The 114183-nt window shown below is 68.6% G+C and carries 105 protein-coding genes and 3 tRNA genes (2 of these 108 only partly in view); 52 read left to right on the top strand and 56 right to left on the bottom strand.

Going from position 1 to position 114183, the window contains the following annotated elements; translation table 11 throughout:
• The 7 genes in view from OG801_RS15255 to OG801_RS15225 are tightly spaced (at most 32 nt apart) and all read left to right on the top strand, a layout consistent with a single transcriptional unit that may run on beyond the window.
• Positions 1-596: the end of an aromatic ring-hydroxylating dioxygenase subunit alpha gene (locus OG801_RS15255; RefSeq protein ID WP_355018802.1), read on the top strand. 688 nt of this gene lie to the left of the window's left edge; the window shows 596 of its 1284 coding nt (coding positions 689-1284); the start codon falls outside the window, past its left edge; the stop codon is at positions 594-596.
• Positions 597-607: 11 nt separating this feature from the next.
• A complete protein-coding gene (locus OG801_RS15250) occupies positions 608-1675 on the top strand; it encodes an ABC transporter substrate-binding protein (protein ID WP_355018803.1) in 1068 nt (355 codons plus the stop codon).
• 5 nt (positions 1676-1680) lie between these two features.
• Complete coding sequence (locus tag OG801_RS15245) at positions 1681-2517, top strand: ABC transporter permease (RefSeq protein ID WP_355018804.1); 837 nt, start codon at positions 1681-1683, stop codon at positions 2515-2517.
• A gap of 32 nt (positions 2518-2549) precedes the next feature.
• A complete protein-coding gene (locus OG801_RS15240) occupies positions 2550-3422 on the top strand; it encodes an ABC transporter ATP-binding protein (protein ID WP_406029573.1) in 873 nt (290 codons plus the stop codon).
• A complete protein-coding gene (locus tag OG801_RS15235; RefSeq protein WP_355018806.1) occupies positions 3419-4534 on the top strand; it encodes a zinc-binding dehydrogenase in 1116 nt (371 codons plus the stop codon). The genes OG801_RS15240 and OG801_RS15235 overlap by 4 nt, the downstream gene beginning before the upstream one ends.
• The gene (locus OG801_RS15230) at positions 4531-5022 is read left to right on the top strand and encodes a hypothetical protein (RefSeq protein ID WP_355018807.1); all 492 of its coding nucleotides are present in this window, start codon (positions 4531-4533) and stop codon (positions 5020-5022) included. The genes OG801_RS15235 and OG801_RS15230 overlap by 4 nt, the downstream gene beginning before the upstream one ends.
• Positions 5019-5975 carry a PDR/VanB family oxidoreductase gene (locus OG801_RS15225; RefSeq protein WP_355018808.1) on the top strand — a complete coding sequence of 319 codons (957 nt, stop codon included), beginning with the start codon at positions 5019-5021 and terminating at the stop codon, positions 5973-5975. The genes OG801_RS15230 and OG801_RS15225 overlap by 4 nt, the downstream gene beginning before the upstream one ends.
• A gap of 18 nt (positions 5976-5993) precedes the next feature.
• On the opposite strand, the gene OG801_RS15220 is transcribed toward OG801_RS15225, so the two are convergent.
• From OG801_RS15220 to OG801_RS15210, 3 genes are all read right to left on the bottom strand, one after another.
• Positions 5994-6767, bottom strand: a complete 774-nt coding sequence (locus tag OG801_RS15220; RefSeq protein WP_355018809.1) for an IclR family transcriptional regulator C-terminal domain-containing protein — start codon at positions 6765-6767, stop codon at positions 5994-5996.
• A gap of 65 nt (positions 6768-6832) precedes the next feature.
• A complete protein-coding gene (locus tag OG801_RS15215; protein WP_406029572.1) occupies positions 6833-7696 on the bottom strand; it encodes an alpha/beta hydrolase family protein in 864 nt (287 codons plus the stop codon).
• A gap of 190 nt (positions 7697-7886) precedes the next feature.
• Entirely contained in the window at positions 7887-9056 is a 1170-nt protein-coding gene (locus tag OG801_RS15210) for a glycoside hydrolase family 19 protein (RefSeq protein WP_406029571.1), read from the bottom strand.
• Between the two features lie 167 nt (positions 9057-9223).
• Between OG801_RS15210 and OG801_RS15205 the strand changes: the two genes are divergently transcribed.
• Complete coding sequence (locus tag OG801_RS15205) at positions 9224-10381, top strand: ROK family transcriptional regulator (RefSeq protein ID WP_355018812.1); 1158 nt, start codon at positions 9224-9226, stop codon at positions 10379-10381.
• Positions 10382-10418: 37 nt separating this feature from the next.
• Here the strand turns inward: OG801_RS15205 and OG801_RS15200 are convergent, their stop codons facing one another.
• Entirely contained in the window at positions 10419-11234 is an 816-nt protein-coding gene (locus tag OG801_RS15200) for a nucleotidyltransferase domain-containing protein (RefSeq protein ID WP_406029570.1), read from the bottom strand.
• A 173-nt stretch (positions 11235-11407) separates the two neighbouring features.
• On the opposite strand from OG801_RS15200, the gene OG801_RS15195 reads away from it, so the two are divergent.
• Both OG801_RS15195 and OG801_RS15190 read left to right on the top strand, forming a co-directional pair.
• A complete protein-coding gene (locus OG801_RS15195) occupies positions 11408-11839 on the top strand; it encodes a hypothetical protein (RefSeq protein WP_406029569.1) in 432 nt (143 codons plus the stop codon).
• Positions 11836-13404, top strand: a complete 1569-nt coding sequence (locus OG801_RS15190; RefSeq protein WP_406029568.1) for a multicopper oxidase family protein — start codon at positions 11836-11838, stop codon at positions 13402-13404. The genes OG801_RS15195 and OG801_RS15190 overlap by 4 nt, the downstream gene beginning before the upstream one ends.
• 16 nt (positions 13405-13420) lie before the next feature.
• Here OG801_RS15190 and OG801_RS15185 read toward each other — a convergent pair whose 3' ends face one another.
• A complete protein-coding gene (locus OG801_RS15185) occupies positions 13421-13786 on the bottom strand; it encodes a DoxX family protein (RefSeq protein WP_406029567.1) in 366 nt (121 codons plus the stop codon).
• A 111-nt stretch (positions 13787-13897) separates the two neighbouring features.
• Between OG801_RS15185 and OG801_RS15180 the strand changes: the two genes are divergently transcribed.
• Complete coding sequence (locus OG801_RS15180; RefSeq protein WP_355018817.1) at positions 13898-14275, top strand: helix-turn-helix domain-containing protein; 378 nt, start codon at positions 13898-13900, stop codon at positions 14273-14275.
• A 13-nt stretch (positions 14276-14288) separates the two neighbouring features.
• Here OG801_RS15180 and OG801_RS15175 read toward each other — a convergent pair whose 3' ends face one another.
• From OG801_RS15175 to OG801_RS15160, 4 genes are all read right to left on the bottom strand, one after another.
• Positions 14289-15995, bottom strand: coding sequence for a cation:proton antiporter (locus OG801_RS15175; protein WP_406029566.1), 1707 nt, complete (start codon positions 15993-15995; stop codon positions 14289-14291).
• 39 nt (positions 15996-16034) lie between these two features.
• A complete protein-coding gene (locus tag OG801_RS15170) occupies positions 16035-18299 on the bottom strand; it encodes a heavy metal translocating P-type ATPase (RefSeq protein ID WP_406029565.1) in 2265 nt (754 codons plus the stop codon).
• A 73-nt stretch (positions 18300-18372) separates the two neighbouring features.
• Positions 18373-18579 (bottom strand): heavy-metal-associated domain-containing protein, encoded by a 207-nt coding sequence (locus tag OG801_RS15165; RefSeq protein WP_406029564.1) that lies wholly within the window; start codon positions 18577-18579, stop codon positions 18373-18375.
• Positions 18580-18634: 55 nt separating this feature from the next.
• A complete protein-coding gene (locus OG801_RS15160) occupies positions 18635-19555 on the bottom strand; it encodes a hypothetical protein (RefSeq protein WP_406029563.1) in 921 nt (306 codons plus the stop codon).
• A 146-nt stretch (positions 19556-19701) separates the two neighbouring features.
• Between OG801_RS15160 and OG801_RS15155 the strand changes: the two genes are divergently transcribed.
• From OG801_RS15155 to OG801_RS15145, 3 genes are all read left to right on the top strand, one after another.
• Positions 19702-22770 (top strand): ATP-binding protein, encoded by a 3069-nt coding sequence (locus tag OG801_RS15155; protein WP_406029562.1) that lies wholly within the window; start codon positions 19702-19704, stop codon positions 22768-22770.
• Positions 22771-22827: 57 nt separating this feature from the next.
• Complete coding sequence (locus OG801_RS15150; protein ID WP_406029561.1) at positions 22828-24270, top strand: MFS transporter; 1443 nt, start codon at positions 22828-22830, stop codon at positions 24268-24270.
• Between the two features lie 62 nt (positions 24271-24332).
• Positions 24333-24575 (top strand): heavy-metal-associated domain-containing protein, encoded by a 243-nt coding sequence (locus OG801_RS15145; RefSeq protein ID WP_406029560.1) that lies wholly within the window; start codon positions 24333-24335, stop codon positions 24573-24575.
• 50 nt (positions 24576-24625) lie between these two features.
• On the opposite strand, the gene OG801_RS15140 is transcribed toward OG801_RS15145, so the two are convergent.
• Entirely contained in the window at positions 24626-25036 is a 411-nt protein-coding gene (locus OG801_RS15140; protein ID WP_406029559.1) for a DUF779 domain-containing protein, read from the bottom strand.
• On the bottom strand, positions 25036-26559 hold the full coding sequence (locus OG801_RS15135; protein ID WP_406029558.1) for an aldehyde dehydrogenase family protein: 1524 nt from the start codon (positions 26557-26559) through the stop codon (positions 25036-25038). Before OG801_RS15135 ends, OG801_RS15140 begins: the two co-directional genes overlap by 1 nt.
• Before the next feature lie 165 nt (positions 26560-26724).
• Between OG801_RS15135 and OG801_RS15130 the strand changes: the two genes are divergently transcribed.
• Positions 26725-27936: a GAF domain-containing protein gene (locus OG801_RS15130; RefSeq protein WP_406029557.1), complete on the top strand. Its 1212-nt coding sequence runs from the start codon at positions 26725-26727 to the stop codon at positions 27934-27936.
• Positions 27937-27949: 13 nt separating this feature from the next.
• On the opposite strand, the gene OG801_RS15125 is transcribed toward OG801_RS15130, so the two are convergent.
• Positions 27950-28765, bottom strand: coding sequence for an alpha/beta hydrolase (locus tag OG801_RS15125; RefSeq protein WP_406029556.1), 816 nt, complete (start codon positions 28763-28765; stop codon positions 27950-27952).
• Between the two features lie 31 nt (positions 28766-28796).
• Between OG801_RS15125 and OG801_RS15120 the strand changes: the two genes are divergently transcribed.
• Positions 28797-29354: a PadR family transcriptional regulator gene (locus OG801_RS15120; RefSeq protein WP_406029555.1), complete on the top strand. Its 558-nt coding sequence runs from the start codon at positions 28797-28799 to the stop codon at positions 29352-29354.
• Here OG801_RS15120 and OG801_RS15115 read toward each other — a convergent pair whose 3' ends face one another.
• From OG801_RS15115 to OG801_RS15095, 5 genes are all read right to left on the bottom strand, one after another.
• A complete protein-coding gene (locus OG801_RS15115; RefSeq protein ID WP_406029554.1) occupies positions 29355-29963 on the bottom strand; it encodes an MBL fold metallo-hydrolase in 609 nt (202 codons plus the stop codon). It lies immediately after the preceding gene.
• A complete protein-coding gene (locus OG801_RS15110) occupies positions 29963-31063 on the bottom strand; it encodes an S-(hydroxymethyl)mycothiol dehydrogenase (RefSeq protein ID WP_406029553.1) in 1101 nt (366 codons plus the stop codon). The genes OG801_RS15115 and OG801_RS15110 overlap by 1 nt, the downstream gene beginning before the upstream one ends.
• Before the next feature lie 124 nt (positions 31064-31187).
• The gene (locus tag OG801_RS15105; protein ID WP_406029552.1) at positions 31188-32057 is read right to left on the bottom strand and encodes a GNAT family N-acetyltransferase; all 870 of its coding nucleotides are present in this window, start codon (positions 32055-32057) and stop codon (positions 31188-31190) included.
• Between the two features lie 205 nt (positions 32058-32262).
• Positions 32263-32805, bottom strand: coding sequence for a helix-turn-helix domain-containing protein (locus OG801_RS15100; protein WP_355018827.1), 543 nt, complete (start codon positions 32803-32805; stop codon positions 32263-32265).
• A gap of 79 nt (positions 32806-32884) precedes the next feature.
• The gene (locus tag OG801_RS15095) at positions 32885-34078 is read right to left on the bottom strand and encodes a cytochrome P450 (RefSeq protein ID WP_406029551.1); all 1194 of its coding nucleotides are present in this window, start codon (positions 34076-34078) and stop codon (positions 32885-32887) included.
• A 186-nt stretch (positions 34079-34264) separates the two neighbouring features.
• Between OG801_RS15095 and OG801_RS15090 the strand changes: the two genes are divergently transcribed.
• Positions 34265-35818, top strand: a complete 1554-nt coding sequence (locus OG801_RS15090) for a sodium-dependent transporter (protein ID WP_406029550.1) — start codon at positions 34265-34267, stop codon at positions 35816-35818.
• Entirely contained in the window at positions 35815-35946 is a 132-nt protein-coding gene (locus OG801_RS15085; RefSeq protein WP_160026071.1) for a methionine/alanine import family NSS transporter small subunit, read from the top strand. Before OG801_RS15090 ends, OG801_RS15085 begins: the two co-directional genes overlap by 4 nt.
• A gap of 80 nt (positions 35947-36026) precedes the next feature.
• On the opposite strand, the gene OG801_RS15080 is transcribed toward OG801_RS15085, so the two are convergent.
• The 4 genes from OG801_RS15080 to OG801_RS15065 form a co-directional block, all read right to left on the bottom strand.
• Positions 36027-36473 (bottom strand): cupin domain-containing protein, encoded by a 447-nt coding sequence (locus OG801_RS15080; protein ID WP_406029549.1) that lies wholly within the window; start codon positions 36471-36473, stop codon positions 36027-36029.
• Between the two features lie 65 nt (positions 36474-36538).
• Positions 36539-39091: a LuxR C-terminal-related transcriptional regulator gene (locus OG801_RS15075; protein ID WP_406029548.1), complete on the bottom strand. Its 2553-nt coding sequence runs from the start codon at positions 39089-39091 to the stop codon at positions 36539-36541.
• 124 nt (positions 39092-39215) lie between these two features.
• Entirely contained in the window at positions 39216-41360 is a 2145-nt protein-coding gene (locus tag OG801_RS15070; RefSeq protein WP_406029547.1) for a hypothetical protein, read from the bottom strand.
• A gap of 268 nt (positions 41361-41628) precedes the next feature.
• Positions 41629-42000: a DoxX family protein gene (locus OG801_RS15065; protein ID WP_406029546.1), complete on the bottom strand. Its 372-nt coding sequence runs from the start codon at positions 41998-42000 to the stop codon at positions 41629-41631.
• 108 nt (positions 42001-42108) lie between these two features.
• Between OG801_RS15065 and OG801_RS15060 the strand changes: the two genes are divergently transcribed.
• Complete coding sequence (locus OG801_RS15060; RefSeq protein ID WP_406029545.1) at positions 42109-42915, top strand: CPBP family intramembrane glutamic endopeptidase; 807 nt, start codon at positions 42109-42111, stop codon at positions 42913-42915.
• Here OG801_RS15060 and OG801_RS15055 read toward each other — a convergent pair.
• Together OG801_RS15055 and OG801_RS15050 are read right to left on the bottom strand one after the other, a co-directional pair.
• The gene (locus OG801_RS15055; protein ID WP_406029544.1) at positions 42890-45262 is read right to left on the bottom strand and encodes a sulfatase-like hydrolase/transferase; all 2373 of its coding nucleotides are present in this window, start codon (positions 45260-45262) and stop codon (positions 42890-42892) included. The two genes, OG801_RS15060 and OG801_RS15055, sit on opposite strands and share 26 nt — an antisense overlap.
• Positions 45263-45409: 147 nt before the next feature.
• Positions 45410-45496: transfer RNA gene (locus OG801_RS15050), tRNA-Leu, on the bottom strand.
• Between the two features lie 244 nt (positions 45497-45740).
• Here OG801_RS15050 and OG801_RS15045 point away from each other — a divergent pair.
• From OG801_RS15045 to pknB, 7 genes are read left to right on the top strand one after another with little or no spacing between them, the layout of a single operon-like run.
• The gene (locus tag OG801_RS15045) at positions 45741-46448 is read left to right on the top strand and encodes a DUF3662 and FHA domain-containing protein (protein WP_355018834.1); all 708 of its coding nucleotides are present in this window, start codon (positions 45741-45743) and stop codon (positions 46446-46448) included.
• Entirely contained in the window at positions 46445-46927 is a 483-nt protein-coding gene (locus OG801_RS15040; RefSeq protein ID WP_355018835.1) for an FHA domain-containing protein, read from the top strand. The genes OG801_RS15045 and OG801_RS15040 overlap by 4 nt, the downstream gene beginning before the upstream one ends.
• Positions 46924-48258: a PP2C family protein-serine/threonine phosphatase gene (locus tag OG801_RS15035; RefSeq protein ID WP_406029543.1), complete on the top strand. Its 1335-nt coding sequence runs from the start codon at positions 46924-46926 to the stop codon at positions 48256-48258. Before OG801_RS15040 ends, OG801_RS15035 begins: the two co-directional genes overlap by 4 nt.
• A gap of 23 nt (positions 48259-48281) precedes the next feature.
• On the top strand, positions 48282-49685 hold the full coding sequence (locus OG801_RS15030; protein ID WP_406029542.1) for an FtsW/RodA/SpoVE family cell cycle protein: 1404 nt from the start codon (positions 48282-48284) through the stop codon (positions 49683-49685).
• Positions 49682-51148, top strand: a complete 1467-nt coding sequence (locus OG801_RS15025; protein ID WP_406029541.1) for a peptidoglycan D,D-transpeptidase FtsI family protein — start codon at positions 49682-49684, stop codon at positions 51146-51148. The genes OG801_RS15030 and OG801_RS15025 overlap by 4 nt, the downstream gene beginning before the upstream one ends.
• Complete coding sequence (locus OG801_RS15020) at positions 51145-52686, top strand: serine/threonine protein kinase (RefSeq protein WP_355018839.1); 1542 nt, start codon at positions 51145-51147, stop codon at positions 52684-52686. The genes OG801_RS15025 and OG801_RS15020 overlap by 4 nt, the downstream gene beginning before the upstream one ends.
• The gene (gene pknB / locus OG801_RS15015; protein ID WP_406029540.1) at positions 52679-54487 is read left to right on the top strand and encodes a Stk1 family PASTA domain-containing Ser/Thr kinase; all 1809 of its coding nucleotides are present in this window, start codon (positions 52679-52681) and stop codon (positions 54485-54487) included. The genes OG801_RS15020 and pknB overlap by 8 nt, the downstream gene beginning before the upstream one ends.
• A gap of 26 nt (positions 54488-54513) precedes the next feature.
• Here the strand turns inward: pknB and OG801_RS15010 are convergent, their stop codons facing one another.
• A complete protein-coding gene (locus OG801_RS15010) occupies positions 54514-55182 on the bottom strand; it encodes a DUF881 domain-containing protein (RefSeq protein WP_355018841.1) in 669 nt (222 codons plus the stop codon).
• Positions 55183-55345: 163 nt separating this feature from the next.
• Between OG801_RS15010 and OG801_RS15005 the strand changes: the two genes are divergently transcribed.
• Positions 55346-55807 (top strand): cell division protein CrgA, encoded by a 462-nt coding sequence (locus tag OG801_RS15005; RefSeq protein ID WP_355018842.1) that lies wholly within the window; start codon positions 55346-55348, stop codon positions 55805-55807.
• Between the two features lie 144 nt (positions 55808-55951).
• On the opposite strand, the gene OG801_RS15000 is transcribed toward OG801_RS15005, so the two are convergent.
• The 7 genes from OG801_RS15000 to OG801_RS14970 form a co-directional block, all read right to left on the bottom strand.
• A complete protein-coding gene (locus OG801_RS15000; protein WP_406036277.1) occupies positions 55952-56839 on the bottom strand; it encodes a rhomboid family intramembrane serine protease in 888 nt (295 codons plus the stop codon).
• A 24-nt stretch (positions 56840-56863) separates the two neighbouring features.
• A complete protein-coding gene (locus OG801_RS14995) occupies positions 56864-57373 on the bottom strand; it encodes a peptidylprolyl isomerase (protein ID WP_355018843.1) in 510 nt (169 codons plus the stop codon).
• Positions 57374-57451: 78 nt separating this feature from the next.
• The gene (locus tag OG801_RS14990; protein ID WP_355018844.1) at positions 57452-57784 is read right to left on the bottom strand and encodes a DUF3817 domain-containing protein; all 333 of its coding nucleotides are present in this window, start codon (positions 57782-57784) and stop codon (positions 57452-57454) included.
• Positions 57781-58563, bottom strand: coding sequence for an SURF1 family protein (locus tag OG801_RS14985; RefSeq protein WP_406029539.1), 783 nt, complete (start codon positions 58561-58563; stop codon positions 57781-57783). The genes OG801_RS14990 and OG801_RS14985 overlap by 4 nt, the downstream gene beginning before the upstream one ends.
• A gap of 103 nt (positions 58564-58666) precedes the next feature.
• Positions 58667-59569, bottom strand: a complete 903-nt coding sequence (locus tag OG801_RS14980) for a hypothetical protein (protein WP_406029538.1) — start codon at positions 59567-59569, stop codon at positions 58667-58669.
• Positions 59570-59664: 95 nt separating this feature from the next.
• The gene (locus tag OG801_RS14975) at positions 59665-60702 is read right to left on the bottom strand and encodes a TauD/TfdA family dioxygenase (RefSeq protein WP_406029537.1); all 1038 of its coding nucleotides are present in this window, start codon (positions 60700-60702) and stop codon (positions 59665-59667) included.
• A 250-nt stretch (positions 60703-60952) separates the two neighbouring features.
• Positions 60953-61372: a MarR family transcriptional regulator gene (locus tag OG801_RS14970; protein ID WP_355018848.1), complete on the bottom strand. Its 420-nt coding sequence runs from the start codon at positions 61370-61372 to the stop codon at positions 60953-60955.
• 169 nt (positions 61373-61541) lie between these two features.
• Between OG801_RS14970 and OG801_RS14965 the strand changes: the two genes are divergently transcribed.
• From OG801_RS14965 to OG801_RS14950, 4 genes are read left to right on the top strand one after another with little or no spacing between them, the layout of a single operon-like run.
• Entirely contained in the window at positions 61542-61943 is a 402-nt protein-coding gene (locus OG801_RS14965) for a DUF1304 family protein (RefSeq protein ID WP_406029536.1), read from the top strand.
• 33 nt (positions 61944-61976) lie between these two features.
• Complete coding sequence (locus OG801_RS14960) at positions 61977-62480, top strand: hypothetical protein (RefSeq protein WP_406029535.1); 504 nt, start codon at positions 61977-61979, stop codon at positions 62478-62480.
• A gap of 43 nt (positions 62481-62523) precedes the next feature.
• Positions 62524-62856: a metalloregulator ArsR/SmtB family transcription factor gene (locus tag OG801_RS14955; protein ID WP_355018851.1), complete on the top strand. Its 333-nt coding sequence runs from the start codon at positions 62524-62526 to the stop codon at positions 62854-62856.
• 3 nt (positions 62857-62859) lie between these two features.
• A complete protein-coding gene (locus tag OG801_RS14950) occupies positions 62860-63456 on the top strand; it encodes an SRPBCC domain-containing protein (protein WP_406029534.1) in 597 nt (198 codons plus the stop codon).
• Positions 63457-63469: 13 nt separating this feature from the next.
• Here the strand turns inward: OG801_RS14950 and OG801_RS14945 are convergent, their stop codons facing one another.
• The 4 genes from OG801_RS14945 to OG801_RS14930 all read right to left on the bottom strand — a co-directional run bounded on the left by OG801_RS14945 (position 63470) and on the right by OG801_RS14930 (position 65507).
• Entirely contained in the window at positions 63470-64249 is a 780-nt protein-coding gene (locus OG801_RS14945; RefSeq protein WP_406029533.1) for a protein phosphatase 2C domain-containing protein, read from the bottom strand.
• Between the two features lie 17 nt (positions 64250-64266).
• Positions 64267-64342, bottom strand: a tRNA-Ala gene (locus OG801_RS14940).
• 17 nt (positions 64343-64359) lie between these two features.
• The gene (locus OG801_RS14935; RefSeq protein ID WP_008355567.1) at positions 64360-64479 is read right to left on the bottom strand and encodes a DLW-39 family protein; all 120 of its coding nucleotides are present in this window, start codon (positions 64477-64479) and stop codon (positions 64360-64362) included.
• Between the two features lie 80 nt (positions 64480-64559).
• Positions 64560-65507: a hypothetical protein gene (locus OG801_RS14930; protein ID WP_406029532.1), complete on the bottom strand. Its 948-nt coding sequence runs from the start codon at positions 65505-65507 to the stop codon at positions 64560-64562.
• A gap of 72 nt (positions 65508-65579) precedes the next feature.
• Here OG801_RS14930 and OG801_RS14925 point away from each other — a divergent pair, with 72 nt between their 5' ends.
• Positions 65580-66509, top strand: coding sequence for an MBL fold metallo-hydrolase (locus tag OG801_RS14925; RefSeq protein ID WP_406029531.1), 930 nt, complete (start codon positions 65580-65582; stop codon positions 66507-66509).
• A 329-nt stretch (positions 66510-66838) separates the two neighbouring features.
• On the opposite strand, the gene OG801_RS14920 is transcribed toward OG801_RS14925, so the two are convergent.
• Positions 66839-66912: transfer RNA gene (locus OG801_RS14920), tRNA-Ile, on the bottom strand.
• Positions 66913-67021: 109 nt separating this feature from the next.
• Here OG801_RS14920 and OG801_RS14915 point away from each other — a divergent pair.
• Entirely contained in the window at positions 67022-68005 is a 984-nt protein-coding gene (locus OG801_RS14915; RefSeq protein ID WP_406029530.1) for a type IV toxin-antitoxin system AbiEi family antitoxin domain-containing protein, read from the top strand.
• Between the two features lie 65 nt (positions 68006-68070).
• Here OG801_RS14915 and OG801_RS14910 read toward each other — a convergent pair whose 3' ends face one another.
• The 5 genes from OG801_RS14910 to recF form a co-directional block, all read right to left on the bottom strand.
• Positions 68071-68625 carry a DUF3566 domain-containing protein gene (locus OG801_RS14910; protein WP_355018857.1) on the bottom strand — a complete coding sequence of 185 codons (555 nt, stop codon included), beginning with the start codon at positions 68623-68625 and terminating at the stop codon, positions 68071-68073.
• Entirely contained in the window at positions 68625-71324 is a 2700-nt protein-coding gene (gene gyrA / locus OG801_RS14905; RefSeq protein WP_355018858.1) for a DNA gyrase subunit A, read from the bottom strand. Before gyrA ends, OG801_RS14910 begins: the two co-directional genes overlap by 1 nt.
• A 49-nt stretch (positions 71325-71373) precedes the next feature.
• Complete coding sequence (gene gyrB, locus OG801_RS14900; RefSeq protein ID WP_406036276.1) at positions 71374-73437, bottom strand: DNA topoisomerase (ATP-hydrolyzing) subunit B; 2064 nt, start codon at positions 73435-73437, stop codon at positions 71374-71376.
• Positions 73438-73793: 356 nt separating this feature from the next.
• Entirely contained in the window at positions 73794-74363 is a 570-nt protein-coding gene (locus OG801_RS14895) for a DUF721 domain-containing protein (RefSeq protein WP_406029529.1), read from the bottom strand.
• Positions 74356-75516, bottom strand: a complete 1161-nt coding sequence (gene recF, locus OG801_RS14890; RefSeq protein WP_406029528.1) for a DNA replication/repair protein RecF — start codon at positions 75514-75516, stop codon at positions 74356-74358. The genes OG801_RS14895 and recF overlap by 8 nt, the downstream gene beginning before the upstream one ends.
• A gap of 29 nt (positions 75517-75545) precedes the next feature.
• Here recF and OG801_RS14885 point away from each other — a divergent pair, with 29 nt between their 5' ends.
• Both OG801_RS14885 and OG801_RS14880 read left to right on the top strand, forming a co-directional pair.
• Positions 75546-75968 (top strand): NINE protein, encoded by a 423-nt coding sequence (locus OG801_RS14885; protein ID WP_355018861.1) that lies wholly within the window; start codon positions 75546-75548, stop codon positions 75966-75968.
• Positions 75943-76389, top strand: a complete 447-nt coding sequence (locus OG801_RS14880; RefSeq protein WP_406029527.1) for a DUF2752 domain-containing protein — start codon at positions 75943-75945, stop codon at positions 76387-76389. Before OG801_RS14885 ends, OG801_RS14880 begins: the two co-directional genes overlap by 26 nt.
• A gap of 37 nt (positions 76390-76426) precedes the next feature.
• On the opposite strand, the gene gnd is transcribed toward OG801_RS14880, so the two are convergent.
• The 3 genes from gnd to dnaA all read right to left on the bottom strand — a co-directional run bounded on the left by gnd (position 76427) and on the right by dnaA (position 81022).
• Positions 76427-77317, bottom strand: a complete 891-nt coding sequence (gnd, locus tag OG801_RS14875; protein WP_355018863.1) for a phosphogluconate dehydrogenase (NAD(+)-dependent, decarboxylating) — start codon at positions 77315-77317, stop codon at positions 76427-76429.
• A 64-nt stretch (positions 77318-77381) separates the two neighbouring features.
• Complete coding sequence (gene dnaN / locus OG801_RS14870; protein ID WP_008355535.1) at positions 77382-78521, bottom strand: DNA polymerase III subunit beta; 1140 nt, start codon at positions 78519-78521, stop codon at positions 77382-77384.
• Positions 78522-79147: 626 nt separating this feature from the next.
• Positions 79148-81022, bottom strand: a complete 1875-nt coding sequence (dnaA, locus tag OG801_RS14865) for a chromosomal replication initiator protein DnaA (protein WP_406029526.1) — start codon at positions 81020-81022, stop codon at positions 79148-79150.
• Positions 81023-81377: 355 nt separating this feature from the next.
• On the opposite strand from dnaA, the gene rpmH reads away from it, so the two are divergent.
• From rpmH to OG801_RS14840, 5 genes are read left to right on the top strand one after another with little or no spacing between them, the layout of a single operon-like run.
• Positions 81378-81515, top strand: coding sequence for a 50S ribosomal protein L34 (gene rpmH, locus OG801_RS14860; protein WP_091044043.1), 138 nt, complete (start codon positions 81378-81380; stop codon positions 81513-81515).
• A gap of 25 nt (positions 81516-81540) precedes the next feature.
• On the top strand, positions 81541-81894 hold the full coding sequence (gene rnpA / locus OG801_RS14855) for a ribonuclease P protein component (protein WP_350717554.1): 354 nt from the start codon (positions 81541-81543) through the stop codon (positions 81892-81894).
• Positions 81891-82229, top strand: coding sequence for a membrane protein insertion efficiency factor YidD (yidD, locus tag OG801_RS14850; protein WP_355018864.1), 339 nt, complete (start codon positions 81891-81893; stop codon positions 82227-82229). The genes rnpA and yidD overlap by 4 nt, the downstream gene beginning before the upstream one ends.
• Positions 82230-82233: 4 nt before the next feature.
• Positions 82234-83223, top strand: a complete 990-nt coding sequence (gene yidC, locus OG801_RS14845; protein ID WP_355018865.1) for a membrane protein insertase YidC — start codon at positions 82234-82236, stop codon at positions 83221-83223.
• 11 nt (positions 83224-83234) lie between these two features.
• Positions 83235-83741, top strand: a complete 507-nt coding sequence (locus tag OG801_RS14840; protein WP_406036275.1) for a protein jag — start codon at positions 83235-83237, stop codon at positions 83739-83741.
• A 112-nt stretch (positions 83742-83853) separates the two neighbouring features.
• Here OG801_RS14840 and OG801_RS14835 read toward each other — a convergent pair whose 3' ends face one another.
• Together OG801_RS14835 and OG801_RS14830 are read right to left on the bottom strand one after the other, a co-directional pair.
• The gene (locus OG801_RS14835) at positions 83854-84609 is read right to left on the bottom strand and encodes a L,D-transpeptidase family protein (protein WP_406029525.1); all 756 of its coding nucleotides are present in this window, start codon (positions 84607-84609) and stop codon (positions 83854-83856) included.
• Between the two features lie 488 nt (positions 84610-85097).
• Entirely contained in the window at positions 85098-85388 is a 291-nt protein-coding gene (locus tag OG801_RS14830; protein ID WP_355020382.1) for a GIY-YIG nuclease family protein, read from the bottom strand.
• Between the two features lie 197 nt (positions 85389-85585).
• On the opposite strand from OG801_RS14830, the gene rsmG reads away from it, so the two are divergent.
• From rsmG to OG801_RS14815, 3 genes are all read left to right on the top strand, one after another.
• A complete protein-coding gene (gene rsmG / locus OG801_RS14825; protein WP_406029524.1) occupies positions 85586-86326 on the top strand; it encodes a 16S rRNA (guanine(527)-N(7))-methyltransferase RsmG in 741 nt (246 codons plus the stop codon).
• 113 nt (positions 86327-86439) lie between these two features.
• The gene (locus OG801_RS14820) at positions 86440-87432 is read left to right on the top strand and encodes a ParA family protein (RefSeq protein ID WP_355020384.1); all 993 of its coding nucleotides are present in this window, start codon (positions 86440-86442) and stop codon (positions 87430-87432) included.
• Positions 87433-87551: 119 nt separating this feature from the next.
• The gene (locus tag OG801_RS14815; RefSeq protein ID WP_355020385.1) at positions 87552-88592 is read left to right on the top strand and encodes a ParB/RepB/Spo0J family partition protein; all 1041 of its coding nucleotides are present in this window, start codon (positions 87552-87554) and stop codon (positions 88590-88592) included.
• A gap of 158 nt (positions 88593-88750) precedes the next feature.
• Here the strand turns inward: OG801_RS14815 and OG801_RS14810 are convergent, their stop codons facing one another.
• Positions 88751-90067 (bottom strand): PLP-dependent aminotransferase family protein, encoded by a 1317-nt coding sequence (locus tag OG801_RS14810; RefSeq protein ID WP_406029523.1) that lies wholly within the window; start codon positions 90065-90067, stop codon positions 88751-88753.
• Between the two features lie 67 nt (positions 90068-90134).
• On the opposite strand from OG801_RS14810, the gene OG801_RS14805 reads away from it, so the two are divergent.
• Positions 90135-90791, top strand: coding sequence for a GNAT family N-acetyltransferase (locus OG801_RS14805; protein ID WP_406029522.1), 657 nt, complete (start codon positions 90135-90137; stop codon positions 90789-90791).
• A gap of 161 nt (positions 90792-90952) precedes the next feature.
• Here OG801_RS14805 and trxA read toward each other — a convergent pair whose 3' ends face one another.
• From trxA to OG801_RS14780, 5 genes are all read right to left on the bottom strand, one after another.
• Positions 90953-91282, bottom strand: coding sequence for a thioredoxin (gene trxA, locus OG801_RS14800; RefSeq protein WP_091044069.1), 330 nt, complete (start codon positions 91280-91282; stop codon positions 90953-90955).
• A gap of 121 nt (positions 91283-91403) precedes the next feature.
• Positions 91404-92378 (bottom strand): thioredoxin-disulfide reductase, encoded by a 975-nt coding sequence (gene trxB, locus OG801_RS14795; RefSeq protein ID WP_406029521.1) that lies wholly within the window; start codon positions 92376-92378, stop codon positions 91404-91406.
• Between the two features lie 93 nt (positions 92379-92471).
• Positions 92472-94217: a hypothetical protein gene (locus OG801_RS14790; RefSeq protein WP_406029520.1), complete on the bottom strand. Its 1746-nt coding sequence runs from the start codon at positions 94215-94217 to the stop codon at positions 92472-92474.
• 56 nt (positions 94218-94273) lie between these two features.
• A complete protein-coding gene (gene murJ / locus OG801_RS14785; protein ID WP_406029519.1) occupies positions 94274-95911 on the bottom strand; it encodes a murein biosynthesis integral membrane protein MurJ in 1638 nt (545 codons plus the stop codon).
• On the bottom strand, positions 95908-98097 hold the full coding sequence (locus tag OG801_RS14780; RefSeq protein WP_406029518.1) for a DUF6049 family protein: 2190 nt from the start codon (positions 98095-98097) through the stop codon (positions 95908-95910). The genes murJ and OG801_RS14780 overlap by 4 nt, the downstream gene beginning before the upstream one ends.
• Before the next feature lie 50 nt (positions 98098-98147).
• On the opposite strand from OG801_RS14780, the gene OG801_RS14775 reads away from it, so the two are divergent.
• The 3 genes from OG801_RS14775 (at position 98148) to OG801_RS14765 (ending at position 102928) form a co-directional block, all read left to right on the top strand.
• Positions 98148-99599 carry a CCA tRNA nucleotidyltransferase gene (locus tag OG801_RS14775; RefSeq protein ID WP_406029517.1) on the top strand — a complete coding sequence of 484 codons (1452 nt, stop codon included), beginning with the start codon at positions 98148-98150 and terminating at the stop codon, positions 99597-99599.
• Between the two features lie 126 nt (positions 99600-99725).
• Positions 99726-102398 (top strand): calcium-binding protein, encoded by a 2673-nt coding sequence (locus OG801_RS14770; RefSeq protein WP_406029516.1) that lies wholly within the window; start codon positions 99726-99728, stop codon positions 102396-102398.
• A 74-nt stretch (positions 102399-102472) separates the two neighbouring features.
• A complete protein-coding gene (locus OG801_RS14765; RefSeq protein WP_406029515.1) occupies positions 102473-102928 on the top strand; it encodes an SRPBCC family protein in 456 nt (151 codons plus the stop codon).
• A 15-nt stretch (positions 102929-102943) separates the two neighbouring features.
• On the opposite strand, the gene OG801_RS14760 is transcribed toward OG801_RS14765, so the two are convergent.
• Positions 102944-104221: a helix-turn-helix domain-containing protein gene (locus OG801_RS14760; RefSeq protein WP_406029514.1), complete on the bottom strand. Its 1278-nt coding sequence runs from the start codon at positions 104219-104221 to the stop codon at positions 102944-102946.
• A 152-nt stretch (positions 104222-104373) separates the two neighbouring features.
• Between OG801_RS14760 and OG801_RS14755 the strand changes: the two genes are divergently transcribed.
• From OG801_RS14755 to OG801_RS14745, 3 genes are read left to right on the top strand one after another with little or no spacing between them, the layout of a single operon-like run.
• The gene (locus tag OG801_RS14755; RefSeq protein WP_406029513.1) at positions 104374-105507 is read left to right on the top strand and encodes an efflux RND transporter periplasmic adaptor subunit; all 1134 of its coding nucleotides are present in this window, start codon (positions 104374-104376) and stop codon (positions 105505-105507) included.
• A gap of 29 nt (positions 105508-105536) precedes the next feature.
• Complete coding sequence (locus OG801_RS14750) at positions 105537-106211, top strand: ABC transporter ATP-binding protein (protein ID WP_406029512.1); 675 nt, start codon at positions 105537-105539, stop codon at positions 106209-106211.
• Entirely contained in the window at positions 106208-107431 is a 1224-nt protein-coding gene (locus OG801_RS14745; protein ID WP_406029511.1) for an ABC transporter permease, read from the top strand. The genes OG801_RS14750 and OG801_RS14745 overlap by 4 nt, the downstream gene beginning before the upstream one ends.
• A 51-nt stretch (positions 107432-107482) precedes the next feature.
• Here OG801_RS14745 and OG801_RS14740 read toward each other — a convergent pair whose 3' ends face one another.
• Both OG801_RS14740 and OG801_RS14735 read right to left on the bottom strand, forming a co-directional pair.
• Positions 107483-108565 (bottom strand): inositol-3-phosphate synthase, encoded by a 1083-nt coding sequence (locus OG801_RS14740; RefSeq protein ID WP_355020398.1) that lies wholly within the window; start codon positions 108563-108565, stop codon positions 107483-107485.
• Positions 108566-108611: 46 nt separating this feature from the next.
• On the bottom strand, positions 108612-109262 hold the full coding sequence (locus OG801_RS14735) for a PadR family transcriptional regulator (protein ID WP_350665392.1): 651 nt from the start codon (positions 109260-109262) through the stop codon (positions 108612-108614).
• A 635-nt stretch (positions 109263-109897) separates the two neighbouring features.
• On the opposite strand from OG801_RS14735, the gene OG801_RS14730 reads away from it, so the two are divergent.
• Both OG801_RS14730 and OG801_RS14725 read left to right on the top strand, forming a co-directional pair.
• Positions 109898-112381, top strand: a complete 2484-nt coding sequence (locus tag OG801_RS14730; RefSeq protein ID WP_406029510.1) for a transglycosylase domain-containing protein — start codon at positions 109898-109900, stop codon at positions 112379-112381.
• Positions 112382-112408: 27 nt separating this feature from the next.
• A complete protein-coding gene (locus OG801_RS14725) occupies positions 112409-113830 on the top strand; it encodes a glycosyltransferase family 87 protein (protein WP_406029509.1) in 1422 nt (473 codons plus the stop codon).
• Here the strand turns inward: OG801_RS14725 and OG801_RS14720 are convergent.
• Positions 113788-114183, bottom strand: partial view of an alanine racemase gene (locus tag OG801_RS14720; RefSeq protein ID WP_091044102.1) — the 3' end only. The gene runs 657 nt beyond the window's last position; only the last 396 of its 1053 coding nucleotides appear in the window; its start codon lies beyond the right edge, outside the window — the gene reads right to left on this strand; its stop codon occupies positions 113788-113790. The genes OG801_RS14725 and OG801_RS14720 overlap by 43 nt on opposite strands.

The raw sequence follows: 114183 nt of genomic DNA, 5'->3' as shown, positions 1-114183 counted from the left end.
CCGACGAGGAGAGCTACTACTGGCGCATCACGCAGTGGATGATGCCGTGGTACACGATCATCCCACCGTTCGGTGAGCACAACCCGATGGGTGGTCACGCCTGGGTTCCCATCGACGACGAGACATGCTGGGCCTGGAGCTGGAACTACCACCCGACCGCGGACTTCGGCGAGCGCGAGATCAACGCGCTGAACGGTGGAGACGGCATCCATGTGAAGTACAAGCCGGGAACGTACGACCCGCTGGCCTCGGCCGAGAACGACTACCTCATGGACCGCGCCGCCCAGCGCCGCAAGGAGACCTTCTCCGGTATCGCGGGCATCGCTGCTCAGGACTTCTCCCTGCAGGAGTCGATGGGCATCGTCGCCGACCGCACCAAGGAGCGCCTCGGCACCTCCGACGCGGCCATCATCCTGGCCCGGCGCCGTCTCCTCGCCGCCCTCGACGATGGCGATTCCGGTGAGCTCCCCGGTCTCGACCCCGCGCACACCCGCGTGCGTTCCACCTCGATCCTGCTTCCCCGCGACGTGCCCTTCCAGGAGGGCGCGAAGGACGTCCTCGTGGTCAAGCCCGGCGAGAACTTCCACTCGATCTGATCGGCTGACTCATGCGTACACACTTCAAGCGCTCGCGCGCGGTGGTGGCCGTCATGGCCGCCACCGTGGGAGCGATGACCATCGCGGGCTGCGGCACCGGTGCCTCGGGCGCGACGTCCTGCGTCGGCGTCGAGGTCGAGGCCGGCATCACCAACAGCCTCTCGGACGCGCTGCTCTTCATCGCCCAGGACAGGGGCTACTTCGCCGACGAGGGCCTCGAGGTGAAGCTCCGCCCGTTCAAGTCGGCCGGCGAGATGGTTCCTTACCTCGCGGCTGGGCACCTGGCCGTCGGCGCCGGCGCTCCGTCGGCCGGCTTCTACAACGGCATCGCCCGCGACATCGACATCAAGATCGTCGCGGACAAGGGTCAGCTGGTCACCAACCACGACTACATGCCGCTGCTGGTGCGCAAGGAGCTCGTGGACTCGGGCAAGGTCGTCGGCGTCAAGGATCTCGAGGGTCTCAAGGTTGCCGAGCCCGCTCCCGGCACGGCAACCTCCTCGACGCTGGCCGCTCTGCTGGAGCACGAGGGGCTGACGTACGACGATGTGTCGCACAGCTTCCTTGGCTTTCCCGACCACGTCGCCGCGCTGCAGAACGGCTCGATCGACGCCGCGCTCACCACCGAGCCGGCCGCGACCAAGGCTCAGGAGAGCGGAGCTGCGGTGAAGCTCGCGGACTCCACCACGGTCTACAACAACCAGCAGCTCGCCGTGCTCCTCTACAGCGGCGACTTCCCCAAGGAGCAGGGCGAGGCGGCCCAGTGCTTCATGAACGCCTACACGCAGGCCGCGCGCGATTACAGCGCTGCCGTCGAGGGCGGCAGGTGGACCGGCGAGGACGCCGACGAGATCGCCACGATCATCGCCCACAACATCAAGTCCGAGCCCGAGGCGGTCAAGCAGACCGTCCCCAGCTTCGTGAACCCTGACGCGTCTCTCAACGTCGAGAGCCTGAAGAAGGACTACGACTTCTTCGTCAGACAGGGCCTCTTCACGGGCACCTCGCAGATCGATTTCGACTCGCTGGTCGACACCAGCTTCGTCGACGAGGCGGCACAGACCGCGAGCAAGGAATGAGTGCCATGACCAACGTTGCAGAAGCGGCCGTCACCCCGAAGGCAGCGGTTGCTGCCCGTCAGGTGAAGCAGCGCCGTACCTTGAGCAAGGGCGCCCTACGCGCCATCTCGATCCTCAGCCCGATCGTCGTCCTGGTCGCCTGGGACGCCCTGTCCCGCAGCGGCGTCCTCGACGACCGGTTCTTCCCCGCGCCGACGCTGATCTTCCAGGCGCTGTGGACCGAGGCGGCCAGCGGTGAGCTGTGGACCCAGTCCCAGCACAGCCTGACCCGCCTGATCCTCGGCTTCCTGGTCGGGGCGATCCCCGCCGTCATCATCGGTGTCGCGATGGGCCTCAACAAGGTCGTGAACGCGGCCGTACGCCCGATCATCTCCGCGCTCTACCCCGTCCCGAAGAGCGCGGTGCTGCCGCTGTTCCTGCTCTTCTTCGGCCTGGGCGAGGACACGATCTGGTACTTCGTGGCGATGGGTGTCTTCTTCCCCGTCGTCATCAACACCTACACCGGGGTCTCGAACGTCTCGGCGATCTTCTACGACGTCGCCGAGAACTTCGGGGCCAAACGGTTCACGGTCTTCCGCACCGTCGCGCTCCCCGGTGCCATGCCCAACGTCATCACCGGCCTCGAGCTCGGCGCCGGCATGGGCCTGATCATGCTCGCCATCGCCGAGATGATGGGCGGCCAGGGCAACGGCTGGGGCTTCATGGTCTGGAACTCCTTCCAGCTCTTCACCATCGAGTCGATGTACGCCTACCTGCTGGTCTTCGCGCTCGTCGGGCTCCTGCTCGCCCTCATCGTCGGATTCGTGGGTCAGAAGCTCACGCCATGGATCACCCGCCACTGACGGCGGCCTACTAGAGGAACGGACCACACATCATGTCCAACACCACTGCACCGGCCTCCGCCGAAGCGGCCTCGGCCACGGCCGACCCGAAGATCCGGATCCGCGGGCTCAGCAAGCGCTTCACGGTCCCCGGCGACCACGTCGTAACCGCGCTCGACTCGTTCGACCTGGACGTGCCTCAGGGCCAGTTCCTGACGATCGTCGGCCCGTCGGGGTGCGGAAAGACCACGCTGTTGCGGATGCTCGCCGGCCTCGAGTCACCATCGGAGGGCACCATCGAGGTCGTCGGCGGCACCGACGGCCGCCCGGAGAACTCCATGGTCTTCCAGGGCGACTCGATCTTCCCGTGGATGAGCGTCTGGGACAACGCGGCGTACGGCCTGACCGTGCGTGGTGCCCCGAAGTCGGAGATCAAGGAGACCGTCGGGCACTACCTCGACGCGACCGGCCTGACGAAGTTCGCGGACGCCTACCCGCACCAGCTCTCCGGCGGCATGCGGCAGCGGGTCTCGATCGCGCGTGCGTTCGCCAACGACCCCGAGATCCTGCTGATGGACGAGCCGTTCTCGGCTCTCGACGAGCAGAACAAGACGCTGCTGCAGGCCGAGCTGCTCCGTATCTGGGACGAGACCCGCAAGACGGTCGTGTTCATCACCCACTCCGTCGATGAGGCCGTGACGCTGAGCGACCGGATCATGGTGATGAGCGCCCAGCCGGGCCGGGCCAAGGCGTTCATCGACGTGCCGTTCGAGCGGCCGCGCGATGTCCTGCAGCTGCGCCACGAGCAGGAGTACGGCGAGATCGTCTACGGCATCTGGAGCCAGCTGAAGGAAGAGGTCGAGAAGGCCAAGCAGCAGGCCGACGCCCGCGTCGCCCCGAAGAAGCGAGGGCTCTTCCGCCGATGAACGATCTGCTGGTTCGTGCCGCCGTCAGTGACGGGGCCGGCGACACCGAGGTCCGGGAGCTGGTGCTCCCGGCCTCGGTGAGCAGGCTGCGCGTCGAGTCCTCCGCCGTGTGCGGCACCGACGTGATGCTGCACCAGCGGGGGCTCAAGGCTCCCGCGGTGCTCGGCCACCACACGATCGGCCGTATCGACCACCTGACCCCCGAGGACGCCGAGGCGCTCGGTCTCGAGCTCGGCACCCGCGTCGCCGTCGAGGAGTACGTCGGCTGCGGCACGTGCGCCGAGTGCTCGGCCGGCCGCTACCGGCTGTGCGCCTCGGTCGATCTGTGGACCGGTGGTGAGCGGGTCGGGATGATCCCGGCCTCCCGGGACTCGGGGCTGCACGGCGGCAACGCGGAGTTCATGGAGCTCACCTCCCGCCACGTACTCCACCGGCTGCCCGAGCACCTCAGCGTCGACGCGGCCGCCTGGACGTTGCCGCTGGCCAACGCCGTGGACTGGACGCTCGACGCCGGCGGCGTTGGCCCGGGCTCGAAGGTCGCCGTCATCGGCCCCGGCTACCACGGGCTCTCCTGCGTGGCCGCCGCCGTCGCAGGTGGCGCCGAGACCGTGATCGCGCTCGGCCGCCGGTCCAGCGCTGGGCGCATCGAGCTCGCCCGCCGGCTCGGCGCGTCCGGCGAGCTCAACGACGACACCGTCGTCGAGGTCGTAGGTGAGAAGTACGGCCCGCTCGACGCGGTCATCGACACCATCGGCACCCCGCAGACCATGGCGACCGCCGTCCAGCTGCTGGGCCGCTTCGGTGTGCTGGTGATCGCCGGGCTCAGCGGCGGCGACGCCGCACTCGACCCGACCGCGATCGTCCGCAACCTGGTGACCGTGCGCGGCGTACGCGGCCGGTCGCCGCAGGCCGTCACCCGTGCCATCGAGCTGCTCTCCTCCGGCCGGACCGGACTGGAGCGGATCCCGACGCACAACGTTCCCCTGGAGCAGGTCGGACAGAGCCTGCGCGACATGGACCAGGGCAAGGCTCCGGTCACCCCTCATGTCGTGATCGACCCGTGGCTGCGGGCCGATTCCACCCCCTTGGAGTCTGTGAAGGAGACCCGATGAACCCTCTGCGCAGGTCCTATGAGGCCCGTGTTCTCGTCGTGCCGCTCGGTCCCGGCAGCGCCCAGCTCGTCGACGAGCTGCGGACGCTCGGGGTCGAGGGCGTCCAGATCCTGACCGGGCCGGACCCGGTCGAGGCGCTGACCACACCGCTGGGCGAGGGCGCCTGGGCGCCGCCGATGCCGGCCGGCACCAGCGCCGTCGCCGAGTCGGCCGACATGGTCGTCCTCGTCGGCACCGACCTCACGGAGGTCCCCGAGCCGGTGGTACGCGAGGTGTGCACCGCGGCGCGCGATGGTGGCGACCTGATCGCCGCGGTCCTCGTCGCCCCCGAGCACTGGCAGGAGCCGGCCGGCGCCTCGGCCATGATCACGCTGCGTCAGGAGGTCGACATGCTGGTGTCCGTGCGCGGCCCCAAGTTGCTCGCCGCGCTGCTCGACGTGCTGCGCGGCGGCGCCCGCGCGGAGGACTACTCGGAGGTGTCGGCATGACCGGCGAGGAGCAGGACTTCTTCGAGGTCACCGTTCGGCAAGCGAAGCTGGAGGCCGACGGTGTGATCTCGCTCGAACTGGTGCCCGACAGCGGTCTGCTGCCGGCGTACGAGCCGGGGTCGCATCTCGACATCGAGCTGCCCTCGGGCCTGGTCCGGCAGTACAGCCTGTGCAGCCCGCCGGCCGACCTGAGCTTCTACCGGATCGCGGTGCTCCGCGAGCCCGAGGGCCGCGGCGGCTCGGACGAGGTCCACGAGACCGCCCTCGTCGGCAAGAGGGTCCGCATCCGTGGCCCCCGCAACCACTTCCCGCTGGAGCCGTCTCCGCGCTACCTGTTCATTGCCGGCGGCATCGGCATCACGCCGATGCTGGCGATGGTCATCCGTGCCGAGCGCGAGAAGTCGCCGTACGAGCTGGTCTACGTCGGCCGCCACCTCGAGTCGATGGCCTTCCGTGACAAGCTCGCGACCGGTCCGAATGTCAAGGTCGTCGTCAGCTCCGCGACCGGTCGCCCCGACCTCGGCTCCCTCGTCGACGGTGCAGGCGACGACACCCTCATCTACGCCTGCGGCCCGATCTCGATGCTCAAGGAACTGGAGGACGTGTGCGAGAAGGCGGGGCGGTCCGCTCAGCTCCGGCTGGAGAAGTTCGCCTCCGACGGCGAAGCGCTCGTCGAGGCATCGACCGGCGACTCGTTCGAGGTGGAGCTGCGCAAGTCAGGAACCGTGCTCACCGTCGGCTCCGACCAGGGTCTGCTCGAGGTGATCGAGGGTCACTGCGACATCATGACCTCCTGCGAGGACGGCTTCTGCGGCACCTGCGAGACCACGGTCCTCGAGGGCGTTCCGGAGCACCACGACACGATCCTCAACGAGAGGGAACGGGCCTCCGGCAAAACCATGATGGTCTGCGTCGGCCGCTCGAAGAGCCCGCGGTTGGTGCTCGACCTCTGAGGGGCGAGCACCACGGCGTCACGAGGTGGCCAGCTCCGCCTCGATCGCGCGCGTGGTGACGAGCAACTCGGGCAGAATCTCCTCGCGCATCTGCTCGACCGAGGTGCGGTTGACGTGGGTGGCGACGTTCACCGCGGCGATGGCGCGCCCGTCCGGCCCACGTACGGGCGCGGCGATCGAGCGCAGGGTCGGGTCGATCTCTTGGTCAGTGATGACGTAGCCGTCCTTGCGGGCCTGGGCGATCCTTCGGGCGAGCTCGTCGGGAGCGACCGCGGTGCGTCCCGTGAGCGGCTCGGCATGCAGATGCTCGAGGTAGTCGCGCAGCGCCTCGGGATCGAGGTCGGCGAGCAGGACGCGGCCGCTGGACATCGCGTACGCCGGCATCCGGGTGCCCACCGCGATGTTGACCGTCATCATCCGATCCGCTTTGACACGGTCGACGTAGACAACCGTGTCGCCGTCCAGGACGGTCAGCGAGCAGGTGTCACGCACCCGCTCGGCGAGCGAGGTCAGATGAGGATGGAGTCGCGGGAGCCCCAGCCCCTCGAGGTACGCGTCGCCGAGCTCCATCACCTTGGGGCGCAACTGGAAGGTGCGCCCGTCGGTGCGGACGTACCCAACGCGTTCCAGGGTCAGCAGCAGCCGCCGCGCGGTGGCCCGGGAGGTGTCTGCGAGGGTCGCCACCTCGGCCAGCGACAGCGGCTGTTCGGCTTCGCTGAGGATGCCGATCACGTCTAGGCCACGCAGCAGTGATCCGACGATCTCCTCACCCTTCGGGCTGGTCGTGGCCATGATCCGACCCTATCGGAGCCGGCCACCTCTCCCGAGGTGGCCGGCTCCGCGTCAGGACCGACGGATCAGTCCGGACAGGTGTTGCGGTAGTCGGACAGGTTGACCGAGGACGGCGCCGGGCAGAGGAACTGCGAGTAGCGGGTGTCGTCGTCGACGTACCTCTTCAGCCAGGTGACGAACAGGCGCCCTTGCCAGTCGTCATCGGTGTTGGCGATGAAGTGGTCGCCGTTGTTGATCTCGCCGTACGCCTTCTCCCGGGCCCCGGTGGCCGAGGTGTAGAACGGGACGGAGTGCGAGCTGACCGGCGCGACGCTGTCGTTCTCCGCGCCGATGATCATGGTCGGGATCTGGATGCCGGGCCAGGTCTTGTCGGTGTGCCAGGGCTGTAGCGCGACCGCGGCCTTGATCGAGGAGTCCTGGTTGGCCGCCGCGAGCGTGCCGCCGCCGCCCATGGAGTGGCCGGAGACCGCGATCCGGGTCTCGTCCAGGCGCGAGGCGACCGCGGAGGAGGCGTCCTCCTGCAGGTAGTCGACCGCGGCCAGGATCTGCGAGCCGCGGCTGTCGGGCTGGTCGTAGCGGGAGTTCGTGTCGATCGCGAAGACCACGAACCCGTGCGAGGCCACCCGGCGCGCGACCGCGGAGTAGGACGACGAGGAGGCCGTGTAGCCGGGGGCGAGCACGACACCGCCGAAGGTCCCCGCGGTGGTGGAGGTGGGGTAGTAGATCGTCCCGCCGCCGAAGCCGGTCACCAGCGAGGAGACCGAGGCGGTGGAGAGGGAGAACGTGCCGTTGTCCAGAACGCTGGCCGACGTCGGGTCCGGCCCGCGCTCGTAGGGGCTCTCCGCCTCGGCCGGCGCTACCAGGCCGAAGAGGGGGAGAGTGACGGCCGCGGCGACCGCGGCGATGCGGAGAGAGAGTGATCTGAGCACCGAGCATGCTCCTTCGTCCGTCCGGCCCCGGGCTGTCCGGGGATCCGGTTGCTACTCGAAGGTAGGGGCGCAGCCGGGCGGCCGACACCGGCACGGAGGCAGAACCTCGTTGGGCGCTTGTCACAAAACGGAAACACGGCGGCGTACGCAGGTGGGGCTGCGTACGCCGCCGGTTCGGGCGAGTGTCGTATCAGCAGTACAAGTTTCCGCCCGGGTCCACCCCGAGCAGCGAGGTGACCTCGGTGTAGTTGTCGACGCGGCTCTGCACCTGGGCCGGGTTGCCACCGTTGCACTCGATGGACCCGTTGATGGACCGGATGGTCTCGCCGAAGCCGGCGCCGTTGACCATCGCCGCGTGCGGGGTCATGGTGCCGGGGCCGTTCTGGGTGTTCCAGTACCAGAGCCCGGTCTTCCAGGCGACCGCCGGATCGGTAGCGACCAGGTTCGGGTTGTTCAGCAGGTCGATCCCGAGCGCGTCCCCGGCGGCCTTGTAGTTGAAGTTCCAGCTCAGCTGGACCGGACCACGGCCGTAGTACTGGTCGTTGCCGGCGGGGCAGCCGTAGGACTGGTTGGGGTCGCAGTAGTGCGGGTAGTTGGCCTCGTTCTGCTCGACGACGTAGAGCAGGTCACCGGTCTCGTGGGCGACGTTGGCGATGAACGCAGCGGCCTCCCGCTTCTGCACCGCCTCGTCCCCAGCATTGGTGAATTCCGGGTAGGCGCTGAGCGCCTCGACGAGGCCGGCGTACGTGTAGAACGGGTTGCGGTTGGGGAAGAGCTGGTTGAACTGCTCCTCGCTGACCGGGAACTCACCGGCCACCGGCGCCGGTGTCTCCGGGTCGGTCGCGGTGCCGCCGATGTTCACGTCGATGCAGGCGTAGAAGGCGTTGGTCGTGTCGGCGACGTTCCAGACCGCGAGGACCTTCTGCCGGCCGGTGAACGACCCGAAGTCGACCTGGTGCTCGACGGTGGCAGGCGGCTGCGCCCCACCGTCGTCGAACTCGGCGATCTTGGTGTCACCGATGAAGTACTGCCAGGTGCTGGTGCTGTGCCGGGCGCTCAGCGACCAGGTGAACGTCTGGGACCGGCCGACCGGTGTGGCCTGCCAGTTCTTGGAGTCGTCGTCGAGCTCGGCGAACCTCGAGTTGCCGCCGGAGCAGCTGGTCAGGCCCTTCGGGCCCTCGACACTCTGCGGTTCGTACTTGATGTCCCCGCACTCGACGGTGCCGGCAGCACACTGGGCCTGCCTGCTCGGGGGGTTCGAGATGTAGCCGTGCGCACTTGCGGGGCTCGTCGGCAACATGGCCAGGACGGGCGCCAGCAAGATCCCGCCGAGAACGGCGATCTTCGTGGTAGTACGCATTCCAAACTCCTTGATGGGGGGTTGAGATGGATGGCGATCGAAGCCCCACTGTAAAGTTCCTTTACAGTTACCGTCTAGACCCAGCGTGGACAAACCCCGGCGCGAGCCCTGCAATTGTTAGGTTGGCGTCCCGTACGCCACCCCGACCCTCGAAAGGAGCGCCGCCGATGTCCAGACCGCCCAAGACACACCTGATCCGCGACACCAACGACCGCGCGGCGCTCGATCTGATGCTCTCGAACGGGCCGGTGACGAAGACCCGGCTCGGCGAGCTCGTCGGCCTATCGAAGGTGACCGCGGGACAGCTGCTGACCCGGCTCGGCGAACGTGGCCTGGTCGAGGTCGTCGGCACCCAGCAGGGCGGTCGCGGCCCCAACGCCGCGCTCTACGGCGTGGTCCCGGCGGCGGGCTATGTCGCGGCCCTCCACATCGGACCTGACCAGATCACCGCGTCGGTCGCCGACATCACCGGCACCGAGCTGGCCACCGGCGCGCTCGACCCCCACGAGGCCTCCGACCCGGTCGAGGCGGTGCGGGCCACCGTCGCCGACGCCACCCGGAGCGCCGGCATCACGATGTCGCAGCTCCGCTGCCTCTCGATCGGTACGCCCGGCATGATCGACCCGCGCACCGGTGATTTCCGTTTCGCCAACGACTTGCCGGACTGGCGCACGGGCGTCCTCCAGGACCTCCGGCGCAGCTTCCAGCGGCCGATACTGATCGAGAACGACGTCAACCTGGCCGGGCTCGCCGAGCAGTCCGCCGGAGCCTCCCACGGCGTCAAGGACTCGGTGCTCGCCTGGATCGACCGCGGGCTGGGCCTCGCGGTGATCGTCGATGGTCGCCTCCACCGCGGCGCCGGCGGCGGTGCCGGCGAGATCGGCTATCTGGCGGTTCCGGGCGCCTCCACGCCCCACGGCACCGACAGCCCGCAGCACGCGGCCTTCCAGTCGCTGGTCAGCGTCGAGGCCATGGACATCCTCGCCCGTGCGTTCGGGCTGAAGGGCAGCGGTGTGGACTGCGTACGCGCGGCCGCCGGCGGTGACCCCGGCGCCGAGCCGTTCCTCGAGGAGCTGGCCAGGAGGCTCGCCCTCGGCCTGGCGGGCATCTGCGTGGTGCTCGACCCCGAGCTGTGCGTGCTCGCGGGCGAGGTCGGACGCGCCGGCGGGCCGGTCCTGGCCGCCCGCGTACAGAAGGCGATCGCCGCCCTCGGCCCCAACGTCCCCACCGTCGTCCCCACCGAGATCTCCGGCGACCCCGTGCTCCGCGGCGCCCTCCAGATCGGTCTCGACACGGCCCGCGACGAGGTCTTCTCCAACCACTGACCCGGGGACACGCTTCACCCTCCCGGCGCAGGCGGGATCAGACTGCAGACCTCGGCGCCGGACCGTCGGCAACGACGGTATCCAGGTACGCGACCGACGCGTCCTCGGCTTCGGCACCTACTCCGATCGGGACCGACAGCTGGCCCCGCAAGCTCCGGTAGATCTCGACGCATCGAGCGACCGCAGCGGCGCACTCGTCCCAGTCGTGCGAGGCCACGGTGCCCGCTACGAGCGGGACCAGGTCCGGCGCGCGCTGCTCGAACCGCCGGACGCCCCGGGGCGTGAGTCCACGCACGTGCTGTGCCAGAGGTACGAGCGCCTCGCTTCGCAGGAAGCTCAGGAACTCCAGGACCTCGAAGAGCTCGCCTCGGCCCAGCTTGGTTGCCGCGTAGTGCACCCAGATCCAGAACCTGTCCTCGATCCACTGGGGATCGACGGCCAACGGACTTGGCTCGGTCCTGGCGATGCTGCGGGAGACCGTCTGGTCGCGCTCCCAGATGACCAGGGGGTTCTCGATCCGGCGCTCGAGCTCATCTGCCCGCACGAACTTGAGATCGACATGCAGGAGCGGGTCGGCACACAGACAGATCAACAGCCGGGGTTCACCCACGTGCTCGCCGGTGAATGCCGCCAGCAAGGGCATCCACTCGGCCGCGATCTCACGGCGCTGCTCCATCACCGCCGAATGATGATCGTCGCCGACGACCACCACGAGGTCGAGATCGGAGTAGCGGTCGAGATCACCGGTGAGCAGTGATCCTCCGGCGGCGAGTCCGTCGAACCGCCCGTCCCGGGCGACGGACGTCCTGATCAGGTCGAGAACCTGGGCGTGGCCAGACGGCAGGTTGGTCAAGGCGTTCTCCTTCGGCAAGCAGCAAAGTCGACCAGTATCCGAAGTTCGGCGCTGCGGTTGCAACCGGTTATCGGGACGCGACCCGAACGGATCCTCGACCCTGACGGCAACCCTGGGGCGATCTCAGGGAAACGCCCGACGCCATACGTACCTCGGCTACCTATTGTCGAGATGTGACCACCACCGAGATCCCGACCGCGCCGCCACCACGCGAGCGCCGACCACGCGTCAGCCTCTTCTGCTTCCGAGCCGTCGCGGTTCTGGCCGCGCTCTTCGCGATCGGGCAACCGATCTTCATCGGCTCCTACTTCGCCGGCACCTTCGAGGCGTTGGGCCTCCACTCCGCGGGCGCGGTCGCGCTGCAGGGCCTCGGCCTGCTGCTGCCGGTCGCCGCGGGCGCCGTCGTGGCGATGCACGGGCGCTGGTGGTTCCTCATCTGGTCGGTCGCGCTCTTCTTCCTCATCCACGTCCAGGCGATCCTCGGCTACACCCGGGTCCTCCAGCTGCACGTCCCGGTCGGCGTCCTCACCGTCGGCATCGCGGTGGCCGTGGCCATCGCCGCCCTGCGCCGCGGCGCCGGCAGCCCGCGGGAGGTTCGGGGATGAGGATCGGGCGACGCACTCTTCTCGGCGCCGGACTGGCTGCCCCGGTCGCCGGATCGCTGGTCGCGTGCGGCGAGGCCCCCGAGCAGACCGGACGGATCCTGCGCAGCGCGGCACGGCTGCCGAAGGCGTACGCGACTCCGTTGCCGTTGCCGCCGGTCAAACGGCCTTCGGGCGAGATGATCGAGATCTCTCAGCGCACCGCCTCGGTGGAGATCCTGCCCGGGCTGCGGACCGAGATGATGACGTACGACGGGGTCTTCCCCGGGCCGACGTTGGAGACCCGCCGCGACGAGGCCGTGACCGTACGCCACACCAACTCCCTCACACTGCCGACCGCGACGCATCTCCACGGCGGGCACACCCCGGCGAAGAGCGACGGCTGGCCGACGGACCTTCTGGTCCCGCCGGGCTTCGAGTCGCACCACGCCCACCACGCTGGTCACGGCGGCGGTCATGGTGGCGGTCACGAGACCATGGCCGACCCGAAGGCGCAGGTCACAACAGGAAAGCGGGACTACCGCTATCCGCTCGAGCAGCCCGCGACGACGCTTTGGTACCACGACCATCGAATGGACTTCACCGGCCCGCAGGTGTGGCGTGGGCTGGCCGGTTTCCACATCATCCGCGACGACGAGGAGGACGCGCTCTCGCTGCCACGGGGCGAGCGGGAGATCCCGCTGATGATCGCCGACCGGGCCTTCGACGAGGACGGCACGCTGCGCTATCCCGCGCTCGACCCGGAGCTTCTCGGCGAGCCCGGGGTCGAGGACCGCTACATGGCCGGCGTGCTCGGCGACGTCATCCTCGTCAACGGTGCCCCGTGGCCCGAGGCGGAGGTCGAGGCGGCGCAGTATCGGCTGCGGCTGCTCAATGCCTCCAACGCGCGCCGCTACGCACTGAGCCTGCGGACCTCCGACGGGCAGCCGGTGACGTTCACCCAGATCGGCTCCGACGGCGGGCTGCTCGCAGCCCCGGTCGAGCACGGCGAGATCACGATGGCCTCCGGCGAGCGGTTCGACGTCGTCGTCGACTTCCGCTCGCTCGCGCCGGGGACGACAGTCGAGATGCGCAACGGTCTCGGCACCGGCCGGACCGCTCAGGTGATGCGGTTCCGCATCGCCCGGCGCGCGGCCGACGACGTCAAGATCCCGAGGCGGCTGGCCGACGTACCCGAGCCCGAGAAGCCCGAGGGCGCCGTCGTCCGCAGGTGGCATTTCCGCAAGGCGAACGTGCACGGCCGACGGGGCTGGGGGATCAACGGCAAGCCGTTCGACCCGGCGGTCCCGCAGGCCAAGGTGCCGCTGGAGTCCACCGAGATCTGGGAGTTCTTCACCGACGCGCACCACCCCGTCCACGTGCATCTCTCGCCCTTCCAGGTCCTGCGGCGTGGCAACCGCGGACCGGGTCCGATGGACCTCGGCTGGAAGGACACCGTCGACGTACGCCCCTACGAGGCCGTCCGGGTCAGGGTGAAGTTCGAGAAGTACGCCGGCAGGTTCCTCGTCCACTGCCACAACCTGGAGCACGAGGACATGGCGATGATGGCCGGCTTCGAGACCGTCTGACCACGGCCAGCGACGATCACCGGCGAGTGGCCAGGACCAGCGTGGCGAGCGCGACCACCGCCAGGACCGCGTTGAGCCACAGGTCGCCCCTCTCGCCGCGCGAGAGGTGGAAGAGCGCCGCGAGCACCTGCACGAGCGCCAGACCTCCGGCCGCCCAGACGGCCAGGCTCGGGGCGATACCGGTCAGCGGCGGCAGGATCAGCCCCAGCGCACCGGCCACCTCGACCACACCGATGGCCCGGACGCCGGCCATCGGGATCGCGGTGCCGGCCCACGCCATCATGGGCTGCAGCTGCTCTTGGCTCCGCACGACCTTGATCCCACCCGAGTACAGGTAGAAGACCGCCAGCAAGCCGGCGACGATCCAATACGCGACCACCATGTCGAACTCCTTGGTTACGATGAGTAACTAACCGATCGAGAACCAGCATGACCGGGTTCCGGGAGGCGTACAAAAGGCACATCGGTGTGCCCGAACGACAGAGGGAGCGTGATGTCGGACTACGAGAAGGCCTGCCTGATCAGGGGAGACGGCGGACGCGCGATCCGCGGCATCCTGGACCGCATCGGTGACAAGTGGAGCCTGCTGGTGATCGCCACCCTCGACGGCGGACGAGCCCGGTTCGGCGACCTCAAGACGCGCGTGCCAGGGATCTCGCAGCGCATGCTCACCCTCACGCTCCGCCATCTGGAGCGCGACGGTCTGGTGGCGCGTACGAGCTATCCGGAGGTGCCTCCACGGGTGGAGTACGAGCTGACCGAGATGGGCAGGACGCTCGTCGGGCCGGCGGTGAGACTGGCCGAGTGGGCGATCCGGCACAACCCCCGGATCGAGGACGAGCGCCGACGCTACGACGCCCGCCAGAGCTGACCGGCCGGGCCGCTCAGCTCGCGTCGAGCCGCCTCTCCATGTCGTCGAGGATCGCCTCGACCTTCCGGTAGGTGTGAGAGCCGTAGGCGCCGATGCTGCGCTCGGCGGCGAGCGCGTCGCGCATCGCGTCCAGGTAGCGCAGCTGCAGGATCACCGTCTGCTCCATCACGTCTGGCCTGATGCTGGGCGCGTCTCGTACGCCCGCGAGCACCCGCGGAAGGATGCGGTCCTTGAGCTTCGTCACCAGCTGGGGGTCGATCGGCTCGCCGTCGATGGTCTGCGACTCGAGCGGTCCGAGGTTGTCGATCGCATCCTCGCCGACCTGGCGGAGCAGCGCCCGGAACGCGTCGTGACGGTCCGCCGACGACTCACCCGGGAAGCGCATCCGGCGGATGACCGCCGGGAGGGTGAGACCGAAGAGCACGAGCGTGATGAGCGCTACCAGGAAGGCGGCGAGCACCACGGTCGCCCGGTGGGAGGTGCCGGCCGGGATGGTGTGGGCGGCGGCGACCGTGACGACGCCACGCATCCCGGCCCAGCCGATGATCAGGAAGCCACGCCTGGTGATCGGCTCGCGCTCCTCGAAGTCGATGTCCGCCCGGCCCCGCGCCAGTCGCCGCCGGGCCGAGGTGATCCGGGCGTCCTCCCGGTCGTCGACGGGGGTCAGCGAGTCGAGCTTCTCCTCGAACTGGTCGAGGCGGGTGCGTACCTCTTCCTTGTTCTCCTCCCGGTCCCGGAGCGCGGGACCGGCGAGCCCGAGGAACCGGAGCGCGACCAGCAGACCGACCACGATCAGGACCAGTCCCGCCATCTGGCCCATCGTGGTCTCGCCGCGGGCGGCGTCGACGAGCGCGGGCAGCTGGTAGCCCATCGCCAAGAAGACGCCGCTCTCCAGGATGAAGTTGAACGTCGTCCAGGTGGTCGCCTGGGTCTGCCGGTCGCGGGCGCTGAACCTGCGGCTGCCGAGCCCGCCGGTGACCAGCCCGGCGACGACGACGGCGAGCACGCCCGACGCGTTCAGCTCCTCGGCCGGGAAGTAGGCGATGAACGGCACCGCGAACGAGATCGTCGTGTTGAGCACCGGGTCGTCCAGGCGCTGGCGGAGCAGCACCGTGAGCCAGCCGACGATGCCGCCGATCAAGAGCGCCCCCAGCACCGCCCAGCCGAACTCCAGAGCCGTACGTCCCAACGAGAAGGAGCTGGCCGCCGCGATCCCCGCGACGGCCGTCCGGAGGACGACGAGGGCGGAGGCGTCGTTGACCAGGCTCTCGCCCTCCAGCACCGTCATCACCCGCGGCGGCAGCCCGACCCGGCGCCCGATCGCCGTCGCCGCCACGGCGTCGGTGGGACTGACGACCGCGCCGAGCGCGACCGCGAGCGGGAAGGAGATCTCCGGGAACAGCCAGTGGACGACCGCCCCGATCACCAGCGCCGAGACGATCACCATCACGACCGAGAGCCAGGTGATCAGCCGGAGGTTCCGCCGGAAGTCGATCACCGGCAGGTTGACGGCGGAGGAGTAGAGCAACGGCGGCAGTACGCCGGCCAGGATCCATTCCGGATCGAGCTCGATCTCCGGCGCCCCCGGCAGATAGCTCGCCCCGATCCCGAGCCCCACGAGCAGCAGCGGCGCCGCCACTCCTGTACGCCGCGCGAACACCGACGCCGCGATCATGATCGCCAACGCCACCCCGACGATCAACAACACCCGATGGTCCATGCTCAGGAGCCTAAGAGATCGTGCGGGGCGGCGCTGGGATCAGCGGAAGCGACGCAGCCGGCGGCTGTTGCTCACCACGAACACCGACGAGCAGGCCATCGCGGCACCGGCGAGCATCGGGTTGAGCAGCCCGGCGACCGCCAGCGGGATGGCCGCGACGTTGTAGGCGAATGCCCAGAACAGATTGCCCTTGATGGTCGCCAGGGTCCGCCGCGACAGCCGGATCGCGTCGGCCGCGACCCGCAGGTCACCACGGACCAGGGTCAGGTCGCTGGCCTGGATGGCGACGTCGGTGCCGGTGCCCATCGAGAGGCCGAGGTCGGCCTGGGCCAGCGCCGGCGCGTCGTTGACGCCGTCACCGACCATCGCGACCACGCGGCCCTCCTCCTGCAGCCGGCGGACCACCGCGACCTTGTCCTCAGGAAGCACCTCGGCGATGACGGTGTCCGCGGAGACTGGGATGCCGACCTCGGCGGCGACCGAACGGGCCACCGTCTCGTTGTCGCCGGTGAGCAGGACCGGGGTCAGGCCGAGACGCTGGAACTCGGCGATCGCCGCGGCGGAGGTCGCCTTGACCACGTCGTTGACGACCAGGACGCCACGCGCCTGTCCGTCCCAGCCGACGGCGACGGCGGTGCGGCCCTCGCTCTCGGCCTCGGCCATCGCCAGGGCGAGATCGCCCGGCAGGTACTGGCTCCACTCCTCGAGCAGGCGGACCCGGCCCACCAGGACGGCGTGACCCTCGACGATGCCCTGCACTCCCAGACCTGGGACGTTGGCGAAGTCCTCGGCCACCGGCAGGGTGCCGACGCGCTCCTCGGCCCCGGCGGCGATCGCCCCGGCGATCGGGTGCTCCGAGGCGTACTCGAGGGCGCCGGCCAGTCGTGCGATCTCGTCGGCGTCCTCGCCGGGCGCGGCGATCACGTCGGTCAGGGTCATACTGCCGGTGGTGACGGTGCCGGTCTTGTCGAGCACGATGGTGTCGATCGCGCGGGTGCTCTCGAGCACCTCCGGTCCCTTGATCAGGATCCCGAGCTGGGCGCCGCGTCCGGTGCCGACCATCAGCGCCGTGGGCGTGGCCAGACCGAGCGCGCACGGGCAGGCGATGATCAGCACCGCGACGGCCGCGGTGAAGGCGGTGGCGGTGCCCGCGCCGGCGCCGAGCCAGAACCCGAGGGTGATGGCCGAGAGGGCGATCACGATGGGTACGAAGATCCCCGAGATGCGGTCGGCGAGCCGCTGAGCCGCCGCCTTGCCGGTCTGCGCCTCCTCGACCAGGCGTGCCATCTGGGCGAGCTGGGTGTCCGCGCCGACCCGGGTCGCCCGGACGACGATGCGTCCGCCGGCGTTCACGGTGGCTCCGGTGACACCGTCACCGGGTCCGACCTCAACCGGCACCGACTCGCCGGTCAGCATCGCCGCGTCGATCGCGGAGGACCCGTCCTCGACGATGCCGTCGGTCGCGATCTTCTCCCCGGGACGTACGACGAACAGGTCTCCGACGGCGAGCTCGTCGATCGGGATCCGGGTCTCGACCTCGTCCCGCAGGACGGCGACCTCCTTCGCGCCGAGCTCGAGGAGCGCGGTCAGGGCAGCACCGGCGCGCCGCTTCGACCTGGCCTCGAAGTAGCGGCCGGCGAGGATGAACGTCGTGACCCCGGCTGCCGCCTCGAGGTAGATGTTGCCGAGACCGTCGGTGCGCTCGATGGCGAAGCTGAACGCGTGGGTCATGCCGGGCTCACCGGCAGTGCCGAGGAAGAGGGCGTACAGGGACCAGCCGAAGGCTGCCAGGGTGCCGATCGAGACCAGCGTGTCCATGGTCGCCGCGCCGTGGCGCGCGTTCGTCCAGGCTGCCCGGTGGAACGGCGCCGCGCCCCAGACGACGACCGGTGCGGCGAGCGTGAGCGAGAGCCACTGCCAGCTCTCGAACTGCAGGGCCGGCACCATCGCCAGGAGCACCACCGGGATGGTGAGCAGGGTCGAGACCAGCAGCCGCCGCTTGAGGAGGGCGACCGGGTCCGTGACGTCGGCGTCGGGGGAGGCGCTCGACGGAGCCGCCTCGCGGCGAGGCTCCTTGGCGCCGTACCCGGCGCTCTCGACGGTCGCGATCAGCGCGCTCGCGTCGATGTCGGTGTCCGCGGCGACGGAGATCTTCGCCTTCTCGGTCGCGTAGTTGACGGTGGCGGCGACACCGTCGAGCTTGTTGAGCTTGCGCTCGATCCGGTTCGCGCACGACGCGCAGGTCATGCCGTTGATCTCGAGCTCGAAGTCGGTCGTGGGGGCAGAGGTTCCGGAGACGGTCATCACTGGTGTCCTTCGGGTGGGTGGATCGTGGTGCGCGTCGGCTCCCCGCTCACAGGGAGCCGACGCGGGTGGCTCAGCCGGCCAGCTGGTAGCCGGCCTCCTCGATCGCGCGCTGAACCTGCACGGGGTCGAGCTCGTTCTCGGAGGTGACGGTCACCTGGCCGGTGGCCAGGTCGACGTCGACCGAGGAGACGCCCGCGATCTGGGCGACCTCCTCCGAGACAGAGCTGACGCAGTGGCCGCAGGTCATTCCGGAAACGGTGTAGGTGGTGCTGCACATGGTGCTTTCCTTTCTCTGTGGTGGACCCTGCTCAGGCAGGGAGTCAGTGGGCCGATCAGTGGGCTTCGGCTGTCGCGGTGATGGCCGCGGTGCGGACCTCGCCGCCGTGCTTGAAGTCGAGGAACAGCCGGTACGTCGCGGCCGAGGGCACCTCGGCCGAGAAGGTGATCTCCGGGCCGGGCTCGGTGCGCCCGTCGCCGGGCGACCCTTCGGGGTGGACGTGGAGGTAGGCGAGGTCGCCGTCGCGGAGCGCGACCAGGTGTCCGTACGCCTCGAGGTAGGGCTCGAGGTGGGTGACGGCTTCGCCGTCCCGGGTCACGGTCAGGGTGAGGCGCGAGGTCTGGCCGGCCACCAGATGACCGTCCAGGTTCACCTCGTAGGGGCTGACGGTGCTGGTGGTCGCGGCCGGCGGCAGCGTCTCGGGCTCGTAGGGGCCGGCGACGAAGAGGTCCTGGCCCAGGGTCAGGCCCTCGGTCTCGGTCGCCGGCCGGAAGTCGGCGAAGACGCGGTAGGTCCCGGCCTCGGCCAGGTCGGCGGTGGCCGACCAGGTGCCGTCGGCGGCCATCACCGGGTGCAGGTGCTCGTAGGTCGCCAGATCGCGGCGTACGACGATCAGGTGCAGCAGCTTGCCGTGGGCGGCCTCGAACCGGGTGACGGGCTCGTGGTCGGCGCCGAGGATCCGGAACCGCAGCGTGGCGGATGTCGAGCGCTGGGGGCGGTCCTCGACGAGGTCGAGCGTGTAGCCGGCCTGGCTGACGTTGAGCCCGGTGGCCTCGGGCGCCTTCTCGGCGCCGTGTCCGGCGTGTCCGGCGTGGCCGCCATGGCCACCCTGGCTGCTGTTGCCGGCTGCGTGCTTCTGGTGCGTCGGGCGCTCCGGCTCGCCGACGGGGCCGACGGAGGCACCTACGGCGGAACCCAGGCCGCCGAGGGCAACGACGGCTCCGGCGAACGCACCTACCTTGGCAATGGCGTTCATGTGATCTCTCCTGGCTCGAATCTCGATGACTCTCGATGACGTGCCAGAGGTTGCTGCGCGGATCTGTCCGCGGACTGTCCCGGGATTGTCGGGGCCCGGACAGATATCCGATCGGCGCCTGCGCCCGGTCTGACTACGATCTCGATGTGCTGCCGACCCCGACCTCGCGTGACATCCGGTTCGGGCTGCTCGGCCCCTTCGAGACGACGATCGACGGAGACACGGTCAAGGTCCCCGGGTCGGCGGAGCGGGCCCTGCTCGCGGTGCTGCTCCTGGCGCGCGGCCGGATCGTGCCCGCCTCGGCGCTGATCGACCGGCTGTGGGCCGACTCGTCGCTGCCGGCCGACCCGTTGAACGCCCTCCAGCTCCGCGTGTCCAAGCTGCGGCGAGTGTTCAAGAACGCCGGTCTCGACCTGGTGCTACGCGACGGCGGCGGTTACCGGGCCGCTGTCGACCCGGGCACGATCGATGCCGAGGACTTCGAGCGCCGGATCCGCCGGGTCCGGGCGTCGGTCGCCGGCGCCGGGAGCCCGACCGACGACGATCTCGGCGCCTACGACGCAGCGCTCGGGCTCTGGCGGGGCGACGCGCTCGCCGACTTCGCCACCGAGCCCTGGGCGGTGCCCGAGTCCGTACGGCTGGAGGACCTCCGCAGGACGGCGTACGCCGAGCGTGCCCAGATCGCGCTGTCGCTGGGCCGTCACGCGGAGGTCGTCACCGATCTCGAGCCGCTGCTGCGCGCCGACCCGACCCATGAGGCGATGGCCGGCCTGCTGATGGTCGCGCTCTATCGCGCCGGCCGTCAGGCCGACGCCCTCGAGGTCTTCACCCGCACCCGGACGACGTTGGACGCCGACCTCGGTCTGGAACCGTCGGCCTCCCTCCGCTCGCTCCACGAGCGGGTGCTCCGCCAGGACCCGTCGCTCGGCTCCTCCGGCGAGGTCACCCTGTCCACCCCCGCGACCGGGCCGCACCGCCTCAGGTCCGGACTCTCCAACCTTCCGACCGACCTGACTCCGCTCGTCGGGCGCGAGGAGCTGCTCACGTCCCTGAGCGAGCGGGCCGGTACGTCCAGGCTCACCACCCTCGTCGGCCCCGGCGGGTCCGGGAAGACCGTCCTCGGCCTTCAGACCGCGCAGCGTGTCGCCGAGCGGTTCCCGGACGGCACCTTCCTCGTCCGTCTCGCCCCGATCCGCAGCCGGGAGCACATCGTGCCGGCCGTCGCCGCGGCCGTGGCGATGCCGCAGGACGGCTCGGCGATCGACCTCCAGGAACGGCTGGCCGACTTCCTCGCCGACAAGCACCTGCTCCTGGTCATCGACAACTGCGAGCATCTCGTCGACCCCGTCGCGACCCTGGTCGAGCAGCTCCTGACGCGCTGCCCCCGGCTCACCGTCATCGCCACCAGCCGCGAACCCCTCGCCCTGCCGAGCGAGGTCCAGACCCTTGTCGGACCGCTCCCGACACCGCTTGAGGACGACGACGCCGAGGCGATCGCGGCGACCGCCTCCGTACAGCTGCTGATCCGCCGGATCGCGACGGTCCTGCCCGGGATCGAGACCGACCAGGAGGCGTACGCCCCGCTCGGCCGCATCGCCCGCGCGCTCGACGGCATGCCGCTGGCGCTGGAGCTGGCCGCGGCCCGGGCGGCGACGCTGTCCCCGAGCGACCTCGCAGACCGGCTCGACCAGCGGTTCACGCTCCTCACCTCGGGAGCGCGGACGGCGGAGGACCGCCAGCGCACGCTCCGCGCGACCGTGGACTGGAGCTACGACCTGCTCGACGACCTCGAGAAGCGCGTCTTCGAAGGGCTCGCCGTGTTCCACGGCGGTTGGACCCTCACCGCCGCCGAGCAGATCCTCGCCGACGACGAGACCGACTCGAACCAGATCATCCACGCCGTGGGCAGGCTGGTCGAGCAGTCCCTGATCGTCGCCGAGCGCGGGCCGGTCACCCGCTATCGCATGCTCGAGACACTGCGTGAGTACGCCGCAGACCGGCTGGCGCAGACCGGCCGAAACGAGGCCCTGGCCGCCCGGCATGCGCACTACTTCGCCCAGGTCGCCGAGCGGTCGGCGCAGGCGATGCGCGGTCAGGGGGATGCCCGGGCGAGGCACCTCCTCGTCGACGAGCAGGCCAACGTACGCTCGGCGATCGCCTGGCTGGAGGGCCCGGCCGGCGACATCGACGCCGCGCTACGCCTGGCCGGTCATCTGGGCCTCTTCTGGCATCAGGGTCGCCATCTCGAGGGCCGCCGGATCCTGCGGCGGCTGCTCGAGCAGGACCGCGGCTCGGCCGCGGCTCGGGCGGCTGCCCTCCAGGCGGTGGCGCTGGTGGAGCGTCCCCGGGCGTGTGTCGTCCACCCCCATCCGCGCTGCGCCGATGCGGCCCGCGAGAGCCTCGCGATCTTCCTCGAGGAAGGTGACGCCGACGGGGCCGCGGTCTCCCGGGTGCTGCTCGCCGTCGAAGGCGTCAACGGCGCGGACCCGGAGGCCGCCGCGCTCCTGGACGACGCCGAGACGTGGTTCCGCGAGCAGGGGGACCGTTGGGGTCTCGCCGTCGCCGGCTTCGTCCGGCTCGAGACGGCGCTCAAGGTCAGGGACGAGCCGGCGGCGATACGCCTCGGGCGAGCCACCGCGGCCGAATTCGGTCACCTCAACGACCCGTGGGGTCAGAGCGCGGTCCTCTACCACCTCGGCTACGGCCTGCGGCACTTCGGACGCCTGCGGGAGTCGGCCCGGACGCTCGAGCAGGCGATCGACGTCGCCGCCTCCGCAGGCATCCACAACACCGTGCAGTGGGCACTCGCCGACCTCGGGATCACCCACCTCGAACTGGGGGACGAGGCGTCGGCCCGGGACGCCTTCCGTCGCGCCGAGCTCGCGTCCCGACACGTCGGCGACCGTGCCGGGTCGGTCCTCGCGGCGTACGGACGTGGCCGGCTCGCCGAGCGTGAGCAGGACTGGTCGAGCGCCATCTCGCTGCTGTCGAGCGCCATCCAGGGCTTCGAGACGCTGGAGACGCCCGCGATGACGGCGAAGGCCACGCTCGCGCTGGCCCGGTGCCACGAGCAGGTCTCCGAGCCAGAGGCGGCAGCGGAGCGCTACGACGAGGCCCGCGCGCTCGGCCTCGCCGCCGGCGAGACCGCCGTCGCCGCCCGGGCGGAGGAGGCGCTGGCCCGGCTGAACAACGGCCGGACAGTCCAGGGACAGTGACCCGGGACAGGTTCTCTTCACGCGGTCGGACGGCCGCCCTGACGAAAAGAGAGAACCATGTCTTCCACAGCATCCCCGGCGGCGGGTGCCAACAGCCGCCGCTGGCTCGCCCTCGGCCTCATCGCCGCCGCCCAGTTCATGGTCATCATGGACACCTCCATCATCGGAGTCGCCCTCCCCGAGATACAGCGCGACCTCGGTTTCGCCCCGCAGGACCTCAGCTGGGTGTTCAACGCCTACGTGGTGGCCTTCGGCGGGCTCCTCCTGCTGGGCGGCCGGCTCTCCGACCTGCTCGGCGCCCGACGGATCTTCGCCATCGGATGGCTGGTCCTCGGAGTCGGCTCCCTCGTCGCCGGCCTGGCTGACGGCGTCGGCGTCGAGATTGCCGGCCGCGCCATCCAGGGCGCCGGATCCGCGCTCATCGCACCGTCGGCACTGACGCTCCTGTTCATGACCTTCGGGGCGAACCCGAAGGAGCTGACCAAGGCCCTCGCGCTCTACGGCGCGGCCGCCCCGGCCGGCGGAACGGCCGGCGTGTTCCTCGGTGGCGTGCTCACCGAATACCTGTCCTGGCCGTGGGTCTTCTTCATCAACGTGCCGATCGCCATCGGCGTACTCCTCCTGACGCCCGGTGTGATGCCGGCGGGCCAGGCGCAGCGCGGCCGCATCGACGTTTTCGGCGCGCTCACCGTCACCCTGGGTCTCGCCGCGGTGGTGTTCGCCGTCGTACGTGTCCCCGAGCAGGGTTGGGGATCGCCCAGCACGCTCATCGCCGGTCTCGTCGGCATCGCCCTGCTCGTCGCCTTCGTGGCCCTGCAGGCCGGCTCCGCGGCTCCGCTGATGCGCCTGGGCATCTTCCGGGCGCCGAACCTGGCCGCCGCCAACATCGCCCAGCTCCTGCTCGGCGCGGCCTGGATCCCGATGTTCTTCTTCATCAACCTCTACCTCCAGCAGGTGCTCGGGCTCGGCGCCTTCGAGTCCGGCGCCGCCCTGCTGCCGATGACGGTGACGATCATGCTCGGCATGGTCGCCATCGCCCCGCGACTGACCGCCGCGTTCGGGCCCAAGGCGATGACCGTCGGCGGCCTCGTCGTCCTCGGGATCGGCCTGGTCTGGCTCTCCCGGATCGACGCCGACGGCAGCTTCGCCGTCGACGTGCTCCCGGCGACGCTGGTCACCGCGGCGGGCATGGCCCTGGCGTTCATCCCGTCGCTGAGCACCGCGCTCGGCGCGGCAGCGCCTGAGGAGGGCGGTCTCGCCGCCGGGATCGTCAACACCAGCTACCAGGTGGGCTCCGCGCTCGGGCTGGCGGCGATGACCGTCGTCGCCTCCGCGTACGGCTCCGACCAGGTCGGCGACCTGGCCGCCATGACCGACGGCTTCTCGGCCGGCTTCCTCGGCGCGGCCGGCATCGCCCTCGCCGGTGCGGTCGTCACCGGGATCGGCTGGAAGTCGGTCCGCACCGCGACCGCCCCTGAGTCGGTTCCCGCCGGCCGCTAGCAGTCCAACCCACTTCGTGGCCCCGGATCCGTCCGGGGCCACGAAGGCACAAGGAGACCGCCATGCAGACCATCCAGCTGTACGTCGAGGGCATGCGTTGCCCTCGATGCGTCCGCGAGGCCACTGCTCGCCTCCGGGACCTCCCCGGCGTCGCCACGCTCACCGCCGACCGCGACACCGGCCGCATCACGGTCACCGGAGACATCGCCGCCGCCGACCTGCTCGATGCACTGGCCGGCAGCAGCTTCACGGCGAGCGTGCGTCCTCGAGGTCGGACTCGGCCCGGGCGTACGCCTCTTCGGTGACGTTGGCGGCAGCGGCCAGGTCGGCCGGTGGCTCGAAGCGGGTCGGATGGTCAGTGCTGAGCAGTTTCTCGGTCAAGGCGCTCTGCCTCCTCGTCTGTGAACAGTCGCGACCGGATCAGGAACCGCACGCCCTCGGGCGCCTCCAGGGAGAAGCCGGCGCCGCGTCCGGGGACGACGTCGATGGTGAGGTGGGTGTGCGACCAGTACTCGAACTGCGAGCGCGACATCCAGACCGGCACCTTCTGGTCCAGCCCGATGTCCAGGTCGCCCAGGTGGACGTCGGCGTCGCCGAGCATGAAGTCGCCGCTCGGGTAGCACATCGGGGCGGAGCCGTCGCAGCATCCACCGGACTGGTGGAACATGACCGGCCCGTGGATACCGACGAGGCGGCGGAGAAGGTCCGCCGCCCCGTCGGTCACGGCGACCCGCGCCGGAAGGGAGGGGGCGTGGGTCGCGCTCATCAGAAGAACCCGAGTGCGTCGGGGCTGTAGCTGACGAGCAGGTTCTTGGTCTGCTGGTAGTGGTCCAGCATCATCTTGTGGGTCTCGCGACCGATGCCGGACTGCTTGTAGCCGCCGAAGGCCGCGTGGGCCGGGTAGGCGTGGTAGCAGTTCGTCCAGACCCGGCCGGCCTTGATCTCCTTGCCGGCCCGGAAGGCCTGCGACCCGTCACGCGACCAGACGCCGGCGCCGAGGCCGTACAGGGTGTCGTTGGCGACCTTGAGGGCGTCGGCCTCGTCGTCGAAGCCGGTCAGCGACACGACCGGTCCGAAGATCTCCTCCTGGAAGATCCGCATCGAGTTGTCGCCCTCGAAGACGGTCGGCTGTACGTAGTAGCCCTCGGCGAGGTCGCCCTCGAGGATGGTCCGCTCGCCACCGGTGAGGACCTTGGCGCCCTCGTCCTTGCCGATCTCGATGTAGGACAGGATCTTCTCGAGCTGGTCGTTGCTGGCCTGGGCGCCGATCATCGTGGTGTCGTCGAGCGGGTTGCCCTGCTTGATCTTCTCGACCCGGGCGATGGCGTCGCCGACGAAGTCGGAGTACATCGAGCGCTGGACGAGCGCACGCGAGGGGCAGGTGCAGACCTCGCCCTGGTTGAGGGCGAACATCGTGAAGCCCTCGAGCGCCTTGTCGTAGAAGGCGTCCTTCTCCGCGGCGACGGAGTCGAAGAAGATGTTCGGGCTCTTGCCGCCGAGCTCCAGCGTCACCGGGATGATGTTCTGGCTGGCGTACTGCATGATCAGGCGGCCGGTGGTGGTCTCACCGGTGAAGGCGACCTTGGCGACGCGCGGCGAGGAGGCGAGCGGCTTGCCGGCCTCGACGCCGAAGCCGTTGACGACGTTGAGCACTCCGGCGGGCAGCAGCTCGCCGACCAGCTCGACGAGCTTGAGGATCGACCAGGGCGTCTGCTCGGCGGGCTTCAGGACCACGCAGTTGCCCGCAGCGAGCGCCGGGGCGAGCTTCCAGACCGCCATCAGGATCGGGAAGTTCCACGGGATGATCTGGCCGACGACGCCCAGCGGCTCGTGGAAGTGGTACGCCACGGTGTTCTCGTCGATCTCACCGATCGTGCCCTCCTGGGCACGCAGCACGCCGGCGAAGTAGCGGAAGTGGTCGATGGCGAGCGGGATGTCGGCGGCCAGCGTCTCGCGGACCGGCTTGCCGTTCTCCCAGGTCTCGGCGACGGCGATCGCGTTGAGGTTCTCCTCCATCACGTCGGCGATCTTGAGCAGGATGTTGGCCCGTTCCGTCGTCGAGGTCTTCCCCCACGACGGAGCGGCAGCATGTGCGGCGTCCAGGGCGGCCTCGATGTCGTCGGCCGTGCCCCGGGCGATCTCGGTGAAAGGCTTGCCGTTCACCGGCGAGATGTTCTCGAAGTAGGCACCCTTGACCGGGTCGACCCAGGCCCCACCGATGTAGTGGCCGTAGCGGCCTTGGACGGTGACCAGCGAGTCGGGCTGGCCGGGAGCTGTGTATACGGTCATCGGGATTTCTCCTAGGGCAGTTCAGGCAGTTCAGGCTGTGGGACGTGATCGTGGTCACAGACGCTAGGAACGCCGAGGTTGCACCAACGTTGCGCTCACCACAGGAGACCGATGCAACGTGAAAGCAACCTTCAAATGTGACCCTCACCAATTGAGGAGGTCGAGATGAGCGAACCGAAGCAGAGCCCCTGCATGCGCGCAGCCGTGGCGGACTCGTGGCACCGGTCGGCTGCCGCCGGGGTGACCGCGGACGACGCGCACGCGCCGATCACCCTCCCCGAGGACCAGCTCCAGGACGTACGCGCCGCCCATCCGCTGGCTCGTGTGTTCCCTCTCCTCGACGACGTGCTCGGGCAGGCGGCGCGCGACTGCGACGCGATCATGGCCGTCTCGGACGAGGCCGGTCAGCTGCTCTGGGTGTGCGGTGCTCCGGCGGCGCTCCGGCGCGCGGAGCGGATCGGCTTCGTCGAGGGCAGCAACTGGGACGAGCGCCTCGCCGGCACGAACGCCCCCGGGCTCGCGCTGCGGCTCGAGCGCCCGACCAGCGTCGTCGCCGCCGAGCACTTCCGGCGGTCGGTGCAGCAGTGGAGCTGCGCCGCGACCCCGATCCACGACCCGGGCGACTCCCGCCTGCTCGGGGTCCTCGACATCACCGGAGGTGACTCCATCGTCGTACCCCAGACGATGGCGATGGTGCGCGCCGCCGCGAGACTCGCGGAGTCCGAGCTCGCTCGCGAGCAGCTCCTGCAGAGACAGCCCGAGACCCGGCCCGGCTGGGCACGCATCGCCGTGGAGACCCTGGGCCGTCAGGACCTGCTGCTCTCGATCGACGACGGCCGTGGGCATCGCGCGCAACTGCGGCTCTCCCCCCGCCACAGCGAGATCTTCCTGCTCCTCGCCAGCGCCCCGCGCGGCCTCTCCGGCGACGAGCTCGCGGTCCTCCTGTACGAGGACGACGGCGGCTCCTCGACGCTCCGCGCCGAGCTGAACCGCCTGCGCAACCTGCTCGGGGAGGAGTTCCTCGCCTCCCGGCCCTACCGGCTCACGACCGAGGTGACCGGAGACTGGCTGGGCGTCGAGGCACGGCTCGCGGTGGGCGACGTCGCCGGAGCGCTCCGCTGCTATCGCGGCCCGATCCTGCCGCGCTCGGTCGCGCCGGGCGTGGTCCGGCTCCGCGAGACCCTGGCGCAGCAGCTGCGCGCGGCGGTGCTGCAGTCGGGCCAACCCGACCTGGTCTCGACCTGGACCCGGTCGGCGTGGGGCGCCGACGACTACGAGATGTGGCTCCGGCTCCGGACCCTGCTGCCGTCCGGGTCACCGTTGCTGGCCCTCGCCGACGGCCAGATCGCCCGGCTGGACCGCGAGGTCGGTCTCTGATCGCCAGCCGAGGTCACCTCGTGGCGTACGTGAGGACCTGCTGGCCGAGCGGCGAGAGCCGGCCCTCCTCGACCACCAACTCCCAGCCGTGCCCTGCCTCGGCGGGGACGAACTCCGAGGACGTGGCCTGCGCCAGCGCCTGGGCGGCGTCGGCCTCCTCGGCACCGTCGGTGTCCTCGGCGATGGCGATCAGGCCCGGCGTGCTGATCGAGTCGGCGACCGAGGCCAGGTCGACACCGGCCCAGTTCGACGGCCCCGACAGGTCCACCCAGCCGTCGACGTCCACGCCGGCGGCGACGGCCCGTACGGTCTGGCTGCCTCCCATCGAGGCACCGACAAGCACGACCGGCGCATCCGGCCACTGCTTCGCGACCTCGCTCAGAACGGCCTGCACCTGCGGCACCGGGTCGTCGGGATCCTTGATCCCGCAGTCGGCATCGCCATAGCCGCAAAGGTCGAAGGAGAGGCCGGCGACGCCCTGGAGGGCCGCCAGGATCGCGAAGTCGCCCCAGCCGCAGCGGTCTCCGTCGGTCTGGTGGAGCATCACCAGCACCGCCGACGGATCCTGGCCGTCCGGAGGGGAGAAGCGGATGGCCGGCAGCTCGAGGTCCTTGCCGGCGACCTGCATCGGTTCCACCCCGGCGTCGGTCTCCGGCAGGAAGCAGCCGCCGAGCTCACCTTGGATGTACGGCCCGTCCGTCGGCAGCGCACTGCCGGACTCCTTCGCCTGGCTCGCACCGTCTCCCTCGGCACCGCTCACCGCACCGCACCCGGCCAGCACCAAGCCGAGGATCGCCGCCCCGGCCGCTACGCCCTTCACGCTCCGCATATGTCAATATTGACATATGAATGATCCTGGGGTGACCGCTTCCAACCTCGGCTTCGCGATCCTCGGCCTGCTGGCACGGCGGGCGAGCACCGGCTACGAGGTCGCGCAGCGGATGCGGCAGCCGATCGGCTACTTCTGGACCGCCCGCCACTCCCAGATCTACCCGGAGCTGAACCGTCTCGACGCCGCTGGGCTGGTCGAGCACGAGGTCATCGAAGGAGCCGGCCCCAGGCCGACGAAGCGCTACCGGATCACCGAGACCGGTCGGGACGCTCTGGCGGCATGGGTCGTCGGCGACCTCGAGCCCCAGCCGGTCCGTGACCTGGAAATCCTCCGGCTGTGGTCGATCTGGACCGTCGAGCCCGACGCCGCCACCGAGCTGGTCGGCCGGCTCGAGGCGGTCCATCAGGGCGTACTCGCCCGCTACCTCGAGGAGCTGGCCGAGATCGCCGACCGCCCCGGCGTCCGCGACCCGTCGAACCCGCTGTTCGCCACGCGGATCACCCTCGAAGGAGGCATCCGGTCACGGCGTACGGCATTGGAGTGGTGCGCCTGGATGCGCGCGGAGTTCGCGGCCGCCGAACGCTGATCAGCCCAGGCCGGAGGCCTCGGCTGCGATCGTGGTGTCGTCGCCGTGCCCGGTGTGGACGACCGTCTCGCCGGGAAGCGTGAACAGCTTGGCCCGGATCGACGACTCGATGGTGGGCCGGTCGCTGAACGAGCGCCCGGTCGCCCCCGGACCACCCTGGAACAGGGTGTCGCCGGTGAAGACGCACCCCAGCGACGGCACCGACAGACAGACCGCCCCGGGCGCGTGACCCGGGGTGTGCAGGACGGTCACAGAGGTGTCGCCGATCTCGATGACCTGGCCGTCGGAGAGGTCCGCGTCCCACAGCTCGTCGGGGTGGGTGAGCTCCCACAACGGCCGGTCGTCGGGATGCAGCAGGATCGGGGCCCGAACGGCCTCCCGCAACGCCGGCGCCACGCGTACGTGGTCATCGTGGGCGTGGGTGCAGACGATCGCCTTCACGCGGCGACCGTCCACCACCGCCAAGATGTCCTCCACCGAGTGCGGTGCGTCGATGACCAGACACTCCTGGTCGTCACCGACCACCCAGACGTTGTTGTCCACTTGGTGCGTCTCGCCGTCGAGGCTGAAGGTGCCGCTCGTGACACCGTGGTCCACACGTACGGCCATCAGAGCACCACCACCGAGCGCAGGACCTCGCCGCGATGCATCTTCTCGAAGGCAGCCTCGATGTCGCCGATCCCGATCTCCTCGCTCACGAAGGCGTCCAGGTCGAGACGCCCCTGGCGATAGAGGTCGACCAGCATCGGGAAGTCGCGGCTGGGGAGGCAGTCGCCGTACCAGCTGGACCTGAGTGCGCCACCGCGGCCGAAGACGTCCAGGAGCGGGATCTCAGGCACCGACATGTCGGGCGTGGGCACGCCGACGAGCACGACGGTGCCTGCCAGGTCGCGGGCGTAGAAGGCCTGCTTCCAGGTCTCCGGGCGTCCGACCGCCTCGACGACGATGTCGGCGCCTTCGGCACCTTCGTACGTCTCCGAGCAGATCCGCCGGATCTCCTCGACCGGGTCGGTCTGCGAGGAGTCCACGGTGTGCGTCGCACCCATGGCCGCGGCGCGCTCCAGCTTCTTGGCGTCGATGTCGACGGCGATGACCGGGCTCGACCCGGCCAGCACCGCACCGGCGATCGCGGCCACTCCGACACCGCCGCACCCGATGACCGCCACCGACCTCCCGCGGGTCGCGCCGCCGGTGTTGATGGCGGCACCGATGCCGGCCATCACGCCACAGCCGAGCAGGCCGACAGCGGCGGGCCGGGCCTCCGGGTCGACCTTCGTGCACTGACCCGCCGCGACCAGCGTCTTCTCCGCGAAGGCGCCGATGCCCAGCGCGGGCGAGAGCTCCGTGCCGTCCTCGAGCGTCATCTTCTGGGTGGCGTTGAACGTGGCGAAGCAGTACTGCGGCTCACCGCGCTTGCACGCCCGGCAGCTGCCGCAGACCGCGCGCCAGTTGAGCACCACGAAGTCGCCCGGCGCCACGTCGGTCACGTCCGGACCCACCGCTTCGACCACCCCGGCGGCCTCGTGGCCCAGCAGGAACGGGAACTCGTCGTTGATCCCGCCCTCCCGGTAGTGGAGGTCGGTGTGGCACACCCCGCACGACTGGATCTTCACCACCGCCTCGCCCGGTCCTGGCTCGGGAACGTTGATCGTCACGAGCTCGACGGGCGCCCCCTTGGCACGGGCGATGACGGCCTTGACCTGCTGCATGTGTCTCCTCTCGCGGCCCCGGAGAGATCCGGTCGCTCGCGATTCATCTTCGGCGGTGGCTCGTCGGCACGGCAAGGGCCGCCCGACCAGCAACGGCCGACGTTTTCATAGAAGTGCGGTCAGGTCACGACCAGGACATGTTGATCGCTCGCTGAAAGTTGACGTAGCCGGCACGCCCGAAGGCCTGCGCCATCGGGGTGTTGCCGAGGTCCGTAGACGCCCGGATCCTCGGGACGTCCTGGTCGGCGAGGATCCGCGTGCCTTCGCTCAGCAGGTCGTCGATGTAGCCATTGCCCCGATGCGCGGGCAGGACACCGACGTAGGCGATGATCGCGTGGTAGCTGTTCCGGGCGGGGATGACGAAGCCGACTGGTTCACCGTCCTCGAGTTCGGCCACCTGCCACCACTCCTGCCGGCTGGAGAACCCGGCGAACTCGTCGTCGAAGTGCTTGGCGGCAACGTCGGCAGGTGGCATCGTCTCGAGGTCGGCCTGGCTGTGAGCGTCGAGCGTGCCCTGCAGGACCGGCTCCATCAGGGCCACGAGCTCGTCACGATCGCTCACCGCCCGGAATCGCAGGCGCTCGCTCGGGGCCGGAACAGGGGACCCGGCCCGCCACTCGAGGCGGAGACGCTCCACGAGCGGGGCCGCCCCGAGCCCCTTGAGGACGGACATGCGCGACTCGACGACGCGTCGCGCGGCCGGATCGTCCCGCCAGTCGGGCGGGATGTACCGCCCGTACTCCGGGGGCGTCGAACCGGCCGGCACGACGGCGGCCAGCGCGGTACGCAGGAGCCGGTCTCCGATCCCGATGGCCGCGTCCGCTTCCAGGGTGTCGTCGAGGTCGAAGAAGTCCAGGACGTCCGGCGCCGTCGCGCCCGGTCGACCCCACCACGAGGCGCGGGCAAGCAGTCGGTCGCCGCTGGTGGCGACCCACATCCACTCGGGGCGACGCCGCCCCTCGGCCAGGTCATCAGCCAGCTCGTCGTCGAGCACGTAGGAGAGCCGGAGGAACAGGTCGAGCTCGTCCTGGCTCGAGAGGGGTCGGACGACGATGTCGTCGATCGTGTCGTTGATGTCGTGCTCCTCGAGGGGACGGTGTGGTCAGGCGCGGTCGTAGGTTAGGACGCGTGGTCCGGACTCGCCTCGAGCAGGGTCCTGGTCTGCTGGCCGCACCGCGAACGGACTTGTGAGACAGGACCTACGCGGGCGGTGACAGGAGGAATCGCTCTAGCAGGCGGCGCTCTGCTTCTTCGTCGTCGCCCGGGTTGGAGAGGAACGACAGGATGATCCGCAGGATCCAGTCGGCGAGGTCGGGATCGGTGGCTTCCGAGTCAGAGGCGAGGTAGCTCTGTGCGACACCGCGGATGACCGGGGAGTCGCGGAGCACCTCGCGCAGCAGGGTGCTGTCACCGGCGTACCAGGCGGCGAGGTGGGGGCGCTCGCGCACGGCGGCGAGGCAGGCCACGACGGCCTCGACCACTCGGTGGCGGGGGTCGGACACGGCGGTCACGACCTGGGCGACCTGCTTGGTGATGAGCCGCGCTTCGCGATGGGCGAAGGCGTAGATCAGCGCCTGCCGGTTCTCGAAGTAGCGATACAGAGTCGCGCGCGAGCAGCCGGCCGCGCGGGCCACCTCGTCCATGCCCGGCTTGTCGACGCCTCGCTCCACGAAGAGCTCGCCCGCGGCGTCGAGGATCCGCTCGGCGGCGAGCTCGGTCCGCTCCGCCTCGAGCCAGCTCATCGGGCCACCTCCGTAGCGCGAGCGCCAGAATACGGACGCGGCCCGAAGAAGTACTTACAGGTCACTCGCTGGCGCTCGCTCATCCGGTCACCTCGACATGGAGACTGACAGGCCTGCGTACGTAGCTCCCCGGCGCCCACCGCAGGGAGTCGTGGTCGACGGTGAAGGACGGCATCCGGGTGAGTATCTCGGTGAGCGTCACCCGGCCCATCATCCGGGCGGCCGCGGCACCCAGGCAGTGATGCGCCCCGTGGGCGAAGGTGAGGATCTGCCGCGGCCGACGGGTGACGTCGAGCTCCTCGGCGTCGGCGCCGAAGACGCGCGGGTCCCGGTTCGCGGCCGCATAGCAGAGCAGGACCTTCTTCCCCGCGGGGATGGTGACGTCGTGGATCGTTACGTCGCGGGTGGTGGTCCGGGCGAGCCCCTGGACGGGCGAGGTGAGCCGCAGCAGCTCCTCGACGGCGGCTGGTACGTCCTGCAGAGCCAGCTCGCGCTGGTCGGGGCGGTCCGCCAGCAGCGGCAGGCCACCGCCCAGCAGACCGGTCGTCGTGTCGTTGCCGCCCGCGACCATGGTGAAGGCGAACGCGAGCACCCGCAGCAGCCCGGCGTCGTCGTCGGCCTCCCCGGCGGCGACGAGATGGGAGACGGTGTCGTCACCCGGCTCTCGCCGGCGCCGCTCGATCAGCTCGGCGAAGTAGCCCATCAGCTCGGCGGCGGCCCCGGCTCCGATGCGCTCGTCCTGAGCCGCGTTGGCCGTCACGATCGCGTCGGTCCACACGTCGAACCGATCCCAGTCCACCTCGGGAACGCCGAGGTAGTGGGCCACCACCATGCTCGGCAGCGGCTTGAACAGCTCCGTGACGATGTCGCCACCGCCCGCTGCCCTGAGCTGCTCGACACGCTCGACGACGAACTGCGTGACCCGGGGAGTCACGTCCTCGACCTGCTTCGGCGTGAACCCGCGATTCACCAGCTTCCGGAACGCCGTATGGGCCGGCGGATCGGTCATCACCATCGGCGGGTTGTCGGCCAGCCCGATCCGCTCGAGCTCGTCGTGTGCTGTCGTCAGCCCGCCACTCGAGCTGTACGTCTCGTGGTCACGCACCGCCGCGAAGACATCGTCGTGCCTGGTCAGGACCCAGTAGTCACCCCGGGCGACGTGGTGGACCGGGTCGTGCTCGCGCAGCGCGGCGTACATCGGCCACGGGTCGGCCCAGGACTCCCCGGACAACGGGGCGTACGCCACCCGACCATGAGACAGATCTGAGTTCATGTCTCAGACAATCAACAAATCACTCCACTTTGTCAATGGGTCGCCGCCACTGTCGACAGCTGCCGAAACCCCGAAGTCGCCCGTTAGCAGCCGGATGACTATTGTCTGTGATCGGCGTCACAAGCGCCGCCCAGCAGTACATTCGGCGCCACAAGCGCCACGCACATATCGAGCAAGGAGGCGGATATGAGCACGACACCTGAAGGCGTGCAGGAAGCTGCCGCGGCAAAACGCGGAGCGTTCTCATCGCGACAGGTCTTCATCTTCGCGGCAATCGGGTCCGCGGTGGGCCTGGGAAACATCTGGCGTTTCCCCTACGTCGCCTACGACAACGGAGGTGGCGCGTTCGTCATCCCCTACATCGTGGCGTTGCTGACGGCCGGAATCCCGTTCCTTTTCCTCGACTACGCACTGGGCCACCGCTACCGCGGCTCCGCGCCGCTGTCGTTCGCGCGCCTGCGCCGCGGCACCGAGGGCCTGGGCTGGTGGCAGGTCGGCATCTGCTTCATGATCGCCATCTACTACGCAGCCGTGATGGCGTGGGCGGTGCGCTACACGATCTTCAGCGTCACCAAGGCCTGGGGTGACGACCCGGAGGGCTTCTTCTTCGGCGAGTTCCTCAAGGCCGGCGATCCGGGCATCGACGCCACCCCGGTGTGGGGCGTGCTGATCCCGCTGCTGCTGGTGTGGGTCGCGATCCTGGCCGTCATGCTGCTCGGCGTCCAGAAGGGCGTCGGCGCGACCTCGGCCATCTTCATCCCGATCCTCGTGGTCGCCTTCGCGATCCTCGTGGTGCGCTCGCTCTTCCTCCCCGGTGCGGCCGAAGGGCTGGACGCGCTCTTCACCCCGAACTGGAGTGCGCTGACCGACGCAACAGTGTGGGCGGCGGCGTACGGACAGATCTTCTTCTCGCTGTCCATCGGCTTCGGCATCATGATCACCTACTCCTCCTACGTCCACAAGCACACCGACATGCCGGGCGCGGGGCTCGTGGTCGGCTTCGCCAACTCCAGCTTCGAGCTGCTCGCCGGCATCGGCGTCTTCGCCGCGCTCGGCTTCATGGCGCAGGCCAACGGGGTCGCCGTCGGCGAGGTCGCCACCTCTGGCATCGGTCTGGCGTTCGTCGCCTTCCCCGCGATCATCAGCGAGGCGCCCGCAGGTGCCTTGATCGGGGTGCTCTTCTTCTTCTCCCTGGTCATCGCCGGCTTCACCTCGATGGTGTCCATCGTCGAGGTCGTGATCTCGGCGGTGCGTGACAAGTTCGAGATGACGCGCACCACCGCCACGATCGCGGTCACCGTGCCGATGGCCGTGCTCAGCCTGGTGTTCTTCGCCACCACGAGCGGGATCTACGTGCTCGACATCATCGACCACTTCATCAACCAGTTCGGCATCCTGCTGGTCGCGGTGATCTCGATGCTGATCATGAGCTGGTGGCTGCGCGTGCTGCCGACCTTCAGCGCTCACCTGTCCGACGGCAGCTCGATCGTCGTCGGTGCCTGGTGGCGGATCCTGGTCAGCATCGTCGCCCCGATCGGCCTGATCCTCGTGCTCGGGCTCTCCTTCTGGGAGGACGTGAAGACGCCGTACGAGGGCTACCCGGCCTGGATGCTCGCCGTCTTCGGCTGGGGCGCCGCCGGCGCCGTCATCGTCTTCGGGTTCCTGGCCGCTCAGGCCAAGTGGCGAGACCCCGAGGCTCTGTCCACGGTTCACTTCAACGAGAAGGGAGCACAGTCATGAGCGGCTCCGCCATCGTCATGATGCTCGTCGCGATGCTCGTCATCTGGGGAGGCCTGGCGCTGGCCGTCGTCAACCTGCGACGCAGCCCCGACCTTCCCCGCGAGGACGAGATCCGGCGCGACCTCTGACGGGTCCCCGACCCGCACACACAGGGCCTGTTTCGGAACGCGGCTGAAGTCGCGTTCCGAGACAGGCCCCTGTCGTTGAGTCATCCGCCCGCGAGGGCGACGCCATGGCGCTCGGTCACCGACAGGATCGCGGCCATCGAGTCCGCGGCCGGCTGGCCTGCCGGAACAGAGCTGGCGAAGTCGGCGAAGAACCGGCCGGCGCCGTCGCCGGTGGTGATCGCGAGAGCGCGGGCGGAGTCGCCGACGACCTCGAAGGTGCCAGGGGTGCCCGCCGGGAAGACGACCAGTCCGCCGGGCTCGACGTCGTAGGACCTACCGTCGACGTACGCCGTGATGCGGCCTTCGAGCAGGTACAGAACCCCGCTCCACGGCGAGACGTGCGGCGGCGTCATCGGGGCGGCGGGTGCGATCACCTCGAAGACCTCGAAGGCCCCCTGGGCGTCCTTGACGGCGGCCTTCGCGACATGGTCGCCGTCGATCATCGGGCTGTGCTGGCCCTCGTTGGGCCGTACGTAGGTGGTGCTCATGACTCCTCCTTCGGTCGGGTGCGTTCAGCATCCGCCGGTGGAGCCGGAGCGGTGCGAGTAGTGCGCTACTCGACTCCGAGAGGGTCCGCCAGCCCGGCTCGTTCGGAGACGCCGAGCTTGTGGCCGGCCCGGTAGAGGTGGCCCTCGACGGTGCGCACCGACAGGGTCAGGCGCGCCGCGATGTCCTTGTTCGACAGCCCTCGGGCGGCCAGTGCGGCGATCTCGCGCTCGCGAGCGGTCAGCGGCAGCGGCCGTGCCGCGACCACCAGCGCCGGCGTGCGCGCGCCCGACCTCTCCGCCAGCTTCGCGGCGACGGCCGCCGCGGTCAGGGCCGACCCCTGCCGTCCCGCGCGGCGGTGGACCTCGGCGGCCTGCGCGGCCGCGTCGCCCGCGGCGACGAGATCACCGAGCCGGGCCCAGGCATGCGCCACCCGGAGCAGCGCGTCGCCGTCCTCGTCGGCCCAGGCGCGGGCATGGACCAGGGCCGCCTCTGCGCGAGGGCCGAGTCCGGCCAGCGGGGCGAGTCGACGGGCCGGCGCCACGGTCGTGTCGCCGAGCTGGACCGCGGTCTGCCAGGCGAGGACCTCGTACGCCGGCGAACCCGCCTCGCGAGCGAGATCCGCCGCGGCGGCCGCGTGGCCGATCGCCTCGGTCGTCCACCCCTCGGCCGCGGCACCCCACGCCAGCGCGAGACGATCGTCGGGCAGATAGAGCCGGTACGCCGGATGGTGCCCGGCAGCGATGCCGGCCAGCAGCGGCGCGGCGCCCTCCGGTCGACCAGCCTGCGCGAGGGCGGTCGCCAGCAACGTACGACACCGGAACCGGAACTCGTGGCCGGAGCCCTCCAGCGCGGCCCAGGCCTCGCGCAGCGAGAGCAGCGCATCGAGCAGATGGCCCTCGGCAAGGGCCGCATGACCTGCGACGACGAGCCCCATGAGCCTGGCCGGCCCGGGGAGGTCGGCCGATGCGGCCCGCATCCTCCGGGCCAGGTCCGCGCCCCGCTCCGGTGTGCCGGCGAGACGGTGCCCGAGCACCTGGAAGTCGGCGAGCCCGAAGCCCGGGATGACTGTCGGCACCCGGTCGGCGGTCAGCCCACCCACGACCGCGGACTCGTCGAGGAGCTCGCGGTCACCGGTGACGGCAGCCACCGCCGACGCGGAGGTGGCGACCAGGATGCCGGCCAGGTCGTCGGGAAGATCGCTCCGCAGCAGCTGCGGCACCCGGGCGAGCACGGCGGAGATCTCACCGTCCACCAGGCGCAGGACGAGCGCCATGGCGGCGACGTGGACCGGGGCTGCCCCGGTGGCCTCGGCTGCGGCCAGCGCCTGATGGGCCTCGTCGGGCCGGGCCATCGTGAAGAGCAGGTTGCCGGTGCGGTGCAGCTGCACCATCGCGAGCAGCCCCGGGTCGGACGCGGTGGCGACGATGTCCTCATGGATCGCCTCGGCCTCCTCCCCGCGGCTGAGCCAGGAGAGCGCCGCGCCGTGCACGACCCTGGCGGCGATGTCGCCGGTGGCAGCGGCCGCGCGCGCCAGCCGCTCGGCCAGCGGCAGGTCGTACATCCGGGTCGCGGCCTCGGCGGCCCGTAGGAACAGCGCCGGCTCCGGTGGCAGGTCGGAGTCGAGGGTCAGCACGGCCCGGGGGATCGGGTCCGGCTCCGGGTCCAGGGTGAGCGCCACCCGGCCGCGGAGGCGGCGGGCACGCAGCGTGCCCATCGCGGCGCGGCGTACCTCGCCGTAGAGGGGGTGTGCCAGCCGGGCGACCACCCCGTCGGTACGCACCAGCCCGCGCTCCTCCGCCTCCTCGAGGTCGGCCGCCGACGTCAGCGCGGACAGGGTCGCGACCGCCACCGGCTCGGCCAGGGCTACCAGGTCGATGACGTCCCGCACCCCGGTCGCAAGATCCCCGATCTCCCGCTCCAGGAGACCGGCGAGCTCCGGCGAGATCGCCGGCTCGCTGCTCCATCGCCAGATCCCGGACGCCGCGGTGAACCGTCCCGCCGACAGCTCCCCGGCCAGCAGGTGCCGCAGGAACAGCGGGCTGCCCTGGGTCATCGTCCACAGCCGGTGGGCGGAGTCCGTGTCGACCGGACCGCCGAGCACCCGGGCGATCAGCCGGGTGCTCTCCTCGGCGTCCAGCGGCGCCAGGTCCAGGCGCGGGAGGTGCTCGTCCTTCCACAGCGAGGTCACGATGTCGGGCGCGGGCTCCCCGGTGCGGAGCGTGATCAGCACCGGAGCCATCCGTCGGGCCACCACCCGGTGGACCACGATCGCGGAGTGCTCGTCGAGCAGGTGAGCGTCGTCGACGGTCAGCACGAGCGGCAGCTGCCGGGTGATCTGGTCCAGCGCCCGGCCGATGGTCTCGGCCGCCTCACCGGGCGGGACGTCGAGCAGACCGGCGAACGCACCGAGCGGGAACTGCCGGGCGGCCGTGCTCCCTTGGGCGAACACGACGGATCCCCCGTGACCGGCAGCGGCCGCCAACGCCTCACGGGCGAGCCGGGTCTTCCCCACCCCCGCCGGACCCGCAACGATGACGCCCGCCGCACCGGGCCTGATCGCCGCCGCGACCCTCCGCAGCTCCTCGTCCCGGCCGGTCAGCGGCCACGGCCGCTCCATGAGGTCAGGCTAGTGGCACGGGATCCAGCCACACATCACTCAAAAGGTGGCTGTGCTCAGAACGGCTCGATCCCGGCCGTCGACAGACCGATGCCAGTCCTCACGGCACCAGCCGCGGGCGCCCTCACAGAGCGGGCGAGAGGTCCTCCCAGACGACCGTCCAGCCGTCCGTCGGGAACCCCGGAGCGGAGCCGCGTGGTCCCGGGGTGCCGGTCGCGCCACGTACGCCTTCGGGCGAGTCCGCCCACCCGGCGCACATCATCGCCACCGAGTAGAGCAGCCCGCCGGCCGACGGGAAGTACGGCGAGGGCACACCGCTCTTGCCGCTCGCCGGCAGCCCGGTGTCGGTGAAACCGAGGCGCTCATGGAGCAGGTTGTCGACCGCGCTGACCGGGTCGCCGAGACGGGCCGCGTTCATCGCGAGCAACGGGAAGTCCCAGCTGTAGAGGTCGGTGACCGGCCAGGTCTCGTACACGCGTCGGGTGGTCGCCCGCATGGTCTCCAGGTCGACACCGTCGCCCGGCAGCATCCCGAACGGCGCGATCGGGTCGGGGTGGTTGGTGTTGCGTTCGGTCCACATGTTCGGCACGCCCTCGTAGAGGACATAGGTGCCGTCCTCGACGGGCAGCGGCGCGAGGTTGTCCAGGATCTCGTCCAGCGCCTCGTCCCGCGCCCAGCCGAGCCGCTGGCGCCACTGCTGGGCGATGCGCAGCCCGAACTTCCAGTAGGAGAGCTCGAAGGTCGGGTTCAGCGTCGACTCCGGCTTGTTCCGTTCGTTGCAGCACATGATCGGCGGCCCGATGACGTACCGGCCGGTCTCCTCCTCACGGTTCGCGAACGACGCCATGAACTCCGCCGTCTCACGGACCACCGTCTCCCACTTGCGCAAGGTGCTCCGCTGCGGATGCGCCTGGTAGTCCATCTCGGCGAGGAACAACGGGTGCGGCTGCTGCCAGATCAGCAGGCAGGTCGGCGTGCCTGGCGACTCCCGGCCGATCGCGTCACCGAAGGCGGTGGTCATCTTGGGCCAGCGCGCGCCGCGGAAGCCCTGCGACACGGCAAGCTCACGTGCGTGCGGAAGGAACCGTTCATAGATGTCCGTGCTCCGGTCGAGGAGCGACCAGCGGTTCCACAGGCCGTAATGGAAGGCGTGCCACCAGTACATCTCCATGTGGAACTTGCCGTACCAGCCGTTGTTGACCAGCCCGGATTCCTGGGCCGGATCGTTGCCGGCGTCGTTGACCGCGAGGTGGTACTGGCTGAGCACGATACGGCGCTCGAGCTCACGCCAGCGCGGGTCTGTGCTCCGCGAGAGATCGACGGCGCCGCCGGTCCGCCAGAACCGGGGCCACCACTCCTCGCTCGCGTCGACCACGTCGCGGGCCGACGGCACCTTGTCCACCTCTGGGGCGAACAACGCGGTCAGCTCCAGACGGTTCCCCCGGCCGACGATCTGGTAGCGGTGCAGTGCCGGGTCCAGGCGGGTGATCTCGGCCCCGCCCGGCAGGTCGAGACCGACCTGGTACACGGTGTCGTCCATCGTGTGGGTGACCCGGGCGGTCCGGCCGCGGCGCGTCACGGTGGTGGTGTGCCTCTCGGGGCGGTCCCAGAACCCGACGAACGGCGCCGAGAACTTCTGGGTGCCGGTGGTCATTGCATACGGGAAGTCGATGAACGCCGTAAGGCGACCGGCCCTGACCAGGTCCGAGTCGATGCGTACGCCGATCGCGTCCTGCCCCGGGTGGCAGGCGGTCTCGACCTTCACCTGGTGGCCCTCGAGCCGGAACCTGCTGCGCAGCAAGCCGGTCCACGGGTCGAGCACCTGCTCGACGTCGGTCAGGTCCGCCTCGACCGCCTCGGTGCCGTCGGCCTTGAGCATCCGCAGCCCGATCCGCCCGAGGTTCGCCCGGTGGGGGTTCTCCCGGAGCCAGTTGAAGATCTCCGGCTCGCCCTCGTCATGGGTCCAGTACGCGACATCGCGACCGTAGGTGTCCCAGACCCGGCCCTTGAGGTCGGAGATCTGCTTGCCGGCGGGCAGCGCGTCCTCGTGCCAGCCCCAGTCGGCGAGGGTGTTGAAGGCGAGGAAGGTCTGCAGGCCGGTCACGTCGGCACCGAAGGCGAACCGGCCGTTGCCGACCTGGATCGGAAGCTCGAGGTCGCTCTCGTGGCGGACCACACGGTGCCGGGAGACCAACGCCTCGCGGTCGATCGACCGGCCGCGTGATGGCGCGGCCGCCGCAGCCGACTCGGCTGCCAGGACACGGCTCATGAGGGTTGCCGACGCGACGGCGGCCATGCCTTTGAGGACACCACGACGGGCAAGCTGGTGCTGATGGATCACGGTCTGTTCTCCCACCTTGATCGGAGCTCCGACCACATCGACATGAAACGATTCAATGTGTGAACCGTAAAGATGTGACGTCAGTCACGTCAAGGTTCTGGCCGGGTCCGGCCACGGTCTCAGCTGGTTGGCGAAGGCCTCGGACAGGTGACCGAGAGATCACGGACCTGCCGATCAAGCTCGACAACGTGGTCGGCTAGAACGGCTCGATCGCGAAGCGCCCCCACGCGATGAAGACCATCGCCGCGAGAAAGAGCAGGTCGCCGAGGAGCTCCTTGTATTCACCGCGCCGGAGCCGTTCGGTGATCGCTCCGGCCATGTAGAGCGCCATGCACGAGGCCGCGATCGGCACCAGGATCGGCGCCACGTCGACCAGCCCCGGAAGGACCAGGCCGATGCCGCCCAGGACCTCCACCACGCCCATGAACCTCACGTTGCCGGGCGTGAAGTCCCCCGGCCAGCCCAGCTTCGCTGCGTACTTCTCGTAGGACATCGTCAGCTTGACGATGCCGCCGGCGACGTAGGCGATGCCGAAAACGCCGGCGACGATCCACAGGGCGATGTTCATGTTCTCTCCAGGTGTTGGGTGATTCCCGATGTTCACCCCCTCTGACGGAACACCGGGTAGATCTGTGACATCGCCGAACCCCACGATTCGGACCGCTAGGCTCCCGATGTGAGCATCACGGAGCAGGTGAGCGCGGATCCCGCTCCGCGAAGATTGTCGTACGTCGGCTTCGCGGTGATCGTCGTCGCCTACCTCGCGATCATCCAGCTCGGCGGTCGCGTGGCGCGGGCGGTCTTCGACTCCGGCGACGGGTTCACGACGACCCGCGACGTCATGGTCAACATGTGGATCCCGCTCGGCGCCGCCGCGGTGTTCACCTACGCCGTCGTCACGTGGCTCGGCTGGGGGCGCCCGGTCCTCCGCGAGGAGCGGCGCCTGCGTCGGTGGACCTGGGCCGTCCCGATCATCCTGGCTGTCTGCATCCTGCTCGCCATCAACTACGCCGGGCTGGCCGACAAGGGCATCGGCTTCGTCCTCGCGCTCCTCGTCGCCACCCAGTTCGTCGGCTGGGGCGAGGAGGGCATGTTCCGGGGCGTCGGCGTCAACATCTTGCGCGAGCACGGCCTCACCGAGGGCAAGGTGGCCTTGTGGTCCAGCATCGTGTTCGGCTCGGTCCACCTGACCAACGCGCTCGCGGCGGGCGGCCAAGCCATCGCACAGGCGGTCGTGGTCAGCTTCGCCGGCTACTTCTTCTACCTGATCCGCCGCGCCTCCGGCGGCAACGCCCTCAACTCCGTGCTCCACGGCCTGTTCGACTTCTCGCTGATCAGCTGCACCGCGATCGCCGTCGACCAGGAGCTCTACCTGGGCGCCGTCGCCGGCTTCCTCGCGTACGTCATCATCGCGGTTGTCGTGATCATCGGTCGCAAGCGACTCGAGCCCGCCGCCGCTACTGACGTGCCATCGCGATCCTGAACCGCTCGTCCGGGTCGATGTAGTGGTCGTGTACGTCGTCGCCGAGGTCGATCTGGACCCACGCGATCTTGCCGCTGAACCGGCTGGTGCGGCTCGTGTAGTCCGAGGAGACCGACGTACCGGACTCGTAGCCGATGTCGGTTGTCTCGTCGGCCGAGAAGACCATCGGCTGGGTCACCTCCACCCGGCCCGACCCGACCGGCTTGCCGTCGTCGTAGAGCGTGACGTCGCCTCCCTTGGCGAGGCCACCGCCGTCGTACGCGAACTCCATCCGGACCTGGCGGGTGCCGGCCGCGAGCAGGGATTCGGAGACGACGGGGAACTCCTGGATACCGAGCACGTTGTAGACGAACTTGAGCCGTCCGGCGCGGGCGAAGAACGTCCAGCCGCCGAACCTGCCGCCCTGAGCGATGATCACGCCCTCGGCGCCGGTGTCGGGGATCGTCACCTCGGCGGTGACGGAGAACGACTTGTTCTTGATGCTGACCACGCTGTTCTCCGAGAGCCGGCCCATGCCGGGGAAGAAGAGCTGGGTGTTGCCGCGGACGAGCGTCGGCCTGCCGGCCATCGTCGGCTCGAGCCGCTCGCTGGTGCGGTCGTCCATCGGCAGTACTCCATACTTCACGGCCTCGATCAGCCAGAGCCGCTGCAGCGCGGCGAGCTTGTCGGGGTGCTCCGCCGAGAGATCCCTCGCCTGACTGAAGTCCGTGTTGCCGTCGTAGAGCTCCCACACGTCGTCGTCGAACGCCGGCAGCTCTCCGCCGACCATCACCCACGGGGTGCGGTGCTTGGTGACCGCGCTCCAGCCCTTGTGGTAGACCCCTCGGTTGGCGAACATCTCGAAGTACTGCAGGTCGTGCCGCTCCGGCTCGCTCGCACCGCGGAACGTGTAGAGCATGCTCGTCCCCTCCATCGGCGACTGCTGGACGCCGTTGACCATGGCCGGCTCGGGCAGCCCTGCCGCTTCGAGGACGGTCGGCGCCAGGTCGATCACGTGGGTGAACTGGGCACGCACCGAGCCCGGGTCGTCGATCCCGCCCGGCCAGTGCACGATGGTGCCGTTGCGAGTGCCGCCCCAGTGCGAGGCGACCTGCTTGGTCCACTGCAGCGGCGAGTTCATCGCCCACGCCCAGCCGACCGAGTAGTGGTTGTAGGAGCTGGGTGAGCCGAACTCGTCCATCTTCGCCCGCATGAACTCGGGCGTCTCCAACGCGGCCATGCCGTTGAAGTTGGCCATCTCGTTGAAGGCGCCGTTGAGGGTGCCCTCGGCGGAGGCGCCGTTGTCGCCGATGATGTAGTAGACGATGGTGTTGTCGAGTACGCCGAGGTCGGCGATGGTGTCGATCACGCGGCCGACGTGGTGGTCGGTGTGCTCGAGGAAGCCGGCGTACACCTCCATCTGACGGGCGAGCACGGGCTTGAGCTCGTCCGGCATGTCGTCCCACGCCGGGATCTCGTCGTGGCGGGCGGTCAGCTCGGCCTCTGCGGGGATGACCCCGAGCTCCTTCTGCCGCGCGAACGTGCGTTCCCGCTGGACGTCCCAACCGTCGTCGAACCTCCCGGCGTACTTGTCGATCCATTCCTGGGGGACGTGGTGGGGAGCGTGGGTCGCGCCCGGCGCGAAGTAGGCGAAGAACGGCCGGTCGGGCATCAGCGCCTTCTGCTGGCGGATCCAGGCACACGCGTGGTCGGCCAGGTCCTCGGTGAGGTGATAGCCCTCCTCGGCCGTCGCCGGCGGCTCGATCGCGGTGGTGCCTTCGTAGAGCGCGGGGTCCCACTGGTTGTTCTCACCGCCGATGAAACCGTAGAACGTCTCGAACCCTCCGCCTGCCGAGGGCCAGGCGTCGAAGGGGCCGAGCGGCGAGGACTGCCAGACCGGGACCTCGTGGCACTTCCCGAACTGTGCCGTCGAGTACCCGTTGAGCTTGAGCGTCATCGCGAGCGGCGCCTTGGTGTTGGGCCGCACCGAGCTGTTGCCGGGCGCCGAGGTCGCTGTCTCGGTGATGCTGCCCATCCCGACGGAGTGGTGGTTCCGGCCGGTCAGCAGCGCCTGCCGCGTCGGGGCGCACAGCGCCGTGGTGTGGAACCGGTTGTAGCGCAGGCCGTTGCCAGCCAGCCGCTCGGCGACCGGCGTGGCGCACGGCCCTCCGAATGCGCTCGACGCCCCGAAGCCGACGTCGTCGAGAAGTACGACGAGCACGTTGGGCGCGCCGTCCGGCGGAAGCAGCGGCTCGATCGGCGGGTACTTGGTCTCCGGGTCCTTGGCGTCGTACGTCGTGTGTCCCGACGCTGGTCGGTCCGGGATCGGCAACATGGTCCGGGCGTGAAGGTCGGGACGGTTCGGCATCGCAGGCGCTCCAGTCATCGGCGGGGTGTCCACCGAGCGTCGCAATCGACTGCGCCCGCCACGTCATCCTTGGCGGATGATCGACTACGTTCTTCGGGATCGCGCTGAAATGCACGAAGCCCCAGGTCATCCCTGGGGCTTCGGTGGTGGTGCGCGAGGGGGGAGTTGAACCCCCACGTCCTTTCGGACACACGGACCTGAACCGTGCGCGTCTGCCTATTCCGCCACTCGCGCGTGCAGCAGAGGAAACGTTAGCCCACGGGCGCCCACCGACCCAAAACGACGGCACCCCGCTCGCCTTGACGCTGGTGGTCACCCGATCGTGGGAGGATCGAAACCACGCAGAATGCGGGAAGTGGCAGATCCCCTAGGGTGCACCGATACGATCGGGCCGAATCCCGGGGACCACTGTGCCCGTACGCGACTGACCACCCACCCCGACCGGCCCACCCCCGGCACCTGAGAGGAGCGCAACAACGTGAGCGGCCTGCAGAAGTTCGAGCAGAAGTTGGAGCAGCTCATCTCAGGCGCTTTCGCGAAGGCGTTCCGGTCCGAGGTGAAGTCGGTGGAGATCGTCGCCGCGCTCCAGCGCGAGATCGACAACAACGCCCAGGTGCTCAGCCGCCAGCGGCGCCTGGTCCCCAACGACTTCTTCGTGGAGCTGTCCGCCAGCGACCTGGGGAAGCTGGAGTCCTACGGACCCCACCTCAAGGAAGAGCTGAAGCGCCAGCTGATGGACCACGCCGAGGCGCAGGGGTTCGTCTTCCCCGGCCGCGTGAGCATCGAGTTCGGCGAGGCGAAGGACCTGACGATCGGCCGGTTCCGGGTGCGCAGCCGCGCCCAGGCGGCGGTCTCGGGCGGCGACATGACCGATACCCAGGTGAGCCGCGCGCAGGCTTTCCTGGAGATCAACGGCACCCGGCACCCGCTCCACGGCAACCTCGTCGTGGGACGGGGCACCGACGCCGACCTGCGCATCAACGACCCGGGCATCAGCCGCCGCCACATCGAGTTCCGATCGAAGCCGGCCGGCGACCGTGTACGCGTCGAGGTCTATGACCTCGGCTCGACCAACGGCATGCTGGTCAACGGGCAGAAGATGGCGAGTGCCACCTTGGACGACGGCTCTCAGGTGCGCATCGGCACCACCGTCATCACCGCGCATATCGTGGAGGAACGCCGTTGAGCGAGCTGACTCTGTTTCTGATCCGGGTCGCTTATCTGGCGATCCTGTGGATCTTCGTGCTGGCAGCGTTGTCGGTGATCCGCTCCGACATGTTCGGCGCGCGGGTCACCAACGCCTCCGCCGGCGGCCAGCCGGCGGACCCGCCGGCTCGCGGCAAGGCTGCTGCGGCGAGGGCGCCGCGGCGCGGCGTACCCACGCATGTGGCCGTCACCACCGGCTCCAACGCCGGTGTGACCGTGCCTCTCTCGCAGGCACCCATCGTCATCGGCCGCGGCAGCGATGCCGCGATCATCCTCGATGACGACTACGCCTCCACCCGCCACGCCCGGATCGCCGTCTCCGGCGACCAGTGGTTCGTGGAGGACCTCGGATCGACCAATGGCACCTACATCGGGTCCGTCCGGATCAATCAGCCGACCGCCATCTCTCTCGGGACCCAGGTGCGGATCGGTAAAACAATCCTGGAGCTGCGCAAGTGACCGCTGCGACCGACCCCACCTCCGACCCCGCTCCTAGCCTGGGCGCTGCCGACGGACGACCCTTCCGCCTCGAGTTCGCGGCGGTCTCGGACGTCGGCCGGGTGCGCAAGGACAACCAGGACAGCGGGTACGCCGGACCTTGGCTGCTGACCGTCTGCGACGGTGTCGGCGGCGCCGCCCGCGGCGACATCGCCTCCAGCACGGCCGTCCAGCAGCTGCGCAAGCTCGACGAGGAGCCGGCCCTCGGGCTGGTCGACGACGACCTGATCGGCCTCGTCTCCCACGCGCTGCACATGGCCCACGACGAGATCGGCCACCTGGTCGACCACGACCCGACGCTCAACGGCACCAGCACGACCTCGACCGTCGGGCTCTTCGACGGCTCCAAGCTGACCGTCGGCCACGTGGGCGACAGCCGCGCCTATCTGCTCCGCAACGGCGCGATCCACCAGGTCACCCACGACCACACCTTCGTGCAGACGCTTCTCGACGAGGGGAGGATCACGGAGGAGGAGGCCAAGACCCACCCCCACCGCAACCTGATCCTCAAGGCCCTCGACGGCACCCGGGAGCTCGAGCCCGACCTGTTCATCGTCGACCTCGCCGCCGGCGACCGGCTGATGTTCTGCAGCGACGGTGTCTGCGGCTACGTCGACGACCCGCGGATCGCCGACATCCTGGCCACCGGCACGCCCGAGTACGCAGCTGTCGAGCTGGTCCGGGTCTCCCTCGACTCCGGCAGCACCGACAACGTGACCTGCGTGGTCGCCGACGTGGTGCCCAGCGACACCATCCCGTCCCCGGGCCTCGAGGCCCAGATGGTGGGTGCGGCGGCCGAGCTCAAGCGGAGGACCACCAAGACCGGCCAGATGACCGCCCTGTTCCGCGGTCACCGGATGGGCGACACCGGCGAGCTGGACCCGATCGACGAGGAGATCCCCGACGGCGCGATCACCGCCGACCCGGAGGAGGTGCGCTACGCACTCCAGGCTCCGGCCAAGTATCTCAAGCTGCGCTGGGCCTTCGGGCTGCTGACCCTTCTCGGTGTCGTCTGGATCGCCGTCGCGACCGCGTTCGTCTGGTCGCAGAACCAGTGGTACATCGGCGAGCAGGAGGGCAACGTCACCATCTTCCGTGGCGTACCCACCACGATGATCGGCCTCGATCTCTCCGAGCCCTACCAGACCTCCAACCTGAAGGTCGAGGACCTGGCCGATACGTACCAGAACCAGCTCGAGGACGGCATCCACAGCAAGGACCTGGCGGGCGCCCAGGAGAAGGTGCAGTCGCTCGCGGACCAGAGCGCCGCAGATGCGGGAAGCGGGTCATGAGCGGGTTCACTCCGGCTAGCTCCATGCCCGTTTTCGTCCACCGGTCACGGCGGGGAGCGGAGCTGGTCCTGCTGATCCTGGCCCTGGCGGTCGGGATCGGTGCGTACACGGCAGTCGGCCTCGGCGTGCAGGAGAAGATCCCGGTCGACATCGTCGGCTACGGCGCCTGGCTGGTCGCGCTCCTGGTGGCGGCCCACATCGGCGTACGCCTGCTGGCTCCGTACGCCGACCCGGTGCTGCTTCCGCTGGTTGCGATGCTCAACGGGGTCGGTCTGGCCGTCATCCATCGGCTTGACCTGGCTCTCGCCGAGGACGCCGACAAGTTCGCCCGTCAGCAGCTGATCTGGATGACGATCGGCGTGGTGCTCTTCCTGATCACGCTCTTCCTGGTTCCCGACCACCGGATGCTGCAGCGGTTCACCTACACCGCCGGCCTCGGCGCGGTGGTCATGCTGATCCTGCCGATGCTCCCGATCATCGGCAAGGAGATCAACGGCGCGCGGATCTGGATCAACCTCGGACCGGTCAGCTTCCAGCCCGGCGAGGTCGCCAAGGTGCTGCTGGTGATCTGCTTCGCCGGCTATCTGGCGGTCCACCGCGACGCCCTCGCACTGGCGGGGCGCCGGTTCGCCGGCATCGACCTGCCCCGCGGCCGCGACCTCGGCCCGCTGCTGATGATGTGGGCCATCAGCCTCGCGATCCTGGTGCTACAGCGCGACCTCGGCTCCAGCCTGCTCTTCTACGGCCTCTTCGTGGTGACGCTGTACGTCGCAACCGAGCGCAAGGGCTGGATCGTCGTCGGCGGCCTACTCTTCGCAGGTGGTGTCTTCGCTGCTCTGACCCTGTTCAGCCACGTACGCGTCCGGGTGTTCACCTGGCTGGACCCGTTCAAGTATTACCCCGTGGGCGATGATGGCGTGACCTCCTCGGGGCAGCTGGTCGAAGGGCTGTTCGGGATGGCCTGGGGAGGCATGATCGGCCGCGGCTTCGGCTCCGGCGAGCCCTGGCGGATCCCCTACGCCAACTCCGATTTCATCATCCCGGCGATCGGTGAGGAGCTCGGCCTGACCGCGCTCCTGGCGCTGCTGCTCTGCTACGGACTGATCGTCGAGCGCGGCCTGCGCACGGCGATCGTCGCCCGTGACGACTTCGGCAAGCTGCTCTCCGTCGGCCTGGCCACCTCGGTCGCGCTGCAGACCTTCGTGGTCGTCGGTGGCGTGACCGGCCTCATCCCGCTGACTGGTCTGACCACACCGTTCCTCTCGTATGGTGGGTCTTCGCTGGTCGCCAACTGGGTGATCGTGGCCCTGCTGTTGCGCGTCTCGGACCAGTCCCGCCGTCCACTGCCGACAGCACCGTCCGATGAAGACCTCGCCGCTGAGGAGACCCAGATCGTCAAGCTCGACAAAGGGGCGATGAGCAAGTGAACCGCCCCATCCGCACGCTGAGCGTCGGCTGCCTGATCCTGTTCGTGGCGCTGATGCTGAACGTGACGTACGTCCAGTTCTTCAAGGCCAACTGGTACAACGACCGCGCCGACAACCGCCGGGTGACCGAGGACGCCTACTCACAGCAGCGCGGCGACATCCTGGTCGGCAAGAAGGCGGTCGCCACCAGCGTGCCGAGCGACAGCAAGTTCGAGTGGCAGCGCACCTACCCCGGCGGCAAGAAGTACGCCCCGATCACGGGTTTCATGTCCTACTCCTACGGCCAGACCGGGATCGAGAGGTCGCAGGACTCGGTGCTGTCGGGCAAGGACAACAAGCTCTTCACCAACCGCCTGGTCGACCTGGTCACCAACTCCGAGCCGGCCGGCGGCAACGTCGAGCTGACCATCAACCCGAAGGTCCAGGACGCTGCGTACGAGGGCCTGACCGCGCTCGGTGAGGACGTCCAGGCCGCGGCGGTGGCGGTCGAGCCGAAGACCGGCAAGATCCTGGCGATGGCCTCCACCCCGACCTTCAACCCGGACCGGGTGGCGAACAACGACATCAACGCCGCGCAGAAGTCCTACAACCAGCTCTCGAAGGACGAGAACGAGCCGCTGCTCAACCGCTCCATCCAGACCGCGCTGCCGCCGGGATCGACCTTCAAGCTGGTCACCGCCGCGGCCGCGATCGAGAACCTCGGCATGGACGGCGACAGCATGGTCTACGGCGGCGCCTCGCTCGACCTGCCCGGCACCGACACCGACCTGCCCAACCTCAACGGCACCAGCTGCGGCGGCGAGCAGATTACCCTCACCCGCGCTCTCGAGGTCTCCTGCAACACCGCGTTCGGTTCACTCGGGATGGAGCTCTCCGACGAGGAGATGCAGGAGCAGGCCGAGGGGTTCGGCTTCGGCCAGGACTACCTCGACGACATCGGCCCGCTGGCCGAGAGCCAGTACCCGCCCAACGACGGCAAGGCCGAGCAGGCCCGTGCCGCGATCGGTCAGCAGAGCGTGATCGCGACCCCGCTGCAGATGGCGATGGTCTCTGCGGGCATCGCCAACGGGGGCGAGGTCATGAAGCCCTACCTCGTCGACCGGGTCACCTCCTCTTCCCTCGACGTCATCGACCAGGGCAACCCGACCGCGATCGACAACCAGCCTGCGGTCTCGCAGGACACCGCCGAGATCCTGACCCAGATGATGGTCAGCACCGTCGACAACGGCACCGCCGAGGCGGCCGCGATCGACGGCGTGAGCGTCGCCGGCAAGACCGGCACCGCACAGACCACGCCGGACAAGCCGCCGTACGCCTGGTTCACCTCGTTCGCCCCGGCGGAGAACCCGTCCATCGCGGTCGCCGTGATGGTCCAGAAGAGCGGCACCGAACGCAGCGAGATCGCCGGCGGACGGCTGGGCGGACCTATCGCGAAGGCCATGATGGAGGCAGCGATCTCATGAGTCGTTACGTATTCCACGAGCTCATCGGCACCGGCGGGATGGGCGAGGTGTGGCGAGCGACTGACACGACCCTCAACCGCGAGGTCGCGATCAAGCTCCTCAAGCCCGAGCACGCCGAGGACCCGATCGGCCGGTCCCGTTTCGAGTCCGAGGCGAAGCATGCCGCGGCGCTCCATCACCCCAACGTGGTGGCCGTCTACGACGTCGGCGAGATGCCGACCGCCTCCGGCCTGATGCGGCCGTTCCTGGTGATGGAGCTCGTCGACCACAAGCCGCTCTCGGAGCTCATCCGTGACGGGCGGCCCCTGGCCCCCGAGGTCGTACGCGACCTCCTCGGTCAGGCCGGCGACGCACTGGCCGCCGCTCACCGGGCCGGCATCGTCCACCGCGATGTGAAGCCCGCCAACCTCCTGGTCACCCCGCAGCGCAAGGTGAAGGTGACCGACTTCGGCATCGCCCGAGCGCAGGCGTCGACCGGCATCACCGGCACCGGCCAGGTGATGGGCACGCCTCAGTACCTCAGCCCCGAGCAGGCGCGTGGCGAGAAGGCCACGCCCGCCTCCGACGTCTACTCCCTCGGCGTCGTCGCCTTCGAGTGCTTGGCCGGCTACCGGCCGTTCCAGAAGGAGACTCCGGTCGCGACCGCGATCGCCCACCTCCACGACCCGGTCCCGCCGCTGCCCGACCACGTCCCGGCAGATCTGGCTGCGATCGTGATGCGGAGCCTGCAGAAGGACCCGTCCCTCCGCTACGCCGACGCCGCCGCGTTCACCTCCGCGATTATCGGTCACGGCGCCGCCGACCCGGACGCCGATGCCACCACCGTCGTCGCCGCGGCAGCCGGCGACGCGACCGCGACCTCGGTCATGGACCCGGTTCCCTCGCCCACTCAGAACTACGTTGGCATGCAGGGCGCCGCGGGCGGTCCCGAGGGTCCGCCGCCGCCTCGCTACCAGGACCCTTACGACCGTTACGACGAGGACGACGACCAGAGGCCCTGGTACAAGAAGCCGTTCAACATCATCGTCATCCTGATGCTCGTGGCGGTCATCGTCGCGATCATCTGGATCATCTCGACCCTCGCGGCGGATCCGAAGACTCCTCCGGCCAACGACACGTCGACCACACCTTCAGCGTCCCCGACTCCCACTCCGTCGGAGGAGCCCGAGGAGGAGCCCAAGCCCGTCGAGATCAACGAGGACGACTACGTCGGCCGCAACGTCGATGAGGTGCGCTCCGAGCTGGACGACCTTGGTCTGAAGGTCAAGGTGGCGGTCCAGGACAACGACGGCAGCTACGAGCCCGACACGGTCGCCGGCCTCGACCCGACCCGCAACCTCTACGAGGGCGACCCGATCACCATCCGCTACTACGGCGAGCGCCCCGTGGTCGAGCAGCCTCCCGCCGAGGAGGAGCCCGACGAGGAAGAGAGCGACGAGGAGGAGCCGACCGACGGAGAATCCTCCGACTGGGGCATCCCGGAGCTCCCAGGCGACGAGACTGGCAACGGCAACGGCAACGGGGGCGGCAATGGCTGAGGGAGCTCTCCTGGCCGGTCGCTACGAGGTCGGCGAGCTGCTCGGCCGCGGCGGCATGGCGGAGGTCCGCAAGGGCACCGACCACCGGCTCGGCCGGGTGGTCGCGATCAAGCGCCTGCGGGTCGATCTCGCCAGCGACGCGACCTTCCAGGCGCGTTTCCGGCGCGAGGCGCAGTCCTCGGCGAAGCTCAACCACCCCTCGATCGTGTCGGTCTACGACACCGGCGAGGAGAAGTCCGACGACGGCGTCGCCCAGCCCTACATCGTGATGGAGTACGTCGCCGGTCGCACGCTGCGTGACGTGCTCCGTGAGGGTCGCAAGATCCTGCCTGAGCGGGCGCTGGAGATCAGCTCCGACGTACTCAACGCTCTCGACTACAGCCATCGCAACGGGATCATCCACCGCGACATCAAGCCGGGCAACGTCATGCTGACGCCAGCCGGTGACGTGAAGGTGATGGACTTCGGCATCGCTCGGGCGCTCAACGACGCCCAGTCCACGATGACCCAGACCGCGGCCGTGGTCGGCACCGCGCAATACCTGAGCCCCGAGCAGGCCCGTGGTGAGCAGGTCGACGCCCGCTCCGACGTCTACTCGGCCGGCTGCCTCCTCTACGAGCTGCTCACCGGCCGTCCGCCGTTCGTCGGCGACTCGCCGGTCTCGGTGGCCTACCAGCACGTACGCGAGCAGGCCCAGCCTCCCTCGGCCCACGACCCGACGCTGACCCGTGAGCTCGACGCGATCGTGATGAAGTCGCTGGCCAAGCGCGTCGAGGACCGCTACCAGTCCGCGCAGGCGATGCGCACCGACATCGAGCGCTACCTCGCCGGGCGTCCGGTCCACGCGACCGTGCCGCCGAGCATGGACCAGACCCAGGTCGCCCAGAACCGCGCCGTCGGCCCCTATGGGGGCGACCCCACCAACGGTGGCTACTACCCGCCCCAGGACGACCGCCCCGAGGGCCCGCGCCCGTGGGTCCTCATCCTGCTCGGCTTGGTCATCGTCGGCCTCATCGGGTTGGGCGCCTACTTCCTGCCTGCGGCCCTCGGCCCGCAGTCCACACCAGCGCCCGACGTGACCGGCCTGACCGAGGAGAGGGCGAGGGCCGAGCTGAGCACGGCCAAGCTGAAGGGTGAGGTCAAGCGGGAGGCGAGCGACACGGTCGCGGTCGGCGTCGTGATCTCCCAGGACCCACCCGCCGGCCAGGACGTCGAGGAGGGCAGCACCGTCACCCTGACGGTCTCCACCGGTCCACCCAACCGGGAGATGCCCAACGTCGTCGGATCGCCGCAGAAGACGGCCAAGGAGCTGCTCGAGGGCGATCCCTACAACTTCACGGTGAAGATCGAGACGGTCGAGTCCGACCAGGACAAGGGCATCGTGGTCGAGTCCGACCCGGTCGACGGAGAGAGCGTCACCACCGGCAAGTCGACCGTCGTGACCCTCACCGTCTCCAAGGGCCCGACAAAGGTCCCCAACGTCGTCGGCAAGACGGCCGAGCAGGCCGAGGAGATCCTCCGCAACGCCGGCTTCACGCCCGTACGCAAGGACGAGCCCAACACCGAGGAGCCCAAGGGCACCGTCGTCGAGCAGACACCGGCCAAGGGCACGCCACTCGCGCAGGACGGCCAGGTGATCATCTTCGTCTCGACGAAGGAGGAGGCCCTGCCGAGCTGTCAGACCCTCGTGCCTGGGACGGACCCGGCCAACCCATCGGCCTCGGCCACCCAGACCGCCGAGCCGGGCGACCCGCCGACGTGTGACCCGGCGCTCCCGCCGAGCACCCCGGCGGCGCCGTAGCCCTGACGCTCGCCGAAGCCCCTGGCTCAGTCCTCCTGAGGCAGGGGCTTCGCGTATTTCACGTCGAGCAGACCGTCGTAGGCCGGAGCCGTGAGATACGTCAGCGGCTGGAGGGACCAGCCGATCTGGACGTTGGGGTCGAGGGCGTCGGCCCGGTAGTTCTGCACGTGGTTGTCGCGGTCGATCGCGGCCTGCAGGCGGTCGGGGTCCCCGACCGCCTCGATGACGTACGGCTGGGGGTAGGGGACACCGTCGAGCTGCACCGTGCTGCCGGAGCACTTGATGCCGGTGGTGGTGATGATCCGCTTGCCCGCGATGGTGACCGCCTCGGCGCCACCGGCCCAGAGCGCGTTGACGACGGCCTGGATGTCCTGCTGGTGCACGACGAGCGAGTTGGGGTCGTCACCCGTGTAGCTCTCCTGGACCTCTGAGGGCGCGTCGCCGAGGACGATCTGCATCCCGGCGCCGCTGTGGTCGGAGGTGCCGGCCGGATCGGAGAGCCGCGCTGACTGGTTCTGCAGCTTCTTGACGTCCTTGTCGGTGACGCCGCTGGTGAGCTGGTCCACCTCGCTCTGCAGGTCGGTCAGCTGGGCCTCGAGGCGGTTGTAGCGGATCCGCTCGCCGTCGACGAGCGTGGCGAGGTCGTCGTAGCGGCCCGGACGCAGATCGGTGCCGTCGGCATTCACGAAACTCACCGCGAGCAGGCCGCCACAGAGCAGCACCACGATGGGCGTACCAAGCCTCCAAGAGGTCACACGGGACCAGCGCTTTGGTTTAGAGGTGGGGTTAGCCTGGGTTCCGGAGCTCACGACCATTAGGGTATGCGCAGCAATCACATTTGTCTGAGGAGCATCACCCGTGGCCAAGCTCAAGCTCTCGAAGAAGAGTGATCTCGACCTTCCCAAGGAGACGATCTTCACTCCGCGCTTCGGGGTCGCCCTGCTGCTGATCGCCCTCGGCATCGGCTGGATCGCCTACTACTACATCGGGGTCCGCCCCAACGAGGTCGGTGGCGACTTCACCGGGCCGAAGCCCGTGCAGAAGCTCGAGGGGTGGAACTACCTGATCGGCTTCGTCCTGCTCTTCCTGGGCCTGGCCGTCGCCGCTCACCCGAAGACCCCGCTGGGCCGCGGCCGCGGCGTCGTGGTCGGCATGCTCGGCTGCTTCGTCATCGGCCTGATCTGGATCTGCGTCTTCTACGTCTTCGCCAACGACCACCTGGACAAGATCTGGGTCTTCAACGACCTCGGTCAGAAGAACCTCCTGGTCGGCATCGGCTTCATGGCGGTGGGCTTCACCTTCGCCACGAAGTGGGAGTGACCCTGTCGTTAGACGACAAAAGCGGCGCAAACCTTTGGTTTGCGCCGCTTTGCGTTACACGGATGTAGTTCTCCACAGGGCCATCCACACCTGTGGATTTGTGCACGCGGTGAAAACGCCCCGAAAACACCTACGGCGAAGGCGTCAGAACAGCAGGATCCGTACGCCGATCAGGGCAAGCAACGCCAACGTGAAGGCACCCAGGGCAGCCCATTGCAACGGTGCCTTCCGGTCGGCCCGGAGCGAGGTGAAGATGCCCGCGACGACGAGACCGCCGATGAAGCCACCGAGGTGCCCCTGCCAGGAGATGCCGTTGCCGAAGAAGGTGATGCCTGCGTTGATCAGGAGCACCGGCAGCAGCGGGGAGAGCGACTGCCCGGCCCTGACGAAGAGCACCACCAGGACACCCAGCAGGCCGAAGATGGCACCGGAGGCGCCGACGGTCGAGCTGGCCGGTACCGACGCCCAGACCACCAGGGCGGAGCCCGCCAGGCCGGAGATCAGGTAGAAGACCAGGAGCCGCAGCCGGCCCACGATCGGCTCCAGGAACGAGCCGAGCATGTAGAGCGACAGCATGTTCACGGCCAGGTGGATGATCGAGACGTGGGTGAACGTCGAGGTCAGCAGCTGCCAGAACGCGCCGTCGTCGACTCCCGGCATCCAGGTGCCGCCACTCGCCCGGCAGACCTCGCTCGGCACCGCGAAGCCACCGTCAGGCGTGAGGCAGTAGCCCTGTAACCGGATCGCGAGGAAGTCGGCGATCCTCGACCCGGATCCGCCGGTGAGGATGATGCTCAGCCAGACCAGGACGTTGACGCCGATGAGCGAGAAGGTCACCGGGAGTGCCCGGAACCCGACCCGCGCGCCGGTGAAGCGCTTGGGCTGGCGTACGGACTTGTGGCCCTCACGCACGCACTCGGGGCACTGGAAGCCGACCGATGCGCCCGTCATGCAGTCAGGGCAGATAGGCCGGCTGCAGCGCTGACAGCGAATATGCGTCTCACGGTCGGGGTGGCGGTAGCAGACCGGCACCCCGACCGGGGTCGAGTCGGACAACTAGACGATCTCGACCGTCTCGATGACGACCGGCTCGACCGGGCGGTCCATCGCACCCGTCTTGGTGCCGGAGATCGAGTCGACGGCCTTCTTCGACTCCTCGTCGGCGACCTCACCGAAGATGGTGTGCTTGAAGTTCAGCCACGGCGCCTGGCCGGTGGTGATGAAGAACTGCGAGCCGTTGGTGCCGGGGCCGGCGTTGGCCATCGCGAGCAGGTAGGGCTTGTCGAAGGTGAGCTCGGGATGCGGCTCGTCCTTGAAGGTGTAGCCCGGGCCGCCCGTACCGGTGCCCAGGGGGCAACCGCCCTGGATCATGAATCCGGGGATGACACGGTGGAAGCCGAGACCGTCGTAGTAGGGGACACCGGAGCGGCCGGCGTCGTCCGTGTACTCCTTGGTCCCCGTGGCGAGGCCGACGAAGTTGGCGACCGTCTCCGGAGCGTGGTTGGGGAACAAGGTGATCGTGATGTCACCGTGATTGGTGTGGAGGATGGCCTTCTGGTCAGCCATGACCTGCCCTTCCGACATTGGGATTGGTACGGGATGTAACTCCTCGATCCTCCCACAGGGTCGGTCGCGGGCCCGAGGTCAGGAGGCCGCGTCAGCGAGCTTCGGAGCGATCCGGTCGGCGACGCGGCGCTCGACCCAGAAGATCAGACCGGGGATCAGGCCGGCGATCATCATCAGCAGGAACTCGGGGATCGTCCAGCGGGCCTTCTGCGTCAGCAGGAACGCGACGATCACGTAGATGATGAAGATCCAGCCGTGCGCGACCCACAGCGGCGTCATCGCCTCGCCGAAGGACTGCAGGGCGGTGCCCTCGGGGAGCAGATACTTGAACAGCGAGGAGATCGTGCCGACGAGCAGCAGCACACCCACGATGTACGCAAGCACCTTGTAGGTGCCGAACAGCTTGTTCACGCGTCTGAGCGTACGCGCAGATCCTGAGTGGTTTTCTCAGGGTCTTCTTCGTCCGTGTCGTCGTCCTCGTCGTCAGCTCGAGGGCGGAGGGTGTCGCGTACGTAGCGCCACCACACGTAGACCCCGAAGATCCCGAACAGCCACCACTCGATCGCGTAGAGGAGGTTGCGCAGCCCCGTCGTGGCCTCCGGCTCGGGCAGCTGCGGGGCAGGCACGTCGGCGACGTCGGTGGCGCCGTCGTTGACCGGCATCGAGCTGGCCGGCCAGCTCTCCTCGACCGGCGATCGCACCATGTAGGCGCTGTAGAGGTCGTAGCTGGTGCGCGAGATCAGGTCGGAGACGTCCAGCTGCGGGAAGACGTTGTCGGACTTGCGGTCGTCGGCGACGTCGGTCCAGTCGCTGGGCTGCAGCCAGCCGGTGACGGTGACGTGGCCGCGCGGCGCGGGCGGTGCGCTACCGACCTCAGGGGTCCAGCCGCGCACGACGTAGACGGCCGACTCAGTGTCCTCGACGAGCACCGGTGTGACGGCCCAGAAGCCGACCTGAGAGCCTCGCTCCATCCCGTCGATGAAGATGGTCTCCTCGGGCATCCAGATCCCGGAGACGGTCACGGGGCGGCCGATCTGCTCCCACGGGAAGGCGTCGTTGGGTCCGATCAGGTCGGTGAACGCCTTCGGCTTCGCGTGCACCAGCTCCGCGACCTGGTCCTGCTTGTCCTGCTGGCTCGACTGGTACTGCCACACCCCGAGCAGCGCCGCGCCGGTCACGAAGATCACCACCAGCGCGTGTGCACCCCACAACCTCGGGGAGAAGATCCCAAGTGGATATGCACTGCGCGGGGGACTGGTCTGGGCGGCCATAGCACTCCCAGAGTACGGCCCCTCAGTCGCAGACCGCGAACGGGACGGGTTCGCTGGTGACCAGGGTGGCCGCGGTCACCGGGTTCGTCACCCGGAACCCGATCCGCCCCGTGGCCGGATCGGCGACACCGTTGGTGAAGACCTTCTCGTACGCCGCGACCTGATCGCCCAGCTTCAGCCGGACGAACAGGTCGTCCCGGTCCTCGCCGAGACGCAGGGTGGCCAACCCGCCTCCGAACTCGACCGAGTAGGCCTCGACCGGTGCCAGCCGGGTCTTCTCCTTCGGCCCACCCTCGGCGCAGCCCTTGACGACGTACGTCGAGGTGGCAGGGCCTCCGGCGACGGCGACCATCACCTCCTGAGCGGCCCAGTTCTCCACGTCCGGGCTTGCGGTGTTCTTGGTGATCAGGTGGGTCTCCGGGTCGAACTTGGCGCCCTTCAGCGGGCCGACGCCCGCCTTGATCGCCGGGCCCGGCTTGACCCGGTCGGCGACCTTGATGACGTACCCGTCCTGACCGCCGCCGGTGAACCTGGCCTCCCAGACGACATCGGCGGCGCCCCACTCATAGGTGTCGCGCAGACGCTGGTCGACCCCGCGCAGCAGACCGCCGCTGACTTGGGCGGCCTCCTTGTCGGCCCGGTTCCACAGGTCGCTCTGGTCCGAGGGACTCGACCGGCTGGTGACGTCGTCGAGCCCGAAGAGGGACTTCACCTCGTCGTAGTCGGTCACCGCCAGCGTCTTGGCGCGCTCCGGCACGAACGTCATGGCTGCTTCGACCGGGCCCATGGTCGCGGCGTACACGGGGTAGGTGTCCTCCGACGGCGCCGCTTCCGGCTTCTTCGGCTTGCTGTCGTCCCCGCAGCCGACCAGCGCAAGGGCCAGCCCAGCGGCCAGCACGCACATGCCCCATCGCCTCACGTTCACCCCAACGAGTATTCCCGATCCCCGTCACGGTAGGTGTCACGAAATAGATGGAGGCCGCAGGCGGAACGCGCCTGCGGCCTCCTTGATCCCGAGCGTCAGCGACCAGCGCCTGTGAGCTCAAGGGATGCGGGAAGAGGCTCGAGCACCGGGTCGATGATCCGCGAGGAGGCCTCGGACCGAGCGACCCGACTGCGGCGCAGGTCCTTGACGGTCGTGAGGCGGCGGAGCCAACGGTCGGTGCCGTCGTAGCGAGCCGTGAAGGGCTTTCGGCCGTGCAGAGCACGGTGGTTGTCGACGATGAGGATCTCGCCGGGGGCCAGCGCGACGACCTCGACGTTCGCGGAGAGCTCCATGATGAGCAGCTGGAGCGCTCGGTCGGCCTCGACGTCACCCGGCAGAGCCGCCATGTAGGGCGGGTCGAGCCGGACGTCGGGAGCCTGGGGGGAGCCGGAGAGCACCGCGGTCGGCGCGGCGAGTAGCTCGGCCTCGTTGACGCCGGCCTCGCGGAGGTTGCGGAGGTGCTCGTCGTCGGGGTGGATGACGTATCGCGGCTCGAACAGTGGAGCGTACTCAGGGCCGGTCACGTCGATCGAGCTGATGCCGACCGCGGTGGTCGGGATCATGTCCTCGTTGCGCAGCGAGATCAGCCCGAGGTGGTCGCAGCGAAGGTTGCTGAACGCGTCCTCGATGTGCAGGTCGAGCACGACGTCGCTGCTGTGCCCGGTCTGCAGGCTCTCCTGCTTCTGGATCGGCAGGATGTTGTTGACCAGCTGGCCACCCTGCAGCGAGGACCAGGAGACGGCGTCGCCGAGCTGGGCCATGATCAGCGCGAGCCAGAAGTCGGCCATGTGCGGCGCCTGGGCGTCGGGGTGGTTCCAGTGCGGCGGGGTCGGGCCGGCGGTCACCGGGAGCCCACTGATCACCAGGGCGTCGGTCGCATCGCCGTAACGGAAGGCGCGGATCGCCTTGGCGACGCTGTCGGGAAGCTCACCGCCGAGGAACGGCGCGGTCTCGAGGAACTCCGAGGAGACCGGGCTCTCGAACCGGGCGAGCAACGACTCCGACAGCTCGGCTGCGGCCTGGGACTCTGCGGGGGTCATCTCGACCCGGGTGACTACGGACTCTGCGCCCACGACATTGACCTCTCGGACTTTGCGGTGGAGGGGTTAGTCAGAAGCGTTTTCTGGCGCCCGCACCAAAGGGTTTCCTAAGTTCGAGACCACTTTGTTCCGCCGTACGGAATTCAAACGAGTGATAGGTCCAAATATCGAGACGATAGGTATTAGGCCCCTTGCGTAATCGCCGTGAACCTGTTTAGGGAATGTATCCCCATTGCGGTCCGCCAGTTACCCGAATTTGCCCGTCTGGCGCGGGTTCTGGACGTCACTGGTACGGATCGACGAGCTCGCGCAGCGAGGTGAGAGCCTCCCGCAGGGCTGGCGCCAGGCGGGGACCGAGGTGGTCGTTCCACTCCTGCTCGACGCTCATCACCACCTCACGAGCGCGGTCAGCGGCGTCCTGCCCGGCGGCCGTGAACCTGATCAGACGCGCCCGGCCGTCGACCGGGTCCGGGACCCGTTCGACCAGCCCCTTGCTCTCCAACGCCGCGACCAGCACGCTCGCGGTCTGCTTGGTGACCTGGGCCTGCTCGGCCAGGTCGACCAGGCGCGAGCCGTCCTCGGCGATCCGCTGGGCGAGCCGGGCCTGCGCGACGGTGATGTCGTAGCCGGCATCCCGCATCGCGGAGATGACCCGTTCATCCATCGCCCGGTAGGCGATGAGCATGAGCGTTGCGACGTCCATCGAACCCCTTGACACTGTGCGGCACCCTGATCAATATAGTCAGTAAGACTGACTATATCGCTCTCCGGTGTCCAGACACAGCCGTCTGTTCACGGGGCTCCGCCGGACGCGTGTTGCTTCCACGATTCTCCACAGCCTCGCCCGCCGAGGCCCGTCCCGAGCAGGTCCCATGAACGCAGTCGCGCAGCTCAGTGCCGGCATCTCCGCCCTGATCCTCATCGCCGTCTTCCCCGTCGAGGCATTCTTCATCCACCGCCCCGAGGTCCAGCGGTTCCTCGGGATCGAGCCGAACGGCATCCGCAACGTCCACCTGTGGTCGTTCTGCATCGGCGCCCGCAACGCCCTCGCCGGCGTCGGCACGCTCGCCGGTCTCTGGATGGTGAACTTCGGGGACGAGTCCACCGGTGTCACCGTCGTGGTCGTGACCTCCATCTACATGCTGCTCGCGTCGTTGTTCATGGGGATCGCTGACGCCCTCGGGTACTGGCTCCCACGCGGCGGCAGCGTCAGGGGCACCATCGCGTCCGCCGTCCTGCCCGCGGTCGCGCTGATCGCGATCGCAGTCGGATAGCGGGATGCACTCCCGCCCACTACGCTCCGACCCATGGGCGCAGCGGTCATCTCGGGACTCTTCGCGGTGGCACTCGCGTGCCTCGCCTGGATATTCAAGAACGGCAGTCGCCGAGCCCGTCTCCTCAGCCGGATCGAGCGATACATCCAGCTCCTCAAAGACCTTCCCGAGGGACATCCGGCGCGTGTTCACCTGGACGCGGCGCTCGCCGCCGATACCGCGCAGCTGCTTGCCCTGACGGAACGGAAGGCACTTGCGGCTGCTCGAGGCCTCCCGGAGCCTTGGCTCCGCCCTTCTTCGCGGCCGGCCGTGACGCCCGGATCCGCCTACCCGGGCGGCGCTCCCGACGGAGACGAGCGCGACGACATCGACTGGATGGGCGACGAGCAGGAACGCCGGATCTCACCTCCGGATCCCCTCACCCAGCCGCCCCGGCGCGCTCTGCTGTCCGGACAGGGGTCGACCGTTCTCTGGGTGCTCGCGGCCCTCGCCGCCGTTGCGACAGTCGGCCTGGTGGTCAACGATCTGCTGTTCTAACATGCCTTGACAGGCATATTCCTTGTGAGGCATATTTGACGGCGTGCCCACCCGAGACGTATTCAGCGTGATCGCCGACCCGACCCGTCGGCAGATCCTCGACCTGCTCTGTCAGCGCGAGATGGCGGTGGGTGAGCTGGTGGAGACTCTCGGGCTCGCCCAGCCGAACGTGTCCAAGCACCTGCGGACGCTGGGTGAGGCGGATCTGGTTCATGTACGCATCGACGGACCGCGCCGCCACTACCGACTGCGTCCCGAACGGCTCCGGGAGCTGGAGGAGTGGTTGGCGCCGTACCGCCGGATGTGGGCGGATCGTCTCGATGCGCTCGAGCGTCACCTGGACCAGCTCGACGACCCTGACCACAAGGAGGACTGAAAGATGACCACGACGACCGGACCCATGGGCGAGGTGCTCCTCGACAGCGAGCGGAGGGGTCTTCGCTACGTACGCGTGCTCCGCCACTCACCCGAGAAGGTGTGGCGGGCCCTGACCGAGACCGACGGCCTGCGGCACTGGTTCCCGACCGACATCGTCGGCGAGCGTACTGCCGGGGCGCGCCTGAGCCTCCCCTTCTGGCCCGAGGGCCTGGAGCTGGCGAGCACCACCGAGGCGATCGAGGAGATGGGCGTCGACCCGGGCAACTACGTCTCGGAAGGGGAGCTGCGGGTCTGGGACCCGCCTCGGACCTTCGAGTTCACCTGGGGGATGGACGGTCGCGAGGACCTGACCGACCTGCTCCGCTTCGACCTCGAGCCCACCGACGACGGCACCCGCCTCACCTTCACCACCTGGCTCGCCGGACCCACCGGCAACACGGACACCGCCGTCGGCTGGCATGTCTGCCTGGACGAGCTCGCCGACCTCCTCGACAAGGGCCCGTCGCCCATGAACGAGGAGGCCTCCGCCCGCGTCGTCCAGCACGTCAAGGACCGCACCGACGAGCTGCGACCGACGTACGCCGCCCTGCTTTCGTAGCCCGACGCAGGCGTCAGGGGATGTCGCCGTCGCCGAGGTGGCACAGCACGGCGGTCGCATCGTCGTGCCGCTTGCCCCGAAACTCGGCCGTGGCGGCCTCGTCGGCTTCCCGCGTACGCCGCACCAGTGCCTCCGGACCGAGGTCGAGGATGGCGAAGAGCTCCGCCCACGTCCGGCCATGCCTCTCGACGAGCGTCGCGGCACCGTCGGTCAGCACAGCGACGGAATGGACCGGGTGCGAGCCGAGGTCGACGCTGCCGGTGACAGCCTGCCGCGCGGCCTCCGGCTTGGTGCTGGCGACCCAGAACCCCTCGGCGGTGTTGCGAACTGCGCCGAACCCGGCAACCGAGTAGTCGTCGAGGTGGTCGAGCCGGTCGTCCGTGATCGGGAGGATGCTGCCGTCGGTCATCCGGAACACGACCGACGAGTCCGCCAGGACCAGGTAGTCCGCGCGCTCACCGCGGAGGCGGAGGAGCGCGACCGTCGAGGACGGACTGTTCGGGTCGTCGAGATCGCAGGTGCCGGCATGAGCCTCGCAGACTCGACGGATCGCACCCTCGAGGATGCTCACCAGGCTGGCGTCGCCAGGAGCGATGAGTCCCTCGGCCAGATGGAGGCCGAGATAACGCACCAGCCACGGCACGTCATGGATGCATCCGTTCTCGAGCCCGGGGACCGGTGTCGCACCGTCGAGCACGATGACAAAGTCCTGCCCAGCGAGCACGAAGTCTTCGTTGACCTGGTGAGTCGGTGAGGTCTCGGTGTAGACCTCGCTGCTGAGACGGATGCTCACTCAGCGGCCTCGAATCCTGGTGGAGCATAGGGGACTCGAACCCCTAACCCCCTGCTTGCAAAGCAGGTGCGCTACCAATTGCGCCAATGCCCCGGACGGGTGTCCGTCGGTCAGTTCACCTTGTCGGTCGCCGCGGCCCAGTGACCCTTCTCAGGGTTGGACTGGTCGAGCTTCTTCTTGGCGAGGACGATGCCAGCCGCGGCCAGCAGTACGAGGACGATCTTCTTCATGTCTTCTCCTGCGAGTCGTGGTGGGCATCGCTGCCCGTTAGACCAGGAAAGCGTACCGGCCCGCCATGAAGCGTACGAAATCAACCGGCCTCGGGATCGGGGGCGAGGCCCAGGGAGGCGATCGGGGTGCAGGTCATGTGGGTGCTCGCCCACATCCGGCCGGTCAGGATGCCGAACCCGTACGCCGAGGGCCGGCTGTAGGGGGAGGCGCCGGACTCGTAGGTGGTGATGAGCTCGCCCGAGACCTCGACGATCGCCTCGGCCATGTTGGGGAACCTGAACTTGCGCCGCACCGCACCCACGCTGCCTTCGGGCTTCTGCTCGCAGATGAAGATCGTGCTCGGCCGGTGCCGGCCGAACGAGGAGGAGAAGACGTACTCGTCACGGCGCACGACGATGCCCTGGACCTTGGGCGGGGTGGTGGTCGAGAGGACGGGCTCGGAGAAGTCCCACTCACCGTTCGCGCCCTTCTCGTAGGCGAACAGCGTCTGGTTTCCGAAGCCGCCCACATAGATACGGTTCCCACGGATCCGGCAGTAGGAGCCGGCCGCCACCTTCGCCGGCGCCTCGATCGGCTCGACCTCGGCGCCCTTCGCCGCATCCCGGATGGCCGAGAGCGAGTAGCGGTAGAGCCGGCCGGTGCCGCCGCCCGCACCCTTGGAGACCCAGACGTCGTCACCGTCGATCGCGACTCCGCCTGCGTGACCGGGACCGGCCTTGCCGTTGTGACCCACGAGCAGCACCTCGGCGGCGGTCTTCCCGCTCTTCAGGTCGACCAGCACCAGCGCCGAACCCTTGTCGTGGGAGTAGTAGCTCTGGGCCAGCATGTTGGTGTCCGGGCCGTAGCCCAGCCCCTGCGGCGTCCAGTCGTCGGTGCCGCCCGTGGCGAGCGTGTTGGGGATGAGCGGGCCGACGCGACCACCCAGCCGCTGCCCCCACCTCTCGGTGCGCTTCATCCCGCCCCTGACCCACCGGCGAGTACGTCCCGGGATGGAGTCGAGGTCGAACGGAAGGTCGATCTTCGTCATGATGGTGATATTCGCATGCGGTTCCTACCGCGGTCGGATGGCGTACCGTGCCATGGTCGCTAGGTTCTTCGTGTGACGAGCGACCCCGCTTCTTCCCCTGCCACGCCGACAGCTCGAGAGCTGATCGGCGCCCTGACCGGATTCGGGCGTGGCATGCTGCGTCCGCGCCGCCCGGACGAACGACTTCTCTCCTCGATCACCGACGCCGGCCTGCCCCCGGGTGACCGAACAGTGACGGTCAGCACGATGCCTCAGGTCCCGCGTTCGCTGCCCGCCGGTGGCCTCATCGAAGGCGCGGGCCTCCGCCGGCGCGTACGCAACGCGATGACCTGCTTCGTGATCACTCATCCCGAGGCGACGTTCGTCGTCGATCCGTCCTACTGCCGCGACGCCCCCGAACGCGCCCTGAGCGAGCTCCCGGCCATGCTGCGACGCCTGGTCACACCGCCGGCAGACACCATTGCCACCGTCGACTCGCTGCAGACGGCGCTGGTCAAGCCCGACTTCGCCCTCCCGACACATGCACATTGGGACCACGTCTGCGGCCTCCTGGACCTCCCCGGCCTGCCGGTACGCCTTCGGACCACCGAGCGCGACTGGATCCTCGGCCCCGGTCAGCCTCCTGTCGGCGGCGTGCGCCCGGCCCTGACCGATGGCCGACCCGTGGAGACGTACGACCTCGACGGCCCGCCCGTCGCGACCTTCACCGCCTCCCACGACATGTTCGGCGACAGCTCCGTCCTGCTCGTCGAGCTCGCCGGCCATACGCCGGGCAGCATCGGCGTCCTCGCCCGAACCCCGTCGGGCTGGGTCCTGATCGCCGGCGACGCCGCCTGGCACTACGACCAGGTCGATCTGATCAGGCAGAAGCCGGCCTTCCCCGGAGACCTCGTCGACGAGGACCGAGACGCCGCCTTCGCCACCCTCCACCGCCTGCACCTGGCTCGCCGCCTGATGCGGGTCGTCCCCACCCACGACCACGACGCGTCCAGCCGGCTCTAAAACCAAGAAGCCCCCTCGAAATCGGCCGATTTCCTGGAGCCGGGATCGTCCCGATATCGCGGAGTGGACGCAGTAGCGTGCATTCGTGGCGCGTGACTGGTTACCGTGTTCGGCACCAACGGAACAGTCAGGGTGACTCCTCCTACGTGGAGAGCGACACCACGAAAGTGTGCCGTTGGTGCCGTGGTCTCGGGTACCGACTCGGGGCCGCGGTCTAGTTAACGAGCCTCCGACGGGTCGGCGTACTCGAGGGGACCCCGCGGGCATCCGACGAGCCCTGAAACGAGGAAGAGGCCCCCGAAGGAGCCTCTGACCTGGTGAAACTGCTGTGCGCTTAGGAGGACTTGAACCTCCGACCCCCACATTATCAGTGTGGTGCTCTAACCGTCTGAGCTATAAGCGCAGGCGCCAACTGGAGGGTGGAAGCCCCTACCAGCAGGCGAGAGAAACATTACCCGGCCGCTGCCCAGGGCACCAAAACGATGAGACCCCATCGACCCTGGGGAGCCAACATGTCCGACTCGGAGGATCTGCAGGCGACCTTCGCGCGCGAGGATGCGGCCCGGATGCTGGATGCTCAGCGACGGATGCAGGACGGTGTCGCGAGTTATGCCCAGCTCACCGCCGGCGGGCTCAGCCGGATCGACATCGAGAGGGCCGTACGCCGCAACGAGCTCCGCCGGGTGCACCCGCGCGTCTACGTCAGCCACACCGGGCCGCTCACCTGGGAGCAGCGGGCGTGGGCCGCGGTGCTCTACGCTGCTCCAGCCTTGCTGTGCCGCGACAGCCTCGAAGCACCTCGGGGACGCGACGACGGTCGACCGATCCACGTCGCCATCGACCACTCTCGCAAGGTGATGCCCCAGCCCGGCATCGTCGTCCACCGGATGCGCGACCTCGAGCGCAAGGCGTACGGAGGCACGCCGCCACGCCTCAAGGTCGAGGACAACGCCCTCGCGATGGCGAACGAGGCCCAGTCCGAGATCGACGCGATCGCGCGGGTTGCCGAGGTGGCGAGCCGGACCTATGTCACGGCGGCCACGCTCCAGGCGGCGCTGGATCGCGCCCACTCCCTACGTCGTCGCAAGCTCATCCAGGGGTTGGTGGACGACCTCGCGACCGGCACCCATTCGGTGCTAGAGCACGGCTACCTCACCAAGGTCGAGCGGGCGCACGGTCTCCCTTCGGGACGCCGCCAGTCCCCACGGACCGGTGCTTCGGGCAACCAGTTTCGCGACGTCGAGTACGAGGGGTACGCGCTGGTGGTCGAGCTCGATGGTGCGCTCGGCCACGAATCCTGGCGCGACCAGGCCCGTGACACCGACCGTTCGTTGGACGATCTCGCCGAGCTCGGGACGGTGACCGCGCGACTGCGGTTTCACCAGGTGTTCGACACCCCGTGTCAGACAGCAGCCCGCGTGGGACGGATCCTCACCAGAAACGGCTGGCGAGGAACGATGAAGAGCTGCGGCCAAACCTGCCCCTTGAACGAATGAACCTGGGGAGGGTCATCCGAACGGTGTTCGGACAACCCTCCCCAGGTTGCGGGTTCGAGTGGGGCTCAGTTCTCGGTGAGCTCTACTTCGACGCCGCCCAAGAGCGCGGCGGCCATGTTGTAGAGGAACGCGGCGAGGGTGGCGACTGCGGTCATCAGGACGATGTTGACGACCGAGACGACCATGGTGAAGCCCATGATGCGGGGGAGGCCGAGGTAGTCCTGCACGTTCCAGCCTGCGCTGGAGTCACCGACGACGTCCTGGACCGCCTGGTTGATCGAGTCCCACACACCGGCGGCACCGAGCACCGACCAGATCACGAAGACGGCGACGATCACCACGACGCTGAGCGCGATCGAGAGCAGGAAGGCCATCTTCATGACCGACCACGGGTCGATGCGGCTCAGGCTCAGCCGGGCCCGGCGAGACGAGCCACTGACCGCGTCCCGCTCCGCACCGGCGGGGCCGGATGTGCGGGCGGTCGAGGCCACCGCCGAGCTGGTACGCCTAGCCGCGTTGGCGACCGTGTCCGTGATCCGCTGGGTCACCGGCTGCGCGGTCTCGTTCCGCTCGGTCATCGCGACTCCCCCAGTCGTGCGGTCGGCGGTGCGGTCCGTCATCAGGATTCATCTTCCGTCGTGGTCTCGGACGGCGCTCCGTGCTCGCCGTCTTCCCCGATTGTTACATCATCCGCAACCTCTGTCCCGGTGACGACGTCATCGTCGACCTCGCGGGCCTCGACGGAACGCGCGACGACGGCGACCGAGTCACCCTTCTTGGGCGAGACGAACTTGACGCCCTGGGTGGAGCGGCCGGTTGCCCTGAAGTCGGCGTTGATCGGGCTGCGTACGACCTGACCGGTCGCGGTGATCGAGAGGATCTCGTCGCCGTCGACCACGATGAACGCCCCGACCAGACCGCCGCGGTCGGCGTTGGCCAGGGCCATCGTCTTGATGCCCAGACCGCCGCGGGACTGCAGCCGGTATTCGGAGATCTTCGTACGCTTCGCGAAGCCACCGTCGGTGATCGTGAAGACGAACTGCTCCTTGACCTCGTCCGGCGACTCGGCGCCGGAGACAGGGGCCGCAACGTCCGCGGTGTCCTCGTTGGCCTCGGAGAGCCCGGCCGCGATCTCGGCGGCGACGTGCTCGGCCCGGATGACCGACATCGACAGCAGCGAGTCGCTCTCCCGGAACTTCATGCCGGTGACACCCGAGGTCGCCCGGCCCATCGGCCGCAGCTGGTTGTCGTCGGCGCGGAACCGGATCGCCTGACCCTTGCGGGAGACCAGCAGGATGTCGTCCTCGGAGTTGACCAGCTCGGCGCCGATCAGCTCGTCGTCGTCCTCGCGGAAGTTGATCGCGATGACGCCGGCCTGACGAGGCGAGTTGTAGTCACCGAGCCGCGTCTTCTTGATCAGACCGGAACGGGTGGCCAGCACGAGGTAGGGCGCCTGCTCGTAGTCGCGGATCGCGAGCACCTGGGCGATCGACTCGTCCGGCTGGAACGAGAGCAGCCCGGCCACGTGACCGCCCTTGGCGTCACGCGCCGCCTCGGGCAGGTTGTAGGCCTTGATCCGGTAGACCCGGCCGGCGGTGGTGAAGAAGAGCAGCCAGTGGTGGTTGGTGGTCGAGATGAAGTGCTCGACCACGTCGTCGCCGCGCAGGGTGGCGCCGCGTACGCCCTTTCCACCGCGCTTCTGGGTGCGGTACTCACCGGCGAGGGTGCGCTTGGCGTAGCCACCGCGGGTGATCGAGACGACCAGCTCCTCATCGGGGATGAGGTCCTCCATGGAGAGGTCGCCGTCGGCCGCGATGATCTGGGTGCGGCGGTCGTCGCCGTACTTCGCGACGATCTCGTCGAGCTCGTCCATGACGATCTGACGCTGGCGCGTCACGTTGGCGAGGATGTCCTCGAGGTCGGCAATGATGACCTCGAGCTCGGCCAGACGATCGACGATCTTCTGCCGCTCCAGCGCTGCGAGGCGACGCAGCTGCATGTCGAGGATCGCGTTGGCCTGGACCTCGTCGATCTCGAGCAGCCGGATCAGGCCCTGGCGAGCGTCGTCGACCTCGGGGGAGGAGCGGATCAGCGCGATGACCGCGTCGAGCTGGTCGAGCGCCTTGACCAGGCCGCGCCAGATGTGGGCGTCCTCCTCGGCCTTACGCAGCCGGAATGCCGTACGCCTCCGGATGACGTCGATCTGGTGCTCGACCCAGTGGGAGATGAACTGGTCGAGGGTCAGGGTGCGCGGCACCCCGTCGACCAGCGCCAGCATGTTGGCGGAGAAGTTGGTCTGCAGCTCGGTGTGCTTGAGCAGGTTGTTGAGTACGACGCGGGCGACCGCGTCGCGCTTGAGCACGACCACGAGCTGCTGCCCGGTGCGGGAGGAGGTGTTGTCCTTGACGTCCGCGATGCCCTGCACCTTGCCGGTGTCGGCGAGGTCGGCGATCTTCTGGGCGAGGTTGTCCGGGTTCACCATGTAGGGGAGCTCGGTGATCACCAGGTTGGTGCGGCCCTTGGCGTCCTCGTCGACCTCGATCACCGCGCGCTGGGTGATCGAGCCGCGGCCGGTGCGGTAGGCCTGCTCGATTCCTTCGCGGCCGGCGATCAGGGCGCCATTGGGGAAGTCTGGGCCCTTGATCCGCTCGAGCAGCGCGTCCTGGAGCTCCTCACGAGTGGCGTCGGGGTGCTCGAGCGCCCACTTGGCGCCGGAGGCGACCTCACGCAGGTTGTGCGGCGGGATGTTGGTCGCCATCCCGACCGCGATGCCGGCCGAGCCGTTGACCAGCAGGTTCGGGAACCGCGCCGGCAGGATCGCCGGCTCCTGGGAGCGACCGTCGTAGTTGGGGCCGAAGTCGACGGTGTCCTCGGTGATGTCGCGGACCATCTCCAGCGCCAGCGGCGCCATCCGGCACTCGGTGTAACGCATGGCCGCGGCCGGGTCGTTGCCGGGCGAGCCGAAGTTGCCCTGGCCGTGGATCAGCGGGTTGCGCAGCACCCACGGCTGCGCGAGCCGGACCAGGGTGTCGTAGATCGCCGAGTCGCCGTGGGGGTGGTAGTTACCCATCACCTCACCGACGACACGGGCGCACTTGGAGAACCCGCGGTCGGGGCGGTAGCCCCCGTCGTACATCGCGTAGAGCACCCGGCGGTGGACGGGCTTCAGGCCGTCGCGGACGTCGGGCAGCGCCCGGCCGACGATGACGGCCATGGCGTAGTCGATGTAGCTGGCCTGCATCGAGGACTGCAGCTCGATGGTCTCGATCCGGCCGCCGGCAGCGGTCTGCCCGGGGCCTTCCGGAGGAGTCTCGGTCACGATTTCACTTTCTGCGTGCGTCTATCGGTATCTAGGGCCTCGGCGAGACTCAGATATCGAGGAATCGGACGTCCTTGGCGTTGCGCTGGATGAAGGAGCGTCGCTCGGCGACGTCCTCACCCATGAGGATGGAGAAGATCTCGTCGGCGTGAGCGGCGTCCTCGAGGGTGACCTGCAGCAGCAGTCGCTGCGACGGATCCATCGTGGTCTCCCACAGCTCGTCGGCGTTCATCTCGCCCAGACCCTTGTAGCGCTGGACCGCGTTCTCCTTGGGCAGCTTCTTGCCCTGCTCGAGACCGTCGCGCATGAGGGCGTCGCGCTCGGAGTCGGAGTAGACGAACTCGTGCTCGGCCGGCTTGTTCCAGCGCAGGCGGTAGAGCGGCGGCTGGGCGAGGTAGACGTACCCCTGCTCGATCAGCGGCTTCATGAACCGGAACAGCAGCGTCAGCAGCAGCGTGTTGATGTGGTGGCCGTCGACGTCGGCGTCGGCCATCATCACGATCTTGTGGTAGCGCAGCCGGTTGATGTCGAAGTCGTCGTGCACGCCGGTACCCAGCGCGGAGATGATCGACTGGACCTCCTGGTTGGCCAGCACCTTGTCGATCCGGGCCTTCTCGACGTTGAGGATCTTGCCTCGGATCGGGAGGATCGCCTGGATGCGCGGGTCGCGGCCGGACTTGGCCGAGCCACCCGCGGAGTCACCCTCGACGACGAAGATCTCGCACTCTTCGGGGTTGGTCGACTGGCAGTCGGCGAGCTTGCCGGGCAGACCGCCGCCGCCGCCGATGCCCTTGCGGTTGCGGGCCAGGTCACGGGCCTTGCGGGCGGCGATCCGGGCCGAGGCGGCAGCCATCGACTTGCGGATGACCTCCTTGCCCTCGGCCGGGTTCTGCTCCAGCCAGGCGCCGAGCTGGTCGTTGACGGCGCCCTGCACGAAGCCCTTGACCTCGGTGTTGCCGAGCTTGTCCTTGGTCTGACCCTCGAACTGCGGCTCGCTGATCTTCACCGAGATGATCGCGGTGAGACCCTCACGGATGTCGTCACCGGTGAGCCGGTCCTCCTTCTTCTTGATCAGACCCCACTCCTCGCCCCAGCGGTTGACCAGGGTGGTGAGCGCGGCGCGGAAGCCCTCTTCGTGGGTGCCGCCGCCGGGGGTGTTGACCGTGTTGGCGAAGGTGTGGACCGACTCGTTGTAGGAGCTCGCCTGCCACTGCATGGCGATCTCTACGCTCATCGGGTTGGACGCCTTCTCGTCGGTCTCCGTCTCGAAGGCGATGATGCTGGAGACCGGGGTCTTGCGCTTGTTGAGGTGGTCGACGTAGTCGGCCAGACCGCGCTCGTAGTAGAAGGACTGCTCCAGCACCCGCTCACCGTTGCCGGAGCTGTGCAGCTCGTCGGCGCTGTCGGTGTCGGTCTCGATCGTGCCGTCCTCGACGGCCTCGGCGAGGGCGGAGGCCTCCGGACGCTCGTCGCGCAGCTCGATCCGCAGCCCCTTGTTGAGGAACGCCGTCTCGCGGAAGTGGCTCGAGATGGTCTCGAGGTTGTAGTCGGTCGACTCGAAGATGTCGCTCGAGGCGTTCCAGGAGATCGTGGTGCCGGTGCGCTCGCCCTCCTCGAGCTCACGCACCTCGCGCAGGTCGTAGTCGGGTACGCCGCTGGTGAACTCCTGCTCCCACAGGCGGCCCCGGTTCTTGATCTCCATGTGGAGGTTGGTCGAGAGCGCGTTCACCACGGAGGATCCGACGCCGTGCAGGCCGCCGGAGACCTTGTAGCCGCCGCCGCCGAACTTGCCGCCGGCGTGCAGCACGGTCAGCGCCAGGGTCGCAGCGGGGATCTCCTGGCCGGCGGCGGTGTCGGTCGGGATGCCTCGGCCGTTGTCGGAGACGCTCACCCAGCCGTCCTCACGGAGCGTCACCTTGATGGTGTCGCAGTAGCCGGCGAGCGCCTCGTCGACCGCGTTGTCCACGATCTCCCAGATCAGGTGGTGCAGGCCGCGGGCTCCGGTCGAGCCGATGTACATACCCGGTCGTTTGCGGACCGCTTCGAGCCCTTCGAGGACCTGGATGGCAGACGCGTCGTATTCGACTCCGTCTGTGGTCTTGTCGTCCGGCATAGGAGTCGTCTGGTCGGCAGCGGTCACCGGTGCGATCCACCTGTCATTTCGGTCCGGATTCGGACATGGTGTCGGTCGGGCATGCAACGGGCCGACCAGCGCCGGGAGGTTAAAACCTAGGACGATCGACCCAATCCCCATATTACCCCGTAGAACCCCGGATTCCACGCATGCCGCCGTTCCTGAGGGGGAACTGTCATCGAAATGAGCGTCTGTACGTCTCCTGACGGTGGCTCTGCGCCCTCAGCAGGGGGCTCGGTGAGTCCCTATACGTCCTCGGGGCGCCTAGAGCGGCAGATCGCGGCTCACGCACTGAGGCTCGAACACGTGTTCACGCTCTGCTCCCGACTGGGAGCTCAGCCGTAGGTGTCGCGCGGCCCGCGGCCGTCGCGTAGGCCCCGGGGACCCTTCTTCCACGAAGGCAGATGCGGTCCGAGCACCTCGATGAGGAGGACGGTGCCGTGACCCAGCTCCTCGTTGAGACGCTTCACCAGCGTGGGCGCCAGCAGCTTGAGCTGGGTGGCCCAGGCGGTCGAGTCGGTGCGTACGGAGAGCTTGCCGTCGGCGTACGACTCCGGGGTCGTGTGGTCAGCGATCTCCTCGCCGACGATGTCGGGCCAGCGGGCGATCACGCCGTGGACGCGCAGCGAGGTGTCCCAGCCGTGGTCGTTGACCATCCGGCTCACCACCGATTCGATCATCTGGGGGTCGCGGTCGTCGGGCCGGGCGCCGGAGACCGTGCCGCGTCGGGTGGCGTTGTCCGGCGTACGCCGCTTCTTCCGCATCCCTGCCTTGGGCGCGGGCATCTTCGCTGTTGCCCGGGTCAGGGAGCGGGCCAGGTCGAGGCCGTCGGCACGCTTTTCGGGTTCCTCCTCACCGCCTTCGGCGGTGGTCTCGACAGGCTCGACCACCGGCTCGTCACTCATCGCGGGTCACCTCGCCTGCCTTGACGTGGTAGCGCACACCGGCGAGAGCAGCAGGTACGTCCTCGGGGACCGCCGCGGTGACGAGAACCTGCTCGGCGTCGGCGACCAGCTCGGCCAGCTGGACCCGGCGCTGGCTGTCGAGCTCGGCGAACACGTCGTCGAGGATCAGGATCGGGTCGTCGCCGTCGGCCCGCAGCAGGTCGTACGCCGCCAACCGGAGCGCCAGCGCGAAGGACCAGGACTCGCCATGGCTCGCGTAGCCCTTGACCGGGAGGCGCTCGGCGCCGGCACCGTGGCCGAGGTGCAGCAACAGATCGTCACGGTGGGGGCCGACCAGGCTGATCCCGCGGTCGAGCTCGTCCTTCTGGCGTCGGGCCAGCTCGGACAGGATGGCCTGGCGGAGGGTCTCCACGATGGGAGTGGTCTCGACAGGCTCGACCACCTCGACCACCGACTTATAGGTGATCTCGGCGTCGTCGCGGCTCGCGCCGCGGGCGACCGTCTCATACGACTTGCCGACGTACGGCCTCAGCGCTTCGACCAGGGCGAGCCGCTGGGCCAGGATCTCGGCACCGATGGCGGCGAGGTGGTCGTCCCAGACGGCCAAGGTGGCGAGCGCACCCTCGCGGGCGGAGCCGCGCGCGAGGCCGGCGGTCTTCAGCAGCGAGTTGCGCTGCTTGAGGACGCGGTCGTAGTCGCTGCGTACGCCTGCCAGACGGGGTGCGCGCAGGATCATCAGGTCGTCGAGGAAGCGCCGCCGGTCGGAGGGGTCGCCCTTGACGAGGGTCAGGTCCTCGGGGGAGAAGACGACGGTGCGGACCAGGCCGACCAGATCGCGGGTGCGGGGGAGCGGGCTCTTGTTGATCCGGGCCTTGTTGGCGCGGCCGGCGTTGATCTCGACCTCGAGGGTCGCGGTGCGACCGTCGCGTACGACGGCGGCGCGCACGACCGCCTGCTCGGCGCCGGCCCGGACCAGCGGCGCATCGGTGGCGACCCGGTGGGACTGCAGGCGGGAGAGGTAGTCGATCGCCTCGACCAGGTTGGTCTTGCCCTGGCCGTTTCTCCCGACGAAGGCGGTCACGCCCGCCTCGAGCGGGACCTCGACGCTCGGATAGGAGCGGAAGTCGTGGAGAGAGAGGTGTGAGACGTACATCGGGTTTCCTCTCTCGTTAAGGTGCCTGCATGACCCAGTCTCCCAACCCTTACGGCCCGCCTCCAGGGCAACCCGCCTATAGCGAGCCGGCCGGGCCTTTCTATCTGTCGGTGATGGGCCAGGTCCACGGGCCCTACCCGGTCCAGCAGCTCGCTCAGATGGCTGCCGCCGGGCAGATCAAGTCGGACACCCCGGCCAGCCTCGGCACCGACCAGCAGTGGTTTCCCGTGAAACAGATCCCGGGTGTCTTCTCGAGCCGCGAGTGGCTCGTCACGCTGCTGCTCTCGATCTTCCTGGGTTCCTTCGGCGTGGACCGGTTCTACGTCGGACAGATCGGACTCGGCATCCTCAAGCTGATCACCTGTGGTGGCTTCGGGATCTGGACGATCATCGACCTCATCCTCGTCATCGTGCGAAAGTTCCCGGATGCCGACGGCAAACCCCTCGCCTGACCTGCATCAGCGCATCGCGGCGGTGAGCTCCACGGAGGTCACCGCCGCCATCGGCGTCGGCGGGATCGTCATCGCGGCGCTCCTGCCGGCCGGCGGCATCGAGGACGGCCCGGTGCTCTGCCCGTTCCGTGCCCTCACCGGCCTTCCCTGCCCCGGCTGCGGTCTGACCCGGTCATGGGTCTACCTGATGCACGGCGACATCGGCTCGTCGCTGGCGAGCAACTGGTTCGGACCGGTGCTCATCGTGGCGATCATCGTCCTGGCCGTCGTCTCAGTGCGCGCCCGGCTGAACCGGAGACGTCCTGCTGACCTCGACAAGCTGGTGCGAAGCCCGATCATCCTCGGCTTCTTCGCCCTCTTCGTCGCCTACGGCGCCGTACGCCTGATCCTCACCATGACCGGAGCAATCCCCCCGATCTAAACGGTGGTCGAGCTTGTCGAGACCACCGCCCGAGGACTCAGGCCTCCGACTCCGAGATCACCGCGTGCCCACCGAACCCGTTGCGCATCGCGGCGATCGCCTTCATGGCGTGGTCGTCCTCCTGGCGCGAGACGAACCGCGCGAACAGCGAGGCCGAGATCGCCGGCATCGGGACGGCGTTCTCGATCGCTGCCTCGACGGTCCAGCGACCCTCGCCGGAGTCGTCGGCGTAGCCCTTGATCTTGTCGAGGTGCTCGTCGGCGCGCAGCTGGTCGACGAGAAGATCGAGAAGCCAGGAACGTACGACGGTGCCCGTGCGCCACGAGGCGAAGATCTCGGGGACGTTGTCGACGATGTCGACCTTGTCGAGAAGCTCCCAGCCCTCGGCGTAGGCCTGCATCATCGCGTACTCGATGCCGTTGTGGACCATCTTCGAGAAGTGGCCGGCACCAGGCGTGACGCCGCAGTGGACCAGACCGTCCTCGGTGCCGGTCGGCTTGAGCGCCTCGAAGGCTGGCATCACCTTGGCGGCGTCCTCGTCAGAGCCGCCGTACATCAGCGCGTAGCCGTTCTGCAGACCCCAGACGCCGCCGGAGACACCGCAGTCGACGAACCCGATGCCCTTCTCGGCCAGGCTAGCGGCGTTCTTGGCGTCATCGGTGTACTTCGAGTTGCCGCCGTCGACCACCAGGTCGCCCTCGCCGAGGAGCTCCTTGAGCTCGGCGATCGTGGAGTGCGTCGGGTCGCCCGCCGGCACCATCACCCAGACCACCTTGGGACTGGGCAGCGCCTCGACCAGCTCTGCCAGGCTCGCCACGTCGGCGAGATCGGGGTTGCGGTCGTATCCGACGACGGTGTGACCAGCCTCCCGCAGCCGGGTGCGCATGTTGCCACCCATCTTGCCGAGGCCGACGAGTCCGATGTGCATGCAAGTTCCTATCAGGCGAAATCGGTGGTCGAGCTTGTCGAGACCACCCTAGTGAGGGGGTGGATCAGGAGAGCAGGCGCCGCGGCATCAGCAGGTAGCGGAACCCCGGCTCCTCGCCACCCTCGGCCGGCTTGCCGCTGATCACCACGGGCTTCGGAGCCTGCGTGAAGGCGAGCTCGACGACCTGCTCGTCGATGGCCTGCAGCCCGTCGAGGAGGAACTGCGGGTTGAATCCGGTGGTCAGCCCCTCGCCCTCCATGGTCGCCTCGATCGACTCGGACGCCTGGGCCTCGTCGCCGGAGCCGGCGTCGAGGGTGAGCACGCCGTCCTCGAAAACCATCTGGACTGCGGTGTTGCGCTCGGCGACCAGGGCCACGCGCTTGACCGACTCGACCAGGGAGGCCTTGTCGACCAGCGCGGTGGTGAGGTGCTCGGCCGGGAAGAGGCTGCGCACCTTCGGGAACTCACCGTCGAGCAGGCGCGTCGTGGTGCGACGTACGCCACCTGCGGCCGCGCCCTCGAAGCCGATGATGCCCTCGCCGGTGCCGGTGGTGGACAGCGCGAGGGTGACCTCGCTGCCACTGGTCAGCGACTTGGCGGTGTCGCCGAGGACCTTCGCCGGCACCAGCGCGGCCAGGCTCTCGTCGGGAGTCGCAGGGTTCCACTCGAGCTCGCGGTGGGAGAGCCGGAAACGGTCGGTGGCGAGCAGCGAGATGGTGGAGCCCTCGATCTCGAGCCGCACGCCGGTCAGCACCGGGAGCATGTCGTCGCGACCGGCGGCGGTCACGGCCTGGGCGACAGCGTGGGCGAACAGCTCGGACTTCACCGTGCCGGCCGCGGTCGGCATCTCCGGCAGCGTCGGGTAGTCCTCGACCGGCATGGTCTGGAGGCTGAACCGCGCGCTCCCGCAGGTGAGCGAGACGCGCGCACCATCGGTGACCATCTCGACCGGCTTGGCCGGGAGGCTGCGGCAGATGTCGGCGAGCAGCTTGCCGGACACCAGTGCCTTGCCCTCGTCGGCGACCTCGGCCGAGAGCGTCGCCCGCGCTGAGGTCTCGTAGTCGAATGTCGAGAGCACCAGGCCCTCGTGACCCGCCTCGATCAGGAGACCTGAGAGCACCGGGGTGCTGGGGCGGACCGGAAGGCTGCGGGCAGCCCAGGCGACGGCATCCGCGAACACGTCGCGGTCGACGCGGAACTTCACGATGACCTGTCCTTCTTCTAACTCGACATCGGGGCGGTTGAGGACATGCGGTCCGGGCTGTGCTTGAACCATGGGGAAGACGACACCGGTTCCGGAACGCCCCCGCGTTGACATGACCTGGAGTACGCATCCTGCCACGGACCGCCGACAACCGGTAAGCGCTCAGCAGTGTCGGGTCTGCACAGGCGTCCTTGTGGACTCCGCTAGCCGAGTGGGTTGTCCCCAGGGAAGGGCGTTCGTGGAATTTCACGGAGGATCCATGGATCTAAATAGTTTCGTACGTCGTAAGAGCATCTGTGGGAAATGTGGATGAGCAGCGTCTTCCCTGGTCATGCCCGGAAATGTGATTCCACAGGGGATGTGGACGCCATGCTGAAATGACGCACGTCACTGTGGGCTGTGGAGAGTTGTCGGCCCGTTCGAGTGTTTTGTGCACAGGCCATCCCCTTTTCCATCCCATTTGAACGGCCGGTTCTCCACAGGTTCCACCCAGCCTGTGGGCTGTGGACAACCTTGGGAAATCTCGGCCTGTGGGTTTTAGCCATCTCAAAACGCGATACAGCCCAAAAACGCGAAACGGCCGCCGGCCCAGGAGGGGCGGCGGCCGCGTGCGACGGCTGGTTCGGCTAGGCCTGGCGCGCCTGCATCTTGACGCGGTTGGTGAGCTCGGAGACCTGGTTGAAGACGGCCCGGCGCTCGGCGAGCAGCTGGTTGATCTTGCGCTCGGCGTACATCACGGTGGTGTGGTCGCGGCCGCCGAAGTGCTTGCCGATCTTGGGCAGGGAGTCCTCGGTGAGCTCCCGACACAGATACATGGCGATCTGGCGGGCCATGACGAGGTGACGCCCACGGGAGGGTCCGGTGAGCTCGTCGATCGACAGCCCGAAGTAGGCCGCGGTCTGGGCGATGATCAAGCCGGCGGTGATCTCGGGCTCGCCGCCCTCGGGGATCAGATCCTTGAGCACGATCTCGGCCAGCGTCAGGTCGACGTCCTGCCGATTGAGGTTGGCGAAGGCCGTCACCCGGATCAGCGCACCCTCGAGCTCACGGATGTTGGTCTGGATCTTGCTCGCGATGAACTCGAGCACGTCCGGCGGCGCGGTGAGGCGCTCCATGGCGGCCTTCTTCCGAAGGATCGCGATGCGGGTCTCGATGTCGGGCGGCTGGACGTCGGTGATCAGACCCCACTCGAACCGGTTGCGCAGCCGGTCCTCGAGCGCCTCGAGCCGCTTGGGCGGCCGGTCGGAGGTGAGGACGATCTGCTTGTTGGCGTTGTGGAGCGTGTTGAAGGTGTGGAAGAACTCCTCCTGCGTCTGGGTCTTCCCCTCCAAGAACTGGATGTCGTCGATCAGCAGGACGTCGACATCGCGGTAGCGCCGTTTGAACCGGTCCTGCCGGTCGTCGCGGATCGCGTTGATGAACTCGTTGGTGAACTCCTCCGAGCTGACGTAGCGCACCTTCGCCCCGGAGTAGAGACTCCGCACGTAGTGGCCGATCGCGTGCAGCAGGTGGGTCTTGCCCAGACCAGACTCCCCGTAGACGAGCAGCGGGTTGTAGGCCTTGCCCGGCGCCTCGCTGACCGCGACCGCGGCCGCGTGCGGGAATCGGTTGGAGGACCCGATGACGAACGTCTCAAAGGTGTACTTCGGGTTCAGGCGGGTCTCGAGGACGTTGTGGCTCGGCTCGCTCGGCCGCGTGGGCGGACCAGGGACGAGCGGCCGGGGCGGAACCGGCTCCTCGACGGGAGCCACCGAAGGCGCCGGGGGATTTGTCGACATGTCGCCATACCCGGGACGTACGTCTCCATGCGCCGAGGGCGGAGCCGGCTGCTGCGCGGCCGGCGGCGCGACGGGAGCCTGCGGCGCCGAGTACGCAGCGGGCGCGCCATGCTCGTCGTGCGGCGCGCTCGCCGGCGGGGCGCCGGGGATCAGACCGGGCGAGTTGGGCGGGTAGACCGACTGGTGCGGGAACGCCGACTGGTTCGGGGCTGCGCTGTTCGAGAATGGCGACTGCTGCTGCAGGGCAGCGGCGGCGGCAGCGTCCGCGGCGGCGATCTCCCGCTCGGAGATCATGATCGCCTGAGTGTCGGGATCCGGCGTGACGTCGAGATCGGGGTTCACGGTGACCGCGATGCGGATCTCGCGATGGAAGATCTCGCCCAGCGACCTCTCGAGGGAGCCACGCAGGCGGCCCTCGATCTGGTTGCGGGTGAAGTCGTTGGGGACCTCGACGATCGCGGTCGACCCGTGCAGAGTGAGGGGCTCACTGTCCCGGAGCCAGGCTCGCTGGTTCGGCGGAAGCTCGGCGACCACCTTCGTCCATGCGGACTGGAGATCTGGCTGTGGTTCTGGCGCGAGGCCGGAGTGCTCCACAGGTTCCTGCCTTCCCTGATGGCTCGGGTGGGTGGTCTTTATTGATGCAGCCTGGATTGATGCAGCGGTCCGGTCTACATCCTCCACAGACTTTTCCACAAGCTGTGGAGCATCCCCGAATGTAGGCATCGGAGACCAACCGAGACACTTCGCCGTCCTCGAGAATCCGACCGTTTCGGCAGGTCAGGCGGGAAAACTAGTTCCCTGCGTGGCATCCCCCCGAATGCGGCCGATGCTCCTGACGATGTGCAGGGAAACCTCGGTAGAGGACGAAACTACCGGCTGGCGAGGGTCATGGGCAACCCGTCCTCCACAGGGGGAGGGCGAATCACAGGTGTGTGATAGGGCGCGAGTTTGACCGTGGTTTCGCCGTCCACGTACCGTTACTAGGTCGCCCGTTCCACGGGTGCGTGATTCTTGGTCCTAACAAGCAGGACAGCCGGAAGAGCGACCGGCCACCACACCACACACTAAGGAAGCACCCGTGAGCAAGCGTACTTACCAGCCGAACAACCGCCGCCGTCACAAGACGCACGGTTTCCGCCTGCGCATGCGCACCCGTGCCGGCCGCGCGATCCTCGCTGCGCGCCGCGGCAAGGGTCGCAAGAGCCTGACCGTCTGAGGCCGCGGCCTCAGCCACCACGCGCGTGTTGCCACGTCGCCACCGACTGGTCGATTCGTCGGGCTTCAAAGAAGCAGTACGACGAGGCAAGCGCGCGGGCTCGAAGAGCCTGGTGGTCCATCTGCTCGTCCCCGGCACCGGCCCAGCTGCCGACCGGGAGAGCGAGCCGCAGGTGGGCTTCGTGGTGAGCAAGGCCGTCGGTCCGGCCGTCGTCCGGAATCGCGTGAAGCGCAGACTGCGTCACCAGGCCCGGGAGTCCCTGAGCGGACTCCCGGGCTCTGCTGTGCTTGTGGTCCGTGCGCTTCCTGCTGCAGCCGACGCGGACTACGACGCACTGGGCGCCGATCTGCGGCGCTGCCTGGAGCGAGTGCTCCGATGAGTACTGCGGTCCGCGTCGTACGTGGCGGTGTCGACAAGCTCAACCACCTGGTCGCGGCCGTCCTGATCGGACTGCTTCACGTGTGGCGGACTCTGATCAGTCCGCTCTACGGCGATGTGTGTCGCTACTACCCGTCGTGCTCGGCGTACGGGCTCGAGGCCGTCAAGACGCACGGCCCCTGGCGCGGGAGCTGGCTGACGGCGCGCCGTCTGGCCCGTTGCGTCCCCTGGGCCAAGACCCGGGGCTTCGATCCCGTACCGACCCCGACGAAATTTTCAAGAGACCCTGAAGACCTGGTCCGTGTAAGTGCGGACTCCCCAAACCGAGGAGCCTGATTCCGTGGGAGCCATAGGCGATCTGTTCGGATGGATCGCAACACCGCTGTATTACGCCATCTCGGGCATCCTGCTCGTATGGCAGAAGGCGTTCTCGTACGTCATTCCGTCTGAAGGTTGGCAGTGGGCCCTGGCCATCGTCGGCCTGACCGTGACCATCCGCGCGCTGTTGATCCCGCTGTTCGTGAAGCAGATCAACTCCAGCCGCAACATGCAGCTGCTGCAGCCGAAGGTCAAGGAGCTGCAGAAGAAGTACGGTCACGACCGCGAGAAACTCGCCAACGAGACCATGAAGCTCTACAAGGACTCGGGCACCAACCCGTTCGCGTCCTGCCTGCCGCTGCTGCTGCAGATGCCGATCTTCTTCGTGCTGTTCCGCATGCTCGAGCACGCCTCGGACGGTGTCGGCAAGGGCTTCCTGAGCGACGAGGCCGCGCACGAGTTCGCGACGTCGACCTGGCTCGGCTCGCTGCTCTCGGACCAGTTCACGACGGCCGACCACATGAGCACGTACTTCCTCACCGGGTTCCTGGTCGTCGCGATGATCGCGACCACCTTCCTCACCCAGCGTCAGCTGATGTCGAAGAACATGCCGGCCGACGCCATGACCGGTCAGTACGCCCAGCAGCAGAAGCTGCTCCTCTACGTGCTGCCCGTCGTGTTCGCGGTCGGTGGTATCGCCTTCCCGGTCGGAACGATCCTCTACTGGACCTCCTCCAACCTGTGGACGATGGGCCAGCAGTTCTACGTGATCCGCAACAACCCCGCACCGGGGACGCCGGCGTTCGACGCCAAGCAGGAGCGCGAGCGGGAGAAGCGCCGTAAGAAGGGTCTGCCCGACGCGGAGATCGACATCGCCGAGGCCAACGAGGCCGCGGCCGAGAAGCGTCCCGCGCAGCGCACCCAGCCCAAGGCCCAGACCAGGAGCCAGCGGAAGAAGGCCGGCACGACCGCCGGTCGCTCCACGACCCAGAAGGACGGGGGAACCAAGTGACGACTCAGGATGTGAGCGAGACCGTGACTGAGCCTGTGGAGGAGGTCAGCGAAGAGACGCGCCTCAAGCAGCTCGAGCAGGAAGGTGACATCGCGGCCGACTACCTCGAGGAGCTCCTCGACATCGCCGACCTCGATGGAGACCTCGACATGGACGTCGAGGGTGACCGTGCCGCCGTCTCGATCGTCGGTGGCGACCTGCAGCAGCTGGTCGGCCGTCACGGAGAGGTCCTGGACGCGCTCCAGGAGCTGACCCGGCTCGCGGTCTACCGCGAGACCGGCGAGCGGTCCCGCCTGATGCTCGACGTCGGTGGCTACCGTGCCGACCGTCGCTCGACGCTCATGGCGCTCGCCGAGGAGACCGTCGCAACGGTCAAGGAGTCCGGTGCCCCGGTCTCGCTCAAGCCGATGTCGCCCTTCGAGCGGAAGGTCGTCCACGACGCCGTCGCCGCCGCCGGGCTCACCTCCGAGTCCTCCGGTGTCGAGCCGCGGCGTTACGTGGTCGTCCTGCCTGAGTGACGCTGACACAAAGAGATCGCCCCTCGTGCCGTGTGGCACGAGGGGCGATCTCTTTGTGTTTCACGTGGAACGGGCTGGATCGGTGGTCTCGACAAGCTCGACCACCGGGCAGCTAGGACCAGTAGACGACGACCCGGTCGCCGATACGGATCTGGTCGAAGACCCAGGCGATAGACGACTTGTTGCGGACGTTCGCGCAGCCGTGGGAGCAGCCGTTGTAGCCGCGGGCGGCGAAGTCGGACGAGTAGTGCACCGCCTGGCCGCCGTTGAAGAACATCGCGTACGGCATGGGCGTGTGGTAGATCGAGGAGACGTGGTTGCGGCTCTTCTTGAAGACCTTGAACGCGCCCTCGCGGGTCTTGGTGTCGGAGCAACCGAAGCGGGCATCCATCGCCCGGATGATCTTGCCGGCGCGTACGTAGCGCATTCGACGGTCGGTCTTGTCCACGCAGAGCACGCGGCCGGTGAGGCAACGACGGTCGAGGTTGTAGAGCTTGGCATCGGTCGGCGTGCTCGTCAGGGAGCGGAGCCGGTCGAGGGTGCGCTGGTTGACCTTGCCCGTGATGGCCAGACGCTGGTTGCGCTGGAAGACCTTCACGGCGCTGGTCGTCTTCGAGCCGTAGTTGCCGGTGACCCGGCCGCTGTAGATGCTCCGCTCCTTGAGGCGCGCCTGGACCTTGCGCACCCCGAGGCCGGTCGACCCCTGCTGGTAGAGCATCTTGTACGCCGTGTGCAGCCCGATCTGTCCGACGGACGAGGACGGGGCACTGGCCCGGGCGCTGCTCGGCGCCGCGATCGAGCCCAGGGAGAATCCCAAGGCGAGGATGGTGGTGAGGAAGATCGCCACCGGGGTTCTACGGACGTTCACATCAGCTCCGTGGGTCATGGATGGTGGCCCGGTCGCACGGGCCGCTGGAGTCGCACCCCGAGTGCGACGTTCTACGACTAAGACGTTCGAGCAGCGTGCGCGGTTGCATCAGATTCGCGAGGCTGCTCGCGGACTTTAGCGCACCCGACGCCCCGACGACGCCTTTGGGAACGCTTCTGCGAATTCGTTGGGCTGACGTTCTTCCAGGCGTCTTCAGCGAGGTGTGTTTCACGTGAAACGGGGTGGTCCTCGAGCCTGTCGAGCTGACCATGCGCACGTGCAGTTCGTGGTCTCGACAAGCTCGACCACCGGTCCTCGTGCATGTGTGTGGGGTGGTCTCGACAGGCTCGACCACCGGTCCTCGTGCATGTGTGTGGGGTGGTCTCGACAGGCTCGACCACCGGTCCTCGTGCATGTGTGTGGGGTGGTCTCGACAGGCTCGACCACCGGTCATCGAGCTTGTCGAGATGACCGTTGCTGCTGAGTGGTCAGGCGTGTGGGGTCGTCGAGGTGTTGGCCAGGCGTGGGAGCTCGCCGAGCTCTCCTCTGATGAGCGCGAGCCGCTTGGCCCGACCCCAGTTCTGAATCTGTTTCTCCCGCATGAACGCATGCTCGACGTTGTCGTACTGCTCGTACCAGACGAGCTCCACGGGAAGGCGATGTCGGGTGTACTCCGAACCTAGGCCGACTCGGTGCTCGGTCATGCGGCGTTCGAGGTCTGTGGTGCTGCCGACGTAGAGAGTTCGGTCGGCGCACAGAAGCATGTATGTGTAAGCCATGTCCTCATCATGAGTGGCACCACCGACAGTCCCGGAGGTCGAGCTTGTCGAGACCTCTGTTCATCGGAGATGGTCTCGACAGGCTCGACCGCCGGTCATCGAGCTTGTCGAGATGACCCGGACGTACGTGCCGCAATGTCGGCAGGCTCGATCACCGGGAGTTCTTGGTTGTGCGTTTCACGTGAAACAGTTTGTGTGTGAGTGAGGAGCGTGGGGACTTGGGTGGCCTGGGCGAGGTGGACCCTCGGGCGGAGAAGGTCTTTCCGGCGGATCGGCTGGAGCTCGCGGAGAGGTACGCCGCCTGGCTGGCCGACGCGGGGGTTGTGCGAGGTCTGATCGGACCGCGGGAGGTTCCGCGGCTGTGGGATCGACACATCCTCAACTGCGCGGTGCTGGGGGAGGTGATCCCCGAAGGGGTCGCGGTGGCGGACATCGGGTCCGGAGCGGGACTCCCCGGTCTGGTCCTCGCGATCGCTCGCCCGGATCTGCACATCACGCTGATCGAGCCGCTGCTGCGGCGTACGACCTTTCTCGAGGAGGTCGCTGAGGATCTCGGCCTCGAGAACGTGACGGTGTTGCGGGGGAGGGCGGATGCCTTCCACGGCGAGCTCGGGTTCGACGTGGTGACCTCGCGAGCCGTGGCGGGTTTGGGCAAGCTGCTCGACTGGTCGATGCCGTTGGTCGTCCCCACGGGTGCGCTGGTCGCGATGAAGGGGTCGAGCATCGAGGCGGAGATCGAGGAGGCCGAAGCGGCGCTGAAGAAGTGGGGATGCGCGCCGCCGACGGTCTCAGAGCTCGGTGTTGACGTTTTGGAGACGACAACTGTTGCGGTTCGGGTGGTTTGGTCGGATCCCGCACGGGTAGATTGGCCGCCGGTCCCGAAGGGCGGCCAGAAAGGGCCCAAGGGCGGGTCCCGAAAGAAGAAGCGCCGCCGCTGAAGGTGGTCGAGCTTGTCGAGACCACGAGCTTTCGGGCGTGAGACGTCATCTCGACAAGCTCGATACACCGCATCTCGACAAGCTCGATGACCGAACGATGAGGATGAGGAAACATGCCGTACGACGACGAGAGCGCACAGAACGCCGTTTCACGTGAAACCGACGAACCGGTGTCGATCAGGCTCCGTACGGCCGGGGACATCGCGTCCTTCGAGAACGACTACGCCACAGAGGCGACGCCGCTGGCGGCTGCCGCCGAGCACACGCTCCTGGCGCGTGGTGCGGCGGGCAACCGGCCGCCGCTGCCGCGCCCGGCGAGCACGCGCGTGATCGTCTCCGCCAACCAGAAGGGCGGCGTCGGCAAGACCACCTCGACGGTGAACATCGCTGCGGCCCTGGCGCAGCTCGGTCAGAAGGTTCTCGTCATCGACCTCGACCCGCAGGGCAACGCCTGCACCGCGTTCGACGTCGACCACTTCCAGGGCACCCCGGGGACGTACGAGGTCCTGGTCGAGGGGGCCAGCCTCGAGAACGTCGTGGTTCCGGTCCCGAAGCTCGAGGGCCTCGAGCTCGTGCCGGCGACCATCGACCTGGCCGGTGCCGAGGTCGAGCTCGTCGAGGAGGACGGACGTGAGCAGCGCCTGAAGGAGGCGCTGGCCAGGTCTCCCCGAGTTGGTGACGCGGAGGACCGGTGGGACTACGTCCTCATCGACTGCCCGCCGTCGCTGGGCCTGCTCACGGTCAACGCGCTCGTCGCGAGCACCGAGGTGATGATCCCGATCCAGGCGGAGTACTACGCGCTGGAGGGCCTGGGCCAGCTCCTCAAGACCGTCGAGATGGTGCGCGCCGCGCTGAACCCGACCCTCAAGGTCTCCTCGATGCTGATCACGATGTACGACGCCCGCACCCGCCTCGCGTCGCAGGTCGCCGAGGAGGTGCGCGAACACTTCGGCGACACGGTCATGCGCACGTTCATCCCCCGCGCCGTGCGCGTGTCCGAGGCGCCGTCGTTCGGGCAGACGGTGATGACGTACGACCCCGGCTCGCCGGGTGCGCTGAGCTATCTCGAGGCCGCTAAGGAGCTCGCCAAACTGAGCGAGCACTGAGGTGATCGAGCTTGTCGAGATCACCATCAAGCAGCACGGAACTGACATGAAGAATCCGGTGGTCGAGCTTGTCGAGACCACCTTCAGCAGCGTGGAACTGACATGGGGGACATCCAGATATGAGTAAGCAGCCGCCGAAGCGTGGTCTCGGACGAGGGCTGGGATCGCTGATCCCGACCGCTCCTCCCGCTGGCGGAAACGAGTCGGCGGACAGCGCTCCTGTCCAGCCGGACGTCCGTCATTCGGACCTTTCCGCTGGAGCGACTTCTGGCCCATCCGTGGACCCCAGGTCCACCGACTCGGCGGAAGGCCGCCAGATCGAGAATTCGGATCTGGCGCCCGTCGACGGCGCGTATTTCGCGGAGCTGCCGGTCAAGCAGATTCATCCCAACCATGTGCAGCCTCGTCAGGTCTTCGACGAGGAAGCGATGGCCGAACTGGTCCATTCGATCGAAGAAATCGGCCTCCTGCAGCCCATCGTCGTCCGGAAAGTGGCGGCCGACTCCTACGAGCTGGTCATGGGTGAGCGCCGGTGGCGCGCCACCCAGCAGGCCGGCCTCGATGTCATCCCCGCGATCGTCCGCGAGACCGACGACACCGACATGCTCCGGGACGCGCTCCTGGAGAACTTGCACCGCTCGCAGCTGAACCCCCTCGAAGAGGCGGCGGCCTACCAGCAGTTGCTCAGCGACTTCGAGTGCACCCACGACGAGCTCGCCCAGCGGATCGGTCGGTCGCGGCCACAGATCTCCAACACGATCCGGCTCCTGAAGCTGTCCCCGTCGGTCCAGCGCCGGGTCGCCGCCGGCGTGCTCTCGGCCGGTCACGCCCGGGCGCTGCTCGCCGTCGACGGCGAGGCCCAACAGGACAAGCTGGCTCAGAAGGTGGTCGCGGAAGGCATCTCCGTACGCGGCCTCGAGGAGATCGTCGCCCTGGGCGATCCTGACGGCGACGCCTTCGCCACGCCGCGGGTGAGGCGAGCCAAGCCCACTGCTCCTGGGCTCAAGGAGATCTCCGACAAGCTCTCGGACCGCTTCGATACCCGGGTCAAGGTCGATCTGGGGCGCTCCAAGGGAAAGATCACCGTCGAGTTCGCCACCCTGGACGACCTGCGTCGGATCGTCGAGCTGATGTCACCCGTACCCGACGAATCCATTTAGACATCAAGCGCTAAAGCGCTTTGTCGACAAATAGATTTCTACCCGGCCCATCGAGCGTAGGTCCGGCCCATCGAGCGCATCCCGGTCATCGAGCCTGTCGAGATGACCCCTTGTGCCAGCACGAGTGGTCTCGACAAGCTCGACCCTCGGCAGCTGAGCTACTGCGTGTTCGTCGAGGGGTGCTCGGCGCCGCGGATGGGGAGACCTGGGATCGGGCCGGTAGCACCGAACGTCTCCAGGAGCTCCATCTCGGCTTCGATGACACCCGCCAGGCGACGTACGCCTTCTCGGATCCGCTCCGGAGTGGGATAGCAGTAGGAGATCCGCATCGAGGAGGCGCCGAAGCCGTCGGCGAAGAAGCCGGTGCCGGGGACGAACGCGACTCGCGAAGTGACCGCGCGAGGCAGCATCGCCTTGCTGTCGATGCCGGAGGGGAGCGTCAGCCAGACGAAGAAGCCGCCGTCGGGCTTGGTCCAGGTGCAGGCCGCGGGCATGTAGTCCTCGAGCGCGTCGAGCATGGCGTCGCGGCGCTCGCGGTACATCTCCCGCATCTGCTTGATCTGGCCCTGCCAGTCGTGGTTCGAGAGATAGGCGGACACGGCCATCTGGTTGAACGGCGGCGGGCAGAGCGTCGCGGACTCCTGGGCGAGGACCAGCTTCTCGCGGATCGCGGAGGGAGCCAGCGCCCAGCCGACGCGCAGGCCAGGGGAGAACGTCTTGGAGAAGGAGCCGAGGTAGATGACACCCGGGTCCTGGGCGCGCATCGCCGGGCGGGGCTCGTCGTCGAAGCCGAGGAGGCCGTAGGGGTTGTCCTCGAGGACCAGGATGTCGTGGCGCTGGCAGATCTCGAGGATCTCGGTGCGTCGCTCGGGCGTCATGGTGACGCCGGTCGGATTCTGGAAGTTCGGGATCGTATAGAGGAACTTGACCTTGCGGCCGGAGGCCTTGGTGGACACGATCGCCTGCTCGAGCGCGCTCGGGATCAGGCCGCTGGCGTCGACCTCGGCGTGCACGATGTCGCACTGGTAGCCCTTGAAGACACCGAGAGCACCGACGTACGAAGGGGCCTCACAGATCACCACGTCGCCGGGGTCGCAGAAGACACGGGTGACCAGGTCGACGGCCTGCTGGGAGCCGACTGTGACGACGACGTCGTCGGGGTGGGCCTCGATCCCCTCCAGGCGCATGACCTCGCAGATCTGCTCGCGCAGGACGGGATCACCCTGGCCGCCGCCGTACTGCAGGGCCGTAGGCCCCTGGCTCAGGATGAGGTCCTTGATCGAGTCGCCGACCACGTCCAGCGGGAGGCTGGAGATGTTGGGCATGCCGCCTGCGAGCGAGACCACCTCGGGACGGGCTGCCACGGCGAAGAGGGCCCGGACCTCCGAGACCGTCATGCCTGCCGTGCGCGCGGCGTAGCGGTCCGCGTACGGGTCGAGGCGGGATGATGTTGCGCGCTGGGGAAGATCAGTCATGGTGTCACCATCATGAAGGATCGCATACGCTGGTGACAGACCCTTAACCCAGGATCAATGGTGAGACATGGCACGCCGCGTTCTGCCGCTGACGCTGGATCTCTTCTCCGAGGTCCCGGCGCCGTGCCGCGCCTGCCTGTTCTGGGAACGTGATCCAGTCGGCCATCGCCGCGTCGACTCCTCGCAGTCGATCGGGGTCAAGGAGGCGTGGATCTCCGAGGTGCTCCGCGAGTGGGGATCCTGCGGGCGGGTGGCAGTGGTGGACGGTACGCCGGCCGGGTTCGTGCTCTACGCGCCGCCGGTCTTCGTCCCGCGGGTGGCCTCGTTCCCGTCCGGACCGGTCTCCGCCGATGCCGTCCTGATGACCACGGTGTGGATCGACCCGCGTCGCGCCGGCGGCGGGATAGGCCGGATGCTGGTGCAGGGAATGGCTCGTGACCTGGTCCAACGCGGTCAGTTCCGGGCGATCGAGGCCTTCGGTGACGTCGGGCCGATGAGCGGGATCCACGGTCGCCGCTGCGCTGCCCCTGCCGACTTCCTCGGCCGGGTCGGGTTCAAGACCCACCGCGACCACCCCACCGTCCCGCGGATGCGGATGGACCTGAAGCAGACGGTCACCTGGATCGACGACTTCGAGTCCGCCTGGGAGCGGTTGCGGGACGTCGTACGTCCACGCAGCCATCCGTCACCCGCCTCCACCGAGCTGCATCGTGACAGCGAGTGAATGTTTCCCGTGAAACGGTGGTCCACCCGGTGGTCGAGCTTGTCGAGACCACCAAAGCCCCCGCCACAACTGACGTCTCGGCCGACGTAAGTGACGTCTCGGCCAAAATGACGTTGGCCCGCCACCTCAACAGGTGGCAGGCCAACGTCTGACAGCTGGTGTCAGCCGATGAACTCCTGCAGCTCCTTGAGGAGCGCGGCCTTCGGCTTGGCGCCGACGATCGACTTCACGACCTCGCCGCCCTGGTAGACGTTGATGGTCGGGATGCCGGTCACGCGGTAGGTGGAGGGGGTGACCGGGTTCTCGTCGACGTTCATCTTGGTGAAGGTGACCTTGTCACCGTGCTCGCCGGCGAGCTCCTCGAGGATCGGGGAGACCTGACGGCACGGGCCGCACCACTCGGCCCAGAAGTCGACCAGGACGGGCTTGTCGGACTTCAGGACGGTCGAGTCGAACTCGGCGTCGGTCACGGCGGTCATGTTGTCAGCCACGATGGGTTCCTTCTTCGGTAGGGACGTGTTTGGGGAGGTCTGTGGTCAGAACGCTGAGGTCGTGTCTCACATTCCCAGCGCCCGGTGGTCGAGCTTGTCGAGACCACCGTAGACAGGAGGATCAGGCCGAGACGGCAGCCGCCTCGGCGTGGGCCTGGTGGGCGAGGAACTTCTCGGCGTCGAGCGCGGCCTGGCAACCGGTGCCGGCAGCGGTGATCGCCTGACGGTAGACGTGGTCGACCAGGTCACCGGCGGCGAAGACGCCCTCGATGTTGGTGGCCGTGGTGCCGTCCTTGGTGAGGACATAGCCGTCGTCGTCGAGGTCGACCTGGCCGGTGAGCAGCTCGGAGCGCGGGATGTGTCCGATCGCGATGAACAGGCCGGCGCACTCGAGGTCGCGCAGCTCGCCGGTCTTGGTGTCCTTGACGGTGATGCTCTCCACGGAGAGCTCGCCGTTGATGGACTCGACCACGGAGTTCCAGGCGATCTCGAGCTTCGGGTCGGCGAAGGCGCGCTCCTGCATGATCTTGGAGGCACGCAGTTCGTCACGGCGTACGAGCAGGGTGACCGAGGAGCCGAAGCGGGTCAGGAAGAGGGCCTCCTCCAGGGCGGAGTCGCCGCCCCCGACGACCACGATGGGCTTCTGCCGGAAGAAGAAACCGTCGCAGGTGGCACACCAGGAGACGCCCTTGCCGGAGAGCTCGTCCTCGCGGGGCAGGCCGAGCTTCTTGTACCCCGAGCCGGTCGCGAGGATGACGGACTTCGCGTAGTGGGTATCGGTCGCGGTCCTGATGACCTTCACCGGGCCGGTCAGGTCCATCTCGATCACGTCGTCGGGCTCGAGCTCGGCACCGAAGCGCTCCGCCTGGGCACGCATGTTGTCCATCAGTTCCGGGCCCATGATGCCGTCACGGAACCCGGGGAAGTTCTCCACCTCGGTGGTGTTCATCAGGGCGCCGCCGGCGGTCACCGACCCCTCGAAGACGAGCGGCTGCAGTCCGGCGCGGGCGCTGTAGACCGCTGCGGTGTAGCCCGACGGGCCGGAACCCACGACGATCACGTTGCGGGGGTCTGTCGGGGACGACGGGGTCGGCATCTATGGCTCCTCAAGTGTGGCTGGCGAACTGCACAACAGATCGTAGGCCACGTACATTCCAGGGCCCTGAACGCCGAGAGATCCCGGCTCGGGTCAGGAGACGGGGGTGCCGAGGACCTCGATCTCCTTGACCTCGGCGCGGTAGCCGCCGTCGCCCGTCGGGAGGCCGGTCAGCCAGACGAGTACGTAGCTGCCCTCGGGGGCGTCGTCGAGCTTGATCTCGCCTTCGGCGCCGACGCTGCCCTTGGCCGCAGGATCGCCGCTGGGGTCGTCGGTCCACGGTGAGTCGCCGACGTAGACGCTGATGTCGGTCGGCTCGCCGATCATTCGGAACTTCAGGGAGTCGACGGCGTAGTCGCCCTTGAGGTTGAGCACGACGCCAATACCTGGCTTGAGCGAGCGCGGACCATCACCGATCTGGTCGTTGTAGGTGGAGGTGCGCCAGTTGGTGACGGGGTCGTCCTTCCCGTCGACCACACCCGCGACCAGGTCGGGGTATTCGCTCGGCGGGTCACCGTGGGGGTCGAGGTCCTTGGCCGTGATGCCCTTGATGGGGGTCGGTTTGGCCTCAGCCGTGGTGTCGCCGCCGTTGTTGCCGGTGCCGGGGTTCTCGGCGGTCGTGTCGGGGTCGTCGCTGATGATGTTCCAGGCGATCGAGCCGGCGATGAGGACCAGGACCACGAGGCCTACGCCCATCGCGATGCGGAGCCAGTTGGTGCCGGGCTTCTGGTTGTAGTCCGGCTCCTCGGCGATCGGTACGTTGGCGCCGGTCCACGGGCCCTGCCAGCCGTTGTAGGAGGCATCCGGGGCCACCGGCCGCCGGGCCGCGGCGGGGGGAGCCTGCTGCGGGCGCTGCGGCGGGACGTAGCCCGGGGTCTCGTCGGCGAACAGCGGCTTCGACGGGGTCGGGTCCTGCATCGGCGGCGGGGAGGACGGGCGCTGGCGCTGGGGGCGTACGGCATCGGGGGCCACGCCGATGGCGTTCGACGCCGCCCGTGCCTCGGCCGGCTCGGCCTGGGTCGGCGGAGCCATCGCCTGGGTCTCCTCGTCGATGGCAGAGGGACGATTGAGCGGAGCGGTCGGCTCCCCGGAGAAGCCGGCGAGCGCGGAGTGCAGCTCGGCTGCGGTCAGCGGCGGCATGTCGGCGCCGCTGCCCAGCACCCGGTCGCACAGGTCGTCGAGGGGACGCGGCACGCCGGCGCGTACCTGCCGGGGACGGAGCACGCGGCCGTGGTCACGCGGCGCGGGCGGCATCGAAGAGAGGGTCTCGCCGGCCCATTTGCCGGTCAGAGCGGCGTAGAGGACGCCGACGGCGTCGACTCGGTCGCGCCGCTGGGAGTCGCGGGTGTCGGGGTCGATCCCGTGCAGCGCGGCGTCGACGCCGAAGCCGATGACGCGCACCGCGCCGAGGTCGTCGAGCAGCACGGCCTCGGGGTTGAGGCGGCCGTGGGCGTGGCCCTGGTCGTGGGCCAGGACCAGCAGGTCGGCGACCTCGGAGGCGATCCAGGCGGCCTGCTGCGGCGGCAGCGGGCCGCCGGCGGCCAGCGCGTTCTCCAGCGACGCGCCCTCGCCCCACTCGTTGACGACGTACGCCACCTGGTCGGTCTGGGCGGCGTCGAGGACGCGCAGCATCCGGGGGTCACCGACGGCAGCGGAGTTGCGGGCCGCGGCCATCAGGCGCGGCGCTCGCTCGTCGCGGGCGTCGAGGACGTGGACCGCAACCGGGCGGCCGAGCACCGCGTCCTGGGCGCGCCAGAAGCGTCCCTCGCGGGACTCGCTCAGCAGATCCGTCAGTTGGTATCTGCCGGCGAGGACGTCGCCTGATTGCGTGAACTCCATATCGGACCCAATTCTTTCAGACCGTGCCAGACAGTGCGGAGGCTGTCCGATGATGGTCAGCGACGCAGCCGTCGGGCGACCTGTTGCACCATCGTGGTCAGCTCCTTGACCTGGGCAGCCTGCGCCCCGAGGAGCAGCATGCCGAGATGCAGCGCCCCGACGATAGCGGCCCCGATCAAGGCCAGCACCATCGTCGGCTCGTCGTTGATCATGCCCAGCGCCGTGCGGAGCAGCCATGCGGCGGCCGCGGCGACGACCGTCACCATGACCAGGCGGGCGAGGAACCCGAGCAGCCCGCGACCGTCCAGGTCTCCGAGCGTGCGCTTGAGCACGACGTACGAGACGACGGAGCCGACCAGGTAGGCCAGCGAGTAGGCGGCGGCCAGCGCCGGGGCGGTGTACTCCGCGGAGACGGCCCTGGTCAGCACCAGCGCGGCGACGATGTTGGTGGTGGCGACCGAGCACTGGATGAAGAAGACCGTGCGGTTCTTCTCCAGCGAGTAGAAGCCGCGCAGCAGCAGGTAGTGGATCGTGAAGAAGACCAGCCCTGCCGCGAAGATCGACAGCGTCGGGGCGTACTCCTTGAACGCGTCGGCGCCTGCGCCGTAGCCGAACAGGATGTGGGCGATGTCCTCGGAGAGCACCGGGAGGAGCGCGGCGATCGGAATCACGATGGCGAGCGCGTTGCGCAGCTGGTGCGACAGCGTACGCCCGAGCTCAGGCAGCTCGCCGGCGGCGCCGTAGCGCGACAGGAGCGGCAGGATCGCCGTCGCCAGGGAGACGGTGATGATCGAGTGGGGCACCTGGGTGACCAGGAAGCTGTTGGAGTAGACCGTGTAACCGGTGCCGCCCGCGGCCGAACCGGTCGAGGCCAGCCGCGTCACGATCGTGTACGCGACCTGGTTCACGACCACGAAGAGCACCGTCCACATGCCCAGCTTCGCGGTCTGCGAGAGCCCGGCTCCGCGGAAGTCGAAGCGGGGGCGGAAGCGTACGCCCACCTTGTGCAGCACCGGCAGGAGCAGCAGGAACTGGAGAACGATGCCGAGAGTCGAGCCCAGCCCCAGAAGGATCTCCTGGCCCGTGGTGAAGCCACCGACGTCGGAGGGACCGAAGACGACGAGGTAGATCACCAGGGTCGAGATCGCGATGATGTTGTTGGCGATCGGGGCCCACATCATCGGGCCGAAGCTGCCGCGGGCGTTGAGCACCTGCCCGACCAGCACGAACATCCCGTAGAAGAAGACCTGCGGCAGGCACCAGCGGGCGAAGTCGATGGCCGACTCGAGCTGGGCCTCGTGATCGGCGTTGTACCAGTCGGCGCCGAGGTAGAGGCGCATCAGCAGAGGCGCGCCGATCACCAGGAGGATCGTGACGACACCGAGGAAGAGCCCGGCGAGCGTGATGATCCGGTCGGTGTAGGCGGTCCCGCCGTCCTCGTCGTTCTTCTGCGCCTTCACCAGCTGCGGCACGAGCACCGCGTTGAAGACACCGCCCGCCAACAGGATGTAGAGCATGTTGGGCACGGTGTTGGCGATGTTGAAGACGTCGGCGTGCAGGCCGGAGCCCAGCGCCGCGACGAGGAGCGCTGAGCGGATGAACCCGCTGGCCCGGGAGAAGAGCGTCCCCGCGGCCATCACCGCGCTGTTGGCCAGGACCGAGCCTCCGCCGGACTTCTGCTCGGTGGCTGTCACAACACTCCTGACGTACGTGCTTTCTTGGCCTTCATGATGCGCCTGGTGAGTCGCACGGCGATCGCCGCGAACAGTAGCGCGCAGCCGGTGCCGACGAACCACCAGATCACACCGCTCACCTGCGAGGGGCGGATGGGTACGGAGGCGTGGGCGCCCAGCGGGTTGCCCTTGGTGTCGGTGACGACGATCAGGGCGGTGTGGGTGCCGGTGTCGCGCATGCTCGCGGCGAGGTTGAAGCTGGCCTTGGAGTTGGCATCGAGCTGGACGGGCTCGGAGGTCGCGACCCGCAGCGACTCGTCGGTGATCGCGTCCAGCCGCACCGTGACGGGCTCGTCGAGCTCGTTGCTCAGGGTGACCTGGAACTCGCCGCCCTTCATGCTGGAGAGGATCACCTTCGGCGGTACGGCCACGGTGACCGAGCTCAGCTCGGAGCTGACCTGGCTGAGCGCGTCGGCGGCCGGGTCGGCGTCGTCCTTGCGGGCGGAGTAGGAGGTCGAGGTCAGGGCCTCGTTGACGATGTCGGAGGCGACCTCGTCGTTGTGGGTCAGGATCCGCTGCAGCATCTCACCGGCGCCGATGAGCTCGTTGGCCGTGTCGATCCGGTCGGTGGAGATCTCGGCCTTCATCTCTCGGCGCGGGTAGCGGAGCTTGTCGGCGGTGATCGAAGTCGGCTTGTGCCCAGCGAGCGCCTCGTCCAGCGTCGAGGACGAGATCCAGGCGGCCTTGTTCCACGGGGTGACGAACGAGGCGGCGCTCTGCGGAGGGTGCCAGCCGTCGGGGAGGACCGCGACGAGCGGCTTGCCGGAGCCGCGGAGCAGGGCGGCCTCGGCGACGAGACGCTGGCGCACCGAGATCGCGTCGATCGGGTCGTTGGGTCCGGGCCCGCCGGCGGCGGCACCGGAGGAGGTCACGATCATCTGGTGACCGTCGAGGTCGGCGATGACCGGCGTGGTGCCGCGGAACATCCTGTCGCTGACCAGGTTGACCGCGCCCGGCTCGAGCAGGTTGACCGCGGCACGGTCGAGGTAGCCGGTCGGCGGCGCGACGGCCGAGGTCGCCTTGATGCCGAGCTCGGCGAGCGCTTGGGCGGTGTGCTCACGCGCCGTGGCCAGCAGGTCGGGGTCGGTCGTGGCGAGCGCGGACAGGTCCGGGTCGGCGTACGGGAGGGCGAGCAGGTTGTGGCCGGCGAGCGCGTCCTCGAGGCGACCCAGCCAGACCGTCGCGGCCTTCTGCGCGGCCTCGGCCTCCTCGTCGATCGCCTTCTCGGCGTCGGTGTCGGTGCTGGGCGAGGGGCTCGGCAGCAGCGCGGAAGCGGAGGGCGAGGCACTCTGGCTGCCGCTCTCCTCCGGCTCCTCCTCACCCTCGTCCGTCGGCGCCAGGTTGCGGGCGGGGTTGCCCTCGGCGAGGTTGCGTACGGCATCGATCAGCGCGGGATCGATGGCCCAGGTCAGGTCGGGCATCTCGGCGCCGGTCTCGAGCATCCGGAAGAGGCGTCCGCCGGCGCCCAGGTCGCGCGTCCAGCCCGGGAGGTAGTTCACGCTGCCGTCGGCGTTGTAGACCACGCTGCGCCGCAGCGGCATGACCAGGGAGACTTTCTCGGCCTTGGCCTTCTTGTTGGGCTCCTTGACCAGCGGAAGGAAGGTACGTGCCCGACCGTCGGCGGTGCTCGGCGTGGTGGAGCCGAGCGCGTGGACCCCGAACCAGTAGACCCCGGGCTCGGTGACCTGCAGCAGCCTGCGCGGCACCGAGAGCGACCACGAGTAGGTCTCGCCGGGCGCGAGGTCGGGGATCGCTGCGTACGTCCCCTCGGTCACGATCCGCTCGCCCACCAGGGAGTCCGCGGGCATCTCGGCGGCCTCGGCAAGTTCCTCGGAGGTGGTCATCGGGGTGTCGCCCACGAACGGGTAGACCTTGACGCCGTGCCACTCCTCCTCGGTGGTGTTGGTGACCTTGCCGCGGAGGGTGATCCGGCCCTTGGTGCGGCCGTCGAGGCTGACGGTGTCGAGCTCGTCGATGCTCATCGCCAGCGGGTCGGGCTCCGCGGTCTCCTCCGCGGCCCGGGCCGGAGCGGCCAGCGTGGTCGCGGACAGCATCAGCAGAAGGGGTGCCAGCAGCACCAGGACGAGTGCGGCGGGGACTCGCCCGGGTGGCCTTGGCGGCCTCGCCTGATGCTGGCGGACTGGCATGACTTCGAGAATATCTTTCAGGGGGTGCGGTCCTCGTAGACTGCGGCGTTGTGTCCGACAGCCAGCTTCCCCCGATCAGCGTCGCCGATGTTCAGCGATCGGTGACTGCTGAACTGGACCGTATCGCACCGGTCATCGACTCCCTAGGTGAGGTCTTCGCTCGCTCGGGCTTCGAGCTGGCGCTCGTCGGCGGCCCCGTCCGCGACGCGATGCTCGGCCGGCCGCACAACGACCTCGACTTCGCGACCTCGGCCCGCCCCGAGGAGACCGAGAAGATCTTGCGTACGTGGGGCGAGGCGCTGTGGGACATGGGCCGCGACTTCGGCACCATCGGCACCCGCAAGGGCCCGTGGCAGATCGAGGTCACCACCTACCGCTCCGAGGCCTACGACGCCGACTCCCGCAAGCCCGCGGTGGCCTACGGGACATCCCTGGCCGACGATCTCGTACGCCGCGACTTCACCGTCAACGCGATGGCCGTGCAGCTTCCTGGCCGCGAGGTCGTCGACCTCTACGGCGGCGTCGTCGACCTGGCGACCCGGGTGCTGCGTACGCCGGGGACGCCGGAGGCGTCGTTCTCCGACGACCCGCTGCGGATGATGCGGGCGGCACGGTTCGCCGCCCAGCTCGGTTTCACGGTGGCCCCCGAGGTCGTCGCCGCGATGAAGGACATGGCCTCGCGGATCTCGATCATCTCCGCCGAGCGGGTCCGCGACGAGCTGGTGAAGCTGATCTGCGCGCCCTACCCGCGGCGTGGCCTCTCGCTGCTGGCCGAGACCGGGCTGGCCGACCTGGTGCTGCCCGAGCTGACCGCGCTGCGGATGGAGCGCGACGAGCACAACCGGCACAAGGACGTCTACGAGCACACGCTGACCGTGCTCGAGCAGTCGATCGACCAGGAGGCGCGTCTCGGTGGCGGCCCCGACTTCGTGTCCCGGTTCGCGGCGCTGATGCACGACGTCGGCAAGCCGCGCACCCGGAAGTTCCACGACGACGGCACCGTCTCGTTCCACCACCATGACGTCGTCGGCGCCAAGATGACCCGCAAGCGGATGAAGGCGCTGCGCTTCTCCAACGACGAGATCGAGGCTGTCTCCTCGCTCGTCGAGCTGCACCTGCGCTTCCACGGCTACGGCGACGGTGAATGGACCGACTCCGCGGTCCGTCGTTATGTGAGGGATGCCGGAGACCAGCTCCAGCGGCTCCACGTGCTCACCCGCGCCGACTGCACCACCCGCAACCGCCGCAAGGCCGACCGTCTCGCCCGCACCTACGACGCCCTCGAGGCCCGCATCGAGCGGATCTCCGAGGAGGAGGAGCTCGCTGCCCTCCGCCCCGCGCTCGACGGCAACCAGATCATGTCGCTCCTCGACATCCCTCCCGGGCGGGACGTCGGGGCGGCGTACAATTTCCTCATGGACCTGCGCCTCGACGAAGGAATCCTGTCCGAGGACGAGGCCGCCAAGCGGCTCCTGGACTGGTGGTCCGAGCGCTCAGGATGACCCGTTCGGGCTATGTCCACGGGGGCATCTCGGCAATACCTTGAGCAGTCGCGCAGCCGTCGATCACCGAAGTGCGTGGGTCCCACCCTGATCCGGCTCGGAGGCCCTCTCGTGTCACGCCCTCGCATGTCGATGTACGCCGCGCTCGTGCCGCTCGGTGTCGCCGCCATCAGCTTCGTCCTCACGTCCCCGGCCGGTGCCGACGATGTCTCGCAGAGCACCTGTGCGGGCCTGGCGGTAACCGTCGACCTGAGTCAGGAGGGCGCGGCACCGACAGAAGGCGACGATGTGATTCTCGGCACGCCGAACGTCGACACCATCCATGGTCTCGGCGGCGATGATGTGATCTGTGGCCTTGGCGGAGGCACAGGTTCCACGACTCCGCTGAACATGGACCTGATCTACGGTGATGCGGGGAACGATCGACTCATCGGATCCCCGGGCAATGACGCGTTGCTCGGTGGCCCCGGAAGCGACAGGATTGAAGCCGGATCCGGCGGAGACCTGTTCTATCCGGGGATGGGTGACGACACGATCACCGTTGAAGGCTCCGGCATGGCCGACCGTGTCCTCTATTCCGACGTGCCGGTCGAAGTTCGCGTCGACACTGCACTGTGTGGCGCTCAGATCCGTTCGGCAGCGACGTCCCAGGACACCGGTGCGGGCATGGACAGCATCCCGTGCTCGGTCACCCATGTGACAGGAAGCCCGCAAGATGATCACCTCGCTCGTCGAGACAACATCCACGAGATGCTTTCAGGTGGGCGCGGTGACGACGTCCTCTACGGCGCGGGCATGGTGGATCCCGAGTGGGTCACGAATGGCTCCTACTTCGGCGGGGAGGGCGCTGACACACTCGACTTCAGCCGGGTCGACCATCCTGTGGAGCTGATCGCAGAGCCTCGGTCGGAGACCATCTATTACCAATCCGGTGCTGGGAAGATCAATGTCAACGATGTGGAGAACCTCATCGGATCCCCGGCGGCCGATCGTCTTTATGCAGGGCCAGAGCCCGCGGTTCTCGACGGCGGCCCAGGAGATGACTGGCTCCGCGGTGGCCCTGCCGGAGACACGTTTGTGGATCCGACGGCCAACGTCGTCTCCGGCGCGACGACGGCAGTCACGATCGACGGCACCGCCGGTACCTTCAGCAGCGGGGACACATTCACGGTGGCTCCAGGAGTCAAGGTCTGGGGATCCGGTGGAAACGACGTCATCCACCCGGGGCGGCTGTGCACTGTTCACGGCAACAGCGGGGACGACACGTTCGTGATCGATGCCGCAGTTGCGCCCGACTGCGCGCCCGGCGAGCAAGGAAGTCTCACCGGTGGCGACGTCGGGGATCGGCTCACCCTGGCTGGTCTGAGTGAGCCGGCGACGTACGCCTTGGGCGACGCTGCCCTGACTACTCCGACGAAGACCATTGCGATGCCGGCGGTCAAAGGCCTCGCGCTCGTAGGCACCCGCTTCGACGACATCCTCAGCGGCGATGCGGAAGACAACACGATCGATGGCGGACCGGGAAACGACGTCATCCGAGGTGGTGCGGGCCAGGACACCGCGTTGTACGAGTCGGCGGGGGCAGGTGTCACGGCCTCGGTGACGAAGGCGTCCGGGGGCGGTGGAAGCGACACGATGGCCGACATCGAGAACCTGACCGGAAGCCGCTATCGCGACAACCTCACCGGTGACGCATCGGCGAATGTGTTGCGTGGCGGCGACGGCGACGATCTGCTGTCGGGTGGTGTGGGCGCAAACGTGATCAGCGGTGGCGCCGGAAACGACACTGTGGTCAGCGGATCCGGCGACGAGAGCCTTGCGTGCGACACCGGAACCGACACCGTCTCGTACGCCACCGCCGGATCATCGATCAAGTTCACCGACGCGAGTCCACATTCGGCGTTCAACGTCACTGGTGGTGGCGGCAACGACCGAGCGTTCAGCTGCGAGAACGTGACAGGCTCGAGCTTCAACGACCAGATCACCGGCAACGGCGGTAGCAACGTGCTGAGCGGTGGCGGTGGCCATGACACCATCAACGGTGGTGGAGGCGCAGACACGGTGTCTGGTGGCGACGGCAATGACACGCTCTACGGCAGTACGGGCAATGATCGGGTGCTCGGCGGGACGGGCAACGACCACCTTCGTGGCAACGCCGACAACGACGCGGTCGACGGCGGTAGCGGAACCGATACCGTCTTCTACGACTACGCGACGGGCCGTGTCACGGCTTCGATGAGCCGCGCCACTGGCGTCGGTGTCGGTAGCGACACGGTGGCAGGCGTCGAGAACATCACCGGTGGCAGGTACGCGGACAATCTGACGGGCAACGGCGCTGCCAACGTGATCGTCGGCGGCGGCGGCAACGACACGCTGGTTGGTGCCGGGGGCAACGACAGATTGCTCGGCGGCAGTGGAAACGATGTCCTGCGCGGCGATTCGGGCAACGACACGGTGGATGGCGGATCAGGCACGGACAGGGCGAGCTTCACCACTGCTACCGGGCGTGTCACCTCGACCCTGACTTCGGCATCCGGCGGGGCCGGCTCGGACAGGATGTCCGCGATCGAGAACATCACCGGCGGTGCGTACGCCGACCGGTTGACCGGTGGCGGCGCCGCGAACGTGATCCAGGGCGGCGGGGGTGCCGACCATCTCTATGGGGCCGGCGGCGCCGACAGGCTCTACGGCAACGGGAGCGACGACCGTCTGTATGGCGGCACCGGCAGCGACTACGGCGACGGCGGGACCGGACGTGATGTCGCGTACTCGATCGAACGTCGCCGGAACATCCCCTGACCGAACGGTTCCGGCCTGGTTGACATCTGGTCCCCTACTGTCCATCGAGCCATACTGACGGTACGGTTCCGCGTATGACGACGATCACAGATCTCGAGGCAACGACCGCCATCAACGCGACCCCGGCTCAGGTGTGGGTAGCGATCACGGACCTGCCGCGGATGGCTTCGTGGAGCCCGCAGGTGGTGAAGACCGTGGTGTTCGGCCAGGTCAAGGAGGGCACCCGCTTCTTCAACATCAACCGCCAGGGCTGGAAGCACTGGCCGACCAACGCGAAGGTCGTACGCTTCACGCCCCACTCCGACTTCGCGTTCCGGGTTGCCGAGAACACGACGATCTGGTCCTTCCAGATCGAGGAGACGGCTGACGGGTCCCTGGTCACCCACCGCCGCGAGACCCCGGACGGCATCTCCGCACTCTCCCGCTCGCTGACGAATGCCGTGCTCGGCGGTCAGGAGAAGTTCACCGAGGAGCTGCGTACGGGCATGGCCACGACGCTCGCCAAGCTCAAGGCCGATCTCGAGAGCTGACCCGATCGGCAGCGGTCAGGTGCGGGCGTTGGTGGTCCACCGGTAGACGGTGCGCTGGCTGACGCCCAGCTTGGCGGCCACATCCGGAACCCGGGCGCCGGCGCGGACCAGGACCCTGGCGGCCTGAGACTTGTCGTCAGGAAGATTCGCGAACAGGTCGTCGATCTCGTCGGGGAACGTGTCGGGGTAGTCCATCGCCGGCTCGGGGTCGGGGATGTTCTCCGGGAACGGGATCCGGTCGAGCAGGGTGCCGTCGGCCTCGGCAGGCTTGGTGGCGGTGCGGCCGTTGCTGAACTCCGGGGCCATCCCGGCGCCCGGAGCGACCTCGGCGGCGGTGCGGGCGGCCTCGGTCACCCGGCTCGAGACCCGGGGGCGCGTGTCCGTGGTGGCGAGGGCGGAGGCCATCTCACGGGTCCGGATCTCGCGCGGCGGCTGCACCTCACGGGGCATGTCGGCGAGATCGTTCGGCACCGGCTCGTTGTTCGGCGCGTCGTGCTGCTCGGGTGGCGCGGTGATCTGCTCGGCGGAGACCCGCTCCACCACCGGCACGCTGAGCGCCTCGTGCACGTCGGGCAGGGTGATCGGCAGCCGGTCGGCCTGGCGGGTGCCCTCGGCGACGGCGGCGAAGGCATCGACCCACTGGGTGATCTGGTCGCGCATCGCGCCCGGCGCGACCGACCGCAGGGCCACGGCCTCGGCGCGCCAGTAGCGCTTCTGTGCGCGCTCCAGCTTTCGACGGGAGGAGGCCGTACGCTTCCGCACCGCCGTGTCGCGAGCCCGGCGCCACTCGACGCGGGTGGCGAGGAGGGCGTGCATGCGGGATCCCATCCGCAGGTCGGACCAGGAGCGTTCCATGGCGAGGTGGCGGTCACCGACGAGCGCCAGGTGCCACATCAGGGCGGCCAGCAGCGGCACGATGAACCGGAACGCGGCGGCGGTGACGGCGTGGCCGAGGTGGATCTCGTGCCAGCCGGCGAAGAACCCGGACGCGGCAGAGAGCAGCCAGGTCAGGGTCAGCAGCGTCTGAGCCGGCCGGTCCTGCTGGGCTGCCTCGCGGGCCATCAGCGCGACGGTGACCAGCGAGAGCTCGAAGACGCCGGCGAAGGCGTAGGCGTTGATCGCGCCCATGGCGAGCACGTCCCGCCCGAAGCCGACCATGGCGACGTACGCGGCAGCCGTCGAGATCAGCGCGACCGAGACCGCGCCGAAGAGGATGAGGCCGCGGCCCCCTCCTGTCGAACTCCTGCCGGTCGGGGTCGTCCGTTCGCGGGTCGTGTCGTTGTCGGGACGCATCGTGGGGGTCTCCCGTGCCTGAGGCGATCGATCGTTCGGGTCCCGGAGTCTAGGGGATCAAACACGTGTTCGAGATGTACGTGGATGGAGTGTTGACAAACCCTGTGGAAATTGGGCCGCCGTGATCCAAAGGGCAGGGCTACAGTCCGCTCATGTCGAAGACGGCGGTGCGCCGCGTACTTTTCAAGTCGTTCTGGGCCGTGATCGGCCTGGTCATCGCGGTGAGCCTCTTCAAGCTGGCCTTCACCGGCTCGACGCAGGATGCCGACGGCGCGCCACTGACGCCGACCGGGAAGATCCCGCCGGAGGAGGTCGTCGCCGAGAAGGGCACCATCTCCAACTCGCTCACGGTCGACGGAACGATCGTGATCGACAAGCCGGTCTCCGTCACCAGTTCGGTCACCGGGGTGCTGGCGCACAGGTTCGCCGAGACGGGTGCCAAGGTGAAGAAGGGCGACAAGCTCTTCCAGGTGCGCACGGAGGAGGAGCCCGCTGAGGCCGAGCCCCTCGAAAATCCTGCCGAGGAGGGGCCCGGGAACGTCGACGACGCCACCGGCGACGGCGACCGTGACGACGCACCGGTCGAGCCGTCGCCGCCCAAGCCGGTCTATCACTGGTACACCGTCGTCGCGCCCGCCAGCGGCATCGTCGGCAACTACGCCGCCGAGCTGATGGGCGAGGTGGCCGAGGACGGGGTGGTCGTCTCGATCCGTCCCACGACCTTCCACGCGGTCGGGGCGATCTCGCCGCTGGACCGCTACCGGCTGGCCAGCAACCCGGACCAGGCCACGGTGACCATCGAGAGCGGCCCGAAGCCGTTCACCTGCAGCGATCTGAGGATCGGCGACGCGGCGACCGAGACGATCACCAGCGACGAGCCCGAGGGCGAGATGATGGAAGGTGAGCCGGGGGCTGAGGGCGACTCGGGGGCGGGCGCCCGGATCAGCTGCCTGGTGCCGGAGAAGGTCACTGTCTTCGACGGACTGACGATGACCATGGCCATCGACGCGGGCAAGAGCGACGGCGACGTCGTCACCATCCCCGTCACCGCAGTCACCGGACTGGTCGGCGACGGCACCGTCTGGGTCGTCGGTGAGGACCGAACCCCGGCCGAGCAGCCGGTCAAGCTCGGTGTCACCGACGGCAAGCTCGTCGAGGTCACCAGCGGGCTGAAGGCAGGCGACTCGGTCCTGCGGTACGTCCCGGGCTCGAAGGAGTCGGGCGGCGGGATGGGCGGCGGGATGGACGGCGGGATGACCGAGGAGATGCCGGCGGGGGAGATGTGAGCGCGGAGGAACTGCTGAGGCTCACCGGCGTGGCCCGCACGGTAGAGCTCCCCGACGGCGAGGACCTGCACATCCTGACCGGCGTCGACCTCGACGTGAGCCGCGGCGACCATGTCGGCATCGTCGGCCGCTCGGGCACCGGCAAGTCGACGCTGCTGAACCTGCTCGGTCTGCTGGACCGGCCCACCGGCGGCACCCTGGAATGGGCAGGTCGCAACGTCACCGACATCAGCAACCATCAGGCCGCCCGGATCCGCGGCCGCGATGTCGGGTTCGTCTTCCAGCAGTTCAACCTGCTGCCGGGGCGTACGGCGCTGGAGAACGTGATGGCTCCGCTCCTGTACGCCTCGGGCAAGGAGTTCTGGCAGCGGCGCCGGATCGCGGCGACGATGCTCGACAAGGTCGGTCTCGGCGACCGGCTCGACGCGATGCCCCAGTTCCTCTCCGGTGGCGAGCAGCAGCGCATCGCGATCGCCCGCGCCCTGGTCCGGACGCCGTCGGTGGTGCTGGCCGACGAGCCGACGGGGGCGCTCGACGTCGAGACCGGCGCGATGGTGATGAAGCTGCTCGACCAGGCGACGTACGACTCCGGCGCTGCGCTGATCACGATCACCCACGACCAGAACGTCGCCGCCCTGGCTCGGCGGCGGTTCCGGCTCGCCGAGGGCCGGCTCCACCCGCTGACCGAGGGGGCGGTGGCGTGAGGACCGCCCTGGCGCACATCGTCACCGGCCTGGCCGCCTCGACCGTCGAGGCGTGGCAGGAGCTGCGCATCCACCGGCTCCGGGTGCTGCTGTCGCTGGTCGGGGTGGCGGTGGCCGTCGCCTCGATCACCGCGACCGTCGCGGCCGGCCAGATCGCCAAGCAGATGTTCACCGAGTCCTACGAGGTCGACGGGCGGCCGGCACACATCTCGGTCATGGCCTACGACCCCCAGAGCGGCATGCCGCTCTCCGTCGAGCGGGTCCGGCCCGCCTTCCAGACGGTCGCGGAGCGGTTCGACGTGAAGTACGCGTCGGCGAGGATCTCCGCCTACGACATCAAGGCGACCACCGCGGGCAGCAGCAAGCGGGTCGAGCTGATGGGGGTCGACCCTGCGTACGCTGCCATCCACCGCGTCGTGGTGCCGCAGGGCCGCTGGCTGCAGGCCTCGGACGAGGAGCGCCTCTCTCCGGCGCTGGTGGTCGACGAGACGTTCCTGAAGAAGCTCGGTCTGCGGGGCACACAGCTGCCGACCTCGGTGGACCTGAAGGGCCAGGGGATGTCGGTGACCGCCACGATCGTCGGCGTCACGAGCCTGCGGGGCTACGGCACGCCACGCGCGTTCATGCTGGCCGACTCGCTGGAGCACTGGCAGGCCGGAGCCCCCACGGACGCCAGCTACGAGATGTGGGTGCCGATCGACGGCGCGAACGAGCTCGCCGGCGAGATCGGCATGGCGATGCGCGCCGAGCTCCCGGGACTCCAGGTCGATGCCCAGCGCGACGACTACATGGCGTGGGGCGGTGAGGACCCGATCGGCCCGATCAAGTGGGTGATCATCGGGATCGCCGGGATCATCCTGCTGCTCGGCGCCCTGAGCCTGCTCAACATCGCCCTGGTCACCATCCAGCAGCGGATCCGGGAGATCGGGATCCGGCGCAGCTTCGGGGCGACCACGGGGCGGGTGTTCTTCTCGGTGCTGATGGAGAGCGTCGTGGCCACCGTCGTCGCGGGCGTGGTCGGCGTGCTCCTGGCCGTGGCGGCGATCAAGAACCCGCTGGTGCAGAAGTACGTCCTCCAGGGCATCGACGACGTCCCGCCCTTCCCGCTCTCGGCGGCGTTCCTCGGCCTCGCCGTCGCCCTCGCGGTCGGCGCGATCGCGGGCATCCTCCCGGCGATGATCGCCGCGCGGGTCAAGATCATCGACGCGATCCGCTTCTGAAATGCGACTGCCCCGGGTGCCAGGCACCCGGGGCAGCTCAACAGCAGAGGATCACTCGCCGCGGATGAACGCCTCCAGCTGAACGCGACCCTCGGTGTCCTCGATCTGAACCGGCGGGCTCTTCATGAGGTAGGCCGAGGCCGGGATGATCGGGCCGCCGATGCCGCGGTCCTTGGCGATCTTCGCCGCACGGACGGCGTCGATGATGATGCCGGCGGAGTTGGGGGAGTCCCAGACCTCGAGCTTGTACTCGAGGTTCAGCGGGACATCACCGAACGCGCGGCCCTCGAGCCGGACGTACGCCCACTTGCGATCATCGAGCCACTGCACGTAGTCGGACGGGCCGATGTGCACGTTCCGGCTGTCGATCTTGTCGGCCAGCTCGCCGGTCAGGTTCGACGTCACGGCCTGGGTCTTGGAGACCTTCTTGGACTCCAGGCGCTCGCGCTCGAGCATGTTCTTGAAGTCCATGTTGCCGCCGACGTTGAGCTGGTACGTCCGGTCCAGCGCGACGCCGCGGTCCTCGAACAGCTTGGCCATGACGCGGTGGGTGATGGTGGCACCGACCTGCGACTTGATGTCGTCACCGACGATCGGGACGCCGGCGGCCTCGAACTTCGCGGCCCACTCGGGGTCGGAGGCGATGAAGACCGGCAGCGCGTTGACGAAGGCGACGCCCGCGTCGATCGCGCACTGCGCGTAGAACTTGTCCGCCTCCTCCGAGCCGACCGGAAGGTAGGAGACGAGGACGTCCACCTCCTTCTCGCGAAGGACCGAGACCACGTCCACGGGGTCGAGCCCCGACTCGGAGATGGTCTGCCGGTAGTACTTGCCCAGACCGTCGAGCGTGGGACCACGCTGGACCTCGACGCCCTTGAACGGGACATCGGCGATCTTGATGGTGTTGTTCTCGGAGGCGTCGATCGCCTCGGAGAGGTCCTTGCCTACCTTCTTGTCGTCGACGTCGAAGGCGGCGACGAACTCGACGTCAGAGACGTGGTAGTCGCCGAACTTGACGTGCATGAGGCCCGGGACGCTGGCCGCCGGGTCGGCGTCCCTGTAGTACTCCACACCCTGGACCAGGGAGCTGGCGCAGTTGCCGACTCCCGCGATTGCTACACGAACCGAACCCATTCGGGGCTCCTTCCAATACTCCAGGCCGACACCGGCCCGGAGGTCATCACTCGTTCTCTTGGCTGCTCTGCGCTGTGCGCGAGACGTCCGCTTCGTCGCGTACGCCGTCGTCATCCCCCAGATCCCCCCGACCCGCTGCCTGCTCGTCGTTCGCAGGCCTGGGGTTGCGTTCGGCGTCGATCAGCGAGGAGAGCCATCGGACCTCCCGCTCGACCGACTCGACGCCGTGACGCTGAAGCTCGCGGGCGTAGGAGTCGACTTCTTTCTGGGTCATGGCAAGTTCGCGTTGCACCCGGTCGAGCCGCTCCTGGAGCCGGCTGCGACGTCCTTCGAGGACGCGAAGCCTGATCTCCATGTCGGTGCGACCGAAGAACGCGAACCTGATGTCGAAGTTGTCGTCCTCCCAAGCCATCGGACCGACCTCGGACATGAGCTGGGTGAACTCACGCTCTCCGGCAGGCGTCAGCTGGTAGACGATCCGCGGCCGCCGGGTCACCGGCGTGACGGACTGCGCCTCCTCTTCGATGAGGTGCTTGCGCAGCATCTTCTTCAGAGCCGGGTAGAGCGAGCCGTACGACAGCACTCGCCCCCAGCCCAGCATCAGGTTGAGCCGCTTGCGCAGCTCGTAGCCATGCATAGGCGACTCGTGCAGCAGTCCAAGGACTGCCAACTCGATCGTCTCTGCGCGACGTGCCATACGACCTATCGTACCGATATATCCGTGATGGCAAATAGAGACCAAAGTCTTGTCTGAATACGCCTGAAGAGACCACTTCGATGCAACCGTCACCGAACTGTTGACGTCGGGTGACTTGAGGCGCGCTGGGCGTGGATGCGGGAGCGCTAGCGTCGATTGCGTACGCTGATGGCTGCCGTTCACCTACCTGAGGATCCACCCGGGCAAGGTTCGGCAAGCGTCGCGCGTCAGGTTGATGGGATTCCCTCGGGGGGATCTAGCGACGTCGGGGGATTGTCAGTGTCAGCCCGTCCGGTCACGTGCCGGGCAGTCACAGGAGCAGTGCAACACCCGTGAGCGACCCATCCGGCGGCTTTTCTCAAAGGCCCAGCCCTCGTAGCGCCAGTCCCCGCAGGTCCAACCCCGGCGGGCAGCAAGGACGACCCCAGGGCGGACCGCGCCCTCCGCAGGGTGGTCCGGGCGGTCGTCCGCCGGCACCGCGCCGCCCCCAGGGCGGTCCGCAGGGTTCTCCGCAGGGCCAGCCGTCAGGCGGCCGTCCTCAGCCCCGTGGCGCCCAGCGCCCGATGCCTCCCGGTGGTCCCCGTCCCGGTCAGCGGCCGCCCTACCCGGGGCCTCGCCGTCCCGGTGATCCGCCGGTGGACCGTCTCGGCCAGCGGCCCGCGCGTCCCGAACGCCGCGGTGGTGGCATCAGTGGTGGCTCCGGTGGTGGCATGGGGCGTGACCCCAAGTCCGCCTTCGGCGTGGGTGACCATGGCGACGGCGAGCTGGACAAGAAGGCGCTGGCGGTCCGGATCGGCAAGATCGCGGGCATCTGCGCCCTGGTCCTGGCGCTGATCGGCAGCGCCGCGGTGATCATCTCCTACAACATGATCTCGATCCCCAGCGCCAACGCGGCGTTCCAGGCCGAGTCGAGCTTCGTCTACTACGCCGGTGGCAAGAAGGAGGTCGGCCGCTTCCAGGCGGGCGACCAGAACCGTGACGCGCTGAGCGTGGACGAGATGCCCGCGCTCGTGAAGGACGCGGCAGTGGCAGCCGAGGACCGAAGCTTCTACGAGAACAACGGCATCGACCTCAAGGGCATCGCGCGCACGCTCTTCTCCAACGCCACCACCGGCAGCCAGGGCGGCGCCTCGACGATCACCCAGCAGTACGTGAAGAACCTCTACCTCAGCCAGGAGCGCACCTACTCCCGCAAGGTGAAGGAAGCGGTCATCTCGCTGAAGATCAGCCGGCAGAAGTCGAAGGACGAGATCCTCACCGGCTACCTCAACACCGTCTACTTCGGCCGCGGCGCCTACGGCGTCCAGGCCGCGGCGAAGACCTACTTCCGCAAGTCCGCCCAGGACCTCGACATCAAGGAGGCCGCGGCCCTCACCGCGATCCTCAACAACCCGAACGGGTTCGACCCCGAGAAGGCCGGCGCGGACGCCGGTGGCACCGAGCTGCTCGGCCGCTACCAGTACGTCCTCAAGGGCATGGGCGAGCTCAAGAGCCAGGGCAAGGCGCTCAGCGACTACGACGAGGCCACCCTCGAGAAGTCGAAGGCGGCGCTGCCCAAGTTCCCCAAGCCGAAGGCCGACAGCCGCCTCGGTGGCCAGAAGGGTCACGCGCTCACCCTGGTCAAGAACGAGCTGAAGTCCCTCAAGAACGAGAACGGCGAGCCCCTCTTCACCGAGGAGGACATCGACAGCAAGGGACTGAAGGTCACCACCACCCTCAGCGCGAAGGCGATGAGGGCCGCGGAGGAGGCCGTCAGGGACGTACGTCCTGAGGACAAGAAGGGCGTCAACGCCAAGCACCCGGAGAACGAGTTGCACGTGGGCGCCGCCACGGTCGATGTGAAGACCGGTGCGCTCAAGGGCTTCTACGGCGGCCAAGACTACCTCGACTCTCAGATCAACTGGGCGGCCTCGGGCGGCATGGCTGGTTCCACGATGAAGCCGTTCACCCTTGCCGCGGCTCTCGAGGCGGGCTACTCGCTCAAGGACACCTGGACCGGTGAGGGTGGTCTGGAGATCCCCGGCACCGACAAGGTCGTCCGCAACTCGGGCCAGACCGATGCGGACCCGACCGGTCACGGCTACGGCGAGCACATCACCGGCATCAAGGCGATGGAGGAGTCGGTCAACACCTCGTTCGTCGAGATGTCGACCGCGCTGCCCAACGGCAGCGAGGACGTCTACGACATGGCGGTCAAGGCCGGTCTGCCGCCCGACGAGCAGCACGCCGAGGGCGCCCCAGCCGACTACCGCTCGATCCCGGCCTACTCGATCGACTTCGACCCCAACAACTATCTGCTCACGCTGGGTCGTCAGGCGATCAGCCCGATCAACATGGCCAACGCCTACGCGACCATCGCCAACGGCGGCGTGCGCAACACCGTGCACCTGGTCTCGAAGGTGGTCGACGCGAAGGGCGAGGTCGTCTACGAGTGGGACCAGCGTGACGGCGCTGAGCGGGCGATGACCGAGGATGCCGCCGACGACACCTCCTACGCCCTGCAGCAGGTCGTGAAGGACGGCACCGGGCAGACGGCCGGAGTGATCAACCAGCCGGCCGCCGGCAAGACCGGCACCGCGACCAACCAGGACGACGACGTCTCCTCGGCATGGTTCGCGGGCTACACCCCCCAGCTGTCCACGGCAGTCATGTACGTCCGGGGCAAGGGCTCCGGCAAGCTGGACGGCTGGCTTGATTCGTACTTCGGAGCCGGGTATCCCGCCGAGACGTGGGCCCAGATCATGGGCACGCTGACCGACGACCTCGATGTCGAGGAGTTCCCCGAGCCGGCCTGGATGGACGGCGATGCGCCGCAGGACGGTCACGAGCCGTCGCTGACCGCCACCCCGAAGCCGACTCCGACGCCGTCCGAGGACTGCTCCAAGAAGGACGAGCGCAAGGGTCTCTGCATCCCGATCGAGGAGCCGGAGGAGACCCAGAGTCCCACGGACGGCGCCACCGATGGCGAGCCGGGCGCGACAGCGACCCCGGATGAGCCCGAGGCGACCGACCCGACCGTCACCGAGACCGCTTGCGACTGGTTCGGCGACTGCGAGTCGTCCTCCCCACCGGCTGATGGCAATAATGGGGGCGGCAATGGCGGAACCACCACCGAATAGGGCACTACTTTCGTGACAGATGGTCCAGTGACCGCCCCGGCGGCGGAGGATCCGGTCGTCAGGACCGCCTCCACCGCCATCGGCGGTCCTCTCGGCGGGCTTGCGCACGGCCGACGGCGCTGGTTCAGCGCGGTCGGCCTGGTGCTGCTCCTGACCGCGCTCACCTTCGCGATCGGGATGGTCTCCAAGCAGACCTGCTACAACGCCACCTGGACCAACGGCGACACCAGATACACCCACTTCTGCTACTCCGACCTGCCCTATCTCTACGTCGACCGGGGCCTGGCCGAGCACGAGTGGCCCTACTCCTCCGACCCTGAGGTCCGGGCGCGCTACCAGCAGGTGATGGAGTATCCGGTCGGCATCTCCTACTACGCCTGGGCGACGTCCCACGTCACCGACTGGCTGACCGACACCCCCGACGAGGACGAGCGCCATCTCGTCGAGACCTCGAGCTTCTGGGGCCTGCCCGGCATGCATCACGAGATCCGGGTCTTCATCATCGTCAACGTGATCGGCTTCGCGGTCGCGGCGCTGCTCTCCGCCTGGTTCCTGGCACGTACGCACCGCCGACGGCCCTGGGACGCGGCCGCCTTCGCGCTCGCCCCGGTGCTGGCGGCGACCGGGATCATCAACTGGGACATGCTGGCTGTCGTCTTCGTGGCCGGTGCGCTGTGGGCGTGGTCGCGCGACCGGCCGCTGCTGACCGGCATCCTGATCGGGCTCGGCTGCGCGACCAAGCTCTACCCGCTCTTCCTGCTCGGCGGGCTCGTGGTGATCTGCATCCGGCGCCGCCGCTACTACGACCTGGCGGTCGCCTCCCTGGCGACGGTCCTCGCCTGGGTGCTCGCCAACCTCCCCGCGATGGCCACCGGCCTGGAGGAGTGGAAGGTCTTCTGGAGCTTCAACTCCGAGCGCGGCCCCGACCTCGGCTCGCTGTGGCTCGTGTTCCAGCAGGCCACCGACGCGACGATCTCGGCCCAGACGGTCAACCTCGTCTCCTGGGCCTTCTTCATCGCGTGGTGCAGCGGCGTACTCATCATCGGTCTGACGGCCCATGAGACACCGCGGCTGGCGCAGCTCGGCTTCCTGATCGTCGCCGGGTTCCTGCTGGTCAACAAGGTGTATTCACCGCAGTACGTCCTGTGGCTGCTGCCGCTGGCCGTCCTCGCCGTGCCACGCTGGCGTGACCAGCTCATCTGGCAGGCCGGTGAGCTCTTCTACTTCGTCGCGGTCTGGTGGTACCTCGCCGACCTGCTGGCGAGCAGTGGCGGTGACCAGCCGGTCTACTGGTTCGCGATCATCGCCCGGGTCGCTGCCGAGATCTATCTGATCGCGGTCGTGGTCCGGGAGATCTACGAGCCGTGGCGCGACCCGGTCCGGTGGACCGAGGCCCGCGCAGAGACTCAGGAATCCAGGACGATCTCGTCGAACGAGGTCGCGGTGTAGCGCACCCGCACCTCGAGCTCCTCGCCGACCTCGGGCACACGCGCGCCCGAGGGAAGCATGAGCATCGACTCCTGCATGTGCGGCGGCTCGGCGAACCAGAGCGCCTTGCCGTCGAGCGTGTACGGCGAGCGCGACTGCCCCATGGCGTCGAGCCCACCGCGGGCGACCGCGAGGGCCCGGGAGCGCAGGTGGGTGTCGCCCAGCGGCGCCTCGAGCCCGATCCCGTGGGCGGTGCCGCCGGAGGCGACGACCAGGTGACCGGCGCGCATCGCGGTGCGGCCGCGGTAGCCGTAGGAGTATCCCCGCTCGAGCGGGTGCACGTCCTCGACGGTCGCGGTCACGGTGAGCGCGCC

Origin of the sequence: Nocardioides sp. NBC_00163 (assembly GCF_045206295.1) — a bacterium.
Classification (GTDB): domain Bacteria; phylum Actinomycetota; class Actinomycetes; order Propionibacteriales; family Nocardioidaceae; genus Nocardioides.
This window is presented reverse-complemented; position numbering and strand designations above follow the sequence as displayed.

What these genes read in the sequence shown, in the direction of transcription:
- OG801_RS14755 (WP_406029513.1), top strand. Translation starts at nt 104,374, where the DNA reads ATGTCGAAGACGGCGGTGCGCCGCGTACTTTTCAAGTCGTTCTGGGCC.
- OG801_RS15175 (WP_406029566.1), bottom strand. Translation starts at nt 15,995, where the DNA reads ATGGACCATCGGGTGTTGTTGATCGTCGGGGTGGCGTTGGCGATCATG.
- OG801_RS15100 (WP_355018827.1), bottom strand. Translation starts at nt 32,805, where the DNA reads ATGAGCTGGCTCGAGGCGGAGCGGACCGAGCTCGCCGCCGAGCGGATC.
- OG801_RS14790 (WP_406029520.1), bottom strand. Translation starts at nt 94,217, where the DNA reads ATGGAGTTCACGCAATCAGGCGACGTCCTCGCCGGCAGATACCAACTG.
- OG801_RS14950 (WP_406029534.1), top strand. Translation starts at nt 62,860, where the DNA reads ATGACCACGACGACCGGACCCATGGGCGAGGTGCTCCTCGACAGCGAG.
- OG801_RS15020 (WP_355018839.1), top strand. Translation starts at nt 51,145, where the DNA reads ATGAGTCGTTACGTATTCCACGAGCTCATCGGCACCGGCGGGATGGGC.
- OG801_RS15110 (WP_406029553.1), bottom strand. Translation starts at nt 31,063, where the DNA reads ATGCAGCAGGTCAAGGCCGTCATCGCCCGTGCCAAGGGGGCGCCCGTC.
- OG801_RS14960 (WP_406029535.1), top strand. Translation starts at nt 61,977, where the DNA reads ATGGGCGCAGCGGTCATCTCGGGACTCTTCGCGGTGGCACTCGCGTGC.
- OG801_RS15240 (WP_406029573.1), top strand. Translation starts at nt 2,550, where the DNA reads ATGTCCAACACCACTGCACCGGCCTCCGCCGAAGCGGCCTCGGCCACG.
- OG801_RS15230 (WP_355018807.1), top strand. Translation starts at nt 4,531, where the DNA reads ATGAACCCTCTGCGCAGGTCCTATGAGGCCCGTGTTCTCGTCGTGCCG.
- OG801_RS15115 (WP_406029554.1), bottom strand. Translation starts at nt 29,963, where the DNA reads ATGGCCGTACGTGTGGACCACGGTGTCACGAGCGGCACCTTCAGCCTC.
- OG801_RS15245 (WP_355018804.1), top strand. Translation starts at nt 1,681, where the DNA reads ATGACCAACGTTGCAGAAGCGGCCGTCACCCCGAAGGCAGCGGTTGCT.
- OG801_RS14810 (WP_406029523.1), bottom strand. Translation starts at nt 90,067, where the DNA reads ATGACTGATCTTCCCCAGCGCGCAACATCATCCCGCCTCGACCCGTAC.
- OG801_RS15085 (WP_160026071.1), top strand. Translation starts at nt 35,815, where the DNA reads ATGAGCGGCTCCGCCATCGTCATGATGCTCGTCGCGATGCTCGTCATC.
- OG801_RS14735 (WP_350665392.1), bottom strand. Translation starts at nt 109,262, where the DNA reads ATGGCACGTCGCGCAGAGACGATCGAGTTGGCAGTCCTTGGACTGCTG.
- OG801_RS14765 (WP_406029515.1), top strand. Translation starts at nt 102,473, where the DNA reads ATGACGACGATCACAGATCTCGAGGCAACGACCGCCATCAACGCGACC.
- OG801_RS15030 (WP_406029542.1), top strand. Translation starts at nt 48,282, where the DNA reads ATGCCCGTTTTCGTCCACCGGTCACGGCGGGGAGCGGAGCTGGTCCTG.
- OG801_RS15225 (WP_355018808.1), top strand. Translation starts at nt 5,019, where the DNA reads ATGACCGGCGAGGAGCAGGACTTCTTCGAGGTCACCGTTCGGCAAGCG.
- OG801_RS14970 (WP_355018848.1), bottom strand. Translation starts at nt 61,372, where the DNA reads ATGGACGTCGCAACGCTCATGCTCATCGCCTACCGGGCGATGGATGAA.
- OG801_RS15235 (WP_355018806.1), top strand. Translation starts at nt 3,419, where the DNA reads ATGAACGATCTGCTGGTTCGTGCCGCCGTCAGTGACGGGGCCGGCGAC.
- OG801_RS15070 (WP_406029547.1), bottom strand. Translation starts at nt 41,360, where the DNA reads ATGAGCCGTGTCCTGGCAGCCGAGTCGGCTGCGGCGGCCGCGCCATCA.
- OG801_RS14740 (WP_355020398.1), bottom strand. Translation starts at nt 108,565, where the DNA reads ATGGGTTCGGTTCGTGTAGCAATCGCGGGAGTCGGCAACTGCGCCAGC.
- OG801_RS14820 (WP_355020384.1), top strand. Translation starts at nt 86,440, where the DNA reads ATGCCGTACGACGACGAGAGCGCACAGAACGCCGTTTCACGTGAAACC.
- OG801_RS15250 (WP_355018803.1), top strand. Translation starts at nt 608, where the DNA reads ATGCGTACACACTTCAAGCGCTCGCGCGCGGTGGTGGCCGTCATGGCC.
- OG801_RS15075 (WP_406029548.1), bottom strand. Translation starts at nt 39,091, where the DNA reads ATGGAGCGGCCGTGGCCGCTGACCGGCCGGGACGAGGAGCTGCGGAGG.
- OG801_RS15160 (WP_406029563.1), bottom strand. Translation starts at nt 19,555, where the DNA reads ATGAACGCCATTGCCAAGGTAGGTGCGTTCGCCGGAGCCGTCGTTGCC.
- dnaA (WP_406029526.1), bottom strand. Translation starts at nt 81,022, where the DNA reads ATGCCTACATTCGGGGATGCTCCACAGCTTGTGGAAAAGTCTGTGGAG.
- OG801_RS14915 (WP_406029530.1), top strand. Translation starts at nt 67,022, where the DNA reads ATGTCCGACTCGGAGGATCTGCAGGCGACCTTCGCGCGCGAGGATGCG.
- OG801_RS15080 (WP_406029549.1), bottom strand. Translation starts at nt 36,473, where the DNA reads ATGAGCACCACCTACGTACGGCCCAACGAGGGCCAGCACAGCCCGATG.
- OG801_RS14780 (WP_406029518.1), bottom strand. Translation starts at nt 98,097, where the DNA reads ATGCCAGTCCGCCAGCATCAGGCGAGGCCGCCAAGGCCACCCGGGCGA.
- OG801_RS15190 (WP_406029568.1), top strand. Translation starts at nt 11,836, where the DNA reads ATGAGGATCGGGCGACGCACTCTTCTCGGCGCCGGACTGGCTGCCCCG.
- gyrB (WP_406036276.1), bottom strand. Translation starts at nt 73,437, where the DNA reads ATGCCGGACGACAAGACCACAGACGGAGTCGAATACGACGCGTCTGCC.
- OG801_RS14885 (WP_355018861.1), top strand. Translation starts at nt 75,546, where the DNA reads ATGACCCAGTCTCCCAACCCTTACGGCCCGCCTCCAGGGCAACCCGCC.
- OG801_RS14770 (WP_406029516.1), top strand. Translation starts at nt 99,726, where the DNA reads ATGTCGATGTACGCCGCGCTCGTGCCGCTCGGTGTCGCCGCCATCAGC.
- OG801_RS14805 (WP_406029522.1), top strand. Translation starts at nt 90,135, where the DNA reads ATGGCACGCCGCGTTCTGCCGCTGACGCTGGATCTCTTCTCCGAGGTC.
- OG801_RS15165 (WP_406029564.1), bottom strand. Translation starts at nt 18,579, where the DNA reads ATGTGCAGCACCACCTACACCGTTTCCGGAATGACCTGCGGCCACTGC.
- OG801_RS15150 (WP_406029561.1), top strand. Translation starts at nt 22,828, where the DNA reads ATGTCTTCCACAGCATCCCCGGCGGCGGGTGCCAACAGCCGCCGCTGG.
- OG801_RS14995 (WP_355018843.1), bottom strand. Translation starts at nt 57,373, where the DNA reads ATGGCTGACCAGAAGGCCATCCTCCACACCAATCACGGTGACATCACG.
- OG801_RS14830 (WP_355020382.1), bottom strand. Translation starts at nt 85,388, where the DNA reads ATGGCTTACACATACATGCTTCTGTGCGCCGACCGAACTCTCTACGTC.
- OG801_RS14815 (WP_355020385.1), top strand. Translation starts at nt 87,552, where the DNA reads ATGAGTAAGCAGCCGCCGAAGCGTGGTCTCGGACGAGGGCTGGGATCG.
- OG801_RS15130 (WP_406029557.1), top strand. Translation starts at nt 26,725, where the DNA reads ATGAGCGAACCGAAGCAGAGCCCCTGCATGCGCGCAGCCGTGGCGGAC.
- OG801_RS14965 (WP_406029536.1), top strand. Translation starts at nt 61,542, where the DNA reads ATGAACGCAGTCGCGCAGCTCAGTGCCGGCATCTCCGCCCTGATCCTC.
- OG801_RS15065 (WP_406029546.1), bottom strand. Translation starts at nt 42,000, where the DNA reads ATGAACATCGCCCTGTGGATCGTCGCCGGCGTTTTCGGCATCGCCTAC.
- gnd (WP_355018863.1), bottom strand. Translation starts at nt 77,317, where the DNA reads ATGCACATCGGACTCGTCGGCCTCGGCAAGATGGGTGGCAACATGCGC.
- OG801_RS14930 (WP_406029532.1), bottom strand. Translation starts at nt 65,507, where the DNA reads ATGACGAAGATCGACCTTCCGTTCGACCTCGACTCCATCCCGGGACGT.
- OG801_RS14895 (WP_406029529.1), bottom strand. Translation starts at nt 74,363, where the DNA reads ATGAGTGACGAGCCGGTGGTCGAGCCTGTCGAGACCACCGCCGAAGGC.
- OG801_RS15135 (WP_406029558.1), bottom strand. Translation starts at nt 26,559, where the DNA reads ATGACCGTATACACAGCTCCCGGCCAGCCCGACTCGCTGGTCACCGTC.
- OG801_RS15140 (WP_406029559.1), bottom strand. Translation starts at nt 25,036, where the DNA reads ATGAGCGCGACCCACGCCCCCTCCCTTCCGGCGCGGGTCGCCGTGACC.
- OG801_RS14760 (WP_406029514.1), bottom strand. Translation starts at nt 104,221, where the DNA reads ATGCGTCCCGACAACGACACGACCCGCGAACGGACGACCCCGACCGGC.
- OG801_RS14910 (WP_355018857.1), bottom strand. Translation starts at nt 68,625, where the DNA reads ATGACGGACCGCACCGCCGACCGCACGACTGGGGGAGTCGCGATGACC.
- OG801_RS15185 (WP_406029567.1), bottom strand. Translation starts at nt 13,786, where the DNA reads ATGGTGGTCGCGTATTGGATCGTCGCCGGCTTGCTGGCGGTCTTCTAC.
- OG801_RS15180 (WP_355018817.1), top strand. Translation starts at nt 13,898, where the DNA reads ATGTCGGACTACGAGAAGGCCTGCCTGATCAGGGGAGACGGCGGACGC.
- OG801_RS15090 (WP_406029550.1), top strand. Translation starts at nt 34,265, where the DNA reads ATGAGCACGACACCTGAAGGCGTGCAGGAAGCTGCCGCGGCAAAACGC.
- trxB (WP_406029521.1), bottom strand. Translation starts at nt 92,378, where the DNA reads ATGCCGACCCCGTCGTCCCCGACAGACCCCCGCAACGTGATCGTCGTG.
- OG801_RS15220 (WP_355018809.1), bottom strand. Translation starts at nt 6,767, where the DNA reads ATGGCCACGACCAGCCCGAAGGGTGAGGAGATCGTCGGATCACTGCTG.
- yidD (WP_355018864.1), top strand. Translation starts at nt 81,891, where the DNA reads ATGAGTACTGCGGTCCGCGTCGTACGTGGCGGTGTCGACAAGCTCAAC.
- OG801_RS14935 (WP_008355567.1), bottom strand. Translation starts at nt 64,479, where the DNA reads ATGAAGAAGATCGTCCTCGTACTGCTGGCCGCGGCTGGCATCGTCCTC.
- OG801_RS14880 (WP_406029527.1), top strand. Translation starts at nt 75,943, where the DNA reads ATGCCGACGGCAAACCCCTCGCCTGACCTGCATCAGCGCATCGCGGCG.
- OG801_RS15125 (WP_406029556.1), bottom strand. Translation starts at nt 28,765, where the DNA reads ATGCGGAGCGTGAAGGGCGTAGCGGCCGGGGCGGCGATCCTCGGCTTG.
- OG801_RS15170 (WP_406029565.1), bottom strand. Translation starts at nt 18,299, where the DNA reads ATGACCGTCTCCGGAACCTCTGCCCCCACGACCGACTTCGAGCTCGAG.
- OG801_RS15055 (WP_406029544.1), bottom strand. Translation starts at nt 45,262, where the DNA reads ATGCCGAACCGTCCCGACCTTCACGCCCGGACCATGTTGCCGATCCCG.
- pknB (WP_406029540.1), top strand. Translation starts at nt 52,679, where the DNA reads ATGGCTGAGGGAGCTCTCCTGGCCGGTCGCTACGAGGTCGGCGAGCTG.
- recF (WP_406029528.1), bottom strand. Translation starts at nt 75,516, where the DNA reads ATGTACGTCTCACACCTCTCTCTCCACGACTTCCGCTCCTATCCGAGC.
- OG801_RS15205 (WP_355018812.1), top strand. Translation starts at nt 9,224, where the DNA reads ATGTCCAGACCGCCCAAGACACACCTGATCCGCGACACCAACGACCGC.
- OG801_RS15210 (WP_406029571.1), bottom strand. Translation starts at nt 9,056, where the DNA reads ATGCGTACTACCACGAAGATCGCCGTTCTCGGCGGGATCTTGCTGGCG.
- OG801_RS15095 (WP_406029551.1), bottom strand. Translation starts at nt 34,078, where the DNA reads ATGAACTCAGATCTGTCTCATGGTCGGGTGGCGTACGCCCCGTTGTCC.
- OG801_RS15145 (WP_406029560.1), top strand. Translation starts at nt 24,333, where the DNA reads ATGCAGACCATCCAGCTGTACGTCGAGGGCATGCGTTGCCCTCGATGC.